This is a genomic window from Variovorax sp. SG517, assembly GCF_013376045.1.
Lineage (GTDB): Bacteria > Pseudomonadota > Gammaproteobacteria > Burkholderiales > Burkholderiaceae_C > Variovorax.
The window spans coordinates 343,713-458,173 of the sequence record NZ_JABMJG010000001.1; the positions used below are offsets into that span (position 1 = coordinate 343,713).

The window sequence follows — 114,461 nt, forward strand, 5'->3', positions numbered from 1 at the left end:
CGCCAGGGCATCGCCAAGCCCGCGCCCGGCGTCACCGACGTGCTGGGCCTCGAAGTCTGCGGCGAGGTCGTCGCCTGCGGCCCGGGCGTCGACACCGCGCTGCGCGGCACGCGGCGCATGGCGCTCGTGCCCGGCGGCGGCTATGCGCCCTGGTGCGTGGCCGCGGTGGACCATTCGTTCGCAGTGCCCGCCCGCCTGTCCGACGCAGCGGCCGCGGCCTTGCCTGAAGGACTGTTCACCGTCTGGCACAACCTCTTCGAGCTGGGCCGGCTGTCCATGGGCGAGACCGCGCTGATCCACGGCGCCACGGGCGGCATCGGCTCGCTCGCGGTGCAGATGGCGCATGCGGCCGGCTGCACCGTCATCGCGACTGCGAGCGACGAAGCACGCTTCGCCGATCTGAAGGCCATGGGCGCGGACCTCGCAGTCTGCTGGCCCACCACCGACTTCGTACAGGCCTGCCTCGACTTCACCGGCGGGCGCGGCGTGGACGTGGTGCTCGACATCGTCGGCGGCGACTACGTGCGCCGCAACCTGCAGGCCATGGCCTTCGGCGGCCGGCACGTCAGCCTTTCCTTCATGCAAGGCTCCGCCGTCACGGTCGAACTGCTCACGCTGATGCAGCGACAGCTGAGCCTGCATTCGTCCACCATGCGCCCGCAGACGCATGCCGAGAAGGCACGCATGGCCCAGGCCATCTCGCGCCACGTGCTGCCGCTGCTCGCCAGCGGACGCATCGCGCCGCGCCTGCACGCGCGGCTGCCGCTGGCCCAGGCCGCACAGGCCCATACCCTGCTGGAGAGCGGCCAGGTGTTCGGCAAACTCGTCCTGGAGCCTTGAGCCTCATGCGACTGCTGTATGCCCCCACCTCGCCCTTCGTGCGCAAGGTCATGGTCTGCGCCCACCTGAGCGGCCAGGCCGAACGCATCGAATGGCTCGACAGCGCCGCGCATCCGGTGCGCCGCGACAGCCGCATCGCCGCGCACAACCCGCTGGCCAAGGTGCCCACGCTGATCCTTGACGACGGCGAGTCGCTCTACGACAGCCGCGTGATCTGCGAGTACATCGACAGCCTGGGCAGTGCCGGCATCTTCCCGCCGGCCGGCCCCGCGCGCTGGAAGGCGCTGACGCGACAGTCGATGGGCGACGGCCTGCTCGACGCCGCGCTGCTTGCGCGCTACGAACTCACGGCGCGGCCCACTGAAATGCAATGGCCCGTGTGGCGCCAGGCGCTGCTGACCAAGGTCACGGCCTGCCTGGGCACCATCGAGGCCATCGCGCCGGAGCTGGCAGTGGACCGCCCCACCATCGGCGAAGTCGCCATCGGCTGCGGCCTGGGCTACCTCGACTTCCGCTTTCCCGAACTGGACTGGCGCGCCAGCCATCCCGCCGCAACGCGCTGGTATGCCGGGTTCGCGCAGCTGCCCGCCATGCAGGCCACCATTCCCCACGAAGCCTGAGAGCACCCACGATGAGCAACACCACCACGCTTCCTCCTAGCCTCACGGTCTGGTTCCTCAACGGGCCCAACGCAAACCTCTATGGCCTGGATGCCAACAAGACCTACGGCAGCGACAGCTTTCCGGTGCTGCAGTCGCGCTGCGAGCAGAAGGCCGCCTCGCTGGGCGTGGACCTGCGCTTTCTGCAAAGCAACCACGAAGGCCAGCTGATCGACTGGATCCAGGAGGCACGCGGCGTGGCCGACGGCATCGTCATCAACGCGGCCGGCCTCACCTACACATCGATTGCCATACTCGACGCACTGCTGGCCTTCCCCGGCAAGATCATCGAGGCCCACATGAGCAACATCTGGAAGCGCGAGCCCTTCCGCCACCACTCCTTCATCTCCAAGGCGGCCCATGGCGTGATCGCAGGCCTGGGCGGCGACGGCTACGAGTTCGCGATCGAAGCAGTGGCACGGCTGGTTCGCAGTGCCAGCACACAGCAGCAAAAGAGCGCCTGAAGATGGCACAACAGCAGCAACGCCTCGGCACCCTGGTCTTCTACAGCGACTTCGACGATTTCGGCGCTTGGCAGAAGGCACTGCAGGCGCAGCTGCCCGACCTGAAGGTGGTCCACTCCAGCGCCCTCGAGCGGCCCGAGGACGTGCACTACGCCATGGTCTGGAAACCGCCAGAGGGCTTCTTCCAGCAGATGCCGAACCTGCGGCTCATCGTCAACCTGGGCGCCGGCGTCGACGCGCTGGTCTCGCGCAGCGACCTGCCAGCCGGCATCCCCATCACGCGCATCACCGATCCGAACATGTCTCGCATGATGGCCGGCTACGTGCTGTTCGCCGTGCTGCGCCATGCGCGCGACATTCCCCACTTCGAGCAGGCCCAACGGCGCGGCGAATGGGCCTACCGCCACCCGCGCTCGCCCGAGGAAATCGCGGTGGCCGTGCTCGGCCTGGGCCATCTCGGCGCCATGGCCGCAAGCGAAGTGCAGCGCCAGGGCTTCAGAACGCTCGGCTGGTCGCGCAGCCAGCGGCTGATCGAAGGCGTGGAATGCTTCTCGGGCATCGAGACGCTGGACACCGTGCTCGGCCAGGCCGACATCGTCGTGCTGATGCTGCCGCTCACGCCGCACACCAAGGGCCTTTTCGACCGCGCACGGCTGGAGCGCCTGCGGCCCGGCGCCGCTTTCGTGAACGTGGCCCGCGGGGCGCTGGTCGATCAGGCTGCGCTGACTGCACTGCTGCAGAGCGGGCATATCGGCAGCGCGACGCTCGATGTGTTCGAGCGCGAGCCGCTGCCGGCCGATGATCCGCTGTGGGGCATACCGCAGGTGCTGATCACGCCGCATCTGGCTTCGGTTGCGATTCCCTCATCTTCTGCGCGGCAGATTGCGGCGAACATCCTGCGTGTGGCGGAGGGGGAAGAGCCGATGGATGTGGTTGATCCGGGGCGGGGGTATTGAGGGTTTGGGTTGAGGGGGCCGGCGGAGTTGGCGTGCATGAGCCCCTGCGTCGTTCCGAGCGAAGTGTGCATCGCTGATACTCACGACGTCCTCCTTCGATCGCGAGTTCTCGCAACTGCGACAGGCCCTGGCCAGGTTCAAAAGGAACCGAATGACCAGACACTCGCCCGATAACCGCCGCTCTGCTCGGTGTTCATTCTTGCCCCGAACTCATCCTTCATTGAGCAGAGACCGTGAACGAATCGCCGGTCAATCAAGCTCAAGTAAAGGTCAGCTTGCAATAGCACGGCAATGACATACGACAGCAGACGTAGTCACGCATGGCTAATTGAAGTCGGTCACCACATACCGTGTGCTGGCGCTCACTCGGGGAAGACCAGAATTTAGCGCGATCAGGGACCGATACCGCTCCGCCGTCACGTCACTGAAAAAGCCCCGCCATACCCCAACGTGGCGCAATGTTCAACGCTGTCCACGGCGGAGTGGATTTGTGCCGGCAGTGCCTCCGGGCTCTTTCTCCGGAGACGGCTCTCCCATAGCACGCGAATTGCTACGATTGGCGGATGTCGAGCTCAACCCTCGGCGACCTCACCTGCAAGCTCCCGTCGCGGTGGCTTGACGCGTCTCCATCGGCCTCAGTTTGAGCCGGAGACGATTCATCGCAAACACATGGCTATTAAAAAATCCGATCTCTATACCAAACTCTGGGCCTCGTGCGACGAGTTGCGCGGCGGCATGGACGCCAGCCAGTACAAGGACTATGTGCTGGTCCTGCTTTTCATCAAGTACATCAGCGACAAATACGCCGACCAGCCCTTTGCGCCCATCCAGATTCCCCCAGGTGCCAGTTTTGCCGACATGGTCGCGCTGAAAGGGCGCAGTGACATCGGGGACCAGATCAACAAGCGGATCATCCGCCCCCTGGAAGAGGCCAACGACCTACGCATCAAGGCCGACTTCAATGACGACGCGTTACTGGGGAAGGGCAAGGAAAAAGTTGAGAAGCTCGACAATCTGATCGGCATCTTTGAATCCAAAGACCTGGATTTCTCCAAGCACCGTGCCGACGGCGACGACATCCTGGGCGATGCCTACGAATACCTAATGCGTCACTTCGCCACCGAGAGTGGCAAGAGCAAGGGGCAGTTCTATACGCCGGCCGAGGTCAGCCGCGTGATGGCCCAAGTGCTGGGAATTGCCAAGGCTAAGACCAGCCGCGCCACCACCGTGTACGACCCAACCTGCGGCTCGGGCTCGCTGCTGCTGAAAGTGGCCGAGGCCGCGCCGACGCCAGTCACGGTGTATGGGCAAGAAAAAGAAGAAGCCACCAGTGGCCTAGCGCGCATGAACATGATCCTGCACCACAACCCTGGTGCCGTTATTGAGCAAGGCAACACTCTGGCCGACCCAAAGTTTCTCGATGGGGATCAGCTCAAAACCTTCGACTACGTGGTGGCAAATCCGCCGTTCTCGGACAAACGCTGGCGCACCGGGCTCCGGACCGACGCGGACGTGTTCGGACGCTTCGAAGGCTTTGGCGTGCCGCCCGACAAGCAAGGGGACTACGCCTACCTGCTGCACATTGTCCGTTCGCTCAAGAGCAAAGGCCGGGCCGCCTGCATCCTTCCGCATGGCGTGCTGTTCCGCGGCAATGCCGAGGCCGAGATCCGCAAGAACCTGGTACGGCGCGGCCTCATCGAGGCCATCATCGGACTACCGGCTAACCTGTTCTACGGCACCGGCATCCCGGCCTGCATCATCGTGATCGACAAGGCCGGCGCCGCTGCCCGAAAAGGCATCTTCATGATCGACGCCGCCTCAGGCTTCATGAAGGATGGCCCCAAGAATCGCCTGCGAGAACGCGACCTGCATCGCATCGTGGACACCTTCACCACCCTGGATGGCAGTGACCCGCGCTACGCCCGTATGGTCGGTCTGGACGAGGTGGAGAAGAACGACTTCAACCTCAATCTTCCGCGCTACATTGACAGCAGGACGCCGGAAGACCAGCAGGACATCGACGCCCACCTAAACGGCGGCATACCAGAGGCTGACGTGGAGGCCCTGGGGCGCTACTGGGTGGTATGTCCGAAGCTGCGTGCTGCCCTTTTCAAGCCCCGGCGACCCGGTTATTTGGACTTGGCCGTGGCGCCGGTCGCTATCAACTCCACTATTCATCAGCACCCGGAGTTTCAGGCCTTCACCGACGCGATGAACACGCATTTCGACAAGTGGCGCGGGGCGGCAGCGAGTAGGCTCAAATCGCTCGACAAAGGCAGCTTCCATCCGAAAGACTTGATTCGTGGCGCTGAGGGTCTGCTGGACCACTACGAGCACCAACCCACCGTGGAGAAGCTGATCGACCCCTACGCCGTCTACCAGCACCTGATGGACTACTGGGCCGAGACCATGCAGGACGACGCCTACCTAATCGTTGAGGACGGCTGGAAGGCGAAGACCCATCGGGTGCTGGAAATCAAGAAGAACAAGGACGGCACACCAGGCAAGCCCATGGACAAGGGCTGGGCCTGCGACCTAGTGCCCAAGGCTTTGCTTGTGCAGCATTACTTCACTGCCGAGCAGGCGAAGCTGGACAAACTGAGCGCAGAACTGGAAAGCACTCAGGCGGCATTGATTGAACTTGAAGAAGAACACAGCGGCGACGATGCCGTGTTCACCGGCTTCGAAAAGATCAACGACAAGGAAGTGAAGTCGCGCATCAAGGAAGTCGTTCGCGACCACGATCCGGAAGACGAGCTGCCTGTGCTACAGCGCTGGCTGGCTCTCTCTGAGCAGGCCAGTGTACTGAAGAAGCGCATCAAGACCCTGAATGCCGAGTTGGACGCCAAGGCCCTGGCGCGCTACCCCACGCTAACCGTCGAGGAAGTGCAGGCGCTGGTGGTAGACCACAAGTGGCTGGTCACGCTGAGCATCGCTGTGCACGGTGAACTGGACCGCGTGAGCCAAGCGCTGACCGGGCGAGTGAAGGAATTGGCTGAGCGCTATGGGCAGACGATGCCGCAGTTAATAAAGCATGTGGAAGACATGGATGCGCGGGTGGCCGGGCATCTGGCGAAAATGGGGTTCGCATGGAACTGAGAGAACCTTCTGTCCAATACCCTACGAGCACCAAGCGCACCGAGTTGGGCATCCTGCCCGCCGATTGGGAGATAGCGGAAATTGGTGCTATTTCAGAAACCGCGTCCGGAACTACTCCACCCCGAAGTCAACACGAGCGCTTCTATCAACGCGGTGTGCACGCCTGGGTCAAGACGCTGGACCTCAACAACGCAGAGATTCGACTCACAGATGAATCGGTAACCGACTGCGCCCTTCAGGAAACCAGCCTCAGGTTGTTCCCAGCTGGAAGCGTTTTAGTGGCGATGTACGGCGGTCTACGGCAGATCGGGAGAACGGGGTTGCTTCGCATTCCCGCAGCCGTCAATCAGGCCATTACGGTAGTTCAACCCTGTCGAGAGGTTCTATGCCCTGAGTTCTTGCTTTTCTACTTGAACTATCGTGTTGGGTACTGGCAGTCCGTAGCAAGCAGCAGCCGCAAAGATCCAAACATCACTGGCGCTGATGTTCGAGCGTTCAAGTTGGCGCTTCCGACAGTTGACGAGCAACAGCGAATCGCTGCTGCTCTTGCAGATGCCGACGCCCTGATCGACTCGCTGGAGCAACTGCTGACCAAAAAGCGCCAGACCAAGCAAGGCGCCATGAAGGAGCTATTTTCCGGCAAGCGACGCCTACCGGGCTTTACAAAGAAATGGGACGAGATCCGAATCGGTGATTTCACTGACTGCACCGCAGGCGGTACACCAAATACGCGCGTGGAAGACTTCTGGAACGGTGATATTCCGTGGATGAACTCTGGCGAACTTCACAAGAAACGCGTCTGGGATGTGGAAGGGCGAATCACCGTTGACGGACTCAAGAACTCCAGCGCCAAATGGATACCGGAACGTTGCGTGCTGATCGGGTTGGCGGGGCAGGGGAAGACGCGTGGCACGGTAGCAATGAACATGATCGGGCTTTGCACGAATCAATCCATTGCCGCGATTTTCCCGAGCGAGGAGTACGACTCGGAATTTCTTTTCCACAACCTCGACTGGCGATACGACGAACTTCGAGAGCTTTCAGCCGGTGATGGCGGGCGCGGAGGCCTCAACCTCACGCTGATTAGATCGATAGTTGTCCCCAAGCCGGTACGTAGCGAACAGCGTGCAATTGCGACATTGCTATCAGACATGGATACCGAAATCGTAACCATTGAAGCCCGCGCCACTAAAGCCCGCGCACTTAAACAAGCAATGGCCCAAGTCCTACTGACGGGCCGCATCCGCATCAAGGAGCGCAACGCATGAGCCGTCCCGCCAGAAGCTTCTATCGCTACCGGGCGAGCTTCAAAATGATCAAACACTAGCGACTAACGCCGTCTGCCCAGAACTTCCCCGAGAGGAAACCGATGAGTGATGTCAGCAAGCCCGAGCGAGCTACCCAAGACCGGGTGGTGGCGCTGTTCACCAACACGTTGGGCTATCACCACCTGGGCGATTGGTCCGACAGGGCAGGCAACCACTGCATTGAAGAAGGTCTCCTTACGGCCTTTCTGACTCGCAGCGGCTATTTCCCCGCACACATCAGTGCCACCCTGCACAAGCTACGCTCAGAGGCGCTGTTGCAAGGGCGTAGCTTGTATGCCGCCAATCAGGCAGTCTACGAGTTGCTGCGCTACGGCGTGTCGGTGAAGGTGGAAGCCGGCCAGATGAACGAGACCGTGCACCTGGTGAATTGGGCGGAACCTGCCAACAACGATTTCGCCATCGCCGAAGAAGTCACGCTAAAGGTCGGACACGAACGCCGGCCCGACATCGTGCTCTACCTCAACGGCATCGCTGTGGGCATGCTAGAACTGAAGAACAGCCGTGTGGGCTTAGGTGAAGGCATACGTCAATGCCTGTCAAATCAGCGACCTGAGTTCAACGCTTGGTTTTTCAGCACAGTGCAACTGTTGATGGCGGGCAATGACTCCGAAGGCCTACGTTACGGCAGCATCGAGACGGAGGAGAAGTATTTCCTGAACTGGAAGGAAGACGAGGCCGACAACGCTGGCTACAAGCTGGACAAGTACCTCACCAAGCTGTGCAGCAAGGCCCGTCTGCTGGAGCTGATGCACGACTTTGTGCTGTTCGATGGCGGCATCAAGAAGCTGCCCCGCGTGCACCAGTACTTCGGTATCAAGGCGGCGCAAAGCCATGTGCAACAACGGCGCGGCGGCATCATCTGGCACACCCAAGGAGCGGGCAAGAGCATTTTGATGGTGTTGCTGGCCCGGTGGATTCTGGAGAATCGATCGGCCGCCCGCGTGGTCATCATCACCGACCGGGACGAACTGGACCGGCAGATAGAGCGCGTTTTCAAGGACGCGGGCGAGACCATCCACCGCAGCCAGAGCGGCCGCGATCTGATGGCGCAACTGGCACAGCCCAACCCAAGGCTGCTGTGCTCGCTGGTGCACAAGTTTGGCCGACGCGATGTAGACGACTTCGAGGCTTTCTTGCGCGACCTGGCCGCCCAGCCCAGCCCCACGCGGGGCGAGCTCTACGTGTTTGTGGATGAATGCCACCGCACGCAAAGCGGCAAGCTGCACCGGGTGATGAAGGCCATGATGCCCAACGCGGTGTTCATCGGTTTCACCGGCACACCGCTGATGAAATCGGACGCGCAGACCAGCCTGGAGGTGTTCGGCGGCTACATCCACACCTACAAATTTGCCGAGGCCGTGGAAGACGGCGTGGTGCTGGACCTGGTGTACGAAGCACGTGACATCGACCAGAAGCTGGGCAACTCTGAGCAGATCGACCAGTGGTTCGAAGCCAAAACCCGTGGCTTGAACGACTGGCAGAAGGACGAGCTGAAGAAGCAGTGGGGCACGATGCAGAACGTGCTCAGCTCGCGCGCCCGCATGGACCGGGTGGTAGCCGACATCGTGTTCGACTTTGCGGTCAAGCCGCGCCTGTCGAATGAGCGGGGCAATGCCATCTTGGTGGCGTCCAGCATCTACGAGGCCTGCAAGTACTTCGTGCTGTTTGGCAAGACAGTCTTTAGAAACCGCTGCGCAGTGGTAACTTCCTACAACCCGCAGGCTTCAGACGTGAGCAAGGAAGAAACGGGAGCCAACACGGAGAGCGACAAGCAGTTCATCTACAGCACCTACACCAAACTGCTGAAGGACGTGCCTACGCGGCCAGGCAAGAGCAAGACTGAGACTTACGAGCAGGACGCCAAGGAGCGTTTCATCAAGGCCCCCGCCCGGATGAAGCTGCTGATTGTGGTAGACAAGCTGCTGACCGGTTTCGATGCCCCGCCCTGCACCTACCTCTATATCGACAAGTCCATGCAGGACCACGGCCTGTTCCAGGCCATCTGCCGCACCAACCGGCTGGACGGAGAAGACAAGGACTTCGGCTACATCGTCGATTACAAAGACTTGTTCAAGAAGGTCGAGAAGGCAATTGCCGTCTACACCGCCGAGCTGGACCACAGCGCCGGTGGCTCCGACCCAGAAATCATGGTCAAAGACCGTTTGGACGCCGGCCGCGAGCGCCTGGACGATGCAGTGGAGGCCTTGGCCCTACTGTGCGAGCCCGTGGAACCGCCCAAAGGTGACCTGGAACACATCCATTACTTCTGCGGCAACACCGAAATCGCGGATGACCTGAAGGCGCGTGAGCCGCATCGCGTGGCGCTCTACAAGGCTGTGGTGGCGCTGGTGCGCGCCTACGCCAACCTGGCCGATGAGCTCGAGGCCGCTGACTACACACCCGCGCAAATCGAACAGATCAAAGGATTGCAGAAGCACTATTTGAACCTGCGCGAAATCATCCGCAAGGCGGCTGGCGAGACCCTGGACCTGAAGCCCTACGAGGCAGACATGCGTCACCTCATCGATACCTACATCGAGGCGCAGGCGCCACGCAAGATTTCGCCTTTTGACGGCATCGGCCTGCTGGACCTGATCGTCAAGACGGGCATTGCCGACGCGATAGCCGAGCGCCTGGGCGAGATGAAGGGTGACCGGGAATCCATTGCTGAAACCATCGAGAACAACGTCCGCAGCAAGATTCTGAAAGAGCAACTGACCGACCCAGCCTACTTCGCCAAGATGTCCGCGCTGCTGGACGAAATCATCCGAATGCGCAAGGACCGCGCGATCGAGTACGAGGGCTACCTTTCCCGCATCGCCGATGTGGCCCACAAAGTGGCGGCAGGCAAGTCGAGCGATACGCCGCAGCAATTGAAGACCGACGGCCAACTCGCTCTGTACAACAATCTGAAGGATCACGTCGTCAGCAACACCGCACAAGAGCCCGTGGCGACCTATGGAGGTGTGAGCCAAGCACTGGATACGGCCCTGTGGCTGGATGCGGCGATCAAAGCGAAACGACCCGACGGTTGGCGTGGAGTGGTCGCCAGAGAGCAGTTGGTAAGGCAAGCCATGTTCGACGTGCTCAAAGACATCAATGAAGTGAACCGCCTATTCCCCATCGTCTTCGCGCAGAAGGAGTACTGATGCGCGACGTGCTGGATTTGGGCGAGCTGCATGCCGAGGTGACGCGCAAGGCAATCAAACACGTCCACCTGAGCGTACTGCCGCCCGCAGGCAAAGTACGCGTGGCTGCACCGCAGAGCATGGAGCTGGACACGCTCCGACTTTTCGTCATCTCCAAGCTGGCTTGGATCCGCTCGCAGCAGCGCAAGCTTCAGAACCAGGAACGCGAGACGCCGCGAGAATTTCTGAACAAGGAAAGTCACTACCTGTGGGGCAAGCGCTACCTCCTCGAAATCAGCTTTGCCGATGCGGCGCCGGCTGTGAGCTTGACGCCGCGCAAGCTGCAGCTGCAAGTGCGCCCCGGTTCCGCCCCGGCGCGCTGTGAAGAGGTGCTGGATGCCTGGTACCGGCAACAGGTGCGGGACGTGGTGCCCGCTCTGCTAGCGAAGTGGGAGCCGCTGCTAGGTGTGAAGGCAGCCCGCGTGTTCGTTCAGCGCATGAAAACCAAGTGGGGCAGTTGTACGCCGGAATCAGGCTACATCCGGCTCAACACCGACTTGGCCAAAAAGCCGCCCGAGTGCCTGGAGTACATCGTGGTGCATGAGTTGGTCCACCTGCTGGAGCCGACGCACAACGAGCGGTTTGCATCCATCATGGCGATGTACTTGCCGCAGTGGCAGCACTTGCGCAGGCAGCTCAATAGTTTGCCGGTGAGGCATGAGGATTGGAGCTACTGATCCTGGGTCGTTGACGGTATCACGAGCGCACTGGCGTTATCACCCCGGGGTTCGGATCAATTTCTAGTTATAGGCACGCTTACGTACGACCGCTAGTTGGAGGTGAACTCCCGGGCTGGGCATCTCGGTCGCCGCCACCCCTTCGAGGCGTACCGTTCATACCATTGATTGCTGCTCTCAAACTGCTCTGTCTGCGAAGGTCAGGTCCTGGGCCGAAGGCGAAAGTTCATGGTGAACCTCAAAAGCCCAAAACGGGAGCCAAGCCGCTTTGAAGGCTTGGCGTCCCAAGCTCCTCACCCAGCCGGGCTCACCTCCTGAAATAACTCCACCGCCTCCCGCGCCAAATCCGAAGCAATCCAAAGCAGATTCTCCCGATGCGCCTCCCCCGCATCCTGGAACCATCCGTCCCCGGCGCCGTAGAAGCACCAGAGCAGCGAGTTCAACTGCTCCAGCTTGTTCTCCAGAAGCCCAGCCGGGTCCCGTGTCGTGGTGGTCGTTGCGTCCGCGGATGCCGGCTTTGCTGCGCCGGCCATAATTCGTGTAGCCACTTGGTGTGCCCTTTCTAAGGTGTTGCACGTCATTTGGTTAGACGGCTGAGGTGCGCGAACACCTTGGCCGTCGCCTTTTGCGCCTCACGTTCGCGTCGATGCAGTCGCATCGACAGCCCGCCGCAAGGCAATGCGGTTTCACTCAAGAGAAGTCTTCGTGTGCTCTGCCCTCCATGCCCACTTGGTGGGTCGTTCAATCACAGGGGCATTCACTGTATAGAAGACCAGGCTGCGCAGAAGTGACTTTCTGCCCAGAACCTGCCGATTCCTTCGCCTGATCGCGAGGCGGCGGCGCCAGTCCACAAAGCGCTGACAGTCGCGGGGTCGATCAGCGAAAAAGAGGCTGCAGAAGCGGCTGCGTCAGCTCAGGAATCGCGCCCGAATTCGCGCGCGTGTTCCACCGCGTACTTGATGAGCTCGGCCTGCCCTTCGATGCCCAGTCGGCGCTTGATGCTCTGCCGGTGCGCCTCCACGGTGCGCACGCTCAGGCCCAGGTCGCGCGCGATCTGCTTGCTCGATTCGCCTCGGCCCAGCGCTGAAAGAATCTCGCTCTCGCGCGGGGTGAGCAAGGGCCTGGGCTCTTGCGTGCGGAAGAGTTTTTTCGACACGGCCGGGCTGAGGAATGTGCCGCCGGCCGACACGGCCTCGATGGCCGCGACGATCTCGGCCGCGGGCGCGTCTTTCAGCACGTAGCCGCGCGCGCCCACCTGCAGGGCCTTCTGCACGTACTCGGGGTTGTCGTACATGCTGAGCATCACGACGTGCGGAGCGCCCTGGCGTTGCAGCAGCAGTGCCGCAAGGTCGATGCCGTTCATGTCCTTCATGCCGACGTCCACCAGCATGAGGTCGGGTCGCACGCTCTCCACCTGCGCGAGCGCTTCGGCGGCGCTGCCGGCCTCGCCGACGATCTCGAGGTTGGGCATGGAGCCGAGCCTTGCGCGCAGGCCGTCGCGCACCAGCGGGTGGTCGTCCACCAGGAAGAGGCGAACCGTCGTCGCGACTGTCGAAGGGGTGGTGGGCGTGGGTTCGTTCGTCATGCTGCTGCCTGTGCCTTCGCACTGTGGGTCGGCACTTCGGCCTCGATGGATGTGCGCCCGGCGTTGCTGCACATGATGAGCCGCCCGCCAATGGCCTCCATGCGCTCGCGCATGTTGCGCAGGCCGATGCCGCGGCGGGCGTCGAGCTGCACGGCCTGGATGTCGAAGCCGGTGCCGTCGTCGCTCACTTCGAGGCGCACGCCTTCTTCTTCGCTGAAGTTCAGCGCAATGTGCACGTGCTGCGCCCTGGCGTGCTTGCGCACGTTGGTCAGCGCCTCCTGCGTGAGGCGGAAGAGCGCGGTCTTCACCTCTGGCTGCAGCTCGAAGGATTCGCCGCCGACCATCATCGATGCATCGACACCGCCGCCCTCTTCCCTGAACTCGTCGACCAGCCGCTCCAGCGCGGCGGGCAGGCCCAGGGTGTCGAGCAACGCGGGGCGCAGGCGGTGCGATATGCGGCGCACTTCTATCAGCGAATCGTTGAGCCGCTGCAGCGCCTTCGCGAGCGCGGGCGGCGCGGGCTGCTGCTGGCGGTCGAGCGACTCGACGGCCGACTCGATCAGCAGCTTGGCCGACACCAGCGTCTGGCTGGTGCCGTCGTGCAGCTCGCGCGCGAGGTGGCCGCGCTCTTCTTCCTGCGACTGCACCACACGGCGTGCGAGCAGCCGCAGCTTGGCTTCGGCCGTGCGGTGCTCGCTCAGGTTCAACAGCAGGCCCGCGGCGCTGACCACGCCGAGGCACAGCGCGGCGATGCCCGCGATCCACAGCAGCGTGGCCGTGACGTTGGCGTTCATCTGCCGGTCGAGGGTGTCCATGGTCGACTGGATGTCGTCGAGGTACAGGCCGGTGCCGACCATCCAGTTCCATCGCGGCAGCGCGGTCACGTAGCCGAGCTTGGGCGCCATCTGCGCGCTTGAAGGCTTGCGCCATTCGTACTCGACGAAGCCGCCGCCTTTTTCCTTCGCGCCCTTGATGAGCTCCTGAATGGTGTAGCGGCCGTGCGAATCGCGCAGCTCCCAGAGGTTCTGGCCCACCAGCTCGGGCTGGCGCGAATGCATGAGGGAGTTGCCCTCCAGGTCGTAGACGAAGAAGTAGCCGTCGTCACCGTAGTTGAGCGCGGCCAGCCGTCGCAGCGCCTCGTTGCGGGTGGCCTCGTCGTCCTGGCCCGATTCGTACAGCGGCAGCAGGTTGCTCACGGCCAGGTCGACGTAGCTGCGCAGCTCGCTGCGGCGCTGCGCCATGTAGCTGTTCTCGATGAGGGCACGTTCGCGCTGGGCGAGGTCATGCTCCTGGTGGCGCACCGCAAGGGCCACCAGCACCAGCGCGATGAGCAGCGGTGCGACGGCAAGCGCAACGATCTTGGTGCGGAGGTTCATCGGGGCGCAAGGCTACCACCGCCGCCTGGCAGGCCCTTTCAGAGCTCGGGGTTCGTCAGGGGCAGCAGGCCGCGGTCGTTCAGGGCGTCGAGCAGCGCCTCCTGGTCGGCGCCGCCTTCGAGGATCAGGTCGAGCCCCTTTCCCGACTCCGGGCGAATGGCGAGAAAGGTGAACTCGTAGCCGATCCCGCTGACACGGCGGCGGCTGATGCGGGCCCGGCGCAGGTCGAACTGCCATTCGCCGTCGGTGCTGTGCAGCCGTGTGCCTTCAAGCTCGAAGGCGCGCACCCGCGAAGGCGAGAAGGTGCTGATCTGCGAGATGGGAATGGCCCAGACCAGCCACGCGACCATCGGCACGAGCACGCAAAGGCCCACAGCGGTCTTCACGAAGCCCGCGTCCCCCGAGTTGAGGAGCAGCGCAATGCCCGCCGCGCCCGCCAGTGCGTACCCCGCCCAGATCCAGGCCCTGAAGCACCGCCAGCAGAAAACCATGGCGCGGCTTTGGAGCTTGCCCCAGCGCGTTGCCTCGATGCTGCTTCTGCGGTCAAGGTAGTGGCTGATGACAGGGGCCAGTTCGTCGACGGACACGGTCAGCAGCAGCTTCCTGAACGGCCGGGTGTGAACGATCAGGTAGTTGTCGCTGTCGGGAATGCCTTCGATGGCCAGCACGTCGATCCAGTCGACATGGCCCAGGCCCTGCACGCAGAAGCCGGCTTCGCCGGCGTCGACCTGCGTGCGTCCGCTGAAGAGCTTTGCGCGGCGCTTGGCCGATGGCAGCCAATGCGCTTCGACCCAGAGCCACCCGCGCACGACGACCACGAGGCCCACGAGCCACAGCGCGAAGAGCACGACCATGGCCGCCATGTCGCGCGCGATGCGCCAGCCCGTGGCGTCGGGGTCGAGAATCCACGCGGCGCCGGCGAACATCAGGACGGAGTAGGCCGTGCAAAGCAGCAGGATGGGCCAGATGCCGCTGGCATCGATCTGCGTGACCTGGATGGACCGCGAAAAAGCCGGAGAACTCATTGAAGGCAATTGAACGCGAAAGCGGGCGAGTCTACGGCCGCTTGCGTCGGCTGCCGGCCATCACCGGCTATCACTGCTACCGGCCAACGGCTGCGGGCGAAGGCTGCCGGCGGAACTCGGTCGCGTAGTACAGCAGCGCCACCAGCACATACCCGCCACCCAGCAGGCACAGCCCGCTCCACCCGTGGAAGGCGTACACCGCAGCCGCGATGCCCGAGGCCACGGCCGCGCAGATGAAGATGAAAGTCATGAACAGGCCGTTGAGCCGGCCGCGCAGCTCAGGGGCGAGCATGAAGAGGCTGCGGAAGTTGAGCACCTGGCACAGCTGCACCGCGCCATCGAGCAGGATGCCCGCCGCGACCAGGCCGGCCAGCGAGTGGTAGTGCATGGCGACCGCGCCCAGCACGAACGAGAACAGCGCCACTGCAATGGCGACGCCGGTGGCCGGGCGGGTCAGCCCGCGGTCGGCCAGCCGGCCGGCGATGGGCGCCATCAGCGCACCGGCAGCGCCGGCCAGCGCAAAGGCCGCGATGCCGCCCTGGCCCATGCCGAATTCATGCGCGAGCGCCAGCGGCACGGCCGTCCAGAAGGCCTGGAAGCCGGAGAACATCATTCCCTGGTACAGCCCGCGCCTGCGCAGCACGGGCGTGTTCAAGACGATGCCCGGCAGCGAGGCCATGGTGCGCGCGTAGCCCATCGATGCATGCGGGTGGCGCTGCGGCAGCGCACGCCACAGCACGGCGATGAGCGTGGCCATGAGCACGGCCGACACCCAGAACACCGCACGCCAGCCCAAAGCCGAAGCCACAACGCTGGCAAAGGGCCGCGCCAGCATGATCCCGCCCAGCAGGCCGGCCATGATGTTGCCGACCACCTTGCCGCGCGTGGCTTCGGGCGCGAGGTGCGAGGCAAAGGGCAGCAGCACCTGGGCCGCGACCGCGCAGGTGCCGACCACGAAGGAAGCGGCCAGGAATGTGACGGCCGAGTTCGACAGCGCGATGCCCACCAGCCCGATCACCGCGCCGAAGAGCGCGCCCACGATGAGCCTGCGGTTCTCGACCACGTCGGCCAGCGGCACCAGCAGCAGCAGGCCCGCGCCGTAGCCGAGCTGGGTGAGCGTCATGATGAGCCCGGCCAGGCCGGCGTGCAGCTGCAGCGTGTCGGAGATGGGGCCGATGAGCGGCTGGGCGTAGTAGATGTTGGCCACGCACAGGCCGCAGGCGACGGCGAAGACCAGCGTGAGGGCCGGGCTGAGGCCCGAGGCTGCGGATTGGGCGGATTGGGCGGAATGGCCGGGGTGGGCGGCGCGTGGCGCGGAGGAAGGAGAGGACACGGAGGGATCCCGGTTGCGAGAGGTCTGCCCTCGGGTTAACCCGAGGGCCGGGCACCATAGCACGCGGGGCATGTTTCTGCAGGCGTGGGCCTTGTGCAGGCCCTCGGAACAGAGTCGCCGCCTTCAGTCGACCGTGGTCGGCCGGCCCGAGGCCACCCAGGCGTCGAGCCCGCCGGTCAGCGGCAGGGCCCGGCGCGCACCGCGCGCCAGCAGCACGCGCGCGGCCTGCGCGGCCGAAACCTCGTTGGGGCAGTTGCAGTACAGCACCACGTCGCGCCCCGCCGCGTGCGACAGGTCGAGGCTGCGCTGCTGCAGCGCCTTGAGCGTGTACGACTGCGCACCCGGAATGCGGCGCGGATCGACCTGCACGCCGGCCTTGCCGCGCACGTCGATCACCAGCGGAGGCTCTTCACCGCTGAGCAGTTCGTGCAGCTCTTCCACCGAGATGCGCGGCATGCCCGTGAGCCGCATGAAGGCGCGGCGGCGCCAGTAGCGCACCGCCAGGATCACCAGCAGCACCACGCCCAGCGCGGCGGTGGCCACGCCGCCGGCCTGCGCCATGATGGCCAGCACTTCCTGGATCTGGTTGCGGAACACCCAGCCCAGGCCGAGGAAGAGCCCGGTCCACACCAGCGCCGCGCCCACGTCGAAGCCGATGAAGCGCCGCACCGACATGCCCAGGGCCCCCGCCATCGGCGGTGCCACCACCGACACGCCCGGCACGAACTTGGCGGCCACCAGCGAGAGGCCGCCCCAGTCGGAGATGAGCGATTCGCCGCGCCGCACGCAGGAGTCGGGCGAAAGGGAGATGCGGCACAGCAGGCGCATGAAGCGGTAGCCGAAGCGCCGCCCGGCATAGAACCACGCCCCGTCGCCCAGCAGGTTGGCGATGACGGCCGCCACCACCACGCCGGCCACCGAGACGTCGCCCGCGGCCAGCAGCGCTCCAGTGAGCACCAGCACCGCCGCCGCCGGCACCGGCAGGCCCAGCCGCGCGGCAAAGCTGGCAGCGAACACCACCAGGATCGCGTTCTGCACGAGCAGGGACATCAGCTGTGCCATGGCTGCCCTTGTCTTGGCCCGGGTGCGGGTGGAAATTGCGGTGGTTGCGTGCTGTTCATGCCGGCAGCGATTCTCCGGCATGGGCCAAGAACGTACCGGGCACAGGCCATTGCCTGGCGCCTTCAGCCATCGTCAGCCGGTGGCTTTCTCGGGGGAGCGCGATACGCTGAAGCCGAAGGTATTCCAACCTTCTTCGCTTGATGCACTCACCTGCCCCCCATGCATGCTCGCCACGGCCTTCACGATGGCCAGGCCCAGGCCATGGCCGTGGTGCTCGCCCCCGTCGTTGCGCGCCTCGTCGACGCGATAGAACCGGTCGAACAGATGCTGCAGGTGCTGGGCATCGATGGGCTCGCCGGGGTTCGACACTGTGATCCAGGTGGCAGCGGGTTCCTCGCGCAGCCTCACGGCGATCTGCGCGCCGGGCTTCGAGTGCTCGATGGCGTTCTGCAGCAGGTTCGACATGGCGCGGCGGAACAGCGCGCTTTCCAGCCGGGCCTCGGCCTGCACGTCGCCCTCGATGACGACCTGCGCACGCGTCTCGTCGAGCACGAACTCGAAGAACTCGATGGTCTTGCGCACTTCCTGCGCCACGGGCGTGAGCACCAGCCCGGTCGCCACTTCGCCACGGTCGGCGCGCGCGAGGAAGAGCATGTCGTTGACGATGGAGCGCACCCGCTCCAGGTCTTCGAGGTTGGCCTGCAGCACCTCCTGGAACTCGCCCGCGCTGCGCTGGCGCGACAGCGCCACCTGCGTGCTGCCGATGAGGTTGGCCAGCGGCGTGCGCAGCTCGTGCGCCACGTCGGCGTTGAAGGCTTCGAGCTGGCCGTAAGCCTCCTCCAGCCGGCTCAGCGCGCCGTTGAAGGCCTCGGCTAGCGCCGAAAGCTCCACGGGCAGCGGCTCCGCGCGCAGCCGCTGCGACAGCGTCTTGGGCCGCAGCGCCTGCGCCTCCTTCGACAGCCGCTCCAGCGGACGCAGCCCCAGGCGGGCGATCCAGTAGCCTGCGACGGCAACCACCAGCACCGCGCACAGCCCGAGCCCGACCAGCGCGGTCAAAAAGTTCTGGCGCGTGCGCGCATAGGGCTCGGTGTTGCGCCCGACGATGAGCCGCACGGCCGGCCGCTGCTCGTAGGGATCGATGTGCACCGACAGGGTACGGAAGGGCCGCTCCTGCCCCGGCAGCTCGATCACGCTGGTGTGGCCGTTGGCCTGGCGCGTGAGCCCGTCGATCTCGGCCAGGCCCTTGCCGTACTGGAAGCGCGGATCGTCGCTGAGCACCCAGAAGCGCACGCTGCCGTCCTCTGGCGTGAGCGCGTCCATGCGCGCCTGCACGCGCGGCCAGCGCTCGGGGCTGCCGATGGCCTTGATCCAGAACTGCAGGCTCTTGAGGGTGGTGTCGAGCTCCTCGTACTGGTGCCGCTCCAGCTCGCGCGCCAGCACGCTGTGCAGCGCGAAGCCGGCCAGCGCGAAGGTCGCGAGCGCCACCGCCGCGAACATCAGCACCAGCCGCGCGGTGATGGAGCGCTTCACGGGGCGGCGCCCTCCCCGCCGGCATCGCGCAGCTCCATCACGTAGCCCATGCCCCGGATGGTGTGCAGCAGCTTGGGGCTGAAGGGGGCATCGATCTTGTCGCGCAGCCGCTTGATGGCGACTTCCACCACGTTGGTGTTGCTGTCGAAGTTCATGTCCCACACCAGTTCGGCGATGGCGGTCTTCGAGAGGATCTCGCCCTGGCGGCGCGCCAGCACGGCCAGCAACGCGAACTCCTTGGCGGTGAGGTCGATGCGGGTGCTGCCCCTGAAGGCTTTTCGCGCCAGCAGGTCGATCTGCAGGTCGGCGATGCGCAGCTGCATCGGCTCCTGCTTGCGGCCGCGGCGGTTGAGCGCCTGCAGCCGCGCCAGCAGCTCGAGAAAGGAGAAGGGCTTGACGAGGTAGTCGTCGGCTCCTTCGTGCAGGCCCTTGATGCGGTCTTCGACGCGGTCGCGCGCGGTGAGCATGATGACCGGCGTCTGCTTCACGGCACGCAGCGCGCGCAGCACCGAGAAGCCGTCCTGCCCCGGCAGCATCACGTCGAGCACGATCACGTCGTACTCGTGCGTGAGCGCGAGGTGCTGGCCGTCGATGCCGTTGTGTGCCATGTCGACGGCGCAGCCCTGCTCGGTCAGCCCCTTGGAGAGGTAGTCCGCGGTTCTCAGTTCGTCTTCGACTATCAGGATCTTCATGGCGTTTTCTGCCCTCTTGTCTTTGTCTCCACCCCCGCGATCTCAGCCGATGTTCATCCGTGCACCTCGGCGGGCACGGGGGCCTTGCCCTCCTTCGCGGCTTTGCGGGCCTTGCGCGCTTCCTTGCGGCGCATGTACCAGTAGTGGGCGCGGTCGAGGTACAGGTAGACCACCGGGGTCGTGAAGAGGGTGAGCGCCTGCGAGAGTATCAGCCCGCCGACCATCGCGTAGCCCAGCGGCCGGCGCAGCTCCGAGCCCGAGCCGTGGCCCAGCATCAGCGGCAGGCCCGAGAGCAGCGCGCACATGGTGGTCATCATGATCGGGCGGAAGCGCAGCAGGCAGGCCTGGTAGATGGCTTCTTGCGGCGTCATGCCCTGCTCGCGCTCGGCCTTGAGCGCGAAGTCGATCATCATGATGCCGTTCTTCTTCACGATGCCGATGAGCAGGATGATGCCGATCAGCGCGATCACGCTCAGGTCGTAGCCGCCCGCCATCAGGATGAGCAGCGCGCCCACACCGGCCGAGGGCAGCGTCGAGAGAATCGTCAGCGGGTGGATGTAGCTCTCATACAGCAGGCCCAGCACGATGTACACCGCCACCAGCGCCGCCGCGATCAGGTAGGGCTGCGTGGCCAGCGAATCTTGAAACGCTTGCGCCGTGCCCTGGAACGAGCCGGTGAGCGACTGCGGCAGCCCCATGTCGGCCTGCGCCTTGTTGATGGCGTTCACCGCGTCGCCCAGCGCATGGCCCGGCGCGAGGTTGAACGAGATGGTCACGGCCGGGAACTGGCCCTGGTGGCTGATCGAGAGGTAGGCGGTCTTGCTGGTGTCCACCTTCACGAAGGTCGACAGCGGCACCTGCTGGCCGGTGATGGGCGAGTTGAGATACAGCTTGCTGAAGAGCGCCGGGTCCTGCTGCAGCGCGGGCGTCACTTCCAGCACCACGTGGTAGCTGTTGAGCTGGGTGAAGTACTGCGCCACCTGGCGCTGCCCGATGGCGTCGTACAGCGTGGCGTCGATGGTGGCCGGCGAGATGCCGAAGCTCGATGCGCGGTCGCGGTCGATGGTGAGCACGGCGGATGCGGCGGCGTTCTGCTGGTCGGTGGCCAGGTCGGTGATCTCGGGCAGCTGCTTGAAGCGCTCCAGCAGCTTCGGCGCCCAGGTGTTGAGCTCGTCGAGGTTGGCGTCGGTCACCGTGTACTGGTACTGCGTGCGCGATGCGCGGCCACCCACGCGGATGTCCTGCCCGGCCTGCAGGAACAGGTTCACGCCCTGCACCTTGGCCAGCTGCGGGCGCAGCCGCGCGATGATCTCGTCGGCGGTGGCGGTGCGGCCCTCGTCCTTGGGCTTCAGGCTGATGTAGAAGTTGCCGGTGTTGTAGGTGGAGGAGCTGCCGTTCATGCCGAAGCCGGTCACGTCCGGGTCCTTGCGCACCACGTCGGCCAGCTCGACCATGCGGGCGTTCATCGACGCGAAGGAAGCATCCTGCGCCGATTCGGCGAAGCCCGAGATGAAGCCCGTGTCCTGCTGCGGGAAGAAGCCCTTGGGAATGAACACGAACAGCACGCCCGTGGCCGCCACCGTGGCGATGAAGGTCATGAGCGTGATGAACTGGTGGTCGAGCACCACGTGCAGCCCGCGCTTGTAGGCGCCGAGCATGGCGTCGAAGCCGCGCTCGAAGAGCTGGTAGAGCCGCCCGTGCTTGCTGCCGTGCTCGTTCTTCAGAAAGCGCGAGCACAGCATGGGCGTGAGCGTGAGCGAGATCACCACGCTGACCACGATGGTGAGCGTGACCGTCACCGCGAACTCGCGGAACAGCCGCCCCACGATGCCGCCCATGAGAAGCAGCGGAATGAACACCGCCACCAGCGACACCGAGATGGAGATGATGGTGAAGCCGATTTCGCCCGCGCCCTTGTACGCGGCCTCGACCGCCGACATGCCCTCTTCCACGTAGCGGTAGATGTTCTCCAGCATCACGATGGCGTCGTCCACCACGAAGCCGACCGCGATGGTCAGCGCCATGAGCGAGAGGTTGTCGAGGCTGTAGCCCAGCAGGTACATCACCGCCACCGTGCCCAGCAGCGCGAGCGGCACCGTCACGCTGGGGATGAGCGTGGCCGGCACGTTGCGCAGGAACACGAAGATCACGGCCACCACCAGCGCGATGGTCAAGAGCAGCGTGAACTCCACGTCCTTCACCGAGGCGCGGATGGTCTGGGTGCGGTCGATGATGGCGTTGACCTCCACCGTCGGCGGGATCGATGCCTTCAGCCTGGGCAGCGCGGCGTTGATGCGGTCCACCGTCTCGATGACGTTGGCGCCCGGCTGCTTGGTGATGGCCAGCACGATGGAGCGGCCGTTCTGCACGCTGCTGCCCTCGGGCGCGGCGGCGCCGGCATAGGCCCAGCCGGCGATCTTCGCGTTCTCGGGCCCGTCCACCGCCACGCCCAGGTCGCTCACGCGGATGGGCGCGCCGTTGCGGTAGGCCAGCACCACGTCGTTCCAGGGCTTGGCCTTCAGCAGCTGGTCGTTCGTGTAGACGGTGAAGCTCTGGTTGGGCCCGTCGATGGTGCCCTTGGGCGCGTTGACGGTGGCCGATGCGAGCACGGTGCGCACGTCTTCCAGGCTCAGGCCCAGCGCCGCGAGCTTGGCCGGATCGAGCTGCACCCGCACCGCCGGCTTCTGCACGCCGCCGATGTTGACCAGGCCCACGCCCGAGATCTGCGAGATCTGCTGCGCGAGGATGTTGTCGGCGTAGTCGTTCACCTCGGTCAGCGGCAGCGTCTTCGACTGCACCGAGAGGATGAGGATGGGCGAGTCGGCCGGGTTCACCTTGCGGAAGGTCGGCGGGCTCGGCAGGTTGGCCGGCAGCTGGCCGGTCGATGCGTTGATGGCGGCCTGCACGTCGAGCGCGGCGGCGTCGATGTTGCGGTCGAGGTCGAACTGCAGCGTGATCTGCGTGGAGCCGAGGCCGCTGGTGGAGGTCATCTGCGAGAGCCCCGCGATCAGCGAGAACTGCCGCTCCAGCGGCTGCGCCACGTTGGACGCCATGGTCTCCGGACTGGCACCCGGCAGGTTGGCCGAGACCTGGATGGTCGGAAAGTCGACCTGCGGCAGCGGCGCCACCGGCAGCAGCGGAAACACCGCCGCGCCGACCAGCAGGATAGCCAGCGCCAGCAGCGTGGTGCCGATGGGGCGCTTGATGAATGCGGCGGAGATGCTCAATTGCTGCTCCCGCTGCTGCTGGCGACCTTGGCTGCGTCCTTCACCGCATCCTTCACCGCGCTCTTGGCGGCGGGCGGCGGCTCGACGATGGTGGCGCCGGGCTTGAGCTTGTACTGGCCGTCGATCACCACGCGCTGGCCGGCCTCCAGGCCCTTGTCGATCACGGCGGTGCCGTCGGCGATCTGCACCACGTGCACCGGTACGTTGGCGACCTTGTTCTCTGCATCGACGGCCCAGACGTAGGTGCTGTCCTGGCCGCGCTGCACCGCGGCGGCGGGCAGCGTGAGCGAGTCGGCCCGGCGGTCGAGCTGCAGCCGCACGTTGACGAACTGGCCCGGCCACAGCGTGTGCTGCGGATTGGCGAAGCTGCCCTTGAGCTGCACCGTGCCGCTGGTGGTGTCGATCTGGTTGTTCAGCAATATCAGCTTGCCGGTGCCCAACATCTGCGTGCCGCTGCGGTCGTAGGCCACCACCGAGAGCGGCTGGCTGCTCTGCTGCTGCACGCGGTTGATGTCCTGCACGGCCTCTTCGGGCAGGGTGAATTGCACGGCGATCGGGTCGATCTGGTTGATGACGACCAGGCCGTTGGCATCGGTGGCGTGCACGATGTTGCCCGGGTCCACCAGCCGCGCCCCCACCCGGCCGTTCATGGGCGAGGTGATGCGCGTGAAGCTCAGCTGCACCTCGGCGTACTGCACCTGGGCCGCGTCGTTCTGCACGGCGGCTTCGAGCTGGTTGACCAGGGCCTTCTGCGTATCGACCTGCTGCTGCGTGGCGGCGTCCTGCGAGAGCAGCGTTGTGTAGCGCTTGAGGTCGGCGCGGGCGTTGGTCAGCGTGGCCTGGTCCTTCGCCCGCGTCGCCTGCGCCTGCGCGAGCTGGGCCTGGAGCGTGCGCGGGTCGAGCTGGGCGAGCAGCTGGCCGGCCTTCACGTCCTGCCCTTCGACGAAGCCGACCTTGTCGAGCTGGCCGTCGATGCGCGCCTTGACGGTCACGGTGGCCATCGAGGCGACGGTGCCGATGCCCGAGCGATAGACCTGCACGGTCTGCGGCGTGACGCGCGCGGTGGACACCTGCACGGGCGGGCTCTTCGGCGCATCGGGCTTGGCTGCGTTGGCGGCGTGGTGGGTCAGCGCCCATGCGCCGCCGCCGAGCACGAGCACCAGGGTGGCGGTCGCGAGCCAGGTGGAGCGTCGCTGGAACAAGGGGGGCGTGGTGGTTTTTGCGGTCGTCGTCATGGCATCAATTCCCGGAAGTCTTCTGTGCGGCATCTGCTGTGGCTGCGGTGTTGGCGGCATTCCAGCCGCCGCCCGTGGCCGCGATCAGCGAGACGCTGGCGGCCAGCTGGCGGCCGAGCACCTGCGCGGCCGTGCGCTGGTTGGTGAGCGAGAGCGTCTGCGCAGTGACCACGCTGAGGTAGGTGGCGGTGCCCGCGCGGTACTGGCTCAGCGCCATGCGCTCGGCGAGCTGGGCGGCGCGCACGGCGTCGGCCTGCAGCGCGGATTCGTTGTCGAGCACGCGCAAGGTGGCCAAGTTGTCTTCCACCTGCTGGAAGCCCGCGAGCACGGTCTGCTTGTATTGGGCGACCGATGCGTCGTAGGCGGCCACGGCCTGGTCGGTGTGGGCCTTGCGCAGGCCGCCGTCGAACACGGTCTGCGCCAGCGCCGCGCCCAGCGACCACACGCGGCTGGGCGTGTTGAACAGCGTGCCCAGCGTGGCGGCGCTGAAGCCGCCGCTCGCGCTGAGCACGATCTGCGGGTAGTAGGCGGCCTTGGCGACGCCGATGTTGGCGTTGGCGGCCTGCACGCGGCGCTCTGCGCCGGCGATGTCGGGGCGGCGCTCCAGCAGCTCCGAAGGCAGGCCCGCGGGCGTCACGGGCAACTGCAGGTGCAGCGCGGTGGCGGACGAGAGCGATTCGGCGGTCGGCGGGTTCGACGGTGTTTCGAGCGGCGGCAGCGTGAACGATGCAGGCGCCTGGCCGGTCAGCACCGCGATGGCGTGTTCGAGCTGGCTGCGCTGGGCTTCGAGGTCAACCGCCTGCGCCTGCGCGGTCTTGAGCTGGCCCTCGGCCAGCGCCACGTCGGAGCGCAGCACGGTGCCGGCCGCGTACTGGTGCTGCGTGAGTTGGAGTGCCTTGGCGTAGGCGGCGGTAGTGCTGGCGTACAGGTCGCGCTGCAGGTCGATCACGCGAATCTGCAGGTAGTCCTGCGCCAGCGTGGTCTGGATGCTGAGCCGCGCGCCGGCCAGGTCGTCGGCGCTGGCCTGCACGCCGGCATTGCCCGCCTCGACCGAGCGGCGCACCGCGCCCCAGATGTCGGGCTCCCAGCTCGCGGCGAGGCCGAGGGTGTCAGTGGTGCCGAGCTTGACGGTGCCGGTGTTGTTGGTCTGGGCGCGCGTGGCGCCGGCATTAAGGCCCACCGTGGGGAAGAAGCCAGCCCGCGCCGCGGCGGACAGGGCCTGCGCCTGGCGGTACTGCGCCTCGGCCACGCGGATGTTCTGGTTGGCCGCGTTGGCCTGCACGATCAACGCGCTGAGCGTGCTGTCGCCGAAGGCGTCCCACCAGGGGTGGTCGGCGTCGATGGTCTGCGGGGCGGCGGTCTTCCAGGGGCCGCCGGTTTCCTTGAAGGCGGCGGGTACGTCCAGCTGCGGGCGAACGTAGTCGGGGCCGACGGCGCAGCCCGCGAGGAGCAAGGCGGCCAGCGCGAGGGCTGCGCGCGGGAGGGATGGGGCGTCGGAGAGGGCCATGATGCGGGGACTCTAGGAGCGCCCGCCAAACCCCTCGCTGTCGACTAACTGACAGTTCTGACAGTTTCGGTCTTCCTCCCTCCCCCGCTGGGGGAGGGTTGGGGTGGGGGCACGATGGCGCTCAAGAAAGCGCAGCGCCTGTTCGGAGGCCTGCCCCCATCCCTACCTTCCCCCAGCGGGGGAAGGAGAAAAAACACTCAGCGCGGTGCGTCGCCCTTGCGGTACTCGGCGGTCAGCTCGTCCAGCTTCTGCTTGAGCGCCGGATCGAGCTTGTATTCCGCCGCTGCGATGGTCGCGTCGAGCTGGTCGGGGCGGCTTGCGCCGAGCAGCGGCGCGGTGATGAGCGGGTTCGCCATTACCCAGGCCACGGCCAGCGTGGCCAGCGGCACGCCGGCTTCGTCGGCGAGCTTGTGCAGCTGCGTGACGGTGTTGAAACTGCGTTCGTTCCAGTAGCGGTCTTGATACATGCCGCCTGCGGTGCCGAGGGTGAAGCGGGTGTTCTCCTCGGGCTTGCCGCCGGGCTTGTACTTGCCGGTGAGCAGTCCGCCCGCGAGCGGGTTGTAGGGAATCACGCCCAGGCCCTCTTCCGCGGCCAGCGGCAGCAGCTCGCGCTCGATCTCGCGGAACAGCAGGCTGTAGCGCGGCTGCACCGACACATAGCGCGTGAGCCTCAGCAGGTCTGACTTGCCCAGCGCACGGGCCAGGCGGTAGGCCAGGAAGTTCGACACGCCGATGTAGCGCGCGCGGCCCGACTTCACGATGGTGTCGAGAGCCTCCAGGCTCTCTTCGAGCGGCGTCTCGCGGTCGTCCATGTGCAGCTGGTAGAGGTCGACGTGGTCGGTCTTCAGCCGCTTGAGCGAGGCGTCGATGGCGTCCAGCAGGTGCTTGCGCGATGCGCCCTGGTCCCAGCTGTTGGGGCCGACCTTGTTGACGGCCTTGGTCGCCAGCACGAAGCGGCGGCGGCCCGAGGGCCCCTGCTTCTCGAGCCAGTTGCCGATGATCTCCTCGGTGCGGCCCGCCGTCTCGATGGTGCCGCCGAGCGGGTAGACATCGGCCGTGTCGAGGAAGTTGATGCCGCCTTCGGCCGCCTTGTCGAGGATCTGGTGCGACACGGCCTCGTCGGTCTGCAGGCCGAAGGTCATGGTGCCGAGGGCGAGGCGGGAGACGGTGAGGCCGGTGCGGCCGAGACGGGTGGAGGGAATGCTCATGGTGTTCGGTTCTCGCTCGGGAGGGAAGGAGATGAGATGGAAGGAAGGGAGCGGCGGCCATCATAGGCACGGCCGCGCAATCCTGCAGGCGGGCGAGGTTTAGCTGCCTTCGGCGTGCACGCCAGGCGCACCGCGCTCGACCGAGAAGCGAGCCATGGTGCCGACCGGCGAATCGGCCGTCTTCTCGTCCTCCACGGCGCGGAAATCGACCGTGGCGCCGCGCGCATCGAGCGTGGCGATCGCATAGCCGCGCCTGTCGGCCCGCCCGTAGCGCAGCTGCGGATTCTTCGAGAGCATGTTCACCACGCCGGCAGCACTCGGTCCTTCGGAGGTGATGGCGCCACCGACGAACTCGGTCGCGACCAGCGGCCCCTGCTGCGCGTCGCCGCGCCGCAGGTCGGCGGCCCAGAAGGCGTGCACGTCGCCGCTGGCGACCAGCGCATTGCCGCCGCGCGACTTGTGTTCGGCCAGCGCGTCGAGCAGGCGCGCGCGGGCTGCGGCATAGCCGTCCCAGCCGTCCATCCAGTAGCCGTGTTCGGAGCCGCGCTTGCGGTCGGCCTCGGCCATCAGCGTGGGCTGGGCGAGCACGGTCCAGCGCGCGGGCGGCGCGGCGAGTTCGCGGGCGAGCCAGGCCTCCTGCTGCGCGCCGAAGAGGCTGCGCCCGGGCGCAAAGCGATCGGCGCAGTCGGCCAGCGGCGAAGCGCTGCGCCCGGAAAGGCAGGCATGGTGCGAGCGGTACTGGCGCCCGTCGGTCAGCAGCAGGTCGAGCATGCGGCCGAAGCGGTAGCGGCCGTAGATGAGCGCATCGGGGCCGCGCGGGCGCATGCTGGCGGGCACGGGCATGTGCTCGTACCACGCCTGGTAGGCGGCTGCGCGGATCGCGAGGAACTGCGCAGGGTCGGCCGTGCGCGGCGATTCGTCGTTCGTGTAGTCGTTGGCCACCTCGTGGTCGTCCCAGGTCACGAGCCATGGGAAGGCGGCGTGCGCGGCCTGCAGCTGCGCATCGGCCTTGTAGAGCGCGTAGCGGTCGCGGAACTCGGCGAGCTGCGTCGGGATGCCGCCCTCGTGCCGGCGCACCTGGTGCGACTTGCGGGAGCTTTCGTAGATGTAGTCGCCCAGGTGCACCACGAAGTCGAGCGGCTGCGCGGCCATGTCGCGGTAGGCGGCGTAGTAGCCCTGCTCGTAGTGCTGGCAGGAGGCGAAGGCGAAGCGCAGCTGTTGCAGAGCCTCGTCGTTGTCGGCTGGCGTGGTGCGTGTGCGGCCGGCGGGGCTGCGCCCACCGCCGGCGGTGAAGCGGTACCAGTACCAGCGCGCCGGCGACAGGCCCTGCACCTCGACGTGCACCGAGTGCGCGAGCTCCGCTGTCGCGACGGCCCTGCCCTTCGCGACGATGCGCCTGAAGCCCTCGTCGTCGGCGACCTCCCAGTTCACGTCGACGGGCGCATCGCCCATGCCGCCGCCGTGCAGCGGCTCAGGTGCGAGACGCGTCCAGAGCACGAAGCCGTCGGCGCGGGGCACGCCCGAGGCCACGCCCAGCATGAATGGATAGCGGTCGCCCGATGTCGTACCCGACGGCTGCGCATTCAACAGCAAGAACGGATGGCCAAGCGATGCGGCCGCGAGGCCGCCACACAACAGGCGGCGGCGCGAGAGTCTTTCTTCCTTCATCCAGCACAATGTCGTGCGCTTCGCTCGCTCCTGTCAATCGGGCAGCGCACAGGCCGACTGCGTGGACCCGGCTACGGCCCCATCACGGTGACCCGCGCCGTCATGTACGGATGGACCGAGCAGACGTAGTCGTACACCCCCGGCTTGTCGAAGACGCGGGCGAAGGCCTTGCCGGGCAGCAGCAGGTCGATGCCCGCCGAGCCGTCCTTGAAGGCCAGGCCGTGCGGCGCGCCGTCGTCGTTCTGCCAGCTCACGCGCTGGCCGGCCTTGACGGTGATCTGCGCGGGCTCGAAAGCGAAGTTGCGGATGGTCACGTGCGCCGAGCCGCCGGCGTGCGCGCCGTCCGCAGACGCTGCAGGCGAAGCAGCGGTGGCCGCCGTGCGCTGCAGCGCGATCTTGCGCGGCGCATTGCCCACCTGCACCGTGCGCATCGGCCCGCCCGCGAGGTCGACCACGCTGACGTCGTTGGAGCCCTCATTGCTCACCCAGAGCTTCCTGCCGTCGGCCGACAGGTCGAGCCAGTGCGGCTGCTTGCCCACGGGAATGCTGCGCACGGCCGTGTGCGCTGCGGGGTCGAACAGCATGACTTCGCCGGGCCCCTGCACCACCACCACGCCGCTGGCCATGCCCGCGAAGTGCTGCGCGATGTGCGGCGACACGCCCGTGGGCACCGGCGAGCCCCACTGGTTGTTGGCCGGATCGAGCACCTGCACGGCCGCAACGCCGGCCAGCGTGAGGTAGAGCGACTTGCCGTCGTGGCTGAACTCGAGGTCGCGCGGCGGCTTGTCGAGCGGGATCTGTGTGACCACGGCGCGCGTCGCCATGTCGATGACCACCAGCGCGAAGTGCCCCGGCTCCTGCGATGCGACGTACGCCTGCCGCCCGTCGGGCCGGATGGCGATGGTGTGCGGCTTGGGCACCGGCACGGTGGCGCTCACGCCATGCGCCGTGGTGTCGACGAAGGCCACGCGGTCGTCGCCGTTGACGGCCACCAGCAGCCACTTGCCGTCGGCCGTCATGGCCAGGCCCTGCGGGCCCTTGCCCACATCGATGGCGCGAGTCACGCGGTCAGCTGCGGTGTCGATCTCGCTCACGGCGGCTGCGCCCGAGCCGCTGACGAACACGCTGCGGCCATCGGGCGTGAGGACGATGCCATCGGGCCCCGCCGCCACCGGCAGCGTGGCCACGACGCGCTCCGAAGCGGTGTCGATCACGCTGACCGTGCTGTCCTTGAAGTTGCCGACATAGGCCTTGGGGCCCGCGGCGAGCGCCGGGCCGGCCGAGGCCGCCAGGGCCGCGAAGATGACGAGGATGCGTGCGAAGCCGGACATGGCGATCATGGTGAAGACCCTCATGGAAAGGGAAAGAGGAAGACGCAACGGAAGAAGCAGAATCCGCAAAGGGCATGACGCATGGCGTGCCCTGCCTATTCCAGCGGCGCAAAAAGAAAAATCAAGAAAAGCTGGAATAAAGCGCCGGACTGCCACGTCATGCAGGAAGAAGGAGCCCTTGAGCCTGTCGACCGACCGCACACGCCAGTTCGAAGCCGCCGCGCTGCCGCATCTCGATGCGGCATGGAACCTCGCGCGCTGGCTGCTGCGCGACGACCAGCTGGCCGACGACGCGGTGCAGGAGGCCTATCTGCGCGCGTTCCGCTTCTTCGAGGGCTTGCGCGGCGAGAGCGCGCGGCCGTGGCTGCTGGGCATCGTGCGCAACGCCTGCTACGACTGGATGCGGCAGAACCGGCAGCTGGCCGACCAGGTGGAGTTCGACGAGCTGCGCGACAGCGAGGCGGTTTCAGCGCCCTCCTCGCCCGAAGCCGGCGATCCGGCGCGGCAGTGGGAGCAGCGCGTGCAGAGCGAGCGTGTCAACGCCGCCATCGATGCGCTGCCGCCGGTGTATCGCGAGGTGATCGTGCTGCGCGAGCTGGAGGAACTGCGCTACGAGGACATCGCGCGCATCGCGGGCATACCGCTGGGCACCGTCATGTCGCGGCTGTCGCGTGCGCGCTCGATGCTGCGCGAGAGCCTGCGCGACGAACGTCCCGGCGATGCGGGAGGAAGGACACGCCATGTCAATGTCTGACGAGGAACTGGGCACGCTGATCCGGCGCCACGCCGCGCGGCACATACCGACCGAGGGGCTGGCCGCGCGTATCGGGAATGCGGTGCGCGCGGAGGAAGCCGCCGCGCCGGCACCGGTGCCGGCATCAGCTCCCGCGCGACAAGGCCGGAGGCTGTGGCAGGGGCTGGCATGGTTCGGCACCGGCGCCGCCACGGCCTGGGGCCTGGCGCTCGTGCTGCTGGCGACGCCGGTACCGCCTGCCGACGCGCTAGCCGAAGGCATCACGGCCAACCACGTGCGCTCGCTGATGGCCTCGCATCTGGCCGACGTGGCCTCGTCCGACCATCACACGGTCAAGCCCTGGTTCGCCGGCAAGCTCGACTTCTCACCGCCGGTGGTCGACCTCGCCGCGGAGGGCTTTGCGCTCGCGGGCGGGCGGCTCGATTACCTGGACGGGCGCACCGTGGCGGCGCTGGTCTACCGCTCGGGGCCGCACGTGATCAACCTGTTCGTGTGGCCGGCGCCGGATGCAAGGGCGCAGGCGCCGGTGGCTTCGGCGAGGCAGGGCTACCAGCTCGTGCACTGGGCCCAGGGCGGCATGCAGGCCTGGGCGGTGTCGGATCTCAATGCGACGGAGCTGCAGAACTTCGCAGTGCTGCTGCGCGAGCGAACCGCGCCGGCGCCTTCGCCGAAGTAGCAGCTCAGCAGGCGACGGCTGCCGGCCGGCGTGCAGCGGCACGCGCACTCGCCACCGCCCAACCGAAGATGCCGAGCCCGGCGAGTGCCAGCAGCGCGCCGACCCAGCCGGTCGAAGTCCAGCCCAGCCCCGCGGCGATCGCCACGCCGCCGAGCCATGCGCCCAGCGCGTTGGCCATGTTGAAGGCCGAGTGGTTGAGCGCAGCAGCGAGCGTCTGCGCGTCGCCCGCCACGTCCATCAGCCGGATCTGCAGTGCCGGGCCGATGGCCACGGTGGTGCCGATGAGGAACACGTTGATTGCAGCCGCGACCACGTTGTGCGCCGCGAAGGTGAACACCGCGAGCACCAGCGCCGCATAGACCATCACGCCGCCGATGGTGCGCATCACCGACTTGTCGGCCAGCCGCGAGCCCACGAGGTTGCCCACCACCATGCCGAGGCCGAAGAGCGCGAGCACGATGGGCACGCCGCCCACCGACATGCCGGCAACCTCGATCAGCGTGGGCTTGATGTAGCTGAACACCGAGAACATGCCGCCGAAGCCGATGGCGGCGATGCCGAGCGTGAACCACACCTGCTTGCGCTTGAGCGCGCCGAGCTCGCGCCAGGGGCTGGCGCCGGCGGCTGGTGCCATGTCGGGGATGTCGCGGCGAAGCAGCGCGATGGCCACCAGCGCGATGAGGCCCACGAACACGAAGGCCGCGCGCCAGCCGAAGTACTGGCCCAGCCACGCCGCGATGGGCACCCCCACCAGCGTGGCGCCGGTGAGCCCCAGCATCACGAGCCCCACGGCCCGCGCGCGGCGACCCGGCGGCGCCAGCGTGGCGGCCACCAGCGCGGCCACGCCGAAGTAGGTGCCGTGCGGCAGGCCGGCGGCAAAGCGCAGCAGGTTCAGCAGCAGGTAGTTGGGCGCGATGGCGCTGGCGAAGTTGCCGGCCGCGAAAACGGCCATGAGCGCGATCAGCAGCGCGCGGCGGCGCCAGCCGGCGGCCAGCACCGCGAGCACCGGGGCGCCGATGACCACGCCGATCGCATAGGCGCTGATGACGTGGCCGGCCTGCGGGATGCTCACGCCGATGTCCTTCGCCACCTCGGGCAGCAGGCCCATGATGACGAACTCGCCGGTGCCGATGGCGAAGCCGCCGACGCCGAGCGCGAGCACCGCGCGAAGGAAGTTGGCGGGCGCGCCCGAAGGCAGGGTGAAGGAAGAAATGTCGGTGGCCGCGCTGTCCTGCGCGGGTGGGGAGGCGTTCAAGGCCAGGCTCCTGGGAGGGGTGCCCGGCGGCAGCGGGCAAGGCACGATTTTAGGGTAAACCCTGAAACCGTACCGATACGCAGATGCCGATGACCTTGTACTGCCAGGGCCGCGAGGCCCTCGCCCGTGGGCTCAGATGGCCACCAGCTGCCGCACGCCCTGCGCTTCCATGTCCTTGCCGAGGCCGCGCGCGATGACCTCGCCGCGCTCCATGACGAGGTAGTCGTCGGCCAGCTCCTGGGCGAAGTCGTAGTACTGCTCGCACAGCACGATGGCCATGTCGCCCCGGTCGGCCAGCATGCGGATGACGCGGCCGATGTCCTTGATGATGCTGGGCTGGATGCCTTCGGTGGGCTCGTCGAGGATCAGCAGGCGCGGCTTGGGCGCCAGCGCCCGGGCGATGGCCAGCTGCTGCTGCTGGCCGCCGGAGAGGTCGCCGCCCCTTCTGTTCATCATCTGCTTGAGCACCGGGAACAGCTCGTACAGCTCCGCCGGGATGGGCGTGCCGCCGCTCTTGTAGGCCAGGCCCATGCGCAGGTTTTCTTCTACGGTGAGCCGCGCGAAGATCTCGCGGCCCTGCGGCACGAAGCCGATGCCGGCCCGGGCCCGCTCATAGGGCGTGGCCTTGTGGATCGGCTTGCCTTCGAGTTCGATGCTGCCGCTCTTGATGGGCACCAGGCCCATGAGCGACTTCAGCAGCGTGGTCTTGCCCACGCCGTTGCGGCCCAGCAGCACTGTGACCTTGCCCAGCTTCGCCTCGAAGCTCACGTCGCGCAGGATGTGGGAGCCGCCGTAGTACTGATGGATGTTCTTGACTGTCAGCATGGTTCGTTCCCTCAGCGGCCCAGGTAGACCTCGATCACTCGCTCGTCGGCCTGCACCTCGTCCAGCGTGCCCTGCGCGAGCACGGAGCCGTCGCACAGCACGGTGACGATCTCGGAGATGGTGCGGATGAAGCTCATGTCGTGCTCCACCACCATCAGCGAGTGCTTGCCCTTGAGCGTGAGGAAGAGTTCGGCGGTGCGCGCGGTTTCTTCGTCGGTCATGCCGGCCACGGGCTCGTCGAGCAGCAGCAGCTTCGGGTCCTGCATCAGCAGCATGCCGATCTCGAGCCACTGCTTCTGGCCGTGGCTCAGGTTGCCGGCCAGGCGCGAGACGCTGTCGGCCAGGTGGATGGTTTCGAGCACTTCGGCCAGGCGGTCGCTCTGCGCGGAGTCGAGCCTGAAGAGCATCGACGAGCGCACGCCCTTGTCGGTCTTCAGCGCGAGCTCCAGGTTCTCGAACACGGTCAGGTGCTCGAACACCGTCGGCTTCTGGAACTTGCGGCCGATGCCCAGCTGAGCGATCTCGGCCTCGCGGTGACGCAGCAGGTCGATGGTGCTGCCGAAGAACACGGTGCCTTCGTCGGGGCGGGTCTTGCCGGTGATGATGTCCATCATCGTCGTCTTGCCCGCGCCGTTCGGCCCGATGATGCAGCGCAGCTCGCCCGGTGCGATGTCCAGCGACAGCTTGTTGATGGCCTTGAAGCCATCGAAGCTCACGCTCACGTCTTCGAGGTAGAGGATGCGGCCGTGCGTGACGTCGACTTCGCCCGGCGTGACGTGGCGGCCGAAGTCGGCGGCGCGGCCACCCGATTCGGTACTGCCGCTCACGTAGTGGATGCCGCTGGCTCGTGCGGCGCGCTCGGCGCCTGCTTCCATGAGGTCGGGTGTCATGCGCGTGCTCCCTTCGCATCCACCGGCAGCGAGGCCAGCGCATCGGGCTCGACGCCCTGCTCCACCGCGACCGCACGGCGTGCCTCCTGCACCGGTTCGGGCTGCGGCTTCTCTTCTTCCTTCTTCTCCCTGGAGAGCCACTTGCGCACCAGGCCCACGATGCCGTTCGGCAGGAACAGCGTGACAGCAATGAACAACGCCCCCAGGAAGTACAGCCAGTACTCCGGATAGGCCACGGTGAGCCAGCTCTTCGCGCCGTTGACGATGAAGGCGCCGATGATCGGCCCGATCAGCGTGGCGCGGCCGCCCACAGCCGCCCAGATGGCGATCTCGATGGAGTTGGCAGCACTCATCTCGCCCGGGTTGATGATGCCGACCTGCGGCACGTACAGCGCGCCGGCCACGCCGCACATGACGGCCGAGATCACCCAGATCGTGAGCTTGTAGGGCAGCGGGTTGTAGCCCGAGAACATCACGCGCGTCTCGGCGTCTCGAATCGCCTGCAGCACTCGGCCGAACTTGCTGCCGATGAGCCACTTCGCGAACAGGAAGAAGCCCAGCAGCGTGGCGCCCGTGAGCGCGAAGAGCGTCATGCGCATCTCCTGCGTGGCGATCGGGATGCCCAGAATGCGCTTGAAGTCGGTGAAGCCGTTGTTGCCGCCGAAGCCCGTCTCGTTGCGGAAGAACAGCAGCATGGCCGCGAAGGTCATCGCCTGCGTGATGATCGAGAAGTACACGCCCTTGATGCGCGAGCGGAAGGCGAAGAAACCGAACACGAAGGCAATGAGGCCCGGCACCGCGACGATCAGCACCAGCGTGGCGATGAAGCTGTCGCTGAAGGTCCAGTGCCAGGGCAGCGTCTTCCAGTCGAGGAACACCATGAAGTCGGGCAGGTCGCTCTTGTAGTTGCCGTCGCGGCCGATCTGGCGCATGAGGTACATGCCCATCATGTAGCCGCCCAGCGCAAAGAAGAGGCCGTGGCCCAGCGAGAGGATGCCGGTGTAGCCCCAGATCAGGTCCATGGCCAGCGCGCAGATCGCGTAGCACATGATCTTGCCGACCAGCGCCACCGCGTAGTCGCTCATGTGCAGCGGGCTGTCCGCAGGCACCCACATGTTGAGAACGGGCGCCACCGCGCACACCACGATGAGCGCGACGAAGAAGGCCGTCCAGCCCTTGCCGCTCAAGAGCGGCCCCTTGGTTGGAAGTACGACCTTGCTCATGCCTCTGCGCTCCGGCCCTTCATTGCGAAGATGCCCTGGGGCCTCTTCTGGATAAAGATGATGATGAAGACAAGCACCGCGATCTTCGCGAGCACCGCGCCCGCCCAGCCTTCGATGAACTTGTTGAGAATGCCCAGTCCCAGCGCCGCGTACACGGTGCCCGCGAGCTGGCCGACGCCGCCCATCACGACCACCATGAAGCTGTCGACGATGTAGCTCTGGCCCAGGTCGGGGCCGACGTTGCCGATCTGGCTCAGCGCGCAGCCCGCCAGGCCCGCGATGCCGGAGCCGAGCGCGAAGGCGTAGGTGTCGATGCGCGCGGTGTTCACGCCCATGCACGAGGCGATCGGGCGGTTCTGCGTGACGCCGCGCACGAACAGGCCCAGCCGCGTGCGGCCGATGAGCCAGCCCATCGCCAGCAGCACCAGAGCCGCGAAGATGATGATGCATATGCGGTTCCACGGCAGCGTGACGTTGCTCAGCATGGTGAAGCCGCCGCTCATCCAGCCGGGGTTTTCCACGCCGACGTTCTGCGCGCCGAACAGCGTGCGCACCAGCTGCTGCAGCATCAGGCTGATGCCCCAGGTGGCCAGCAGCGTCTCGAGCGGGCGACCGTAGAGGAAGCGGATCACGCCGCGCTCCAGCACCGCGCCGACAAGCGCCGATGCCATGAAGGAAACGGGGATGGCGGCCACCAGGTACCAGCCGAAGGCTGCCTCGGGCATGTACTTCTGGAAGATGCCCTGCATCACATAGGTGGCGTAGGCGCCGATCATCATCAGCTCGCCGTGGGCCATGTTGATGACGCCCATCAGCCCGTAGGTGATGGCCAGGCCCAGCGCGGCCAGCAGCAGCACCGAGCCGAGGCTGATGCCGCTGAACACGGCGTTGATGCGGTCGCCCCACACCAGCGCGCCATCGATGCTCGCGATGGAGGCGACGATGGCGGCCTTGACGTCCGCCTCGGTCTCGTCGGCCAGGCGCTGGTTGAGCAGCAGCTTGGTGTCGGGGTTGCGGTTGTTGCCCAGCTCCTTGGCGGCCACCAGACGCTTGGCCTTGTCGGCGCTGGTGAGCATGCTGGCGGCGCGCACCAGTTCGAGCTGCGCCTTGATCTTCGGGTTGGTCTCGGCGGCCAGCGCCTTTTCGACCATGGGCAGGCGCGACTCGTCGGGCTCCTTGAAGAGCGCCTGCGCGGCTTCGGCGCGCACCGCGTCGTCCTTGCTCGTGAGCTTGAGCGCGGCCTGCGCGGCATCGAGCGCGCCGCGCATCAGGTTGTTGTTGACGACGTCCTCGGCGGTGTCGGGCACCTTCAGCTCGGCGCCGGTCACCGGGTCGTAGCCCTTGTCGTCCTTCATCACGAAGACCTTGTCTTCGGTGTACTTGACCGCGTCGTCGGACATGGCCTGGATGAATGCTGCCGTCTTGTCGTCGGCCGTGAGCACGGCCTTGTTGAGCGCGGCGATGCGGGCTTCGGAATCGCCGGAGGCGATGGCCCGGGCTTCGTCGGCGGTCAGCGCATGGGCGGCCGATGCCATCAGCAGCATGGCGGCGATTGCGCAGTGAAGGGATCGTCGAAGCATCATGAAATTCGTGTTGCTCCCTCTCCCCTGGGGGAGAGGGTTGGGGTGAGGGCCTGCGGCCTTCAAACAAACGCGGCGGCCAGATCGACCGCCGTTGCCCTCACCCCCGCCCTCTCCCCGAGGGGAGAGGGAGCAAGGCAAGGGGCTTGTCGATCAATTACATCGACTTGCCAGCCGGATAGTCCGGCTTCTTGTCGTTGCCCTCGATGTACGGGCTCCACGGCTTGGCCTTGACCGGGCCCGGCGTCTTCCACACCACGTTGAACTGGCCGTCGGCCTTGATCTCGCCGATGAACACGCTCTTGTGCAGGTGGTGGTTCTTCTCGTCCATCTTCGAGACGATGCCCGAGGGAGCGGTGAAGGTCTGGCCGGCCATGGCGGCGATCACCTTGTCGGTGTCGGTCGACTTGGCCTTCTCGACCGCCTGCTTCCACATGTGGATGCCGATCCAGGTGGCTTCCATCGGGTCGTTGGTGAGCGGCTTGTCCTTGTGGCCGGCGATGTTCTTGGCCTTGGCGTATTCGCTCCACTGCTTGATGAAGGCGGTGTTGGTCGGGTTCTTGATCGACATGAAGTAGTTCCATGCGGCCAGGTGGCCCACCAGCGGCTTGGTGTCGACGCCGCGCAGTTCTTCCTCGCCCACCGAGAAGGCGACCACCGGCACGTCCTTGGCCTTCAGGCCGGCGTTGCCGAGTTCCTTGTAGAAGGGCACGTTGGAGTCGCCGTTGATGGTCGAGACCACTGCCGTCTTGCCGCCGGCCGAGAACTTCTTGATGTCGGCGACGATGGTCTGGTAGTCGCTGTGGCCGAAGGGGGTGTACTTCTCGTCGATGTCCGATTCCTTCACGCCCTTGCTCTTGAGGTAGGCGCGCAGGATCTTGTTGGTGGTGCGGGGGTAGACGTAGTCGGTGCCCAGCAGCACCCAGCGCTTGGCGCCGCCGCCTTCCTTGCTCATCAGGTAGTCGACGGCCGGAATGGCCTGCTGGTTGGGCGCTGCGCCCGTGTAGAACACGTTCTTCGAGAGCTCTTCACCCTCGTACTGCACGGGGTAGAACAGCAGGCCGTTCATTTCCTCGACCACCGGCAGCACCGACTTGCGCGACACCGAGGTCCAGCAGCCGAAGATGACCGACACCTTGTCCTGGCCGAGCAGCTGCTTGGTCTTCTCGGCGAACAGCGGCCAGTTGGAGGCCGGGTCGACCACCACGGGCTCGAGCTGCTTGCCCAGCACGCCGCCCTTCTTGTTGATGTCGTCGATCGCCATCAGCACCGTGTCCTTCAACACGGTTTCCGAGATGGCCATCGTGCCCGACAGCGAGTGCAGCACGCCGACCTTGATGGTGTCGGCGGCGAATGCGGGCGCAGCAGAAATGCTGGCCAGCGCGACGGCGGCGGTGAGCGCCTTGAGTGTGAAACGACGTTGCATGTTGACTCCTGCTCCGGGGTGGTTGAACCTTTTCGACAGCCTTGGCTGGCGTGGGAGGGAGTCTGCGGAATGCACCACAAAGGGGAAATACGCCGGGTGGCGTACACGGAAGGTATTCAGGCCGGTGGACGGCTGCCGGAAGCCGGCTTCCCCTTCTCCGGTTTGGAGGCGCGAGTGCACATTTCTTCGAGAAAGCCCGGCTCCAGCCTGTCGCGGTTGGATTCGGCCTTTCGGGCCCAAGCGCAGGCATTGGCGAAATCGTTCTTTAGGTAGTACGTGAAGGCCATGTTGGAACTCGCGTTGCGCGCCGCCGGCGAGATCTGGAGCGCTTTTTTCAGCTGGACCTGACTGGCATCGAGCCGCTTGTGCGTCATGAGAAAGTGGCCGTAGTCGACGAAGACGCCGGCATCGACCGTCGGCTTCGAGGTGGCCAACCGGAACATGCCCTCCACATCGGAAGATGGATCGTCGCGAAGCGCAAGCACCAGTGCGAAGCCGTGATAGACATTGCCGTTCTCCGGGTCCAGCAACCACGCCTGGTTGAAGCGCGCCATGGCCGTCGCCATGTCTCTCTTGCCCCAGGCAGCCCAGCCCTGCTTCAGCATCTGTTTCGCGCCCTCCGCCCGCGAGAGGCCCTGCTTCTCGATCGATGCGATGAAGTCGGCGTCGGCGTTCTTCATCTCTTCCGTCTTCGCGCGACCGCCGTACATCGGCAGCTGGTTCATCGGATGCGGATCGGCAGAGGCTGCAACGGCAGCAAGCAGCAGCAAAGTCACCAGAGTGCGGAGTCGTTTCATTCGGAGTTCCCTGAAAGTCCTTGATGGAAGAACGTTGCAGGCTAGGGAACGCCTCCTCGGCACGAACCAATGAATCAGGAAAGCATCGCTATTCGATACCTGAGGAACATCGAGGCGAGACGTTATGCCGGGACAGGATACTTTTTTGCGTTGAGAAGCATCTTGCTCCGCGCCGCTTCGACCACATCGATGCCGAGCTTGTCGGCGAGCTGCAGCAGGTAGAGGAAGACGTCGGCGATCTCGGTGCCGATCTCCGCGCGCTTGTCGGGCGACAGGTCGCGGCTCTGGGCTTCGGTGAGCCACTGGAAGTGTTCGAGCAGCTCGGCCGCCTCCACCGACAGCGCGGAGGCGAGGTTCCTGGGGGAATGGAACTGCTCCCAGTTGCGGGCCTGGGCGAAGTCGCGCAGGGCTTGGGTCAGTTGCTGCAGATCGGTGGCCATGTCTGTCCTGTCTTGCGGACAGGAGAGTTTGGCATGGCCACCCTCAGCGCACGGCGCTTCGGTTTCAGGCCTGCCGGCTGCCGCGCCGGTGCAAGGCCGCCACCAGCAGCGCCGACACCGTCAGGTACAGCAACGCCACCCCGAAAGCACTCGCATATGCCCCCGCATCCGGCGCATGGCCGAGCCGTCCGTAGAAAAGGATGCCGATCAGCGCCACGCCCAGCGCGTTGCTCGCCTGTTGCACCATCGAGATCACGCCCGAGGCCACGCCCGCATGCTGCGGCGGCAGGCCGGCCAGCACGGTGGAGACCAGCGGCGCCATCACCATGCCGAGCCCCGCGCCTTGCACCAGCAGCAACGGCACCATCCACGCCACGACGTGCGAGTGTCCGGGCCAGACGGCCACGTTGACGAACTGCAGCGCATGTCCCGCGGCGAGCACAAGGGCACCGAGCGCGATGGGCGGCTTGCCCCCGAAGCGGCGTGCCAGGCGCGCACCCGCCATCGACGTCGCGAAGAAACCGGCCGCCAGCGACGTGAAGACGATGCCCGAGCTGAGCGGATCGAGTGCGAGGCCCTGCTGGAGGTACAGCGCGAGTACGAAGTACAGCGAGGCGTTGCCCACGTAGAAGGCCAGCGTCGTGAGCAGGCCCATGCCGAAGCGGGCATTGGCGAGCATCACCGGAGCCACGAGCGGCGTACCGCCGCGCACGGCGAGCCGGCGCTGCTGGTATGCAAAGGCTGCGAGCAGCGGCAGCGCGGCCGCAAGGCACAGCCAGCTCCACAGCGGCCAGCCCTGTTCGCGGCCTTCCACCAGCGGCAGCACCACTGCCGCCGAGCCCGCGGCCACCAGCAGCATGCCGACGAGGTCGAGCCTGCTGTTGCCGTTGTTCGCCAGCGGCGGAATGACGCGCGGTGCGAGCATCAGCGCCAGCAGGCCGATCGGCACGTTGATGAGAAAGCAGCTGCGCCAGGCGAGACCCGCCAGGTCGGCATGGATCAGCAGGCCGCCGACCAGCTGCCCGAGCGTCGCGCCCAGCCCCAGCGTGAGTCCATAGGCCGCGAAGGCGCGCGCCCTGTCTTCGCCGGTGTAGGCCAGGCCGATCATCGCCAGCACCTGCGGCTGCAGCAGCGCGCCGGCCAGCCCCTGCAGCACGCGTGCCGCCACCAGCAGTTCGGCGTTCGGCGCCATGCCGCAGGCGGCCGAAGCGAGCGTGAACAGCAGCAGGCCCAGCATGAACATGCGACGGCGCCCGAACAGGTCGCCGAGCCGGCCACCGGTGATCAGGCCCGCGGCGGTGGCCAGGCCGTAGCCGGCCACCACCAGCTGCAGGGTGCCCGCGCTCGCCTGCAGTTCGCGCTGCATCGACGGCAGCGCGACGTTGACGATGAAGAAGTCCAGCACCACCAGGAAGGTGCCGCTGAGCATGACCCACAGGCTCAGCCGGCCGGGCCTTGTGGCGCCCGGGCTCTGGCTGCCGGTGGAAGAAAGCGATGCTGCCGAAGCGATGTTTGACTGCGTCATGATGGATTCGAGTGTTGGAAGGAAGCAGCGCGGGGGCAATGACCTCGGAGGTCATCGGCCAGGTTCAGGCGGCGGGCGTGGGCAGGATGAACTGATAGTCCGTGGCGATGCGGCCGTCTTCGGCCAGCACCAGGAACTCCAGCCCGAGCGCGGCCACCGGACCGCCCGCGGCCGGGACCATGTGCCAATGGAACATCACCGCGTCGTGCAGGAACTGAGCTTCGCCCGCGCGGACGAAGCGAAACCCGGCGTCGCGCACGTTCTTCTCATGCGAGCCGGTGACGCGCTGCTGCAGCGCCTCGTGGCCCTTGGCCTGCAGCGTGCGCACGTAGTGCTCGCCGTCGGGCACCCAGAGGCTGGCGATGGCGGCGCGGCGCGCCTCGGCATCGGGTTCGTTCCAGACGGCGACGTAGCGGTCGGCGAGTTGGGTGAAGTCGGTGAAAACGGTGAGATCGGTCCTGGTGTTCATGGCCTGCTCCTGCTGGTTCTTGAATGAGTGAGGCCGCAGTTTCTGCCGCCGGCACTGGACAGTGAATGCCCAGGAGGCCGAAAATCTTGTCCATTCGTCCACCGCTGAAGGAGCTTTCGATGGACCCGCTCGACGACATCTTTGCCGCCATGAGGGTGCAGAGCGCCCTGTATGCCCGCCTCGAGGCCGGGGCGCCCTGGGGCGTGAGCCTGGCGGGCGGCGAGAGCGTACGCTTCGGCCTCGTGGTGCGCGGCGGCTGCCTGCTCGAGATCGATGGCATGGCGCAGCCGGTGGCGCTGGCGGCGGGCGACTGCTATGTGCTGGCGCATGGCACGCCTTACATCCTGCGCGACCATCCGAACACGCCGACCGTGAGCTGCGCCTCCGTCGTGCGCGACCGCATCGGCGGGCTGGTGGAACTCGGCGGCACGGGCACGGCGGCTTCGGTGATCTGCGGCTGGTTCCACTTCGACCAGCGCGCCGCGCGGCCGCTGCTCGATCTGCTGCCGGTGCTACTGCACGTGAAGATGGAACAGGCCCGCGCCCTTGCGCTGCAAGGCACGCTGCAGCTGCTGGCCATGGAAACCGGCGAGCCGGGCCTGGGTTCCAGCCTGCTCGTGAGCCGGCTGGCCGACATCGTGTTCGTTCAGGCGGTGCGCGCGCACGTCGCGGCCAATGCCGAATCGCAGACGGGCTGGCTGGCCGCGCTGGCCGATGCCCGCATCGGCCCCGCGCTGCGCGCGATGCACAAGGAAATCTCGCACGACTGGACGGTGGAGGCACTCGCCGCCGTCGCGAACCTGTCGCGCTCGGCCTTCGCACAGCGTTTTCGCGAGCGGGTGGGACAGGCGCCGCTGGAGTACCTCACGCAATGGCGCATGTTCAAGGCCGGCAACATGCTGGGGCAAGGCAACGCTGCCATGGGGGCGATCGCCGCGGCGGTGGGCTACGAGTCGGAAGCGGCGTTCAGCAAGGCCTTCAAGCGCAGCAAGGGGATGGCGCCCAGTGCGTGGCGGGCTGCGGCGCGCGAAGGAGCGGTCGCCGCATAGAGCCCTTCCCCCCGCCCTTCTTCAGGCCTTCTTGAGGCTTCCAGCGGCCTTGAACTGCGCGGCGGCAAAAGCCCAGGTCATGCGCGTGGCATCGGGCCCCTCGGGGTCGCTGAACAGCAACTTCGGCGCCCCGCCGCTCCACGAATGGCCAAGCCCCGCGATCTCGCACAGCGTGACGAGCGTGCGTCCCTTGCGCCTGAAGTCGGTCACCCGCATCGCGCGGCGCTTGCCGCGTTGCACCTCGCGCGTCAACCCGGGCCGCGCGCCCACGGCAGTGGCCCACACCGCAGCGCTGCTGACGGCATTGCTCGGCGCGACCACCGCATCGGCATCGCCGTGCAGCACCAGCATCGGCGGCAGGGTGGTGAAGACGGCTGCGGCGCCCATCGCCTTGCCGACGGCCGTGGTGGGCATGGGCGGCACGTGCTCGCCGCGCATCGCGCCCAGCGCCGTGGCGGGCGACTTCGCCGCGCCGGGCGCCACGCCCGAATGCATCACGACGGCGCGGAAGCGGTTCGGATAGCGCGTCGCGAGCAGCGCCGCCATGCTCGCGCCGGCGGAAAGGCCGGCCAGCGCCACGCGATCGCGGTCGACGGGATAGAGCATGCAGGCCTGGTCGACGGCGGCCATCAGCGTGGCGGCCTCGGCGTCGGCCTTGCCGGAGCGGCGCTCGTACCAGTTCCAGCAGCCCTGCGGATGGGCGATGCGGTCCTGTTCGGGATAGAGCACCAGGAAGCGCTGCCGCACGGCCAGCGCGTTCATGCGGGTGCTCGCGGCGAAGTCGCGCCCGGTCTGGCCGCAGCCGTGCAGCATGACCATGAGCGGCAGGCGCTCGCCGGGTGCGAGTTGCAGCCCGGCCGGCCGGAACAGGTGATAGCCCCGGGCTCCGCCCGCCCCTACCGCCACACCGCTGAGCCAGTCGCCGCGGCCCGGCGGCGGCTTGAGCCGCTTCGCGGTCGCGCGCTGCACCTGCCCCGCCACGCGCTTGCTGTTGCTCAGCGTGAGCCGCGTCAGCGCCTTGAGGTTTCGCTCATAGGCACGGGCAAAAACGGAAGCGGTGGAACGACGGGCCATGGCGCAGTGTGAAGGCAAAGCGTCTACGGGCCAAACCGCGGCCAAATGCCAGAAACACCGCGGATCCGGCTGCGCCGGTCCGCAGGTCGCCCCCTGCAAGGGGGAGGAGAAGCGACACGAAGTGCGCGAAGCCTGGGGGTTAGTAAATTTCAGGAACGATCATGCTCGCCGGCACGGGCTGGCGCAGGTAGTCGGCATGGCGCACGCGCTCGGGCAGCTCGACCGGCGGATGCGGCACTTCCTGGTAGGGCAGCTGCCCCAGCAGGTGGCTGATGCAGTTCAGGCGCGCCTTCTTCTTGTCGACCGCCTGCACCACCCACCACGGCGCCTCGGGGATGTGGGTGCGCTCCAGCATGATCTCCTTCGCCTTGGTGTATTCCTCCCAGCGGCGGCGGCTCTCGAGGTCCATGGGGCTCAGCTTCCACTGCTTGAGCGGGTCGTGGATGCGGCCGAGGAAGCGCATGTGCTGCTCGTCGTCGGTGATGGAGAACCAGTACTTGATGAGCTTGATGCCCGAGCGCACGAGCATCTTCTCGAACTCGGGCACGGTGCGGAAGAACTCCTCGTACTCGTCGTCGGTGCAGAAGCCCATCACGCGCTCGACGCCGGCGCGGTTGTACCAGCTGCGATCGAACAGAACCATCTCGCCCGCGGCCGGCAGGTGCGCCACGTAGCGCTGGAAGTACCACTGGGTGCGTTCGCGGTCGTTGGGCGCCGGCAGCGCGGCCACGCGGGCCACGCGCGGGTTCAGCCGCTGGGTGATGCGCTTGATGACGCCGCCCTTGCCCGCCGCGTCGCGGCCTTCGAACAGGATGACGACTTTCTGCTTGCTGTGCTGCACCCAGTCCTGCAGCTTGACCAGTTCGCCCTGCAGGCGGAAGAGCTCCTTGAAGTAGGCCTGGCGCGCGGCCTTGTCGGCGGAGGACGCCGCGGTGACCGAGGCGGGGTCGAGGCCGTCGATGTTGCGGTCTTCGATCTCCAGCTCGAGCTCTTCGTCGTAGCTGTCGATCAGGTCGCGGGCGATGCGTTGCATCAGGTCTTCATGGTCGGGAAGTGCGCTCGTCAGCATGATGGGTAGCAGAAGAAAGAATTGAAAAGGGTGTCGAAAAGCATGCTGCTCGCCCCGTATGACGACTACGTGACGGTTTTTGCGCCGTTGACATGTAGTCGTCATATACGGCGAACACCATCTGGAGCCATTCCAACACCCCAGAATCCTCCATGAACACGCTCGCTGCCCCGCATGCAGAGGTGCCGTCCGCGTCCGCCTCGCAGCGGCCGAAGCTCGACGCCAAGCCCGGTCCGCTCACGCTGATCACCTTCGTGGGCCTGCTGGCCGCCGGCCTGCTCTTCACCGCATGGAGCCTGGTCGGCGACGTCACCGCCTCGGGAGCGCCCGTCACCACCTGGGTGCCCTACATGCTTCTTGGCGTGGCGCTGCTGATTGCGCTGGGCTTCGAGTTCGTCAACGGCTTCCACGACACGGCCAATGCGGTAGCGACAGTCATCTACACCCACTCGCTGCCGCCCAACTTCGCGGTGGTGTGGTCGGGCTTCTTCAACTTCCTGGGCGTGATGGTGTCCAGCGGCGCGGTGGCCTTCGGCATCATTGCGCTGCTGCCGGTGGAGCTCATCCTGCAGGTGGGCTCGGGCGCCGGCTTCGCGATGGTGTTCGCGCTGCTGATCGCCGCCATCATCTGGAACCTGGGCACCTGGTGGCTGGGGCTGCCGGCTTCGTCGTCGCACACGCTGATCGGCTCGATCATCGGCGTGGGCGTGGCCAACGCGCTGATGCACGGGCGCGACGGCACCAGCGGCGTCGACTGGGCGCAGGCCACCAAGGTGGGCTATTCGCTGCTGCTGTCGCCCATGGTCGGCTTCGGCTGCGCCGCCCTGCTGCTGCTGGCGCTGCGCGCCTTCGTGAAGAACCGCGCGCTCTATGAAGAGCCCAAGGGCAGCGAGCCGCCGCCGTGGTGGATCCGCGGCCTGCTGATCCTCACCTGCACGGGCGTATCGTTCGCGCACGGCTCCAACGATGGGCAGAAGGGCATGGGGCTGATCATGCTGATACTGGTGGGCACGGTGCCGATGGCCTATGCGCTGAACCGCGCGATGCCTGCCGACGAGAACGTCAAGTTCGTGGCCGTGGCCGAGATGGCGCAGAACGCGCTGAACCGCAGCGTTCCGACTTCGCTGCCAGCCATGGCACCCGCGGCCGCGCGCGACACGCTCTCCACCTACGTGCGCACCCGCGAGTTCACCCCGGCCGTGGTGCCGGCCCTTGCCGCGACGGCCGGCAGCATCGGCACGCAGGTGCGCCAGCACGGCTCGCTGGCAGGCGTTCCGGCGGAGGCCGTCGCCAACGTGCGCAACGACATGTACCTGGCCTCCGAGGCCATCCGCCACCTCGACAAGAGCGGCGTGGCCAGGTTCGACGACGAGACGAAGCTGCGCGTGAACACCTTCCGCCAGGAGCTCGACAGCGCCACGCGCTTCATCCCGCTGTGGGTCAAGGTGGCGGTGGCCATCGCACTGGGCCTGGGCACGATGATCGGCTGGAAGCGCATCGTGGTCACGGTGGGCGAGAAGATCGGCAAGACGCACCTGAGCTACGCGCAGGGCGCCTCGGCCGAGGTGGTCGCAATGATCACCATCGGCGCCGCCGACATGTACGGGCTGCCGGTGTCGACCACGCACGTGCTTTCTTCGGGCGTGGCCGGCACGATGACGGCCAGCGGCTCGGGCTTGCAGCTGTCCACGCTGCGCAACCTCGCGCTGGCCTGGGTGCTGACGCTGCCGGTGGCGATGCTGCTGTCGGGCTCGCTCTACTGGCTCTTCACCCGCATCTTCTGAACTCGCGCACCTACCATCTTGTCGGCATTCCATGATCTCGCAGCCCAGTCGTACGGGGGCGACGAAGCCGGGCTGATCTGCGGCTACCTCTTCGACTCCCGCGCGGCCGAGCCCGCGCGGGCCATCGACTCGGCCCAGGCCGCGGCATGGCTGGCACAGCAGCGCGAAAGCGAATGCAGCGAAGAAGACCCGCCCTATGTCTGGCTGCACTTCAACCTGAGCAATGCGCACGCCGAACGCTGGCTGCTGCGGCACGCGAACCTCTCGGACACCTTCTACGAGACGCTGCACGAGGGCCTGCCCTCCACGCGCATCGAGCGCGACGACGACTCGCTGATCGCCGTCATCAACGACGTGCACTTCGAATTCAGCTTCGAGCCCTCGGACATCTCCACGCTGTGGATCAGCGTCGGCCCGCGCCTGGTGGTCACGGCCCGCACCAAGCCGCTGCGCTCGGTCGATGCGCTGCGCACCGCGGTGAAGGCGGGCGACGCGCCGCGTTCCAGCACCGAACTGCTCGAGCACCTGCTGCGCGCGCAGGCCGACGTGCTGGTGAAGATCGTGCGCGGCGTCACCTCGCGCATCGACCGCATAGAAGACGAACTGCTCGCCGGCCGCCTCGACCACAAGCGCGCGCGCCTGGGCGTGCTGCGCCGGCTGCTGGTGAGGCTGCAGCGGCTGCTGGCGCCCGAACCCGCTGCGCTGTTCCGGCTGCTGCAGGGGCCGCCGGGGTGGATGTCGGAGCCCGACGCGCAGGCGCTGCGCGGCTCGACCGAGGAGTTCTCGGTGGTGCTGCGCGACATGCAGGCGCTCCAGGAGCGCATCAAGCTGCTGCAGGAAGAGATCGCAGCCAACGTCAACGAGGACAACAACCGCAGCCTGTTCGTGCTGACGGTGGTCACGGTGCTGGCGCTGCCGATCAACATCCTGGCCGGCCTGTTCGGCATGAACGTGGGCGGCATTCCGCTGGCGGAGCACAAGCACGGCTTCTGGATCGTGGTGGGGATCGTGATCAGCTTCACCGCGGTGGCGGCCTGGGCGGCTTTTCGCAAGAAGCGCTGAGGCGCATGCAGCGGTGCAGTAATGCTATTTATTTAATAGCATCTTGCGCAGTATCCACGCGCCCGCAACGATGTTCCAGACCCCATAGAATGCGGGGGTGTCCTCCATTCTCAATGCCGATCTTCACTGCCACTCCGTGGTTTCCGACGGCACGCTGACGCCCGAAGAACTGGCAGCGCGCGCCGCCGCCAACGGGGTGGAGCTCTGGGCGCTCACCGACCACGACGAGATCGGCGGCCAGCACCGTGCAGCGGCCGCGGCACGTGCCAACGGCATGCGCTACCTCACCGGCACCGAGATTTCCGTGACCTTCGCGGGCGAGACGGTGCACATCGTCGGCCTGGGCTTCGATCCCGACGACGCGGCCATCTCGCAGGGCCTCTACGACACGCGCGGCGGCCGCGGCAAGCGGGCGCAGGAAATGTCCGAGGGACTGGCCAAGGTCGGCATTCACGGCGCCTACGAAGGCGCACTCAAGTTCGTCGGCAACCCCGAACTCATCTCGCGCACGCACTTCGCGCGCTTCCTCGTCGAGCAGGGCCACTGCCGCGACACGCCCGAGGTGTTCCGCAAGTTCCTCACCGAGGGCAAGCCCGGCTACGTGCCGCACCGCTGGGCTACGCTGAAAGATGCCGTGCACTGGATCACCGCCGCCAAGGGCATGGCCGTGATCGCGCACCCGGGCCGCTACAAGTTCACAGCCAACGAGGAATACGCGCTGTTCCTCGAATTCAAGGCGCATGGCGGCAAGGCGATCGAAGTGGTCACCGGCAGCCACACGCCGGCCGAGTTCGTCGAGTACGCCGACAAGGCGCTCGAGTTCGATTTCGCCGCCTCGCGCGGCAGCGATTTCCACAGCCCCGACGAGAGCCACTGCGATCTCGGCAAGCTGCCGCCGTTGCCCGGCGCGCTCACTCCCGTGTGGGAGCTGCTCGGCGACCGCATCCAGCAGTGAGCCCAAGCCCCGGGACCAGCACCGACAGCGCGGCGACCGTTGCGCTGACCGCCGCACGCGTGGCGCAGCAGCGAAGCCGCGCAAAGGAATCGGAACGCATCCTCGCCGGCATCGGCCTCGTGATACTGGCCGTGGCCTGCTTCGCGACGCTCGACACGGCCACCAAGTACTCCACGCTGGGCGTGCCCATCCTCATGGGTGTGTGGTTCCGCTATGCGTTCCAGGCGGTGGCGACCACGCTGGTGCTGCTGCCGCTGCGCGGCACGGCGCTGCTGCACACGAAGCATCCCCGCTACCAGGCGCTGCGCGGGGCGCTGCTGCTGGCGTCGAGCATCTTCGCCTTCCTGAGCCTGCGCTACATGCCGCTGGCCGAGTTCACCTCGATCGTGCTGATCGCGCCGCTGGTCATCACGCTGCTGGCGGCGACCACGCTCAAGGAGCACGTGTCGCCGCTGCGCTGGACGCTGGTGGCGGGCGGCTTCATCGGCACGCTGGTCATCCTGCGGCCGGGCGGCGGCGCGTTCAGCTGGGCCGTCTTCCTGCCGCTGGGGCTGGTGCTGACCAACGCCTGGTTCCAGGTGCTCACGAGCAAGCTCGCGCAGACCGAGAACCCGCTGACCATGCACTTCTACACCGGCTGGGTGGGCACGCTGATCGTCTCGCTCGCGGTGCCCTTCGTGTGGACCTCGCTGCCCTCGTGGGAATGGTGGGCGCTGCTGTGCCTCATGGGCTTCATGGGTACGGTGGGGCACTTCATGCTGATCCTGGCCTACCAGCGCGCGCCGGCTTCCACGCTCACCCCTTATCTCTATGCCCAGATCGCGTTCGCCATGCTCGGCGGCTGGATCGTCTTTTCCCACGTGCCCGACAGCTTCTCGCTCATCGGCATGGGGATGATCGCGGTCTGCGGCGCGGCAGGCGCGTGGCTCACGGTGCGCGAGCGCCGGGTGCCCATCGAGCCCGCCGAATCCTGAACAGGAGTCCTTCTTCATCATGGCCCAGTACTTCGAAGTCCATCCAGAGAACCCGCAGCAGCGGCTGCTGAAGCAGGCCGTCACGCTGCTGGAGCGCGGCGAGATCGTGGCCGTGCCCACCGACTCCAGCTACGCGCTGGCCTGCCACCTCGACGACAAGGACGCGGTCGACCAGCTGCGCCGCATCCGACAGGTCGACGAGAAGCACCACCTCACGCTGCTGTGCCGCGACCTGAGCGAGTTGGCCAACTACGCGCGCGTCGACAACAAGCAGTACCGCCTGCTGAAGGCGGCCACGCCCGGGCCCTACACCTTCCTGCTCGAGGCCACCAAGGAAGTGCCGCGCCGCGTGAGCCATCCGCAGCGCAAGACCATCGGCCTGCGCGTACCCGATCACAAAGTGCTGCTGGAACTGCTCTCGCTGCACGGCGCGCCGCTTTTGGCCACCACGCTGATCGCTCCGGGCGAGACTGAGGCGCTGAACGACGCGCAGACCATCCGCGAGCGCTTCGAGAAGCAGATCGCCGCGGTCATCGATGCGGGCGCCTGCCCTTCGCAGCCCACCACCGTGGTCGACCTCACGCCCATGGGCTCCGGCGACGACCCGGTCGTGGTGCGCCAGGGGCGTGGCGCGCTGGCCGCGCTGGGCCTCTGAAATCGGGGCTGAGAACCACTCCTGTCTGACACAATCGCCCAGTGGATATTTCCAACCTCATACAGACCGTCCTGATCTACGCACTGCCCGTGATCTTCGCGATCACAGTGCACGAGGCGGCGCACGGCTACGTGGCGCGCCACTTCGGCGACAACACGGCCGAGATGATGGGCCGCGTCACGCTCAACCCGATGAAGCACATCGACCCCGTCGGGACCATCCTGATGCCGCTGGTGCTGTACTTCGCGACCTCGGGCGCATTCCTCTTCGGCTATGCCAAGCCGGTTCCGGTCAACTTCGGGCGGCTGCGCCATCCGAAGCGAGACATGATCTGGGTGGCTCTGGCAGGGCCGGCCTCCAACTTCATCCAGGCGCTCCTGTGGGCGCTGCTGCTGGTGTCGCTGGTCGCGGCGGGCGTCACTGAAACCTTTTTCATCAAGATGGCGCAAGGCGGCATTCTGGTCAACCTCGTGATGTGGGCCTTCAACCTGTTCCCGCTGCCTCCGCTCGACGGCGGCCGCGTGCTGGCCGGCTTGCTGCCCAGCGGCCAGGCCCAGATGTTCCTCGCGCGCATCGAGCCATACGGCTTTTTCATCGTGATGGGTCTCGTCCTCGCAGGCATCGTCAGCACATACTGGCTGCGGCCGCTGATGGACGTGGGCTACTTCGTCGTCAACCTGGTGATCACCCCGCTCAAGGCACTGTTGCTTTAAGTATTTTTTCGTCGTTCCATGGCTTCGTCTTCCCAAGCTCCCCTGCGCGTCCTGACCGGCATCACGCCGTCGGGCACGCCGCACCTCGGCAACTATGTCGGCTCGATCCGCCACTCGGTGCGGCAAAGCGTCGCGCCCGGTGTGCAGAGCTTCTTCTTCCTCGCCGACTACCACGCGCTCATCAAGGTGCAGGAGCCGGCGCTGATCCAGCGCTCCACCCTCGAGATCGCCGCCAGCTGGCTGGCCTGCGGGCTCGATCCCGAGAAGGTCACCTTCTACCGCCAGTCGGACATCGTCGAGATCCCCGAGCTGACCTGGTTTCTCACCTGCGTCACCGGCAAGGGCGTGCTCAACCGCGCGCATGCCTACAAGGCGCAGCTCGACAAGAACGTGGCCAAGGGCGAGGACCCCGACGCCGACGTGACCGCCGGCCTCTTCATGTACCCGGTGCTCATGGGCGCCGACATCCTGATGTTCAACGCCCACAAGGTTCCAGTGGGCCGCGACCAGGTGCAGCACATCGAGATGGCGCGCGACATGGCGCAGCGCTTCAACCATCTCTACGGCGATCACTTCACGCTGCCCGAGGCCGAGATCGACGACGCCGTGGCCACCCTGCCCGGCCTCGACGGCCGCAAGATGAGCAAGAGCTACGGCAACACGATCCCGCTGTTCGCGCCGCGCGCACAGCTGCAAAAGCAGATCTCCAGCATCGTGACCGACTCGCGCGCGCCCGGCGAGCCCAAGGACACCGAAGGCTCGGCGCTCTTCCAGATCTACCAGGCCTTCGCCAGCGCCGAGGAAACCGAGTCGCTGCGCAAGGCGTACGCCGACGGCATCGGCTGGGGCGATGCCAAGCAGATGCTGTTCGAGCGCATCGACCTCGAAGTGGCGCCGCTGCGCGAGCGCTACGAAGCGCTCATGAACGACCCCGCGCAGATCGAGCGCATCCTGCTCGCCGGTGCCGGGAAGGCGCAGGCCCTGTCGAAGCCTTTCATGGCCAGCCTGCGCCACGCGGTCGGCCTGCGCAACCTCGCGGCCGGCAAGGACAAGGGCCAAGCCAAGGCGGCCAAGGTCGCCAGGCCAAGTTTCAAGCAGTACCGCGAGAAGGCGGACGGGCTTTTCTATTTCAAGCTGTTGGATGCGCGCGGCGAAACCCTGCTGCAAAGCCGTGGATTCGCGTCGCCGCAGGAAGCGGGCCGTACCATCGCAATCCTGCAGGCACAACGCGGCGAAGCAATGGCCGCGCTGGCCGGCCAGCTGGAACCCATCGGTACAGAAAAAATACGCGCCGTCGAAGAGGCGCTGGAGGCACTGACGGAAACGACACCCGGCACAACCAGCGGGAGTTGATCCGGCAACGCCCATCGGCTTATCGGCCGGTGAGCATGACGAGAGAAGACGGTGCGATCACAAAGGAAGAAAACATGAGCATTTATGTCATCGACGACCACCCCCTGATGCGCGACGCGATCGTGATGGTCTTGCGGCGCTTGCGCCCGGCCGAGAACATCGTCGAGCTCGAACGCCTCGACAAGCTCGCAAGCTCCGTGCAGCAGCGTGGCGCGCCCACGCTCTTCTGCCTGGACCTGAAGCTGCCGGACACCAACGGCGTCTCGGGCGTGATCGCGGTCAAGCAGGTCTATCCGAACGTGCCGATCGCCGTGTACTCGGCGGCGCCGTCCGCCGACATGGAAGACGCCTGCATCGAGGCGGGGGCCGACACCTACATCGAGAAGTCGGCCAGCTCCAACGAACTGGCGGCGGCCCTGCGCGGCCTGCTGATGGCCGGCTCGGAAGACGAAGCCGACGAGATGCCCGCCGCCAACAGCGGCAAGCTCTCCAAGCGCCAGACGCAGCTGATCGCCATGCTCGACAAGGGCATGAGCAACCGCGACATCGCCACCGACCTGGAGATCAGCGAGCACACGGTGAAGGTTCACCTGTGGCGGCTGTTCCGCAGGCTGGGCGTGAAGAGCCGCACCCAGGCGCTGCACTACGCGCGCACCAACGGCTTGTTGTCCGGCTGACCCCCAGGCTTCGCGCACTTCGTGTCGCTGCGCCAACCCCCTTGCAGGGGGCAACACCTGAGGACCGGCAAAGCCGGATCCTCGGTGTTCCCGATATAAAAAACCGCGTCTTGGCGCGGTTTTTTCATGGGAATGGGGCTGGTGCGTGCTTAGCCGCCGGAGGCTGTCACACGCGCTTGCGCCACGGCCTCGTCGGCGTCGTGCAGCGCCACGCGGAACACGCTGCCGCTGCCCAGGCGGGAACGCACGCTGACCGGGTGACCCAGCACGTGCGACAGGCGCGCGACGATGGCGAGGCCCAGGCCGAAGCCGTCGGAGGTGCCGGCATGGTCGGCGACCTTGTAGAACTCCAGGAACACGTCGCGCAGGTGCTCGGGCGCGATGCCGATGCCGGTGTCCCACACCTCCACGCGCAGGCCGTCGCGGGTCTGGCGGGCGGCGAGCAGCACGCCGCCTTCGGTCGTGTACTTGATCGCGTTGGCCAGCAGGTTGCCGATCATGCGGCGCACGCGGATCGGGTCGGTCAGGAACGAGCCCTCGCACATGTGCACGCGGAAATCCAGGCCGCGGCTCTCGGCCACGGGGCGGTACTGCAGTTCCAGGTCGTGCAGAAGCTCGGGCACGTCGACCCGCTCGACGTGCAGGCGCACCTGGCCCGAATCGATGCGCGCCAGGTCGAACATGGAGTCGAACAGCGCATTCACCGCGTGGGTGGCGCGCACGATCTTCGGCGCGAGCTCGAGCACCAGTTCGGGCTCGTTGCGCAGCCAGTCGGCGTACAACGAAAGCGCCAGCACCGGCTGGCGCATGTCGTGCGCAGCGCTGGCCAGGAAGCGGTTCTTCATGGCCACGGCCGACACCGCCGCCTGCCGCTGCTGGGTCAGCGACTTGATCAGGATGTGGTTGTGGAACAGCAGCTCCAGGCTGTTGCGCGCCGTCTCGTGGATGTGCCGCCCGGCCCGCAGCAGCAGGAACCAGTGAAGGATCGGCAATATGGGCATCAGGTAGCCGTACTGGAACTGCGGGTGATGCATCGTGATGGACACCAGCCGTATCAGCACCGCCCCCAGCATCGTGATGAACAGCGTGTTGACGTAGCGCTTGAGCAGCGGCGGATGCAGCGCCAGCCCGTTGAGCGGGAAGGTGCCCACGCCGGCCACGATGAGCCAGCTCATGAACTGGTTGACCTGCGGCGTGCGCTCGAAGAACAGCAGCACCGAAAGCCCCCACACCACCGCGCTGGTGCTCCAGACGAAGCCGTAGCGCTCGGTGAACTGCTGCTGCGCCGCGGCGCTGCGTCCCGCGTAGCGCAGGGCGTAGACCCGCGCGCCCCAGGCCCGGCAGGCTGTGGCGATCAGGCCGGCCAGGAGCCAGATGAGCAGTTCCCAGCGGGGCACATAGGCCCAGTTCAGGCCGACCATGGCCGGCATCAGCGCGGCGGAAACGAGATAGGAGCCCTTCGCCGAGCGCATCAGGCTGCGGATGAGCTCGCCGCGTACCCACGATTCGGCTTCATCGGCCGAAGCCGGGGCGGGGGTCATGCTGGCGATCGACGCATTGGCCATAAGCCGGCGATCTTAACGGGCAGTCCGCCATTGTTTCTTGGGGTAACAATCGAGAATCAGGTCAACAATCGAGTCCTTAACCAGGAAGAATTAACGCGCATGTTGTCCCACGTCTACATCGGTGCGAACGACTTCGAGCGCGCGTTCTCCTTCTATTCGGCGCTCATGGGCGAACTGGGCCTGAAGCTGAGGTTCCGGGACGACGGCAAGCCCTGGGCCGGCTGGCAAAGCCCCGACGCGCCTCGCCCGCTCTTCCTGGTGGGTACCCCGTACGACGATCAGGCGGCCTCGCCCGGCAACGGCCAGATGGTGGCGCTGATGGCCGCCGACCGCGCCATGGTGGACCGCGCCCACGCCACCGCGCTGGCGCAAGGCGGCACCTGCGAGGGCCCGCCCGGCCTCAGGCCGCACTACCACGCCGACTACTATGGGGCCTACTTCCGCGATCCCGATGGCAACAAGCTCTGCGTCTGCTGCCACACTCCACCGAATCCATGCTGAACAACCTGACTCCCTTCCTCGTCCACTGGGCCATCACCGGCATCTCGCTGTGGGTCGCAAGCCATCTCTTTCGCGGACTGAAGTTCGACAGCACCGGCGCGCTGATCGTCTCGGCGCTGCTGCTGGGCCTGGCCAACGCCATCGTCAAGCCCCTGCTGATCGTGCTCACGCTGCCGCTGACGCTGGTGACCTTCGGGCTCTTCCTGCTGGTCATCAACGCGCTGATGATCCTGCTGGTGGCCGCGCTGGTGAAGGGCTTCAGGGTGTCGGGCTTCTGGACCGCGCTGTTCGCGAGCATCTTCATCTCGCTGCTGAGCATCGTCATCGGCTCGCTCGTCACCGGCGGCGACCCTGCCGAGAAGGTGCAGATGCCGCAGAGCGGCAACTGGCTCTGAGCGGGAACTCGCGGCCTGCGCGCCGGCTGAACGAAGAGCGCGCCTGAGCGCGCGGCGCCATCCCATATTCTGCGGAGGCACGGCGCGCGGCGGCTGCCTATGATCCGCCTCACCCCGGCACCGAGACCGGCGGAACGAGGAGCCCCCCATGAAGATCGCCTTCACGTCGTGCATGAACTTCAAACCTGGCGCGCAGGGCTACCAGCGCGTCTGGAACCGCATCGCGCAGGAGCAGCCCGACTACCTGTTCCTTCTGGGCGACCAGATCTACATGGACTACTTTCCGAACCTGGGCGAGCCGGCAGGATGGACCGCCGCCAAGTTCGCCGACGTGATGCAGGGCAAGTACGAAGCGCAGTGGGCCGTTGCGAACTTCAAGGCCCTGCGCGACGCGCTGCGCCAGAAGCAGGACAACGGCGGCGGCGTGTACGGCACCTGGGACGACCACGACTTCGCCTGGAACAACGCGCGCGGCTCTGACGTCGGCGCAGCAGTGAAGCAGCAGACACGCCGGCTCTTCACCAAGTACATGCAGATCGGGCAACTGGACAACCCCGCGCACCTCGACCCGGCCGTGGACGGCATCTACTACTCGATCCCGCTGATGCACCAGCAGCAGCGCATCGGCAAGGCCATCTTCCTCGACACCCGCTGGTACAGCGCCGCCCCCGGCGACGCCAGTCCGCTGCTCGGGCAGAAGCAGCTCGACTACCTGAAGCAGGAACTCGCCGGCGAACAGGGCTACGTGCTGATCTGCGCCGGCATGCCCATCCGCGCGACCGGCAACGGCTGGCTGCGCTACCGCGACGACTACGCGAAGTTCCGCGCGATCATCCAGGGGCGCAAGTCGATCTTCCTGACCGGCGACATCCACGAGAACGCCTTCCTGCCGCCGGCCGGCGAAACGAAGATGTTCGAGGTGGTCTCATCGGGCGCCTTCGTCACCAAGTACTACCTCACGGGCGAGCGCGAGAACTTCGGCATCCTCGAATACACGCCCGCGAGCACGGACATCAAGCTGTTCGACAAGAAGGGGCTGGAAAAGCACAACGTCATCGACAACGCCACCTTCATGCACCAGGAGATCCGCTGAAGGCCTCCTGGCCTTCCGGCGCGCTGCCGCCTACTTGCCCCAGATCGCCTTGTACTGGTTGCGGTAGCCGTTGTCGGGGTCGAACACGTTCCTCGGCCCGCCGTCCTTGCCGACGTTGCCCACGGTCACCAGGTGCACCTTGGGCACATAGCCCGACCACTTCTGCTGGGCGAATGCGCGGTTGAGTTCGTCGACGATCTGCCAGCCCTGCATGTTCAGCGGCTCGGGCACGGTGCCGGCCTGGAAGCGCTGCGTGCGGATGCGCTGGTAGGCCGCCTCCGAGCCGTCGCCGGCCGACACCGCCTTGGGCGCGCCGTCGCCTTTCTTGCCGGCGGCCGTGAGCGAGGGGCCCATGAAGTCGAAATACAGGTCGTTGATGGCCAGCGAGTGCGTCCACTTGTCGCCGAAGCGCTGCAGCAGCGCGGTGGTGAGCTGCGGCATGCGGGTGGAGCTCTCGGCGATGGGGCTGTCCTCGAAGCTCAGCACGGTACAGCCGCCGCACTTCTTGATGACGGCCTCCATCGCCCGCGCCTTGTAGAGCGCAATGGCGTACTGCGAGTCGGTGAAGATCACCACGCCGGCCTTGCCGCCTGAATCGGCCACCACCCACGAGGCGGCGACGTCGGCCACGTCGTCGGTCACCGTGGTCACGTTGGCGAAGAGGCCCGCCTTGTCGTTCGGGCCGGGCTGCTCGCCCGAGTGCCAGCCGACCAGCGGAACGCCCGACTTGGCCGCGCCCGCGAACGCGGCCTTCTGCTCGGTGGTGTCGAAGCCGCCGACCACGATGCCCGCGGGCTTCACGGCCAGCGCCTGGTTGAGGGCGGCCGTGCGCCCGCTGACCGTGCCCTGCCCGTCGATCACGCGCACCGTCCAGCCGATGGCTCGGCCGGCTTCTTCCACGCCTTTGCTGACGCCGACGATGCCGCCGTTCTTCATGTCGCCCGCGACGAAGACGATGGTCTTGCCGGCCGCCGCCTTCGGGCCGGCGGTGGGGCCGTCCCACTTCTCCTTGGTCATGGTCGCGACCTCGACCTTCTTCTTCGCGGCATCCAGAAAGTCGTCGGCCATGGCCTTCGGCGCCAGCGCGGCTGTGCACAGCGCCAGCACCGCGGCGGCGACGGTGCGCGCGGGAACACTCTTCTTCATGCTTGTCTCCAGTCGTCGTAGTGAGCCGTCATTCCGACGGCGTTGAGGGAACCGGTTGCGCGTGATCGAGCTGCCGCTCGGCGATGCGCCGCTTGATCGAGCGGTTGCGCCGCTGCTGAGCCCAGCCCGCGATGCCGATGGACACCAGCAGCGTCAGGCCATTGAAGAGCGGCTCCACGTAGAAGGCGCCGCCGAACTGCTGGATGCCCGAGATGCCGATGGCGAGGATCGCCACGCCCACCAGCGTGCCCCACACGTTCACGCGGCCGGGCCGGATGGTGGTGGAGCCGAGGAACGCGCCCACCAGCGCCGGCAGCAGGAATTCGAGCCCCACGCTCGCCTGTCCGATCTGCAGCCGCGAAGCCAGCAGCACGCCCGCGAAGCCCGACAGCAGCCCCGAAGCGACGAAGGCGCCCATCACGTGCCTGCGCACCGAGATGCCGTTGAGCTGCGCCGCCTTCGGGTTCGCGCCGATCACGTACAGCGCGCGGCCCAGCGGGGTGAACTCGGTCACCACCCACAGCGTGAGGCTCACCGCGAGCACGTAGAACGCGCCCACCGGCAGCCCCAGCAGGCTGCCGCCCGCGATGCCCACGAAGCCATCGGGCAGCTCGCCCACCACCTGCCGACCGCCGCTGTGCCACATGGCCACGGCGTAGATCACCGTGCCCGTGCCCAGCGTGGCGATGAAGGAGTCGATCTGCGCCAGCTCGACCAGCAGCCCGTTGAGCACGCCGAACAGCGCCGCGCACAGCAGCACCACCAGCACCGCCGCCGGCCACGGCAGGCCCAGTTGGGTCTGCAGGCTGATCGCGAGGATGTGCCACAGCACTATGCCGTAGCCCACGGTGAGGTCGATCTTGCCGGTGATCATCGGGATGGTCGCGGCCAGCGCCAGCAGCGCGATCACCGACTTGTCGGCCAGGATCGCGCGCAGGTTGAAGAGCGTCGGAAAGGTCTCGGGCAGCAGCACCGAGAACAGCAGCGCGAGCGCCACCGTGAGCACGACGAGGCCGTAGACAGGCATCGCGCGGCCCAGGCTCTGCGCGAGGGAGACGGCCTCGCCGTCCAAGGACTTGTCGGGCTCCAGCGCCGTGGACTTGATCGAGCTGCTCATACGGGATGTTCCTCGCGCGTCGCCGCGCCTGCTGCCAATGCCAGGAGTCTTTCGACGGTGATCGCATCGCCCGTGAGCTCGGCCGCGATCAGCCCGTCGCGAAAGACGAGCACGCGGGTGCACACGGTCGCGATCTCCTCGAAGTCGGTGGAGACGACGACCAGCGCCGTGCCGGCCTCGGCGCGCTCGCGCAGCACGCCGTAGATCTGCCGCTTGGCGCCCACGTCCACGCCCGCGGTCGGCTCCTCGAGCACCACCAGCGGCTTGTCGAGATGGAACCAGCGCGCCAGCACCACCTTCTGCTGGTTGCCGCCCGAGAGCTGCTGCACCTCGGCCGAGGGCGCGGGCGGGTTGATGTCGAAGCGGCGGATGAGCGCGAGCGCACCCTCGTTCTCGCGGCGCGGCCGGTCGAAGGCCAGGCCACGGTCGCCGTGCAGCGTCGAATTGGGAAAGAGGTTCTCCAGCACGCTCATCGAGCCGGCCAGGTTCTCTTCGAGCCGTTCGCCGGCCACGTAGGCCACGCCCGCGCGAATCGCATCGGCCGGGCAGCCGAAGGCGCAGGCCTTGCCCAGCAGCTGCATGCGCCCGGCCGACAGCGGCTCGCGACCGAAGATCGCGCGGCTGATGGCCTCGTGCCCCGCGCCGCGCAGGCCCACGAGCCCCAGCACCTCGCCGCGGTGCACGGCCAGGCTCAGTGGGCCGGCGTTGCCGCTGGCCGCACCTTCGAGTTGCAGCACGGGCTCGCTGCGCACAGGCATCTTGGCCTTCTGCACCGCGGCCGAGAGCGCCTTGCCCACGATCAGCCCCACCAGCTCGCCCTCGCTGGTCTGCGCCGTGGTCTTCACCGCTACCAGCCTGCCGTCGCGCATCACGGCCGCGCGGTCCGAAATGGCCATCACCTCGTCGAGCCGGTGCGACACGTACATCATCGCCATGCCCTGGCGGCGCAGCTCGCGCAGCACGCCGAACATGCGCTCCACGTCGCTCATCGGCAGGCTGGCCGAGGGCTCGTCGAGCACCAGCAGCCGCGCCTTCACTTCGAGCGCGCGGCCGATGGCGAGCAGCGATTTCTCGGCGCGCGTGAGCGAGAACACGCGGCGGCCGGGGTCGATGTCACAGCCCACGCGCGCCATCACGCGGCGCGCCGTGTCGTTCGCCGCCTTCCAGTCGATGAGGCCGAAGCGGCGCGGGTAGCCGGTGCCCAGGCCCACGTTCTCGGCGACGGTCATCCACTCGACGAGGCCCAGGTCCTGGTGGATGAAGGCCACCGGCTGCTCGCGCCGGTCGCCGCGCCGCCACTCGGACTGCGGCCGGCCGTCGAAAAGAATCTCTCCGTCGTCCACCGCGTGGATGCCCGCGAGCAGCTTGATGAGCGTGGACTTGCCCGCGCCGTTCTCGCCCAGCAGCGCGAGGATTTCTCCGGCACGCACGTCCAGCGTGACCTTGTCGACCGCCTGCGTGCCGCCGAAGCGCTTGCTCACGGCCTTGAACTGCAGCAGCGGCGTGCTCATGCGCGCACCGCCCCGCTCGTGTTCAGCCGGATGCGGTAGAGCGAGGTCGACGCGCACACGAAGAGCTCGTTGCCGTCGGCGCCGCCGAAGGTGAGATTGCCCACCTTCTCCGGCACCGCGATGCGCGCCAGGCGCGTGCCGTCGGGGTGGTAGACCTGCACGCTGTCGGCGCTGCTGGTGTAGACGAAGCCGTGCACGTCGACGCGGAATCCGTCGGAAAGCCCCGGGTTCACCACCGCGAACACGCGCGGGTTCGCGAGGTCCTGCCCGCCGATCACGTCGAACGCGACGATGTGGTGGTTCCCCGAGCCGTCGGTGCGCAGCGCGGCCGAGGTGTCGCTCACGTACAGGACGCGCTCGTCGGGCGAGAACGCCAGGCCGTTGGGTTCCTCCACGAAGTCGCTCACCGAGCGCAGCGCGCCGCTTGCCGGGTCGAAGCGGAACACGTGGTTGCGGTCCAGTTCGCTGCACGCCTTGTGCCCCTCGCGGTCGGAGACGATGCCGTAGGGCGGATCGGTGAACCAGATGCTGCCGTCGCGCTTCACGACGATGTCGTTGGGCGAATTGAGCCGGCGACCCTGGTAGCGGTCGACCACCACTTCGTCGGGCAGCGGCCGCAGGCCTTCGCCGGACCCCGCGAAGCGCGTGCGCACGATGGCGCGCAGCCCGTGCGAGCAATGCAGCAGCGCCCCGTCGGCCTCGCGCGCGTGGCCGTTGGTGAACTCCACGCCCTCGCGCCACACGCTCATGCCGTCTTCGGCGTGCCAGCGCAGCATGCGGTTGTTGGGAATGTCGCTCCACAGCACCGAGCCGTCCTCGCGCATCCACACCGGCCCTTCGCTCCAGACGGCGCCGGTGCACAGGCGTTCGAGCGCACCGGCCCCTTGGGCGACGGGAGCGAAACGGGAGTCGAAGACTTCGATGGTCATGGCCACGGCGCTGGTTTCCCTGAACTCGGGCTCGCAGTGTGGCAGCAAAAAGATACCGGTAACTTAGGCTTTTCCCGTATGCGTCCAGGCCACCATTTCATTCTGCTTTCAAGGCCATTAGCGGTATTCTTCGCTCGAAGATTTCGGTACTTATATGGTTATCGGTATCGCACGTCGCCCGCTCCTTGTCGCATATCCTCGAATCCGCCCTTTCCCGCCTTCCCCGCCTTCCGAGAGAGAAAGAAAGAAGCCCCTTGCCCCCGTCCAAAGCCCCTGCCCCCGCTCCAGCCCTCACCCGCCCCGCGACGATGGCCGACGTGGCCGCGCGCGTCGGCGTGTCGAAGATGACGGTGTCGCGCGCGCTCAACCGCAACGCGAGCAGCGACCGCGTGACCTCCGAGGCGCTGCGCCAGCGCATCCTGCAGGCCTGCGAGGAGATGGGCTACGTCATCGACCAGACGGCGCGCACCTTCTCCAGCAAGCGATCGGGCTTCGTCGCGGTGCTGATCCCCTCGCTGAACAACTCCAACTTCTCCGAAACCGCACAGGGCATCACCGCCGCCGTCGAAGCGCGCGGGCTGCAGGTGCTGCTGGGCTACACCGACTACCGCGTGGAGACCGAGGAGCGCCTGCTGCGCGCCATGCTCGCGCGCCGGCCCGAGGGCGTGATCCTCACCGGCGGCTCGCACACGCCGGCCGCGCGCGCCATGCTGCAGGCGGCGGGCGTGCCGGTGGTCGAGACCTGGGACCTGCCGGCCACGCCCATCGAGCACACCGTGGGCTTCTCGAACGCCGAGGCCGCCGCCTCGATGGTGCGCCACCTGCACGCCAAGGGCTACCGGCGCATCGCCTTCATCGGCGGCACCTCCAACCGCGACACGCGCGGCGCCGACCGCCAGCGCGGCTACGCGAACGCGATCCGCGAACTGGGCCTGCCCGACGGCCGCGTCATCAGCTTCGGCCAGCCGCCGATCTCGATGGCGCAGGGCGGCGAGGCCGTGGCCCAGCTGATCCGCCAGTGGCCCGACGTGGACGCCGTGATCTGCGTGTCCGACCTCTCGGCCTTCGGCGCACTGATGGAATGCCAGCGCCGCGGCTGGGAAGTGCCCGGGCGCATCGCCATCGCCGGCTTCGGCGACTTCGAGGTCGCGCGCGCCTGCCATCCGCGCATCACCACCGTGGCGGTGGATTGCGTGGGCATCGGCAAGGCGGCGGGAGAACTGCTGCTGCGCGTGATCGACGGCACGCGCGAGGGGCATCGGCCGCCCGCGGAGACGGTGCTGATTCCGTTCCATATCGAGCAGCGCGAGAGTTCCTAGCTGGGACAAGAGGACCGCTGGCTGCGGTCGCCCGAGACCGTTCCGATCCGGATGATCGAGCGCACGTCCGGCGAAGAGCTGCCTGCAGTCCAACTGCGTGGGCGTAGCGGAGAACTGCTGGCCGCCGACGCGCCGGACGGAGCTCCCAGTCCAAGCGCAGGCATCCCAGACATCGCGCCGCTGATCGCTGCACATACGAGGCGCAACGGTCCGCACGTGCGCGTCCGGTGCCCGCCCCTCGCTACGTCGCAGCGAAGACGAGCGCGGTGCGGCAGCGCCGGATCAAGCCCGCGACTGCAGCTTGAAAGCCGGCTCGCCGCTGCCGCAGGAGCGACGCTCGCAGATCAGCGCTCCTGCCGCAAACGCGCAAGTACGGCCTCAGGCGCCACCACGCCCTCGCGCCCGAGGATCACCCCCTTGGACGTGCCTTCGGCGACGACACGCTCATCCACGAGAAACTGATGCGACATATGGAAGTGGCGCTCGTCCCAGTGGGTCAACTGCATGACAGCCTCGTAACGCTGGAAAAGCTTGAGCGACTTCTTGTAGACCATGGTGTGCTCGGTGATGATCGGCGCCCAGCGCTCCTTGCGCATCACGCCGACCAGTCCCGTCCGGATGAACAGGTCAAGGCGCGAGAGGTCCGCGATCGTCATGTAGCGGCCGTTGTTCATGTGCAGGTTGATGTCCAGGTCGGTCGGCAACGTCATCAGCCGCAGCCGGCTTTCGGCAACACCGACCGGCAGGCGCTCGCGGCGTCGCGAGAGCCACCACACCCACAGCATGCGGAAGATCAGGTTCATGGCGGACGGTCCTTCTCAGCCGATGCGCTGACCGGGACGCTGTATCCCGCCCGAGTCCGCGGTAGCCATCGACATGGCCGTCAACTGCAGGCCCAGCGCCTGCACTCGCCCATACGGCCGCGACCTCACGGTCGCGCCCGAATTTCCTCTCTGCTCCATTACTCACTCCCCTTTTTATTGAGTCAGCGCTTCGACATGAAGCGTGGCGGGCCCTAACTCTTCGATCCGTTGCCGCGAGCGGAATTCTGCACGACCAGTGACTGAACGCTTCAGTTCCACACACTAAAAGTGCCTCCCTAAACCTGATTCGCACCGTCCGGTTCTCGGCTCCGAACCGGGTTCTGGCTCAGGGATGCCAGGTCGACACCACCGCAGGCGTCTGCGCCGTTGGCCTTCCCGCGAGAGCATAGGAGAGTTCGTTCGCCGCCTTCATGATCGTCTTCGCATGTCCGACCAGCTTCGCCTTGGGCAACCGGTCCGAGGGACCCGAGATGCATACCGAACCCAGCAGCGCCCATCGCAGCCCGAAGACCGGCGCGGACACCGTCGCCACGTTCTTCTCGCGCTCGCCGATGGAGTAGTGGTAGCCCTTCTTGCGGATGTCCTCGTAGAGCTTTCCAGGCTCGCCCGAGAACGCGAGGATCACGCGCCCCGGTGAGCCCAGGTCCAACGGGAGCATCGCGCCCATGCGCGCGTGGTGCCGGATGGGCTGCGGCCCTTCCACGCGCGCCAGGCAGGTCCTGGAGTTTCCTTCGCGAACGTAGAAGGCGGCGCTTTCGCCCGTTGCCTTCGAAAGGGCTAGCAGCATCGGCTCCACCACGCCGTTGGCGTCGAAGCTGGCCTGGTAGCGCGCGCCTAGCCAACCCGCCGCGGGGCCGAGCCGCCAGCCGCCGTCGTCGCGCTGCACGACGTAGCCGGCGAGCGCCAGCGTGCGCAGCAGGCGCAGTGCGGTCGTCTTGTGCATCTGGCTGCGCCGCGTCAGTTCTGCGAGCGAGAGGTGCTCGTCCTGCATGCCGAAGGCATCGAGCAACTGCAGCGCACGGGTAACGGCGGTGACCCCGCCCGAGGCCTCCGCGTCGGCCTCGCGGGGCACCTCGATCACTTCCTTCCGCGTGGATCCGGTCTTCGAACTTTGTTTCACGCAGTGGTCCATGGTCCGTTCAGTGGACCACCATTGTATGGAATGGAACGCCTGCCTAAAGTCGCTTCACGCCTCGCAGCACGGGCTGCAGGCACTCAACGAACGATTCGGAGACAGATCCATGCGCACCTCGAGCCTCGGCTCCATTCCCCGCCGCGCGGCCCTCGGCCTCGCCCTTCTTCTTGCCTCGGGCATTGCTGCGGCGCAGGCCTATCCGGCGCGCCCCATCAAGCTCATCGTGCCGTTCCCGCCGGGCGGCGGCACGGACATCATCGCCCGCGAAGTGGCGAACAAGGTCGCGACCTCCGAAGGCTGGACCATCGTCATCGACAACAAGCCCGGCTCGGGCGGCAACATCGGCGTGGACGCGGCGGCCAAGGCCAGCCCCGACGGCTACACGCTGGTGCTAGGCCAGACCAGCAACCTCGCGATCAACCCGTCGCTCTACACCAAGCTGCCCTACGACCCGGTGAAGGACCTGGCGGCAGTCGGCCTGGTCGCATCGGCGCCGCTGGTGGTGGTCGTGTCTTCCGCCTCACCCTACAAGAAGCTCGCCGATGTGGTCGCCGCCGCGAAGGCCAAGCCCACGGCGCTCAACTACGCGAGCTCGGGCAACGGCACCGTGGCCCATCTCGCGACCGAGCAGTTCCAGAAGGTCGCCGGCATCCAGCTCACGCACGTGCCCTACAAGGGCGCATCGCAGGGCCTGACCGACCTGGTCGGCGGGCAGATCCAGCTCTACGTGTCGTCGGTGCCGACGCTGATCGCGCAGATCAAGAGCGGACAGCTGCGCGCGCTGGCCGTGACCTCGCTGCAGCGCAACAGCGACCTGCCCGACGTGCCCACCATGGTCGAGGCCGGCTACAAGGACTTCGAGGCCGTCACCTGGTTCGGCGTGGCGGGCCCCGCGGCCATGCCGAAGGACGCGATCGCGAAGCTCAACGCCGCCTTCAACAAGGCCCTCGCGACGCCCGACGTGCAGAAAAAACTCGCGGCACAGGGCGCGGAAGTGCTGTCCGGGCCGCCGGAGAAGTTCGCCTCGCTGATCCGCACCGACGGCGTGCGCTGGGGCGCGATCGTGAAGGCATCGGGCATCCGGCTCGACTGACTCGGCATGTCCGGCTCCATTGCGCCCTTCTCGGCCGGGCAGGGACGCGCACCGGTCGAGGTGCCGCCCGGCGCCTGCGACTGCCATGTGCACCTGTACGACTCGCGCTACCCGCCAACACCGGGCGCGAAGCTGACGCCGCCGGACGCCACCGCGCACGACTACCGCCAACTGCAGCGGCGCACCGGCACCGAGCGCGTGGTGTTCGTGACGCCCTCCACCTACGGCACCGACAACCGCCCCCTGCGCGATGCGCTCGCCGCCTTCGGCGCACGGGCGCGCGGCGTGGCGGTCATCGACGAGAACACCGGCGACGAGGAACTGCGCTCGCTGCACGACTGCGGCGTGCGCGGCATCCGGCTCAACCTCTCGCTCGGCGTCACGAACACCGCCGAGCAGATCGCACCGCTGGCAAGGCGCATCGCGCCGCTGGGCTGGCACCTGCAGCTGCTCGCGCCGGCGGATCTGCTGGCGCAGCTCGCCGACGTGCTGGAAGACCTGCCCGTGCCCATCGTGTTCGACCACTTCGCACGGCTCGCACCGTCGATGGCCGGCAGGCACGCGGCGCATGCGCTGGTCGTGCGCCTGCTCGCGTCGGGCCGCGCGTGGATCAAGCTCTCGGGCAGCTACATCGTGAGCGAGGAAGGCCCGCCGCATTTCACGGACGTGACACCGCTGGCAAGGAGCTTCCTGCAGGGTGCGCCGCAGCGCGTGCTGTGGGGCAGCGACTGGCCGCACGCCAGCGCAAGCGCCGGCCACCAGGCCATGCCGGACGACGCGCAGCAGATGGCCCTGCTGGCCGGCTGGACCGAAACGGCAGCCGCCTTGCGCCGCGTGCTGGTCGACAACCCGGCCGCGCTCTACGGCTTCGACAGACAGAACAACGCTTCCACGGAGACAACATGATCCGCATGCACAGGCGCCGCTTCGGCGCATTGGGCCTGGCCGCGCTCGCCGCGGCGTCGATGCCCGCACTCGCTCAGGGCCAGTGGCCGACCGGCAGGCCCATCACCTGGGTGGTGCCCTACCCGCCAGGCGGCACCACCGACATCCTCGGCCGCGCCATTGCGCAGCGGCTGGGCGCATCGCTGGGCACGACGGTGATCGTCGACAACAAGGCCGGCGCCACCGGCACCATCGGCTCGGCCTTCGTCGCGCGGTCGGCACCCGACGGCTACACGCTGCTGGGCACCTCGATCGGCCCGCAGGCCATCGTGCCCAGCCTGCTGCAGAAGATGCAGTACGACCCGGTGGCAGCCTTCGCACCGGTGACGCTGATCGGGACCATTCCCCACGTGCTGGTGGTCGGTGCCGCGCAGCCGCTGCGCACCGTCGCAGAACTCGTCGCGCAGGCGAAGGCGAAGCCCGAGCAGCTGTCGTTCGCCTCGGGCGGCAACGGCACCATCCTGCAGATGCAAGGCGAGCTGCTGCGGCTGCAGACGGGCACGCGCATGACGCACGTGCCCTACAAGGGCGACACACCGGCCATCCAGGACGTGCTGGCCGGCCACGCCAACTTCATGTTCGCGCCGGTGGCCGCGGCGCTTCCGCACATCCAGGGCGGCCAGCTGAAGGCGCTGGCCGTCACCTCGGCCGCGCGGCTGAAGGCGCTGCCGGATGTGCCCACCATGGGCGAGGCCGGCTTCAAGGATTTCGTGGTCGAGCAGTGGCAGGCGCTCTACGCGCCGGCAGGCACGCCCGCCGCCGTGGTCCAGAAGCTCAACGCCGAAGTGGTGCGCCACCTGAAGGACCCGGAGATCGCCGCCATGGCCGACAAGCTCGGCGTCACCCTCGTGGGCAGCACGCCGCAGCAGCTCGCCGACACCCAGAAAGCGGACCTGGCCAAGTGGGCCAAGGTCATCAAGGACGCGGGCATCAGGCCCGAATGAGCCTGGGCCCCTTCATTTCCTCCCATCCATCACCATCACTCCAAGAGGTTTCCCATGTCATCTCCCCTCCCCGACGTCATCCGCGACTTCGAACGCGTGCCCGCGAACATCGTGGCGCAGGCGGCCGAGTTCCAGCCCGCCATCCTGGCCGACGTGGCCGGCCGCCGCGGCGCGCTGGACGGCCGCATCAAGGCACTGCGCCCGCGCATGAAGCTCGCGGGCACCGCGATCACCGTGGAAGTGCGCCCCGGCGACAACCTGATGATCCACGCCGCCATCGCCATGGCGAAGCCCGGCGACGTGCTCGTCATCGACGGCAAGGGCGACCTCAGCTCCGCGCTCATGGGCACGATCATGATGACCGCCTGCCGCCAGCTCGGCATCGCCGGCGTGGTGATGGACGGCGCCTGCCGCGACAGCCTGGAGATCGACGAGATGAGCTTCCCCGTCTTCTGTGCAGGCACCAATCCGAACGGCCCCACCAAGAGCATCGGCGGCCGCATCGGGCATCCGGTGTCGATCGGCGGCGTGACGGTGCATGCGGGCGACTTCGTGATCGGCGACGGCGACGGCGTGGTGGTGGTGGAGCGCGAGAAGATCGAATCGCTGCTGCCGCTGGCCGCGAAGAAGGTGAAGGACGAAGCCGCGCGCATCGCCGCCATCAAGCAGGGCGACACCGCCGCCAAGTGGCTCGATTCCGCACTGCGTGCGGCCGGCGTCCTGAAGGAAGGCGAAAAGCTGTGACGGCCGTTCTGGTGACGGGCGCCGACCTGGCGCCGCAGGCGGTGAAGTTGCTCGAAGGCCACGAGCTCGTCTACGCGGGCAGGACGCCGACCGAGGACGACCTCGTCGCGCTGTGCCGCGCGCACGATCCGGTGGCCATCATCGTGCGCTACGGCAAGGTGGGCGCGGCCGTCATGGACGCAGCGCCTTCGCTGAAAGTGATCTCCAAGCACGGCAGCGGCACCGACACCATCGACAAGGTGGCGGCTAAGGCGCGCGGCATCGAGGTGGTCGCGGCCGTGGGCGCGAACGCGGCGGCGGTGGCCGAGCAGGCGCTCGCGCTGCTGCTGGCCTGCGCGAAGTCGGTGGTGGCGCTGGATGCGCGCATGCACGCGGGCCACTGGGACAAGGCGACGCACAAGAGCCTGGAACTCGGCGGGCGCACCATCGGCCTGATCGGGCTCGGCGCCATCGGGCTGCGCTTCGCGCGCATGGTCGACGCACTGGGCATGCGCGTGCTCGGCTTCGATCCGTACGCGAAGAACCTGCCGGCCCACGTGCAGGCCGCGGACCTCGCGACCATCTGGGCCGAGTCCGACGTCATTTCGCTGCACTGCCCGTTGACCGACGAGAACCGGGGGTTGATCAATGCGGACACGCTGGCGCGCTGCAAGCGCGGCGTGATCGTGGTCAACACCGCGCGCGGCGGCCTGATCGACGAAGAGGCGCTGCTGGCAGCCGTGCGCTCGGGCCAGGTCTTCATGGTCGGGCTCGACAGCTTCGCGGTGGAGCCGATGACCGCGGGCCACCCCTTCCAGGGCGAGAAGAACATCGTGCTGAGTCCCCACATCGGCGGCGTGACCAGCGACGCCTACGTCAACATGGGCGTGGGCGCCGCGAAGAACCTGCTGCAGGTGCTGGAGCGACAGACGGCGGCGAGCCGCTGAAGGCATCGCCGCCATCCCGACCAAGAACAAGGAGACAAGAGAATGAAGAGCGGCAAGAAGGCCCGCCGGGCCGCGCTCACGCTCGCGCTCGGCCTGCCGGTCGCACTGGCGGTCCACATGCAGGCGCATGCCCAGGCCTGGCCGGCCAGGCCGGTGCGCGTGCTCGTCGGTTTCTCGGCGGGCGGCCCCACCGACGTGGTGGCGCGCGCCTTCGCAGACCACGCATCGCGTGCGCTGGGCCAGCCATTCGTCGTGGACAACAAGCCCGGCGCCAATACGATCCTCGCGGCCGAGGCGGTCGCCGCGGCGCCGGCGGACGGCTACACGCTGCTGCTGGGCGCGACGAACCACACGATGATCCCGGCGCTCTACAGCCAGCGCGTCAAGTTCGATGCGGTGCGCTCCTTCGCGCCGGTGTGCTCGCTGGCCGTGAGCCCCACCGTGCTGGTGGTGGGCCCGTCGATGCCGGTGAAGACCTTCGGCGCCTTCCTGCAGGCCGTGAAGGCCGAGCCGGGCAAGCGCACCTATGCCACGCCGGGATCGGGCAGCTCGGGCCACTTCGCGAGCGCGCAGTTCACGCAGCTCACGGGCACGGCGATGAACCACATCCCCTACAAGGGCGCGGCGCAGGCCGTCACCGATCTCATCGGCGGGCAGGTCGACAGCTCATTCGCCACGCTGGGCTCGGTGCTCGCGCAGGTACAAAGCGGCAAGCTGACCGCGCTGGCGGTGGCCGCGCCGAAGCGCTCGGCGCTGCTGCCCGGCGTGCCGACCTTCGAGGAGTCCGGCGTCAAGGGCTACACGGCCGACGCCTGGTACGGCCTGCTCGCGCCGGCGAAGACACCGCCCGAAGTGCTGGCCACGCTGCGCCGCGTGGCGACCGAGTTCTCCCAGGCGCCGGCCACGCAAGAGAAGCTGCGCTCGCTCGGCATGGAGGCCCGCAACACCTGCGGCGACGCATTCGGTGCGCAGCTCGCGGGCGAGGTCAAGCTCTACGGCGATCTGGCCCGATCGCTCGACCTCAAGACCGAATGAACGCATACGAGAGGAACACACCATGAAAGCCATCCGACGCATGCTCGCCGCATGCACCCTCATCGCGGCCGCAGCGACTTCTGCCCATGCCGCCTATCCCGAGCGCCCCATCACGCTGGTCGTGCCCTATGCGCCCGGCGGATCGGCGGATGCGCTCGCGCGCGTGCTGGCCGTGCGCGTGGGCATGAAGCTGGGCACCAGCGTGATCGTCGACAACCGGCCCGGCGCCAGCGGCACCATCGGCGCGGGCTTCGCGGCCAAGGCCGCGCCCGACGGCTACACCGTGCTCTACGACGCCACGCCCTACTCGATCAACCCGCATCTCTTCGCGCGCATGCCCTATGCCACCAATGCGCTGCAGCCGCTCGCGCTCGTGGCGCTGGCGCCCAACATCGTGATCGTGCGCGCCGAATCGCCCCTGAAGAGCATCAAGGACCTCACCGACAAGGCGAAGGCCGAGCCGGGAAAGATCAACTTCGCATCGGGCGGCAGCGGCACCGTGCAGCGGCTCGCGGCCGAACTGCTGCGCCAGCGGCTCGGGCTCGACATGGTGCACGTGGGCTACAAGAGCGGCGGCCCCGCCATCACCGACGTGATGGGCGGGCAGGTGGACTTCATGTTCAGCACCATCGCCGCCTCGTATCCACTCGTGTCCTCCGGCAAGCTGCGCGCGCTGGCGGTGTCTTCGCCGCAGCGTTCGCCACGACTGCCCGAGGTGCCGACCCTCGCCGAGACCGTGGTGCCCGGCTACGAGGCCTACGAATGGAACGGCATGTTCGTGCCCACCGGCACGCCGGCGCCCATCTCAGAGAAGCTGCACAAGGCGGTCGTCGAGGCGCTGAAGGAAGAAGAAGTGAAGAAGCGCTTCGTCGACGTCGGCGTGCAGCCGGTCGGTTCCACCCCTGCGGAGTTCGCCGACTTCCTGAAGAAGGAAGATGCGAAGTGGGCGGACGTGATCCGCAAGGGCAACATCAAGCTCGACTGAAGACATCGCACGAATGAACGCCACCTCCATCGCGCAGCCGGTTCCCCACTCGGTGGGCCTGGATCGTCCCGCGCCCGCGCTGCCCGCGGACGCGTGCGACAGCCACATGCACATCTTCGATGCGCGCTTTGCCGCCTCGCCGCACTGGAAGCGCCAGCCGCCGCGCGCCGAAGTGGCGGCCTATCGGCTGCTGCAGCAAAGGCTGGGCACCTCGCGCACGGTGGTCGTCAACCCGTCGACCTACGGCACCGACAACGCCTGCACCCTCGATGCGCTCGCGCAGCTGGGCGAACAGGCGCGCGGCGTCGCGGTCGTCGCCGAGGACGTGGCCGACGATGAACTCGACCGCCTCGCGGCGCAGCGAATCTGCGGCCTGCGCGTGAACTTCGTGACGCCGCAGTCCTGGGGCGTCACCACGCCGCGGATGCTGACGACGCTGGCGCGCAAGGTGGCGCGGCTGGGCTGGCACATCCAGGTGTTCGTGCACCCGGAGCAGCTGGTGGAGCTCGAGCCGGTGCTGGCCGCCCTGCCGGTGCCGCTGGTCATCGACCACATGGCGCGCATCGATCCGGCCGAAGGCGCCGATGCAGCGGCGTTCACCGTGGCGCGGCGGCTGCTCGACGGCGGCAACACATGGATGAAGCTCTCGGGCGTCTACATGCGTTCGCGCGACGGCGCGCCCGCCTACCGCGATGCCTTCGCGCTGGGCAGGGCGCTGGTAGAGGCGGCACCCGAGCGGCTGGTGTGGGGCAGCGACTGGCCGCACACGACCGAGACGCCGGGCACGGTGGACGACGCCGCGCTCGCCAACGTGCTCGCAGCCTGGTGCGGCGACGAGGCGGTGCGCAGGCGCATCCTCGTCGACAACCCGGCCAAACTCTATGGATTCGCGGCCGCCTGATCCGCGCAGACTAGGAGACCCACATGTACTTCCTGCAAGCGCCCCAGGTGCTGGAACTCCAGACCTTCACCAGCATGCCCGACCGCTTCCGGCGCCGCGAGCCGAGCATCTGGGCCGATGCCAACCGCGGCGGACAGCCGACCGACTCATTCCTCGAAGGGCCGGTGTTCGACGACGCCGGCAACCTCTACGTCTCGGACATTCCCTTCGGCCGCATCTTCCGCATCGACGCCTCGGGCGAATGGACGCTGGTTGCCGAATACGACGGCGAGCCGAACGGCATGAAGTTCATCGATGCGAACACGCTGCTCGTCACCGACTACCAGAACGGCCTGATGCGCGTGGACGTGCGCACCGGCAGCGTCGCGCCGCACCTGCGGCGGCGCAACACCGAGAGCTTCAAGGGCGTGAACGACCTGGTGCTGGACGCGCGGGGCAACGTCTACTTCACCGACCAGGGCCAGAGCGGGCTGCATGACCCGTCGGGGCGCCTGTATCGCCTGCGGCCCGACGGACAACTCGACCTGCTGCTGTCGAACGTGCCCAGCCCCAACGGCGTGGCGCTCTCGCCCGACGGCAAGGTGCTCTACCTCGCGGTGACGCGCGGCAACTGCATCTGGCGCGTGCCGCTGCTCGCGGACGGCAGCGTCGCCAAGGTGGGCCAGTTCTTCACCTCCTACGGCCCGAGCGGCCCCGACGGCCTCGCGGTCGACGCGCTGGGGCGTCTGCTGATCGCCAACCCGGGCCTCGGCGTCGTCTGGGTGCTCAATGCGCGCGCGGAACCGGTCGTGGTGCTGCGCGGCCCGGTCGGAGCCTCGACAACCAACATCGCCTTCGGCGGGCCGGACCGCTCCACGCTGTTCGTCACCGATTCGACGCACGGCAACGTGCTGAAGGCCGAGCTCGACGCGCCGGGCACCCCGTTGCACCGGGGCTGAGCCCCATCCTCAGGCGGCGACGGCTTCCGCCTGCGCCGCATCTCCCGCGAAGTCGATCAGCACCTTCATCGCCTTGCGCCTGTCGCTCGCCAGCTCGAAGGCCTGGCGCGCCTGCAGCATCGGGAATGTGTGCGACACCACCGGGGAAAGGTCGACGCGCCCTTCGTTGATGAGCTTCACCGCCAGCGCGAACTCGGCATGGAAGCGGAACGAGCCGCAGATGCTGAGCTCCTTCGCCACCACCATGTTCTGCGGAATGCTCACGTCGCCGCCCAGGCCGAGCTGGACGACCACGCCGCGCGGGCGCATCACCTCCAGGCCGTCGCGCAAAGCGCGCTCGTTGCCGGAGCATTCGAGCATCACGTCGAAGGTGCCCTTGTCGGCCGAGTAGCGCGAGACCCAGTCCTTGTCCTGCGCGACGTTGATGGCGTTGTCGGCGCCCATGGCGCGTGCGATGGCCAATGGCTCGTCGACCACGTCGGTGGCCGTGACCTCGGCCGCGCCGTGCGCGCGCGCCGCCGCGATGGCGAGCACGCCGATGGGCCCGCAGCCCGACACCAGCACGCGCTTGCCCAGCAGCGGCCCGGCGCGCGACACGCCGTGCAGCCCCACGGAGAACGGCTCGGCCAGCGCGGCCAGCCGCAGCGGCACGTGATCGGCCACCTTCACGCATTGCGTGGCCTCGCACAGCAGCATGTTGCGGAACGCGCCCTGCACGTGCGGCGTGCGCATCGCGCTGCCGTAGAAGCGCATGTCGAGGCACTGGTTAGGCAGGCCCTCCAGGCAGAACTTGCAGGCGCCGCAGGGGCGGCTCGGGTTGACGGCCACCTTGTCGCCGATGCGCACGCCCTCGACGCCGGGCGCCACCGCCACCACGGTGCCGGCCACCTCGTGGCCCAGCACCATCGGTTCCTTGATGCGCACGGTGCCGAAGCCGCCGTTGTGGAAGTAATGCAGGTCGGAGCCGCAGATGCCGCCCATGCCGACCTTCACCAGCACCTGGCCGGGGCCGATCTCGCCGGCATCCTGTTCGTCCAGGCGCAGGTCGTCGGGGGCGTGGATCACGAGGCACATGCAACGCAGGCGCATGGTTCTTTTCCTTCTCTCTGTCAGGTGTCAGGCGACGGGGGTGATCAGGGGCAGGCCCGCGAAGTGGGCCTCCAGGTTGCGGCGCACCAGCTCGCCCATGGCGCGGCGCGTCTGTTCGGTGCCGCTGCCATGGTGCGGCGTGAGCACCACGTTGTCGAGCGCGGCGAAGCGCGGGTCGATGCCCGGCTCGTTGAGGAACACGTCGAGCGCCGCACCGGCGATCGCGCGCGTCTCCAGTGCCTGCAGCAGCGCGCCTTCGTCCACCGTGGTGCCGCGCGACACGTTCACGAGCCAGCCCTTGGGTCCCAGCGCGCGCAGCACCTCGGCATTCACGATGCCGCGCGTGGCATCGCCGCCGGGCAGGATGACGATGAGCACGTCGCACCAGTCGGCCATGGCGGCCAGGCTGGCGAAGTGGCGGTGCGGGCTCTCCGCCTTCGGCGTGCGGCTGAAGTAGCCCACTTCGACGTCGAAGCCCGAGAGCCGCCGCGCGATGGTGCTGCCGATGCGGCCGAAGCCCGCGATGCCGACGCGCTGGCCGAAGACGCGCGTGGCCAGCGGCATGGCGGCATTGGCCCACGCGCCGCTTCGCACGAAGGCGTCGCCCGCCGGAATGCGGCGCTGCGCCGCGAGCATGAGGCCCACGGCGAGATCGGCCACGTCTCCGTTGAGCACGTCGGGCGTGTTGGTCACGCGGATGCCCCGCGCGCGGCAGGCGGCGAGATCGATGGCGTCGGTGCCCACGCCGTAGCAGGCGACCAGCTCCAGCCTGGGCAGCGCCGCAATGAGTTCGGCGCTCGCGCCCAGTTCGCCGCGCGTGGCGATCGCGCGGATCTCCTGCGCGTGCGCGGCAATGAAGGCCTGGCGGTCGGGCGCCTCCCACAGGCGGTACAGGGTGTAGGACTCGCGCATCGGCGCCATGTCCCACTCGGGGTAGGCGCCCATCATCAGCACATGCGGGGAAGCGGCGGCGGTAGCGGTCAAGCGGGTGTCTCCTGCTGGGGCAGCGGTCCGAGTCAATTGATACCGGTAACTTTAATCGATGCGCCCCTGCAAAGCCAGCGAAGGTTTTACCCATTGACGAAATCAAAAGATACCGGTAACTTTCTTCGCCAGTCACGCCCCTCACCCAGGACCCAGGAACTCCCCTTGAAACTGTTCGACCTCTCCGGGCGCACCGCCCTCGTCACCGGCTCCAGCAAGGGCATCGGCTTCGCGCTGGCTGGCGCGCTGGGCAACGCGGGCGCCCGCGTCGTGCTCAATGCGCGCGATGCCGCCGCGCTCACCGCAGCCCGCGACGCCCTGCGCGCCCGGGGCATCGCGGCCGAAGCCGCGGCCTTCGACGTCACCGACGCCGCCGCGGTGGAAGCCGGCGTGGCCGCCATCGAGGCCGACGTCGGCCCCATAGACATCCTCGTCAACAACGCCGGCATGCAGCATCGCGGGCCCTTCGCCGAATTTCCGGTCGATGCCTGGCACAAGATCACCACCACCAACATCGACAGCGTGTTCCTGGTGGGCCGCGCCGTCGCGCAGCGCATGATCGAGCGCAAGCGCGGCAAGATCATCAACGTGTGCTCGGTGCAGAGCGAACTGGGCCGCCCGGGCATCGCGCCCTATGCGGCCACCAAGGGCGCGGTGAAGATGCTCACCAAGGGCATGGCGATCGACCTCGGCAAGCACGGCATCCAGGTCAACGGCCTGGGCCCGGGCTACTTCAAGACCGAGCTCACGCAGGCGCTGGTGGCCGACGAGGCCTTCACCGCATGGCTCTCGGGCCGCACGCCCGCGGGCCGATGGGGCGACGTGGAAGAGCTGGGCGGCGCTGCCATCTTCCTGGCCTCGGACGCATCGAGCTTCGTCAACGGCCACATCCTGTATGTGGACGGCGGCATCACCGCGAGCCTGTAGCAGCGTGGCGCGTGCCCGCCTCGGCCATTCATGAAAGCCTTCGCATGACGAAGACGACCGCCCCGACGCCGCGCGTGGCCGTGATCGGCGTCGGCATCATGGGCTCGGCCATTTCGCGCCGGCTGCTCGAATGCGGCCACCGCGTGAGCGTGTTCGACCTCGACGCCGCCAAGGTCGCGGCGCTCGTCGCGCACGGCGCGGCGGCGGCGGCCACGGCACGCGAGGCGGCGGCCGCGAGCGACTTCGTCATCACCAGCCTCAACTCGGCCGCGGTGGTGGAGCGCGCCATCTTCGGCGACGACGGCATCGCCGCCGCCATGCCTGCGGACCCCCAGCGACTGCTGATCGACATGTCGTCCATCGACCCTCCTTCCACGCGCCGGCTCGCGCAGTCGCTGCGCGAGCGCACGGGCATGGGCTTCGTCGATGCGCCGCTTTCCGGCGGTGCGCCCAAGGCGCTGCTGGGCAAGCTCACGGTGATGGCCGGCGGAAGCGCCGAAGACGTGCAGCGCGCACGCGCGGTAATGGACAGCCTGTGCGCCAACTACACCCACATGGGCGCGAGCGGCGCGGGCCAGACGACCAAGCTGGTCAACCAGCTGCTGTGCGCCATCGGCTTCCAGGCCGTGGCGGAAGCGGTGCGGCTGGCCGAGGCCGGCGGCGTCGATGCGTCGAAGCTGCCCGCCGCGCTGTCCGGCGGACGCGCCGACAGCCAGATCCTGCGCGAGTTCGGCCCCAGGATGGCAGCGCGCGACTACACGCCCACCGGCCGCATCGACAACATGCTCAAGGACCTCGAGGCGGTGCAGGCCTTCTCGCAGGGCCAGCGCCTGCCGCTGCCGCTGGTGGGCGCCGTCTCGGAGCTGCATCGCGCCTTCGTCGCGGCCGGACTCGGCGCGCGGGACACGGCCGAGATGATGCGGCAGTTCAGCGGCTACGAGCGCGGCTGAACCGCTCTCGCCTCCTCATCACGCGAACACGACACAGGAAAGAGAGAACCCATGTTCATCCGCTGCGCATTCTTCAGGGGCCGGGTCAAGGCCGGCATGGAAGAAGCCTTCGACCGCCACGTGCACGACAGGCTGGTGCCGCTGTGGACCCGCTTTCCCGGAGCGCTCGAGGTGCGCGTGCTGCGCCAGCTCGAAAGCGACGTGAGCGACCCCGAGCTGGCGATGGTGCTGTCGATCCGCTACGCGAGCCGCGAGGACATCGCCCGCGCGCTCGAATCGCCGGTGCGCCACGAAAGCCGCGAGGTCTCGAAGAAGCTCTTCGAGATGTTCGACGGCACGGTCTTCCACACCGTCTTCAGCGCCGAGGAGTTCGCGCTCGCGAACGCTTCCTGACGGGCGCCTTCGGCGCCTCTTCTTTCTTCCTTTTCTCCTTCTGCTTCCGCACCGACGCCTTGCCGTCGAGGTCCGCCAGCTCCCAGATCCCGCCGGCCGCCGACACCAGCGCGTGCGCGCTGTTGATCAGCCCGATGTGCGAGAAGGCCTGCGGAAAATTGCCCAGCTGCCGGCGCGCCACCGGGTCGTATTCCTCGGCGTAGAGCCCCAGGTCGTTGGCCAGCGCCAGCAGCCGCTTGAACAGCGCCCGCGCCTTGCGCAGCCTGCCCATGGCGACATACACGTTCGCCAGCCAGAAGCTGCACGCGAGGAACGCGCCCTCCCCGCCGCCGAGGCCGTCCACGCCCTTCTCGGTGCGGTAGCGGTACACCAGCCCGTTGAAGATCAGCTCCTTCTCGATGCGCGCGATGGTGCCCTGCACGCGCGGGTCGTGGATCGGCAGGAAGCCGATCAGCGGCATCCACAGCAGCGCGGCGTCCACCGTGTCGGCGCCGTAGTACTGCATGAACGAATTGGACGCGGCGTCGTAGCCGCGGGCGCAGATCTCGGCATGGATCTCGTCGCGCACCTCCCGCCAGCGCTCGACCGGGCCTTCGAGGCCGAACTCGGTGGCGCTCGCGATCACCCGGTCGAAGGCCAGCCAGCACATGACCTTGGAGTGCACGAAGTGGCGCGGCTCGCCGCGCACTTCCCAGAGGCCGCAATCGGGCTCCCGCCACAGCTCCATCAGCTGCTTCGCGATGGCGCGCTCCAGCGGCCAGAGCTTCTCCATGTCCGCCAGCCCGGCCTTGCGCGCCGCATGGAAGGCCGCGATGACGGAGCCGTAGACGTCGAGCTGCCGCTGCCCGTGCGCGCCATTGCCGATGCGCACCGGGCGGCTGCCTTCGTAGCCTGCGAGCCAGCCGAGCTCGAGCTCGGTCAGCGAGCGTTCGCCATGCAGGCCGTACATCACCTGCAGTTCCTCGGGCGAGCCGCCGACCGCGCGCATCAGCCACCAGCGCCATGCGCTGGCCTCCTCCACGTAACCCGAGCCGATCAGCGCATAGAGCGTGAGCGCCGCGTCGCGCAGCCAGCAGAAGCGGTAGTCCCAGTTGCGCTCGCCGCCGGGCAGCTCGGGCAGCGAGGCGCTGGGCGCGGCGACGATGCCGCCGGTGGGTTCGTAGGTGAGCGCCTTGAGCGTGAGCAGCGAGCGCATCACGGGCTCGCGGAACTCGCCGTGGTAGCCGCAGCGTTCGGTCCATGCGCTCCATTCGGCGACGGTGCGCGCCAGCAGCGAATTGGCGTCGCGCGTCACCGGCGGCTTCAGGTGCGAGGGAAACCAGTCGAGGCTGAAGGCGATGGACTGGCCCGCCGACACGGTGAAGTCGGCGAAGCTCGCGAAGTTCTCGTTGGTCAGCGGCACGCCGGAGCTGATGCGCACGGAGTCGGGCCCGGCGGTGGCGAACACCGCGCCGTCGCGCCGGTCCATCCACGGGCACCACTCGCCGTAGTTGAAGCGGATGCGGAACTCGGTGTGCATGGCCACCGTGCCGCGCACGCCCCGCACGATGCGCACCACCTCGTGCGTGCCGTCGAGGGCGGGACGGGGCATGAAATCGGTGACGACGGCGGTTCCGCCGGGCACGCGGATGGTCGTCTCCAGCACCACCGTGCCCGGCAGGTAGCGCCGCGTGACGCGCGCCTTGGGGTCGGTCGCGCGCATCGACCAGTGGCCGTTGCGCTCGTCTCCGAGCAGGCTGGCGAACATCGCCGCGGAATCGAAGCGCGGCAGGCACAGCCACTCGATGTCGCCGCCGCGATGCACCAGCGCCGCGCTGTGGGTCGAGCCGATGAGCGCGTAGTCGCCGATGGGGCGGTCGCCGTGCAGCTTGACGGAAGGTTGCTTGGAGGTCTTTGGCAAGAGCCCGAGCTTTGCCGCCCGCGCGGGCGCGGCGCGCCAGCGCAGGGCGCGCATCGCTGCCGGACAAGGCCCAATCGGGCGCCCCCTGAGGGCCGCTAGGGCCTGTTCACACTATTTCCGGGGTCGCGTTGGTGCTCCAAGGGGCTGGCTGCAAGGCGCCCGTGCGCAGCAAGGCTGAAGCCTTGCAAGCGCGGGCAACGCCGCAGACGGCCCCTTGGAGCGCCAACCCTACGGGAAGGGCAGCAAGGGCGGGCCACTCGGCGTTGCGCTCCTAGCGTGTGCGCATGCACACGCGTCGTCACGCGCCTTGATTGGCCCGCCCTTGCTGCCCTTCGCGACCCCGGAAATAGTGTGAACAGGCCCTAGAGCACGTCCTTGAGCTTGGCGCGCAGCCTGGTGATCGCCTGGCTGTGCAGCTGGCACACGCGCGACTGGCTGACCTCGAGGATGGCGCCGATCTCGCGCAGGTTCAGCTCTTCCTCGTAGTAGAGGTTCAGCAGCAGCTGGTCGCGTTCGGGCAGCGCCGAGATGGCGTCCACCAGCTGGTGGCGGAAGCCGCTTTCCAGCAGCTGCTCCAGCGGGTCGTCGCTGCTGCGGCGGTCCTTGCGCGCGTCCTGCGAATGGCTGTCGAGGAAGGCGTTGTCCGCGTCGTCCTTGGAGAAGTCTTCCACGTACAGCAGCTGGCAGCCCTGGATCTCCTGCAGCAGCGACTGATACGCGTCGATGTCCATCTTCAGCTCCTTGGCGATCTCCCCTTCGGTGGGAGAACGCCCGAGCTTGTGGCCCAGCGCCTGGATCGCCTTCTCGATGCCGCGCGCCGACTGGCGCAGGCCGCGCGAGCCCCAGTCGGCGGCGCGCAGCTCGTCGAGCATGGCGCCGCGGATGCGCTGGCTCACGAAGGTCTCGAACTGCGCGCCCCGGTTGTCCTGGTAGCGGCTGGAGGCGTCCAGCAGGCCGAGCATGCCGGCCTGGATCAGGTCGTCCAGCTCCACGCTGGCGGGCAGCTTGGCCATCATCTGCAGCGCGATGCGGCGCACCAGCGGCTGGTGCTGCGCCAGCAGGTGAGATTTATCGATGGTTCCCTGTGCGGTGTACACGTCGGTCCGTCCTTCCCCGGGCTCAGGCCGCGGCCTGCTGAAGCTCTGCCGCGCGCCATGGCCAGCCGTCCATCTCGCCGGCAATGCGCCGCAGGTCGACGGCCGCATGGCTCGCGGGAAAGGCCTCGGCGATGGTCTTCTTCAGCCGCCAGGCATCGGCGACCAGCGGATCGAAGCGCACCCAGCCGGCGGGCTGCAGCGACAGCGCGAGATAGCGGCTGCCGGCGTGGGCGAGGTTGTTCATGATCTGGCGCGCGGCCTGCGCGTCGACCACGCCGTTGACCAGGAAGCGCATCTGGCTCATGCCGTGCGCGCGCTGCAGGTGCTTGATGCCCGCATAGGCCGAGGTGACCGACGCGGGGTGCGGCTGCAGCACCGCCAGCAGGTCGTCCGCGCCCTGCGCGAGCGCCGACAGCCTGCCCTCGCGGTCGAAGGCCGCATCGACGATGACGAAGCCGTCGTACCAGAACCTGCGCGGATCGCCGCCGGCGCCGCGCATCGCGCCGGGCGGCGCCGGCAGCACGTGCACGCCGCAGGCCGCGCGCGCCTCGGCGCCGTCGAGCGTCAGGCGCCCGCCGGCCACGTCGGCCAGGCTGCCGAGCGGATCGATGTCCCAGACCTCGCATGCCGAGCCTTCGGCCGGACAGTGTTCGTCGAGCAGCAGCACGTTGCGGCCCTGTCCCGCCAGCGCCACCGCGAGGTTCATCGCGATGGTGGTGCCGCCCGCGGCCTGCCCCATGCCGGCCACCGCGACCACGCGCGCCTGCGTCGGCGCGAGCAGGCGTCGCAGGCCGTCCGCCTGATCCGCAACCAGCTTGTTCATTGCGCCACCCTCAATCCTGCTTCTCCAGCTTCTGCGGCTGCGCCGACTCGCGCGGCGCCTGCACGGGCGCCGTCGATTCGGTGCCCAGCGCATCGAGCAGCAGGAAGAGCTTGCCCACGCCCGCATACAGCGCGCTGCCGCTCATGGCGCGGCCATTGCGCGCCGGACGGCCCATCAGCTGGCCCAGCAGCGCGCGCGCACGGTCGGCCCATTCGCCCTCGGCCTGCAGCAGCCGCCACACGGTGGTGCTCATCTGGCCGGCGATCAGAAGCCGCTTCATGATGTCCGGATCGCCCAGCTCGCCGATGCCGCCCACGAGCTGCACGCCGTCGCGCAGCAGGCGGAAGCAGGGCTCGGCGTCCACCGCCCAGCCCAGCCACTGCGCGAGCTGGCGCGCGGAAACCTCGGGGCCGATGTTCGAAAGCGCGTGCACCTGCGCCAGCACGTTGCCGGTGCGCGCATCCACCACGCGCGTGGCAACGCAGCGCAGCGCGGGCATCTCGTCGCGGGCGATGCCCGCGGCCATGGCCGCTGCGTTGAAGCGCAGCACCACGTCGGCCTGCGACTCGGCGAGCAGCGCCGCCTTGCCGCGGAAGCGCACGGGACGCGCTTCGCCGAAATCGAAGTCCATGCGCGCCAGCGTGTCGGGCGCGCCGGTGCGCATGTCAATCACTGCGGTGGAGCCCGGCGCGCGCGCCAGCCAGCGCTGGCCCGCAGCCTGCCAGTGCACCATGGCCTCGATGCCGGGCAGCCGCGTCAGCAGATGGACCATCGGGCGATGGCCGAAGTCCTGCTGGCGCAGCCAGGGCACCTGGCGTGCGCCAGGCTTGCGTGCGGCGTCCTTGGCGCCGCGCGTGGCCGCCGTCGAGAGCCACTGGTTGGGCGCCGCCAGCGGCAGGCCCGTGCGGTCCGACAGCAGCAGGCTGCCGTGGCATTCGTAGGCGTCCCCGCCCTCGTTCGACCGAAGCCCGACCTGCCCGCACAGCGCGAGCACATGGGTTTCGCAGGCGGCGGCCACTTCGCCGCGCGCGTGCACCAGCAGGTCCTGCAGCACGGCCTTCTGGCCCGCCTGCTCGTCGGTGGCCTGGCGCCACAGCGAACGCGCGCGCTCGAAGCCGATCTGCGCGCCGGCCAGCGCGCTCGCGGTGGTGGCGAGCTCCTGCGCGTCGTGCGCCATGGCGCGGATCAGGTTCTGGTACTTCAGGCGCAGCAGGTCGGTCTCGCCCTGCGCCTTCTGCACCGCCTGCTGCGAAGCGGCGCCAGAAGCGGCGTCTTCCTGCAGGTCGCCCTCGGCGGGCACGAACAGCGGGCTGTGCTGGCGCGGCTGGAACACGCTGTCCACCAGCTGCGCGCGGTCGGCCTGCATCAGGTTCTCGGGCACTTTCTGGCCGCTGGAGATGTAGTGCACCGGCAGGCGGTGGCGGATCACGGTGTCGATCAGCGCGCCCGGGTGCGTGGCCTCGTCCACCTTGGTGAAGATGCAGCCGGCCAGTTCGTTGCCGTGGCGGTAGGCGTGCACCACCTCGTTGAGCGTGTCGCCGTGGCTGGTGGCGTTGAGCAGCAGAAGCCGCTTCACCGGCCGCGGGCTCTGGCCCAGCATGGCGATCTGCTCGGGCACGGCACGGTCGCGCTGGCTCATGCCGACGGTGTCGATCAGCACCATGTGCTTCTCGCGCAGGTCCTGCAGCACCAGGTGCAGGTCGGCGGCGTCCTTCACCGCGTACACCGGCACGTTGAGGATCTGGCCGTAGATGCGCAGCTGCTCGTAGGCGCCGATGCGGTAGCTGTCGGTGGTCACCAGCGCGAGCTTGTCGGCACCGAAGCGCATCACGCAGCGCGCGGCCAGCTTGGCGGTGGTGGTGGTCTTGCCCACGCCGGTCGGGCCCATCAGCGCATAGACGCCGCCCGCGGCGAACAGCGCGTCCTCGTCCTCATGCACGGGCACGGCGCGGATCAGCTCCGAGCGCACGTAGGCCATGCCCTCGGCGTAGGTGCGGCCGGTGGGCAGCTTCTCGAGCATGGCCTTGGAAAGCCGTGCGCTGAAGCCAGCGCCCAGCAGCGTGCGCAGCAGGCGGCCGCGCACCGGGTCGCGACGCTGCCTGTCGTTCCACACCACGCTGGCGAGCTGCTCCTCGATCATGCCGCGCATGGAGTGCAGCTCTTCGAGCACGGTGTCGGCCGGCGCGGCGGCGGGAGCATGGACCTGCACGGGTGCCTGTGCAGGCAGCGGCGCCGGCATCGAGGCGACCGGCGCCGGGGCCGCCACAGGAACTGGAACCGTCGGCAAGGGAGCGGGCGCCACGCGGGCAGCCGGCGCCGCAACGGGCATCGAAGGCGCAGCGGCTGCCACGGGCTTCGCAGCCGCGCTGCCCTGCAGCACGCCCTGCACTTCGCCCTCGACCATGGCGACGATCTCCACGCCCTCGGCGGTCGCGCGATGCGTGAGCACGATGGCGTCGGCGCCCAGCGCCTCCCTCACCAGTCGCAGGGCTTCGCGGCTGGTGGCCGCTACGAATTTGCGCGCGGTGGTGCGCACGTCTGTCTGTTGGGGGGAATTCAACCTCGTCCTCCGATGGCGGTGGTGACCTTGATGGTTCGGGAATCAGGAATCTCTGCGTGCGACAGCACCTTGAGCTGCGGCAGGCTGCGCCGCAGGAAGCGCGACAGCAGCACCCGCAGCGAGTGCTGCACGACCAGCACGGGCGCGAGGCCCATCTGCTCCTGGCGGGTGATGGCGGCCTGTGCCTGGCGCAGCAGGTTGTCGGCGATGCCGGGCTCGATGCCGCTGCTGTTGCCCAGGGCCTGCTGCAGCACGCCGTCGAGCGAGCCGTCCAGGCCGATGACCTGCATCTCCGTGTCGCCCGGGAACAGCTGCTGCGTGATCGCGCGGCCCAGCGCCAGGCGCGTGAGCGTGGTGAGCTCGGTCGGGTCCTTGACGGTCGGCGCGTACTCGGCCATCACGTCGAGGATGGTGCGCATGTCGCGGATCGGCACTTCCTCGTCGAGCAGGTTCTGCAGCACCTTGTGCAGCGTGCTGAGCGACAGCACCTTGGGCACCAGGTCTTCCGTTAGCTTGGGCGCGGTCTTGGCGATCTGGTCGAGCAGCTGCTGCACTTCCTGGCGGCCCAGCAGCTCGGCGGCATGCGTCTGTATCAGGTGGTTCAGGTGCGTGGCCATCACCGTGCAGGCATCGACCACCGTGTAGCCGTACACCTGCGCCTGCTGGCGCAGGCTCGCGTCGATCCAGGTCGCTGCGAGGCCGAAGGCCGGGTCGCGCGTGGGCGTGCCGGGCAGCGAGCCCGTCACCTGGCCGGGGTTGATGGCCATCCACTGGTTGGGGAAGGCTTCGCCGCGCCCGATCTCCACGTCCTTCAGGGTGATGACGTAGGTGTTGGGCTTGATCTCCAGGTTGTCGCGGATGTGCACCACCGGCACCAGGAAGCCGACCTCCTGCGCGATCTTCTTGCGGATGCTCTTGATGCGGCCCAGCAGTTCGCCCTGCTGCGACTGGTCCACCAGCGGAATGAGCCGGTAGCCGACCTGCATGCCCAGCGGATCGACCATGGCTACGTCGTCCCACGTGGCCTCGGCCGTCTCGGCGGAAGACGCGGCGATGTTCGCGGCCTGAGCGGCTGCAGCTTCCTGCGCGGCCTGCTGCTTCGGCTTGCGCTGCAGCAGCCCGCGGCCCAGCCACACCAGGCCGCCCGCGATCAGCAGGAAGGCCAGGTTCGGCATGCCGGGGATCATGCCCAGCAGGCCGACGATGCCGGCCGTGAGAAACAGCACCTGCGGGTTGGAGAAGAGCTGGCCCGTGAGCTGGCTGCCGACGTCCTCGTCGGTGGTCACGCGCGAGACGATCACGCCGGCGGCGGTGGAGATCACCAGCGCCGGGATCTGCGCCACCAGGCCGTCGCCGATGGCCAGCAGCGTGTAGGTCTTGCCCGCGGTAGAAAAGTCCAGCCCGTGCTGCACCATGCCCACCACCAGCCCGCCGATGATGTTGATCACCATGATGAGCAGGCCCGCAATGGCGTCGCCGCGCACAAACTTGCTGGCGCCGTCCATCGAGCCGTAGAAGTCGGCTTCCTGCGCCACCTCGGTGCGGCGCTTGCGGGCCACGTCCTCGCCGATCAGGCCGGCGTTGAGGTCGGCGTCGATGGCCATCTGCTTGCCCGGCATCGCGTCGAGCATGAAGCGCGCGCCCACCTCGGCGATGCGGCCCGCGCCCTTGGTGATCACCATGAAGTTGATGAGCACCAGGATGATGAACACCATCACGCCCACGGCGAAGTTGCCGCCCACCAGGAAGTGCCCGAAGGCCTCGATCACCTTGCCCGCCGCGTCGGGACCGGTGTGGCCGTTCATCAGCACCACGCGCGTGGAGGCCACGTTCAGCGACAGGCGCAGCAGCGTGGAGAACAGCAGCACGGCCGGGAAGGCAGCGAAGTCCAGCGCCTTCATCGTGTACATGCTCACCAGCAGCACCATCACCGACATCGCGATGTTGAAGGTGAACAGCAGGTCGAGCAGGAACGGCGGCAGCGGCAGCACCATCATGCTCAGGATGAGGATGATGAGGACCGGCCCGGCCAGCCCCTTGAGCTGCGAGCCCGGGAAGAAGCGCGCGGGCAGGCGCATCAGGTTTGTCATCGCGTTCATGCGGCTTGCTCTGCCGCTTCGGCGGCGTTGTATTGAAGGTCTGCGGGAACCGGAAGATCGGTGGGCGTGCGCGGCGCTTCGCCGCCTTCGGCCTTCCAGCGCCGAAGCTGGTAGACCCAGGCCAGCACCTCGGCCACGGCGGTGTAGAGGCCGGCGGGAATCTCGTCGCCCAGCTTCGTGTGCCTGTAGAGGGAGCGCGCAAGCGGCGGCGCCTCGAGGATCGCCACCTTGTTCTCTTTCGCCAGCTCGCGGATGCGCGCGGCCACGAGCTCGGTGCCCTTGGCCACCACGCGCGGCGCGCGCATGCCGCCTTCCTGGTACTTGAGCGCAACGGCGAAGTGCGTGGGGTTGGTCAGCACGATGTCGGCCTTGGGCACCTCGGACATCATCCGGCGGCGCGCCATCTGCTGCTGCTGGCGGCGGATCGCGGCCTTGATGTGCGGGTCGCCCTCGCTCTCCTTGTGCTCCTGGCGCACGTCCTCGCGCGACATGCGCAGCTTGCGGTAGTAGCTCCAGAGCTGGAAGGGCACGTCGATCAGCGCCACCAGGAAGAGCGTGGCGGCGATCAGCGCGCAATGCTTGGCCACCAGCACCATCGCGTGCGGCAGCGCGTATTGCGCGGGCTGGGCCATCAGCGCCATCAGCGCCTCGATGTCGCGCGACACCACCCACCACGCCACGCCGCCGATGAGCGCCGACTTGGCCAGCGCCTTCACCAGTTCCGCCAGCGCCTGCGCGGAGAACATGCGGCCGATGCCGGCCAGCGGATTGAGCTTGCCGAAATTCGGTGCGGCCGACTTGGTGGAGAACAGCCAGCCGCCGAGCAGCATCGGCGCGAGCACCGCCGCGACGACCATCATCGCGAACAGCGGACCGACGGCCGTCATCGCCTGCAGCGACATCAGCCCGGTCTGGGCCAGCATGTGGGAGGGATCGAAGGCGCTCGCGCGGTCGAACTGGAGGCCGCGGCGCAGCGCGCCGCTCATGCTCGTGCCCAGGGACTGCGCCGTGAACCACAGGCCGGTGCATGCCGTGCCCAGCATGACGAAGGTGGTGAGCTCGCGCGAACGGGCTACGTTGCCTTCCTCGCGCGCCTTTTCCAGGCGCCGCTCGGAGGCGGGTTCCGTTTTCTCGAGATCGCTTTCCTCAGCCATTCATGCTCCGAACCGGCACTGGCGCAATGCGCCTTGCCCATGGCCAAATTATTGGATTCGGCCCCTCGGAACAATCTGCCGATCAGGGGCCTGATACCCCTGCAGTTCGGACAATAGAAGCGACCTCCGGAATCAGAAGCCGAGGCTCTCCAGCAGGTCGTCGACCTGCGCCTGGTCGGTCACGGCATCGGGGTTGCCGGGCTTGATCTGCGGGCCGTTCTGCAGGCTCTGCACGGCCTCGTGGCGCTTCTCGGGCGCCGAGTTGTCGATCAGCACCTGCAGCAGCTGCGTCTCGACGTCGTTGACCACTTCCATCATCTTCTTGATGACCTGGCCCGTCAGGTCCTGGAAGTCCTGTGCCATCAGGATCTCCATGAGCTGCGTGTTGATCGCGCTCGCGCGCTCGGGCACGCCGTCGAGGTAGCCGCGCGTGTCGAGCACCAGCTCGCGCGCATGGTCGAGCTCGATGGGGTTCTTGAACCATTCGTCCCAGCGCTTGCTCAGGCCCTTGGCATCGGTGGCCAGCGCTTCCTGCAGCGGCTGCGCCACGTCGATGGCGTTGAGCGCGCGGTGCGCCGCGCGTTCGGTGGTCTCGGCCACGTAGCTCAGGCGGTCGCGTGCATCCGGAATGGCCTGCGCGGCCCTGGCCACCTGCTTGTCGAGGCCCAGCTCGCGCAGGCCGTCGCGCAGCTGGCGCGTGAGCTGGCCGATGCGGCCCAGCAGTTCCTCGGTGGTGTTGGCGGGTTCCGCGGTTGCAGATGTGTTTTGGCTCATGACAACACTCCACCGCGGGCCGAGGAATAGCAGCAGACAAGAGAAGAACTACGGCTCCTTCGCGAAACACCGCGGAACCGGCTTTGCCGGGCCGCAGGTGTTGCCCCCTGCAAGGGGGTTGGCGAAGCGACACGAAGTGCGCGAAGACTGGGGGTGTTCTTCATTTCACGCAGCCTCCTTGGCCAGCTTCTCGAAGATCTTGGTGATCTTTTCTTCAAGCGTCGCGGCGGTGAAGGGCTTCACCACGTAGCCGTTGGCGCCGGCCTGTGCCGCGGCAACGATGTTCTCCTTCTTCGCCTCGGCCGTGACCATCAGCACCGGCAGCTTCTTGAGCTCGGGGTCGGCGCGGATGGTCTGCAGCATGGTCAGGCCGTCCATGTTGGGCATGTTCCAGTCCGACACCACGAAGCCGAAGTTGCCGCCGCGCAGCTTCTCGATGCCGGCGGCGCCGTCCTCGGCCTCGTCGACGTTGTGGAACTCGAGTTCCTTCAGCAGGTTGCGCACGATGCGGCGCATGGTCGGGAAGTCGTCCACAACCAGGATTTTGATGCTCTTGTCCATCACGATATTTCCAGCTCCAACAAGTCGTTTTCTGTTTCTCTCAAACTCGGTTCGCGCGTTCGCCGAACGTGCGAAGGTGTGCGAGCACGCGGCGGCTCACTTCGCCCAGGGGCGACACGTCGTCCACCGCACCCAGCGCGATGGCCTCGCGCGGCATGCCGAAGACCACGCAGCTCGCCTCGTCCTGCGCCAGCGTGTGCGCGCCGGCGCGCCGCATGCGCAGCAGGCCCTCGGCGCCGTCCTTGCCCATGCCGGTCAGGATGATCCCGATGGCGTTCTTGCCCGCGTGCTTGGCGGCCGAATCGAACAGCACGTCGATGGACGGCCGGTGGCGGTTCACCGGCGGCTCCTGGTCGAGGTTCGCCACGTAGTTCGCGCCGCTGCGCGCGAGCGACAGGTGGAAGCCGCCGGGCGCGATGTAGGCATAGCCCGGCAGCACGCGCTCGCCGTGCTCGGCCTCCTTCACGTTGATGCGGCACAGGCCGTCCAGGCGCTGTGCGAACGAGCGCGTGAAGCCCGCGGGCATGTGCTGCGCGATCATCACCGCGGGCGAATCGGGCGGCAGCGGCTGCAGCACTTCGCGGATGGCCTCGGTGCCGCCGGTGGAGGCGCCGATGATGATGAGCTTCTCGGTACTCAGCAGCGGGCTGCGCAGCAGCGATTCCTGCGGCGCGTCGCCGCCGGGGCGCGCGGCCGCGGCGGGCCGCGCGGGCAGCAGGCGCGCGCTGGCGGCCGTGCGGATCTTGCCGGCGATCAGCTCGGTGTAGTTGAGCAGCCCGTCGCGCACGCCCAGGCGCGGCTTGGTCACGAAGTCGATGGCGCCCAGCTCGAGCGCGCGCAGCGCGATCTCCGAGCCGCGCTCGGTCAGCGACGACACCATGACCACCGGCATGGGCCGCAGCCGCATGAGCTTCTCGAGGAACTCCAGCCCGTCCATGCGCGGCATTTCCACGTCGAGCGTGAGCACGTCGGGGTTGGTCACCTTGATGAGGTCGCGCGCCACCAGCGGGTCGGCCGCCGTGCCCACCACCGTCATGTCGGGCTGGCTGTTGATGATCTCCGTCATCACGCTGCGGATGAGCGCCGAGTCGTCGACGCACAGCACCTTGATTTTCTTGACGCTCACTGGATTCCTTTGTTGTCGGCCGCGGGCGCCGCACGCAGGCCTGACAGCCTGCGCAGCAGCTCGCCCTCCTCGCGCTGCACCTGCCGCACTTCTGTCTGCGCACGCAGCTTGCGCACGATGGCCTTGCCCGTCGCCGGCACGAAGCACACGCGGCGCGCGTGCGGCCCGCGCAAGTCCTGCGCGGCGACCTCGATGCGCTCGTTGTTCAGGTAGCGCAGCACGAAGTCGGCATTGCGGTCGCCGATGTTCAGCGTGGTCATGTTGGCCAGCACCGCGCCGCCGCCGAACACCTTGGCCTTGATCCGGTCACGGCGCGCGCCCGCGCGCACCAGCTCGCGGATGAGCACGTCCATGGCGTAGGCGCCATAGCGCATCGATTCGACGGCGTCGCGCGTGCCGGCTCCGGCGCCCTGTTCGCCCTCGTCGGGCAGCATGAAGTGGTTCATGCCGGCCACGCCGGCCTCGCGGTCGTGCAGGCATGCGGCCACGCAGGAGCCCAGCACCGTGCTGAGTGCGGTGTTGCTCGAAGTCACGTAGTACTCGGATGGCAGCAGCTTCACGGCCATCATGCCGACGTCGCGGTCGAAGTAGTGATGGCTGGCCACCGAGCCCGGTGCGGCCGCGCTGGAGGCCGCGTTCATGAGGAAGCACCCGCGGCGCGTGTCCGCGCCAGCTCGTACACGGTCTGCCCCAGCGGGCGGAAAGCCTGGTTGACGAGCGACGCGTTCTCCGAATGCCCCGCGAACAGCAGGCCGTCGGGCTTGAGAAGCGGCGCGAAGCGGTCGAGCACCTTCTTCTGCGTCGGCTTGTCGAAATAGATCATCACGTTGCGGCAGAAGATCGCGTCCACCGGCTCCTTCACCGGCCAGGTGCTGTCGAGCAGGTTGAGCCGCGAGAACTTCACCAGCGCCGCGACCTCGGGGCGCACGCGCACCTTGCCCGCGTTCGCGCCGGTGCCCTTGTTGAAGAAGCGCCGCAGCCGCTCGGGCGCGAGCCGGCGCACCTGCTCGGCGGTGAACACGCCGGTGGCGGCCTTGGCGAGCACGGCGGTGTCGATGTCGGTGGCGATCACGCGCGAGGCGGCGGCCTTGTCGCCCAGGGCCTCCATCAGCGTGATGGCGATCGAATAGGGCTCCTCGCCCGTCGATGCCGCCGCACACCACACGGTGACCGGCTGCTTCGCCTTGCGCACGTGGTCGGCCAGCGTCGGGAAGTGGTGCGCTTCGCGGAAGAACGACGTGAGGTTGGTGGTCAGCGAGTTGATGAACAGCTGCCACTCGTCGCCATCCTGGCGCTGCTCGAGCCAGTCGAGGTACGAGGCGAAGTCGGGCAGCTGCAGCTCCCGCAGCCGCCGCGAGAGCCGGCTGTACACCATCTGCCGCTTCTGCTCGCCCAGGGCGATGCCCGCGCGGCGGTGGATCAGTGTCCGTATGCGCGAGAAGTCGTTGTCGGTGAAATGGAACTCGGTCGTCACGGCCAGCCTGGAAGCTTGGCTTTCAATGTACATAGCGCCCACCGTTTCCAATGGACCGATCAGACGCGCGAATGCCCCGCACTTCAGGCCTCCTTCGCGTCATGGTCCACCCGCGGCCGGACTCGCGTCCTGCGCCCACACCAGCGCCGCCAGCTGCGCCGCGTTGACCTGCTCCGGGCTCAGGAACAGCGCCTCCGACAGGCGCGCGGCCTGCCCGTCGTCGCACTCGCAGCTCTCGGCCAGCGCCACGAAGGGGCCGTACAGGCCACCGCGCGAAAGAATGGCCTGCTGCACCGCCTCGGTGAGCTGCACCTTGCGCAGCACGCCCTCCATGGAAACGCCGAGCAGCTGGTCGAGCAGCGAGAACATGCCGGCCACGAACAGGTTGTCGGCCTCCCCGGCCGGCAGCATGCCCTGCCCGATCAGCTCGACGAAGCGCCCGCGCAGGATGGCCTTCTTCATCATGTAGGGCGACCCTGCCTTGTTGCTGGTGGCCAGCAGCAGCGAGAGCCAGCGGTACAGCGGCGAATAGCCGAGCATGGCCACGGCATGGCGCAGCGAATGGATCTCCACCGCCATGCCCACCGCGGGCGAGTTGATGTAGCGCAGCAGGCGGTAGGTGAGCGCGGCGTCGTGTTTGAGCGCGGCCTCGATGACGCGCAGGTCTTCGTTGCGCTGGAGCATCTGCATCAGCTGCACGATCAGCAGCGATTCGGGCTGCAGCGCGTCCTCGGTCTCGAGCACCGGCGGATTGCGGAAGGCACCGTCGACGAACACGCTCACGCGGCGGCCGGCGCAGGCGTCGAAGCCGGCCCAGTCATCCACGCGCGAGACGACGGGCTCCACCGGCGGATGGCCGAGCTGGGCGTCCTGCCGCAGCCGCATCACGGTGTTGACGTCGTGCGCGCCCACCTCGAAGTGGGTGACGATGGAGCGCAGCTCCGGGTCTTCGGGCAGGGCGGAGGCACCGCACAGCATGAAGCCGAAGCCCTGCTCGCGCAGGAACAGCACGATGGAGCGCAGGTCGGCGTCGAGCATCTCTTCCGCGCCCATGCACAGCACCACCTGCTGCGGCGGCAGCGACTGCAGCTCGCTCTGGAAAAGCGCATCGACCGTGACGTCGACGAACAGCAGCTGCGAGCCCAGCAGCCAGCCATCGCCGCCCGGGTTGAGATGCATGGCCAGCGTGTCCATGAGCGCCTTCACGCCCGCGGCGCCGGAAGCCTCCGGGCCGCCCGTGGCGCGCCACCCCATGCGATAGCCGATGACGCGCCGCTGCGCGTCGAGCAGCATGGCGTAGGTCACGTGGCCGCCGGAGCCTGCCTCTGCCTGCGCGGGCGAGCCGGCGCCGGAGGCCGCGTCTTCGGAGGTGCGGCGGAAGAAATCGAAGCGCATTCAGCTGTCTCCACCCGGTCGTGTGTCGTCAGATCGCAATGGAGTCGGTCCTCCGGGCGGCGCCCGCGAGCGCGGCCGTGCTCGCGGCCTGCGCGCGCTGGATCCGCGGCATGGCGCCCACGTCGATGATGAATGCGACGCTGCCGTCGCCGAGGATGGTCGCGGCGGAGATGCCGGGCACCTTGCGGTAGTTGGTCTCCAGGTTCTTCACCACCACCTGGTGCTGGCCGAGCAGCTCGTCCACCAGCAGCGCGAAGCGGCTGTCGTCGGCCTGCACGATCACCAGGATGCCCTGCGTGGGATGCGTCTGCGCACCCGCCACGTCGAACACGCGGTGCAGCTCGATGAGCGGCAGGTATTCGCCGCGCACGCGGATCACGTGGCCGTCGGCGGTGATGGAATGCAGGTGCTCGGGCAGCGGCTGCAGCGACTCTATGACGTAGCTCAGCGGCAGGATGTAGGCCTCGCTGCCCACCTTCACCGACATGCCGTTGAGGATGGCCAGCGTCAGCGGCAGCACGATGCGGGTGGTGGTGCCCTGCCCGCCGCGCGAGTGGATCTCCACGTGGCCGCCCATCTCCTGGATGTTGCGCTTGACCACGTCCATGCCCACGCCGCGGCCCGAGATGTCGGTGACCTGCTCGGCCGTGGAGAAGCCCGGCGCGAAGATCAGCTGCCACACCTCCTCGTCGGGCATCGATTCGCTCACCGGCAGGCCCTGCTGCATGGCCTTGGCCAGGATGCGCTCGCGGTTGAGGCCCGCGCCGTCGTCGCTCACCTCGATCACGATGTTGCCGCCGTGGTGCTGCGCCGACAGCAGCAGCTGGCCGGTGGCGTCCTTGCCCTTGGCCAGGCGCACGTCGGGCGTCTCGATGCCGTGGTCGAGGCTGTTGCGCACCAGGTGCGTGAGCGGATCGACGATGCGCTCGATCAGGCCCTTGTCGAGTTCGGTTTCCTTGCCGTAGGTGTCCAGGCGCACCTGCTTGCCCAGCTTGGCGCTCACGTCGCGAATGACGCGCGGGAAGCGGCTGAACACGTAGTCCATCGGCATCATGCGGATGGACATGACCGATTCCTGCAGGTCGCGCGCGTTGCGCTCCAGGTGGCCCAGGCCGCTGAGGAAGCGCTCGTAGGCCACCGGGTCGAGCATGGTCGCGGCCTGCGTGAGCATCGACTGCGTGATGACGAGCTCGCCCACGAGGTTGATGAGCTGGTCGACCTTCTCCACGTCGACGCGGATGGAGCTGGACTCCTTCGCACCTGCCGGCGACGCCGCCGGCGAGGCGGCGGGCACCGCGGCCGGCGCAGCCTGTGCGACCTGTGCGGCCTGCGGTTTTGCGGCTTCCACCGGCGCCGCCACGGGTGCTGGCGCGGGCGCTTCCACTGCCGCGGCGGCTTGCGCGACGGCTTCGCGCGTGATGTCGATCTGCGACTCGTCGATGACGAAGCAGCACACCGCGACGATGTCGTCCGGCGAGCAGGTCGTCTCGAGCAGCACGGTCAGCTGGTCGTTGCTGCGCGTGCGCGACAGCACCTTGCCGAGGTTGGCGAGCTCGCCGGCGAGCAGGTCGCATTCGCTGTCGGACAGGCGCGCGAAGCGGATGCGCAAGGCACCGCCTTCGCCGCCGCCGGCATCAGCGGCAGCGGGCTCGGGAGCGGCCGCCGGCGCGGGTGCAGGAACGGGGGCCGGGGCCGGTGCAGGCGCTGCCGCCTGCACGGCCGCGCTGCCGTCGCCGCTTTCGAGCGCGAGTTGCTGGAGCACGCCACAGATGTGGGCGACCATGTCCGCGTCCGGCTCCTTGCCGGCCTGGTAGGCAGTGAGTTGTTCTTGCAAGGCGTCCTTCGTTTCCAGGAATGCATCGATCATCCGGCCGGTCAGGCGCAGCTGCCCGTGGCGGGCGCGGTCCAACAGCGACTCGAGAACATGCGTGGTGTTGGTCAGGGCGGTGAAGCCGAAAGTCGCGGCGCCGCCCTTGATGGAATGCGCCGCGCGGAATATGGCGTTGAGCTGTTCGCTGTCGGGCGCGTCGACGTCGAGTTCCAGCAGGAGCTGCTCCATCTCCGCGAGCAGTTCGATGGCTTCGACGAAGAAGGCTTGGGTGAATTGGCTGAGGTCCATCTGTCGGGTCGTTGTAGTTATGTCATTCCGTCCTGGCGGCTGCCTTGCCGATCCGCATGCCGACGGGCTCGGTGCTGTTCTCGCGCTCGATGCGCTCCTGCGTGCGGTGGTTGAGCAGGATGATGCTGATGCGGCGGTTGATCGGGTTGCGCGGATCGGCCTTGTCCAGGTGCATGCTGTCGGCCAGGCCGATCACGCGCAGCACCTTGCCCTCGGTCATGCCGCCGGCCACGAGCTCGCGCCGCGAGGCGTTGGCGCGGTCCGACGAGAGTTCCCAGTTGCCGTAGGAGCGGTCGTTGGTGTAGACGATGGCGTCGGTGTGGCCCGACAGCGTGATCTTGTTGGGCAGCCCGTTGAGCGCGGGCGCCAGCTCGCGCAGGATGGCGCGCATGTGCGGCACCACGCGGGCGCTGGCCAGCTCGAACATGGGCCGGTTCTCGGTGTCGACGATCTGCAGGCGCAGGCCCTCGGTGGTGATGTCGATGAGGATCTGAGAGCGGAACTGCTGGAACACGGGGCTCTTCTCGATCAGGTCGTCGAGCTTCTTCTTCATCTCGGCCAGGCGGCTGGCGTCGGCATCCTCCTGGCTGTTCGCCTCGGCGAACCTGACCTCGCCCTCGGCGTGCATCGGATCGGCGCCGCCGCCGGGAATCATGCTGGCGCTGAGGCTGGACTTGTCGCCGCCGTTCAGCGCCACGCGCAGCGGCATGCGGAAGTGCTCGGCAATGCCTTCGCGCTGCTTCGGGCTGGAAATGGAGAGCAGCCACATCACGAGGAAGAAGGCCATCATGGCCGTCATGAAGTCGGCATAGGCGATCTTCCAGCCGCCGCCGTGGGCACCGCCGTGCTTGCCCTTGTGGACGTGCTTGAAGATGACCCGTGGCTTGTCGTCGCTCATGATCGCTCGCTGCTCTTTGCTGGCTCGTGCGACGGGCGCGTCAGCGCGCCTTGACCTCGCGGACGTGGTCGTCCAGCTCGGTGAACGAGGGGCGCTCGGTCGAGAACAGCACCTTGCGGCCGAACTCCACCGCGAGCTGCGGCGCATAGCCGTTGAGGTTGGCCAGCAGCGTGACCTTGGCGCACTGGTAGATCTTCATGCCTTCTTCCACCTTCTGTTCGATCAGCGAGGCCAGCGGCGAGACGAAGCCGTAGGCGAGCAGCACGCCGAGGAAGGTGCCCACCATCGCGTGCGCGATGAGCGCGCCCATTTCCGAAGGCGGAAGGTTGGCCGAGCCCAGTGCGTGCACCACGCCCATCACGGCCGCGACGATGCCCAGCGCGGGAAGCGCGTCGCTCACGCGCGAGAGGCTGTGGCCGGGCACCTCGGCCTCGTGGCGGATGGTCTCGATCTCGTGGTCCATCAGCGCCTCGATCTCGTGCGCGTCGGTGTTGCCGCTGATGACCAGGCGCAGGTAGTCGCACAGGAAGACGGTGATGCCCTCGTGCGCCAGGATGTTCGGGTAGCGCGTGAAGATCTCGCTCTGGGCCGGGTCCTCGACGTCGGTCTCCAGCTTCATCATCCCTTCCTTGCGGGCCTTGGCGAGCAGCTCGTACAGCAGCGCGAGCAGGTCCATGTAGAGCTGGCGGTTGTGCTTGGAGGTGCGCAGCAGCAGCGGCAGCTCCTTGATGGTCGCCTTGATGGTCTTGCCGTTGTTGCCCGCGATGAACGCGCCCAGCGCCGAGCCGCCGATCATGAGCAGCTCGACCGGCTGGAACAGCACGCCAAAGTGCCCGCCCATGAGGCCGTAGCCGCCGAACACGGCGCCTATCACCACGAGATATCCAACCAGAACCAGCACGCGCTTCCCCTATCGCCCCTCGAGGCGTCGAATCAACAAAGCCGGGCTCGCGGTTCGCGCGGGCCCGGCACTCTTCCTAGACGGCGCCGCCGATGTCCATCACGGGCGTGGGTGCGATCGCAGCCAGCCCGTTGCGGCGCACCTCGGCGCCCTTGCCGGGCTTGCGCGCCTTGCCCGCGCGCGAAGGCGGACGGCACAGCACGCATACGTATCCGTTCTTGTTGTCGTGGGCGTGCGCCACGAAGTGGCCGCCGCAACGGCAGCAGGTGCTCAGCTGCAGCATGTCGCTGTCGAAGAAGCGCACCATGGTCTCGGCGCGGGTGAAGTCGAGCACCACCTCGCCGCCGTTGGCCTCGACCTGCTCCGTATAGAGGCGATAGGCCTTGATGAGCGCAGGCAGTTCGTTCTCGTCCGCCTCGTCGAGCATGAAGCGGTAGATGTTGTAGAACATCGACGAGTGGATGTTGGCCAGCCACGTCATGTACCAGTCGGTCGAGAACGGCAGCAGGCCCTTGGGCGGGGAAACGCCCTTGAGTTCCTTGTAGAGGCGGATCAGCCGCTCGCGGCTCAGCGCGACGGCGCCCTCCAGGAACTGCAGGCGCGCGCCGAGCCCGATCAGCTCGATCGCGAGCTGCACCTGGCGGACCTCGCCCAGGACGCTCTTGCTGGTCACGCCGCGCCCGCTGCGCGCATCTGCGCCTGCGAATCGACCTGGGCCTGCGCCAGGCGCGCGGCCATCAGTATCGACATGTGCGCCTGCTGCAGCGCGGGCTCCTTGCCCTCGCCGACCACCGCGAACATCGGGCGGTCGTCCAGCCGGAAGCTGCACAGGAGGAAGTTGGAAGCGGCCAGCTTCACGATCTGGCTGAGCGACATGTTCGCCAGCAGATCGGCCAGTTCGCGGCCTACGCCAAGGCGGAACATCGCCTCGGCCCGGTCCTGCTTGACCAGCTTCTGCGCCAGCAGCATATAGGCCAGATTTATCTCGCCGATTTCTCTCGAAATCACGCCGCTTGCGGTGATGTTGCAGTTTTCCACGTCTGATCCCATTTCCGATTCAAAGCTCACTTCGTGCTCCTAACAATCGTGTATACATTATATACACAAAGTTTTACATGTTGAAGTGTTTTGTATGACAAGGGTCCAAAAAAAGTAGGAGGTGGCTGACAAGCTACAGCTGCATCCCCAGTGAAGCGTGTTGTTTACAGGTGTCAGCCTTTACGGTAACAAAAGTTACCGATGCAACTTTTTTCGGCTGTAATTTATTCGCAAACAACATCGAATTAAGAAATGCTATGGGCCTAATTCCGCTCAATGAAATTCCACAGCCCGAAATATTCCGATCCATGATTTCACATTGGTCCATATGGTCAATTAGTCGCCTTCGCGACCCTCGAGCCCGTAGATCCAGGCCATCACCTCGGCCACCGCGAGGTACAGCTGCGGCGGGATCTGCCGGTCAAGGTCGACCTGCATGAGCAGCTTCACGAGGTCGGCCGACGAGTGCACGTACAGCCCGTGCTCGCGCGCCTCGCGCATGATCGATTCGGCGACCACGCCGTAACCCTTGGCCACGACGACGGGCGCACGCGTCTTGTCGGCATACGACAGAGCGACGGCGCTGCTGCGGTTGTCGAGCACTTCTTCGCTCATGCGGGCTCCTTCTGCGCGACCAGCACCTGCTGCAATTGCAGGCCCGCGGCATCGAAGCGCCCGGCGAGCCGGCCGGTGTCGCCGCGCAGGCGCGCCATGGTCGAAGCCTCGCGCGCGAACAGATGCGCCTGCACGGCAAAGCCGTCCAGGCTCAGCCGCAGGTCGACCTCGCCGAGCTTCGGCAGCGCCAGCGACACCGTGGTCGACCAGCGGCGCGCGCCCTCTTCGCCCGCTGCGGCGCCGTCATGGGAGCCGGGCCGGGCCTGCTCTTGCTCGACGGTCCAGCCCATCGGCACGTCGGGCCAGGCCTGGCCGTTCCAGCGGAAGACCGAGCTGGCCAACAGGTCGAGCTGCTGGTGCACGAGCGTGACAGCCTGCGGATGGATCACTTCGGCAGGACGCGATGCCGGCAAGGCCGCGGCGCTGTCAGCCTGGCGCGCGGAATCGGCCGTGCGATGGGCGGCCATCGAAGACTCGAGCGTGCCGCCGGGCGACGACGCGCTCTGCGGCTGGCGATAGGCCGCCTGCACCCGCGCCGCGTCGTTCGCCGCCGCCTGTTCCAAAGGCTGCGGTTTGCCTTGCATGAAAGATCCGTCGGCGCTGCGCGATTGCGCATCGCTGGCGGAAGCCTGCGGCACGGCCGCCTTCGCTGCGCCGGCCCCCTCGCTCTCGTGCGCCGGAGGTTGAGCCTGCGCCTGCGCCGCGAGCGAAGGCAGTGCATCGGGCGAATCGACGATCGCCGCCAGCGCCGCGGCAGCTGCAGCCGGCGACGCGGCCGGCGCACTCACCTGCGCCTTCGCGGCCACGGCCGGCACGGCCCATTGCGCCTGCGGTTCCTGCCTCATCTGCGCGAGCGAGCGGCCACCCGCCGCGAACGACGCCAGGTGCGACTCGTAGAAGAGACCGCTGTCAGACACGGTCTGCGCCAGCACACCGGCCAACTGGGCCGCATTCACGGGCTGTCCGCTCGACGGCACCAGCGGGGCCGCGCCGCGCACCGGGCCCGGCTGCGCCTGCAGGTCGGCCAGCACGGCGCCGATCACGCGTGCCGCCACCGACAGCCGCGCGGCCATCGAGGGCACCGCGCCCGCGGCGACATGCGCGGTGCCGTCGGTCGCGGCGCCGGGAATCTGCCTGTCGAGCGCGGCATTGGAAGGCAGCCGCACATCGTTCTCGACCTTGCCAATCGCCACCGCCGGGCCGGGCGCGCCGATCGCGGCCTCGGGCTTGATGCCGAGGACGTCGAGGCGCGGCGCCAGCCTTGCGGCAAGCAGCGCGTCGATCAATCCGGCGAGTGCAGTCATGGTTCGGCTTGTTCAGCTAGTTCGGTGCGTCGGGTCCGGGCGGCGGGCGCGCTCAGTGCGGCGGCCCGTAGGCGCGGCCGAGGTTCTTCTGCTGGGTGAGATAGCCCATGCGGCCGATCAGGTCCTCGAGCTGCGGCTTGATGAGCCCCGACACCTCCGCCTGGTCCGAGCGGATGCGCTCCAGCAGATAGAGCACGTGCTCGACCTGCTGCGCATCCAGCGACTCGTGCGGCTCGATGGCGCGCAGGCGATCCACCATGGCCGAGCAGCGCTCCTCGAGCGCGGGGAGCCGGCCCCATTCCTTGGCGTGCGCCAGCACGAGCATCGACGCGATGGTCGCAGCCAGCTCTTCGTAGCAATAAACGACCTCACTGCGGAATGCCATGTTGTCTTGTTTCTCTTTAGGTTGCATTTCAGCTGCGGGCTCGTTCGTCGATCTCCCGCCAGGCGGAAGCGATGTTCTCGAGCAGGCGGTCGGCCTCGTCAAGGGCCTGCGCGTCGTTGTGCAGGTTGGCGCGGAACAGCCGCTGCACGACGTAGTCGTACAGGGCCGACAGGTTGCCCACCAGTTCGGCGCCGGCCTCGCCGGCCGCATCGGCGTCGAGCGCGGCCTTCAGGCCGTTGTCGACGATGCCGATGGCCTTGGAGATCGCGTTGCCCTTGGCCTCGATCTCTCCCGTCGCCATGTGGTGGCGGGCCATGGCGATGGCGGTCTTCGCGCCATCGAACAGCATCACGATGAGCTGGTGCGGCGACGCGCTCATCGCGCTGGTCTCCACGCCGAGGCGCGCATAGGCGCCGGCACCGGTTCGCATGTTGTGGGGGGTGTACATCGGCTGGTGCTCCGGGTTCCGCGTGTCCTGCGTCCTACTTGGACTGCTTCGACATCGCATCGAACTGCTGCGTGAGGTAGTTCTTGGTGTTGTTCAGGTTGTTGATCAGCACGTCCAGGGCGTTGAACTGCTTGCGGTAGCGGTCGACCGTGGCGTCCACGCGCATCTGCATCGCGTCGTACTGGGTGTCGAGCTCCTTGATGGTCGCGGTCACGCCGTCGCTCGCCACCTTCAGGGAGCCCTTGGTCACGTCGTCCACCAGCGCGTCGATCTGCTTGCCGTAGCCGGCCGTGCTGCCGGTGGCGCTGGAGAACAGGTTCGCCACGCCCTTGAGGTTGTTGGCGAGGGCCTTGTCGAGCTTGTCCGAATCCACGGCCAGGGTGCCGTCCTTCTGGAAGGACACGCCGATCTCGGTCAGCACCTTCATGTCGTTCGTGCCGCCGGCCTGCGGCGCCACGAGCGCCTGGCGGATGCGCGTCTGCAGGTTGCGCAGCGTGCTGTCGCCCACCAGCGCCGCGGCCGTCTTGGTGTCGGCGTCGTAGGCGGTCAGCGTCTTGGCGGTGCTCTGCAGGCTGTTGTAGGCCTTCACGAAGTCGTTGATCGCCGTCTTCGCGCTGGCCGTGTTCTCCTTCATCGAGAGGCCCGTCTTCCCGGTGCCCACCAGCGTCAGCGTGGCGCCCTGGATGGCTTCCTTCACGGTGTTGGTCGAGCTCGTGATGTCGATGCCGTTGACGTTGAGCTTCGCGTTCTGCGCCGCCGAAGTCTGCTTCAGGTTCTGCGCGCCGGCGGGGTCGTTGTTCAGCAGGCCCTGCAGCGCCGCGTCGCCATCGACCGCGATGCGCATGCTCGACTTCTCGCCGGTCTGCGTGGAAGTCAGCACCAGCCGGTTGGGCGTGCCGCTGCCGTCGTTCACGATGCTGGCGGTCACGCCCGCGTTCGCGCCGTTGATGGCACTGCGAATGCCTTCCAGCGTATTGTTGGTCGAATCGATGGTGATCGACTTGGCGGGCCGGCTCGCATCGGCGGTGAAGGTGGCGCCGCTGTACTGGCCGGTTGCCGGGTCGAGCGTGCCGCCGGCGATGGCGCCGAAATCGATGGTGATCTTGCCGGTGCCGATGGCGGCCTTGGCGTCGGCCTGCCCCGCGCTCACCAGCGTCTGCGACTGCGCGATCTGCGTCACGTCGATGGTGTAGTTGCCCGCCGCGCTCGTGTCGGTGGCGGTTGCCGACAGGATGCCGCTGACCGTGGGCGTGCCCGTCACGCTCTGGAAGAACGTCGGGTCGCCGAGCTTCTTGGCCGCCGCCTGCAGCGTGGCGAGCGCGCTCTGGACCGTGCCGTAGGCCGACAGCTTGCTCGTGTAGCTCTTGGCCTTGGCCTGCAGCGCCACCATGGGCTGCTTCTCGGCCGTCTCGAGCTGCGTGAGCAGGGAGGCGAGGTCGAGATTGGCGCCGACGCCGAGGCTGCTGATGGTTGCCATGTGGATGCTTTCCTGTCTGTCCTTGATTGAGATTGCCGATGCCCGGGCGCAGGCCTCAGGCCGCGTGGTCCACCAGCAGTCCGTTGCCGTCGTTCATCAGCTTCGCGATGCGCACGACTTCCTCGTTGGGAATCTGGCGGATGACCTCGCCGCTGGCGCGGTCCACCACCTTGACGATGACCATGTCGGTCTCCTTGTCGACCTCGAACCGCAGGCCGACCTCGCGCAGCGCGAGCGACTCGTTCACCTGCCGCACCGCCTGCTCGACCTGCACCGGCGTCGCAGCCTCCTTCGCGTCGTCCTTCTCGGCCGTGGCGGCGCCTGCCGCCGCGGCACCCGCGGCACCGCCGACGAGCAGCTGCGTCCACTGGTTGTCCTTCACGGAATTCGCCGACACGGGGTTCAACATCTTTTCCACCTTGATGTGCTGGGTTCGCTGTCCTCTGCGGCCTCGCCCGGGAGGGCATGGCCGCAGAGGACAACGCAGGCGCTCCCGGCTCGCGCCGAAGGCCTGCGTCGGCCGGCCCCCATCCCAAGGGAGGGGCCCGGCTTTTCTCTGGTTTCTCAGGTCCTTTCGATCAACGCAGGAGCGACAGCACGCCTTGCGTGGTCTGGTTGGCCTGCGACAGCACCGAGGTACCGGCTTGCTGCAGGATCTGGGCGCGCGTCATGTTCGACACTTCGACCGCGTAGTCGGCGTCCTGGATGCGCGAGCGCGACGAGGACAGGTTGACGACCGTGGTGCCGAGGTTGGCGATCACCGAGTCGAAACGGTTCTGCACCGCACCCAGGCTGCCGCGCAGCGTGTCGACCTTGGCCAGGGCTGCGTCGAGAGCGGCCAGCGGGTTGCTCGTCTTGGTGCCCTTGCTGGTCGTGTCCGTGGTCAGCTTGCCGGCGGAGTTGACGTATGCCACCGCGCCCACGTCGGCTGCGTACTTGCCCGTGCCGGTCGTCGAGGCCACGGTCACTTCGCCGTTGACTGCGTTGACGTTGTAGCTCGTGGTGTACGACGCGGTCTTGGTCATCTCCTTGTCGTTGTCCATGTACGTGTCGCTGGACTGGCCACCGGCAGCGGCGAACGTCACGGTCGAGGCGAAGATGCCCGAGCCCAGGTTCACCGTCGAGGCGGCGCCGGCAACGGCGGTCTTCACGTCGTCCTTCGACACGGTCTTCGTGTAGGTGAAGCCCGAGTTTGCGGCGGCGCCGAAGTCATAGCTCGTGCCGTTGAGCTTGATGCTGGATGCGCTGGCGGTCGTGTCGCCGCTGGCGAACAGGCCCGACAGCGTGGCGGCCGGGGGAGCACCGACGTTGTTGGTCGTCAGGTTGCCGCCCGAGAGGTAGGCTGCCTGGCCGCCGATGGTGATCGCGCCGGCGCTGTCGACTTCGAAGTTGGTGGTACCGCTGACGCCCGTGAAGGTGCCCGAGAACTTGTTGCCGGCGGTCGGCAGCAGCGTGCCGGCGAAAGCCGTGGTGGGAGCACCGGTGGCAACCGCGACGGTGGTCGTGAAGTTGCCGGCGGCTGCGTCGTACTTGTAGGTGGTCGCGCCCACGACAGCCGTGTTGCCGTCCTGCATTGCGTCGACGGCCTGCTCGGCGGTCACCTTGGCGAAGCTGGTGGTCACGACGTAGGGGCCCGTGCCGGTGGCGCCGGCCTTGGTCAGGTCGTTGACGTTGGCCTTGGCGTTGGCGGACACGCCCTTGCCGTTGACGTTGAAGCCGTCCAGGCCCAGGGTCTTGGCGCTGATTTCCTGCAGGTCGATGTCGATGGTTTCGCCATCGTTCGCGCCGACTTGCACGGTCAGCTTGCCGGCGTCTGCCGACAGGACCTTCACGCCGTTGAACTGGGTCTGCTGCGAAACGCGGTTGATTTCGTCCATGCGCTGGCCGATTTCAGCCTGGATCGAGTCCAGGTCGCTGGCCGAGTTCGTGCCCGTGCCGGCTTGCACGGCCAGTTCGCGGATGCGCTGCAGGTTGTTGTTGACTTCGGTCAGGGCGCCTTCCGTCGTCTGGGCGATCGAGATGCCGTCGTTGGCATTGCGGGTGGCTTGCGTCAGGCCCTTGATGTTGGCCGTGAAGCGGTTGGCGATGGCCTGGCCGGCTGCATCGTCCTTGGCGCTGTTGATGCGCATGCCCGAAGACAGGCGCTCGATGGCGCTGTTCAGCGCCGACTGCGACTTGTTCAGGTTGTTCTGCGTGAGCAGGGAGAGGCTGTTCGTATTGATGACTTGCGCCATGTTCGACTCCTGATTGATGAAAAAAGGTTGTGGACTCCGGCTTTCGGCCGTAACGCTGGACCCGCTTCCACTTAGAGACTCAAGCCATCGTTGACTTGGTTATCGGCGGACCCCCGAGAACCTTTAGGGGCATGCGGGAAAAAGTTGCACGGCCCCTGCCACATCACCTTTGCATCGCTCAGGCCTGCAGGTTCATCACTTCCTGGTAGGCGGTCACCAGCCGGTTGCGCACCTGCAGCCCGGTCTGGAACGCGACGTTCGCCTTCTGCAGGTCGACCATCACGTCGTTGAGCGCGACGCCGGGCTTGCCCAGCTCGAAGGACTCGGCCTGCGCATAGGCCTGCTGCTGGGCGCCGCTGATGTTGGCGAGCGAGCGCTTGAGCTCGGCCGCGAAGCCGCCGGCCTCGGCAGGCGCTGCGGCCGCGGGCCCGATGCCGGTCTGGACCGCGGTGGTCCGCATCTGCTGCAGGACCGATTCGATGGCGCTGATGGACATGGTGATCCTCTTCCTCTTGTTTGTCTGAACACTTCCGCGTGACTTGACACGGAGGAGCGAAGTCCTCCGGCTGGCCTGCAGCGTATCAAGGGAAGACCCCGATTCAAGCGCGCAACTGAGGGCGAAAACCCCGGCTGTTCGGCCATTCGAATTCCGGGTGACTGCTGACAATCGTCCGCGAAACGAACAGGCCGTGGACGACATCACCGGCCATCCGGAATGAAATCTCTACATCGAAATTCCTCTCCCAGCATGGCAACGGCCGCGAAGAAGAAGGTGCATCCATGAGCACGGCTGCGCCCGCGGGCGCGCTGCCCGCGGCAGACAACGGCGCCGCCCCGGCTTCGCTCCTCGAACGCATGCGCGCGCAGCCCCGGCTGCCGCTGATCATCGGCGGCGCGGCCCTGGTGGCCGCCGCGGCCGCGTTCACGCTCTGGAGCCGCGGGCCCGACTACAAGGTGCTCTATACCAATGTGTCGGACCGCGACGGCGGCGCGATCATCGCGTCGCTGCAGCAGATGAACGTGCCCTACAAGTTCGCCGAGGGCGGCGGCGCGATCCTGATCGCGGGCGACAAGGTGGCCGAAACGCGCCTGAAGCTCGCGGCCCAGGGCCTGCCCAAGGCCGGCGGCGTGGGCTTCGAACTGATGGACAACCAGAAGTTCGGCACCAGCCAGTTCGCCGAGCAGATCAACTACCAGCGCGGGCTCGAGGGCGAGCTGGCGCGCTCCATCGAATCCATCGGCGCCATCGAGTCGGCCCGCGTGCACCTGGCGCTGCCCAAGCCGTCGCTGTTCGTGCGCGAGCAGAAGAAGCCCTCGGCCTCGGTGGTGCTCGCGCTGGCGCGCGGGCGCGGCATCGACGAAGGCCAGGTCAGCGCCATCGTGCACATGGTTTCCAGCAGCGTGCCCGACCTCGACGCCAAGAGCGTCACCGTGGTCGACCAGCGCGGCAACCTGCTGTCTTCCGCGCGCGGCACCGACCGCGGGCTGGACGTGAGCCAGCTCAAGTACACGCAGGAGATCGAGCAGGGCTACATCCGCCGCATCGAGGCGATCCTGCAGCCGATCGTGGGCGCGAACAACGTGCGCGCGCAGGTGGCGGCCGACATCGACTTCTCGGTGGTCGAGCACACCGACGAGAAATACAAGCCCAACCAGGACCCGTCGCAGGCCGCCGTGCGCAGCCAGCAGAGCAGCGAGTCGGCGCAGCACGGCGGCGGCCAGCCCGGCGGCGTGCCGGGCGCACTGTCGAACCAGCCGCCGGTGAACCCGACCGCGCCGATCACCGGCCCGCGGGCGCCCAACGCACCCGGCACGCCGCCGGCTCCGGGAACGCCCGGCGCACCGGGAGCACCGGGAGCCTCCACCGCCTCGACGGCCAGCACCGCCGCAACCGGTCCGAGCAGCACGCGCAAGGACACCACCACCAACTACGAACTCGACCGCACCATCCGCCACGTGCAGCAAGCCGCCGGCGGCGTGAGACGCCTGTCGGTCGCCGTGGTGGTGAACAACCGCGACGCCCTCGACGCGGGCGGCAAGGCGACGAGCCGCGCCCTCACCCCGGCCGAGCTGGAGCAGATCCGCAACCTCGCGAAGGAAGCCATGGGCTTCAGCCAGGACCGCGGCGACTCGCTCAACGTGGTGAACAGCGCCTTCGCACGCGATGCCGACAGCGGCCCCGCGCCCGAGGTTGCGTTCTGGCGCGACCGCGAGAACATCGAGCTCGCCAAGACGGCCGGCCAGTACTTGCTGTACGCGCTGCTCGCGCTCTTCGCCTGGTTCGCCGTGCTGCGGCCGCTGATGCGCAAGCACCTGGCGCCGCCGCCCGCGCCCGTGGTGGCCGCCCCGGCCGCCGACGCCGAGGCTCCCGCCGAGCCCGACCCGAATGCACCGTCGCCCGACGAGAGCCTGCGCGAACGCGAGGCCAACCGCCGCAGGGCCGACATGGAATACGCCCACCAGGCCGCCGACAAGGATCCGAAGATGGTCGCGGCCCTGATCCAGCACTGGATGAACAACGATGAGTAGCGAACAGGGAACCCGCAAGAGCGCCATCCTTCTGATGGCCCTGGGCGAAGACCGCGCCGCCGCCGCGCTGCACCAGCTGCCCACCTCCGAGGTGCAGGCGCTGGGCCTCGCGATGTCGAAGCTCAGCTCCGTCTCCAAGGACGAGCTGGCCGCGGTGCTCGCCGAATTCCGCCAGGAGACCGAGCAGCTCTCGGCCCTGCACCTGGGCTCGACCAGCTACATCCGCGCCGTGCTCAAGAAGGCGCTGGGCGACGACCGCGCGAGCAACCTGCTGGAAGACATCCTGCAGCCCGACGAGCCGCGCGGCGGGATCGAGCGCCTCAATGAGCTGGAGGCCGGCGAAGTGGCCGAGCTGATCCGCGACGAGCATCCGCAGATCCTCGCGACGCTGGTCGTGCACCTGGACCGCATGAAGGCCTCGGAAGTGCTCGAGAAGCTGCCGCCGCGCCTGCGCCACGACGTGATCATGCGCGTGGCCACCTTCGGCGGGGTGCAGCCCTCGGCGCTCAACGAGCTGACCGACGTGCTCACCGAGATGCTCGCCGGCCAGGGCGTGCGCCGCAGCCGCCTGGGCGGCGTGCGCACCGCGGCCGAGATCGTCAACCTCATGAGCACGAGCGTGGAGGAAGAAGCCATCGCCCACGTGCGCGAGCAGGACGAAGCGCTGGCCCAGCGCATCGTCGACGAGATGTTCGTGTTCGAGAACCTGCTGGGCCTGGAAGACCGCAGCATCCAGCGCCTGCTCAAGGACATCGAGAGCGACTCGCTCATCATCGCGCTCAAGGGCGCGCCGATGGAGCTGCGCGACAAGTTCCTCAACAACATGTCGCAACGCGCCGCCGAGACGCTGCGCGAGGACATGGAGCTGCGCGGCCCCGTGCGCGTGTCGCAGGTCGAGACCGAGCAGAAGGCCATCCTGCAGGTCGCCCGCCGCCTTGCGGAGGCCGGCGAAATCGTGATCGCAACGCCTGGCACCGATGAGTTCGTCTGACACCACCGCCAGCGCCTTCGGCGATTCGCGCGAGCGCCTCGCCGCCATCCACGCCGCCGCGCGCCATGCGGCCGGCGGCCCGAGGGTCGCGCGCCCACTGCCCGCCGCGGTGAACCCGCCAGCGCTCTCCGCATGGGAGCGCTGGGAGATGGGCACCATCGACGGCAGCCCGAAGCCATCCGTTGGCCGCAAGGCCGCCGAGCGCAGGAACGCGCCGCTCCAGCCAACCCAGCCGCCCCAGCCGAAGATCGACCTGGCCGACCTCGCGCGCATCCGCATGGAGGCCCGCATCGACGGCGAGGCGGAGGGCCGCGCCGCGGGCCTCGCCACGGGCCTCGCGGAAGGCCGCGGGACGGGCCACACCGAGGGCCTGGCCACCGGCCTCGCCGCCGCAAGCGCGCATGCGGAACGCCTGCGCGCGCTGGCCCGGTCGCTGCCTGACGCGCTGCGCCGCGCGGAGGAAGAGCTTTCCAGCGCCGTGCTCGCGCTCGCGCTCGACGTGGCGCGCCAGGTGGTGCACCGCACGCTGAAGGCCGAGCCCGAATGGGTGCTGCCCGTGGTGCGCGACCTGCTCAACACCGAGCCCGCGCTGCGCGGCGAGCCGCGCCTGCTGCTGCATCCCGACGACGTGGCGCTGGTGAGAAGCAGCCTCGGCGAGGAGATCGAGGCCGCCGGCTGGCAAGTGCGCGCCGACGACGCCATCACGCGCGGCGGCTGCCGCGTGCAGTCGGCCACCGGCGAGCTCGACGGCACGCTGGAGACGCGATGGAAACGCGTCGCCTCCGCGCTCGACGGCGACGCCGACGGACAACCGGCCGAGGCACCATGACGAGCATGCAGGCCCCCACCGCAGCCGCCGCGACCGCCGCCCCCAACCCGCACCTTCAGGCGGTGCTCGGCACGCTGGAGAAGGCGCGCGCCAGCATCGCGCGCTGCGAGACCACCATCGCCTCGGGCCGCCTCACGCGCGCCGTGGGGCTGGTGCTGGAGGCCGTGGGCCTGCAGCTGCCCGTGGGCAGCGACTGCCTGATCGAGCTGCCGCCCGGCCATCCGCAGCGGCATGCCGAAGCCGAGGTGGTGGGCTTCGCCGGCGACCGGCTCTTTTTGATGTCGCAGACCGAAGTCGCCGGCCTGCTGCCGGGCGCGCGCGTGTACGCACGGCCCGGCGCACCCGAGCCCGACGAGAAGGGATCGACCGGCAACGCCCACACCAAGCGCCTGCCGGTGGGCGAAGGCATGCTCGGCCGCGTGGTCGATGCGGCCGGCCGGCCGCTGGACGGCCTTGGCCCGCTCGACGTGGCGCGCAAGGTGCCACTGAGCTCGCCGCCGGTCAACCCGCTGTCGCGCGCGCCCATCGACTCGGTGCTCGACGTGGGCGTGCGCGCCATCAACGCGATGCTCACCGTGGGGCGCGGCCAGCGCATGGGCCTGTTCGCCGGCTCCGGCGTGGGCAAGAGCGTGCTGCTGGGCATGATGGCGCGCTACACCAGCGCAGAGGTCATCGTGGTCGGCCTGATCGGCGAACGCGGCCGCGAGGTGAAGGACTTCATCGAGAACACGCTGGGCGAGGAAGGCCTGGCCCGCGCGGTGGTGGTGGCGGCGCCGGCCGACAACTCGCCGCTGCTGCGCCTGCAGGGCGCGGCCTACGCGACCTGCCTGGCCGAATACTTCCGCGACCGCGGCAAGGACGTGCTGCTCATCATGGACTCGCTCACCCGCTACGCGATGGCGCAGCGCGAGATCGCGCTGGCTGTGGGCGAGCCGCCCGCCACCAAGGGCTATCCGCCATCGGTGTTCGCCAAGCTGCCCGCGCTGGTGGAACGCGCCGGCAACGGCGCGCGCGACGCGAACGGACGCGGGGGCTCCATCACCGCCTTCTACACGGTGCTGTCGGAAGGCGACGACCAGCAGGACCCCATCGCCGACTCGGCGCGCGCCATTCTGGACGGCCACGTGGTGCTCTCGCGCACGCTGGCCGAGTCCGGGCACTACCCCGCCATCGACATCGAGGCCTCCATCAGCCGCGCCATGACCGCGCTGATCCCGTCCTCACAGTTCGACACCGTGCGCCGCTTCAAGCAGATGCTCTCGCGCTACCAGCGCAACCGCGACCTCATCAGCGTGGGCGCCTACGCGCCCGGCCACGACCTGCAGCTCGACCAGGCGATCGCGATGTACCCGCGCATCGAGGGGCTGCTGCAGCAGTCGATGGACGAGCGCGCGGGCTACGAGGAGTCGATCGCGCACCTCGAGAGCCTGTTCGCGCCCGACGCACGCGCCCCCTCAACGCAAAAACTCCAGAAGACATGACACGCAAGCTCCCCCTCGGCATGCTGATCGACCTGGCGCACACGCAGACCGACGACGCCGCCCGGCGCCTGGGCGCGCTGCAGAACGCGCACCTCGATGCCCGCCAGAAGCTCGAACTGCTGCTGCAGTACCGGCAGGACTACCACGACCAGCTCGACGCCCTGATGCGCGACGGCCTCGCTTCCTCGCAGTGGCGCAACTACCGCAACTTCCTCGGCACGCTGGACGGCGCCATCGAGCAGCAGCGCGCCATCGCCGCCCAGACCGAGAGCCGGCTGGACCACGGCCGCACCGACTGGCAGCAGCAGAAGCGCCGCCTGAGCTCCTTCGACACGCTGGCCGAGCGCGTGCGCATGCAGGAAATGATGGCCGAGGCCAAGCGCGAGCAGCGCGACAGCGACGAGCGCGCCGCGCGCAAGTTCTTCGACCGCGCCTCGCACCCGACGCTTTGAGCCACGCCGACCGAATCTCCACGCAGGAACCGACATGACTTCCATGATCACGCCCCCCGTCATGACGAACGCCGCCGCCCAGCCGGCTGCGCAGGCCGGCACGCGCAGCCGCGCCGCCGACGAGGACCAGGGCCGCAGCTTCGGCGCGGCGCTGGAGCGCTCGCGCTCGAACAACACCGGTGAAACCGCGCAGGGCGGCACCCAGGATGCCGCCGCGCTGGACCCCAAGCCGGCGCGCAAGCCCGGCGCGGACGAAGACGCGAAGGACGACGGCACCTTGCCCGCCGACCCGAACCTCGCCTTTCTCGCGCCGCCGAACTCGCCGCTGCATGCGCTGACGCTCGCGGGACGCGCCGCCCGGAAACAGGGCGGCGACGGCGCGACGGATGCAACTGCCGCCGCTGCGGCGACCGCAACCACGGCGAAGGACATTGCACTGGACCCCGCCCTGCTGGATCCCGCCGCGAAGACGCTCGCTGGCGATGCGGTCGCCACGGCCATCGATGCCAAGGCCGTCCCAGAAGCCGCAGCCGCCGCGAAGGACTCCGCCGCGAAGCCCGAGACATCGCAGACATCGGCGTTGCCCAGCACCCAGGCCGCCGCCGCGCAGCCCGACGCCGCCCAGGCCACTTCGCTGCACGAACTCGCCCGCGCCGCCATCGCCGCGCAGACCATGAGCACGGGTTTCGCGAAGCCCGCATCCACGCCCGTCGGCGCCCCCGTGGGCACCGCCGCGATCGGCCGCGCCGCCGGCTCGCGCGCTCCCGTGAGCACGACCACTGCCGAACAGCTCGCGAGCGCCGCGCAACCCGCAGCCGCTGGCGACGCGCAGGCCGACAAGGCTGCCCCTGTCGTGGTGACTGCCGCGGCCTCCGGCAGCGCGGACAGCGCGGACAGCCAGCCCGCCGTGCCGCCCGCCGCGCTCCAGCAGCCGGCGCCGGCGACGACGGCCGCGTCGGAGCACGCGAGCGAGGCAAGCGCCACGGCACGCACTTCCGTGCACACCATCGCCCCCGAAGTCGGCAGCGACAAGTGGGCACCGGCCCTGGGCCAGCACCTGGCGCGCATGAGCACCAGCGGCAGCCACACGGCGGAGCTCAACCTGAACCCCGCGGGCCTCGGCCCGCTCAAGGTCACGCTGTCGATGGGCGACAACCAGGCGCAGGCCATGTTCGTCTCGGCGCACGAGAGCGTGCGCAAGGCAGTCGAGGCCGCGCTGCCGCAGCTGCGCAACTCGCTGTCGGAGCAAGGCATCACGCTGGGCCAGGCATCGGTGGGCGCGGAGACGCGCCAGCCCTTCGGCAACGGCGCCGCGTTCGCGCAGCAGCAGGGCCAGCAGCAGCACGGCGCAGCCCGGCAGCAGGCCGCATCGTCCTACCCCGGGGCGGACCGCACGGTCGCAGGTGCGTCGGCGGCTGCGGCAGCCGTGCGCCCAGCCGCACCCGGCCACGCACGCTCCGGCGTCGACACCTTCGCCTGAGGCCCGCCAACTCACGCCACCCCTTCGCCCCGCGCGCAACGAGGTCGCCGCCCGCCCGGCGCCTCGCAATGAACGGATATGAAACGCCTTTGTGCGCTTGTTCGGCCGTTCGTCCGCGCGGGACTTCGCAAAGAATAGATCGGACAAGAAAACCGCTTCACCATGGCTCCCCCAACAACTGTCGCAACCGCCTCCCTGCCGGCCCCGGCCCGCTCATCGAAGCTGCTGATCTGGATCGTGGTCGCCGTCGGCCTCGCCGCGGCAGCCGGTGCCGCCGCCTACTTCCTTCTTCCCCGCTTCACGGGCGGCGGGGCTTCCGCCGCCGAGGCGCCCAAGCCGTCCGCGCCCGAGAAGCCCATCTTCGTGATGCTGGACCCGCTCACCGTCAACCTGCAGGCCGAGGGCCGCAGCCGCTTCCTGCAGATCGGCATGGCGCTGCGCGTGCGCGACGAGCGCGCCAAGGCGCAGATCGTCGAGTTCATGCCCGAGCTGCGCAGCCGCCTGCTGGTGCTGCTGTCGAACCGCCCGCCCGAGTCGCTGGTCACGCCCGAGGACAAGGCCAAGCTGGCCGGCGAGATCCGCACCGCGCTGAACGCGCCGCTCACGCCCGAGACGCCCGAGCTGGGCATCTCCAGCGTCTCGTTCAACATCTTCGTCGTGCAGTGAGCACCACGTCATCTTTCTCCGGACGACAAGCGATCCATGGCGTATGAACAGGTGCTCTCGCAGGACGAGGTCGACGCGCTTCTGCAGGGCGTCACCGGCGACGTCGACCAGGCGGCTCCCCCGCCACCGCCCAAGGACGGCCTGCCCGCCTACGACCTCGGCGCGCCCGACCGCGTGGTGCGCAACCGCATGCACACGCTGGAGGTCATCAACGACCGCTTCGCGCGCGGCCTGCGCGGCGCGCTGCTGAACTTCATGCGGCGCAGCCCCGACATCTCGGTGGGGCCGGTGCAGATCCAGCAGTTCGGCGAGTTCGTGCGGCACCTGCCGGTGCCCGCGAACATCAACATGATCCACATGAAGCCGCTGCGCGGCACGGCCCTCTTCGTGTTCGACCCGAAGCTGGTGTTCCTCGTGGTGGACAACCTCTTCGGCAGCGACGGGCGCTACCACGTGCGCGTGGAAGGCCGCGACTTCACGCGCACCGAGCAGCGCATCATCAAGCGCCTGCTCGACCTGTCGCTGCAGTGCTATGGCGACGCATGGCAGCCGGTGTTCCCACTGGACTTCGACTACGTGCGCGCCGAGATGCACGGCAAGCTCGCCAACATCGTCGCGCCCAACGAGGTGGTGATCAACACCACGCTGCAGATCGAGTTCGGCCCCGTGGGCGGCTTCCTGCACGTGTGCCTGCCCTACTCGATGATCGAGCCGATCCGCGACCTGCTCTCGAACCCCATCCAGGACGAGGTCGAGGTCGACAAGCGCTGGGTGACGCAGATGTCGCGCCAGATGCAGTCGGCCGACGTCGAGCTGGTGGCCGACTTCGTCTCCATGCCCTCGACCATCGGCGAGGTGATGAAGCTGCGCGTCGGCGACGTGATCCCCATCGAGCTGCCCGAGACCGTCGTCGCCAAGGTCGGCGGCGTGCCGGTCATGGAGTGCGGCTACGGCACCTCCAACGAGCGCTACGCGCTGCGCGTGCAAAACATGATCTCCCATCAAGACAGCGACCTGAAGAACGAACATGACTGACAACACCTCTTCCGCAGGCAGCGACGCGGACGACTGGGCCGCGGCCCTGGCCGAACAGACCGCCGCGTCGGCAGCGCCGGCCCCGGCACCCGCCGTGGCACCGGCCACCGCGCAGGTCTTCCAGCAGATCCAGGACGCGCCGGCCGCCGCTGCGGCAGCCGCTGCAGCCGCCGCCGCACCGGTGGACATCGCGCGCGTGCTCGACGTGCCCGTGCAGCTCACCGCCGAGATCGGCCGCACGCGTATCACCATCAAGAACCTGCTTCAGCTGTCGCAGGGCTCGGTGGTGGAGCTCGACGGCCTGGCCGGCCAACCGCTGGACGTGCTGATCAACGGCTACCTCATCGCGCAGGGCGAGGTGGTGGTGGTGAACGAGAAGTACGGCATCCGCCTGACCGACATCGTCACCCCCTCCGAGCGCATGCAGAAGCTTGCACGGGCATGAGTCTTCCCACCGTGCCCACGCCCGTCCATGAAGTGGCGCCGGCCGCCGTCGGCGCCTCGGGCCTGCTGCAGGCCGGCTTCGGCATGGCGGTGGTGGTCGGCCTGATCTTCCTGTGCGCCTGGGCGGCGCGGCGCTTCGGCCTGCAGCGCCTGGGCGGCGGGCAGTTCGTGAAAGTGGTGTCGAGCGCCGCCGTCGGCCAGCGCGAACGCGTGGTCGTGGTGGAAGTGGCCGACACCTGGCTGGTGCTGGGCGTCACGCCCAGCCAGGTCAACACGCTGCATACGCTGCCGGCGCAGGTACAGCCTCACGCCGCGCCGACGGCATTCGCCTCGACTGCAACTTCCGCCGCGCCCCGCGCGGTGGAGCTCTTCGCGCGCAAGCTGCGCGAATCCATCTCCGGCAAGGCCAGTCCCGCTCCATGAAGCATCCCGCATTGCGCCGCGGCGTGCGCGCCGCGCTGCTCCTGCTCGCCGCCACGCTGCCGGCCGCCGCCTGGACGCAGGGCCTGCCCGGCATCACCAGCACGCCCGGCCCCGGCGGCAGCCAGACCTGGTCGCTGAGCGTGCA

Annotated in this window: 106 protein-coding genes (2 of these 106 cut by a window edge); 46 read left to right on the forward strand and 60 right to left on the reverse strand. The window is 67.9% G+C overall.

The window, feature by feature from the left end; genetic code table 11:
- The 8 genes from FHT32_RS01485 to FHT32_RS01520 form a co-directional block, all read left to right on the forward strand.
- Positions 1-840, forward strand: the 3' portion of a protein-coding gene (locus tag FHT32_RS01485; protein ID WP_256098837.1) for an NAD(P)H-quinone oxidoreductase. It extends 162 nt beyond the left edge of the window; only the last 840 of its 1,002 coding nucleotides appear in the window; its start codon lies off the left edge, out of view; the stop codon is at positions 838-840.
- Between the two features lie 5 nt (positions 841-845).
- Positions 846-1,460 (forward strand): glutathione S-transferase, encoded by a 615-nt coding sequence (locus FHT32_RS01490; RefSeq protein ID WP_176662892.1) that lies wholly within the window; start codon positions 846-848, stop codon positions 1,458-1,460.
- An 11-nt stretch (positions 1,461-1,471) separates the two neighbouring features.
- Positions 1,472-1,963, forward strand: a complete 492-nt coding sequence (locus FHT32_RS01495) for a type II 3-dehydroquinate dehydratase (protein WP_176662893.1) — start codon at positions 1,472-1,474, stop codon at positions 1,961-1,963.
- 2 nt (positions 1,964-1,965) lie between these two features.
- Entirely contained in the window at positions 1,966-2,919 is a 954-nt protein-coding gene (locus tag FHT32_RS01500) for a glyoxylate/hydroxypyruvate reductase A (RefSeq protein WP_176662894.1), read from the forward strand.
- Positions 2,920-3,588: 669 nt separating this feature from the next.
- Entirely contained in the window at positions 3,589-6,018 is a 2,430-nt protein-coding gene (locus FHT32_RS01505) for a class I SAM-dependent DNA methyltransferase (RefSeq protein ID WP_176662895.1), read from the forward strand.
- Positions 6,009-7,286 (forward strand): restriction endonuclease subunit S, encoded by a 1,278-nt coding sequence (locus FHT32_RS01510; protein ID WP_176662896.1) that lies wholly within the window; start codon positions 6,009-6,011, stop codon positions 7,284-7,286. The genes FHT32_RS01505 and FHT32_RS01510 overlap by 10 nt, the downstream gene beginning before the upstream one ends.
- Positions 7,287-7,387: 101 nt before the next feature.
- On the forward strand, positions 7,388-10,495 hold the full coding sequence (locus FHT32_RS01515; RefSeq protein WP_176662897.1) for a type I restriction endonuclease subunit R: 3,108 nt from the start codon (positions 7,388-7,390) through the stop codon (positions 10,493-10,495).
- Complete coding sequence (locus FHT32_RS01520) at positions 10,495-11,211, forward strand: M48 family metallopeptidase (protein WP_176662898.1); 717 nt, start codon at positions 10,495-10,497, stop codon at positions 11,209-11,211. The genes FHT32_RS01515 and FHT32_RS01520 overlap by 1 nt, the downstream gene beginning before the upstream one ends.
- A 293-nt stretch (positions 11,212-11,504) precedes the next feature.
- On the opposite strand, the gene FHT32_RS01525 is transcribed toward FHT32_RS01520, so the two are convergent.
- The 14 genes from FHT32_RS01525 to FHT32_RS01590 form a co-directional block, all read right to left on the reverse strand.
- A complete protein-coding gene (locus FHT32_RS01525; protein WP_256098838.1) occupies positions 11,505-11,792 on the reverse strand; it encodes a hypothetical protein in 288 nt (95 codons plus the stop codon).
- Between the two features lie 332 nt (positions 11,793-12,124).
- A complete protein-coding gene (locus tag FHT32_RS01530) occupies positions 12,125-12,796 on the reverse strand; it encodes a response regulator transcription factor (protein ID WP_176662899.1) in 672 nt (223 codons plus the stop codon).
- Positions 12,793-14,172 (reverse strand): cache domain-containing protein, encoded by a 1,380-nt coding sequence (locus tag FHT32_RS01535; protein ID WP_176662900.1) that lies wholly within the window; start codon positions 14,170-14,172, stop codon positions 12,793-12,795. The genes FHT32_RS01530 and FHT32_RS01535 overlap by 4 nt, the downstream gene beginning before the upstream one ends.
- Positions 14,173-14,210: 38 nt before the next feature.
- On the reverse strand, positions 14,211-15,197 hold the full coding sequence (locus FHT32_RS01540) for a hypothetical protein (RefSeq protein WP_176662901.1): 987 nt from the start codon (positions 15,195-15,197) through the stop codon (positions 14,211-14,213).
- A gap of 76 nt (positions 15,198-15,273) precedes the next feature.
- Positions 15,274-16,530 carry an MFS transporter gene (locus FHT32_RS01545; RefSeq protein ID WP_176662902.1) on the reverse strand — a complete coding sequence of 419 codons (1,257 nt, stop codon included), beginning with the start codon at positions 16,528-16,530 and terminating at the stop codon, positions 15,274-15,276.
- Between the two features lie 123 nt (positions 16,531-16,653).
- The gene (locus FHT32_RS01550) at positions 16,654-17,592 is read right to left on the reverse strand and encodes a DedA family protein/thiosulfate sulfurtransferase GlpE (protein ID WP_176662903.1); all 939 of its coding nucleotides are present in this window, start codon (positions 17,590-17,592) and stop codon (positions 16,654-16,656) included.
- 132 nt (positions 17,593-17,724) lie between these two features.
- A complete protein-coding gene (locus FHT32_RS01555) occupies positions 17,725-19,122 on the reverse strand; it encodes a heavy metal sensor histidine kinase (protein WP_176662904.1) in 1,398 nt (465 codons plus the stop codon).
- Complete coding sequence (locus FHT32_RS01560) at positions 19,119-19,814, reverse strand: heavy metal response regulator transcription factor (RefSeq protein WP_176662905.1); 696 nt, start codon at positions 19,812-19,814, stop codon at positions 19,119-19,121. Before FHT32_RS01560 ends, FHT32_RS01555 begins: the two co-directional genes overlap by 4 nt.
- 53 nt (positions 19,815-19,867) lie before the next feature.
- A complete protein-coding gene (locus FHT32_RS01565; protein WP_176662906.1) occupies positions 19,868-23,041 on the reverse strand; it encodes an efflux RND transporter permease subunit in 3,174 nt (1,057 codons plus the stop codon).
- Positions 23,038-24,276: an efflux RND transporter periplasmic adaptor subunit gene (locus tag FHT32_RS01570; protein WP_176662907.1), complete on the reverse strand. Its 1,239-nt coding sequence runs from the start codon at positions 24,274-24,276 to the stop codon at positions 23,038-23,040. Before FHT32_RS01570 ends, FHT32_RS01565 begins: the two co-directional genes overlap by 4 nt.
- A gap of 4 nt (positions 24,277-24,280) precedes the next feature.
- Entirely contained in the window at positions 24,281-25,783 is a 1,503-nt protein-coding gene (locus FHT32_RS01575; protein ID WP_176662908.1) for an efflux transporter outer membrane subunit, read from the reverse strand.
- A gap of 197 nt (positions 25,784-25,980) precedes the next feature.
- Positions 25,981-26,991 carry an aldo/keto reductase gene (locus FHT32_RS01580; protein WP_176662909.1) on the reverse strand — a complete coding sequence of 337 codons (1,011 nt, stop codon included), beginning with the start codon at positions 26,989-26,991 and terminating at the stop codon, positions 25,981-25,983.
- A gap of 99 nt (positions 26,992-27,090) precedes the next feature.
- Entirely contained in the window at positions 27,091-28,659 is a 1,569-nt protein-coding gene (locus FHT32_RS01585) for an alkaline phosphatase (protein ID WP_176662910.1), read from the reverse strand.
- Positions 28,660-28,730: 71 nt separating this feature from the next.
- Positions 28,731-29,999, reverse strand: coding sequence for a cupredoxin domain-containing protein (locus FHT32_RS01590; RefSeq protein ID WP_176662911.1), 1,269 nt, complete (start codon positions 29,997-29,999; stop codon positions 28,731-28,733).
- A 169-nt stretch (positions 30,000-30,168) separates the two neighbouring features.
- Here FHT32_RS01590 and FHT32_RS01595 point away from each other — a divergent pair, with 169 nt between their 5' ends.
- Positions 30,169-30,744: a sigma-70 family RNA polymerase sigma factor gene (locus FHT32_RS01595; protein ID WP_176662912.1), complete on the forward strand. Its 576-nt coding sequence runs from the start codon at positions 30,169-30,171 to the stop codon at positions 30,742-30,744.
- A complete protein-coding gene (locus FHT32_RS01600; RefSeq protein ID WP_176662913.1) occupies positions 30,731-31,420 on the forward strand; it encodes an anti-sigma factor in 690 nt (229 codons plus the stop codon). The genes FHT32_RS01595 and FHT32_RS01600 overlap by 14 nt, the downstream gene beginning before the upstream one ends.
- 4 nt (positions 31,421-31,424) lie before the next feature.
- Here the strand turns inward: FHT32_RS01600 and FHT32_RS01605 are convergent, their stop codons facing one another.
- The 10 genes from FHT32_RS01605 to FHT32_RS01650 all read right to left on the reverse strand — a co-directional run bounded on the left by FHT32_RS01605 (position 31,425) and on the right by FHT32_RS01650 (position 41,850).
- Positions 31,425-32,675, reverse strand: a complete 1,251-nt coding sequence (locus FHT32_RS01605) for an MFS transporter (protein WP_176662914.1) — start codon at positions 32,673-32,675, stop codon at positions 31,425-31,427.
- A gap of 132 nt (positions 32,676-32,807) precedes the next feature.
- Positions 32,808-33,500 carry an urea ABC transporter ATP-binding subunit UrtE gene (gene urtE, locus FHT32_RS01610; protein ID WP_019657834.1) on the reverse strand — a complete coding sequence of 231 codons (693 nt, stop codon included), beginning with the start codon at positions 33,498-33,500 and terminating at the stop codon, positions 32,808-32,810.
- A gap of 11 nt (positions 33,501-33,511) precedes the next feature.
- Positions 33,512-34,390: an urea ABC transporter ATP-binding protein UrtD gene (urtD, locus tag FHT32_RS01615; protein ID WP_019657835.1), complete on the reverse strand. Its 879-nt coding sequence runs from the start codon at positions 34,388-34,390 to the stop codon at positions 33,512-33,514.
- The gene (gene urtC, locus FHT32_RS01620) at positions 34,387-35,613 is read right to left on the reverse strand and encodes an urea ABC transporter permease subunit UrtC (protein ID WP_176662915.1); all 1,227 of its coding nucleotides are present in this window, start codon (positions 35,611-35,613) and stop codon (positions 34,387-34,389) included. The genes urtD and urtC overlap by 4 nt, the downstream gene beginning before the upstream one ends.
- Positions 35,610-37,157, reverse strand: coding sequence for an urea ABC transporter permease subunit UrtB (gene urtB, locus FHT32_RS01625; protein WP_176662916.1), 1,548 nt, complete (start codon positions 37,155-37,157; stop codon positions 35,610-35,612). The genes urtC and urtB overlap by 4 nt, the downstream gene beginning before the upstream one ends.
- A gap of 193 nt (positions 37,158-37,350) precedes the next feature.
- The gene (urtA, locus tag FHT32_RS01630; RefSeq protein ID WP_019657838.1) at positions 37,351-38,619 is read right to left on the reverse strand and encodes an urea ABC transporter substrate-binding protein; all 1,269 of its coding nucleotides are present in this window, start codon (positions 38,617-38,619) and stop codon (positions 37,351-37,353) included.
- A 116-nt stretch (positions 38,620-38,735) separates the two neighbouring features.
- Positions 38,736-39,416, reverse strand: coding sequence for a hypothetical protein (locus FHT32_RS01635; protein WP_176662917.1), 681 nt, complete (start codon positions 39,414-39,416; stop codon positions 38,736-38,738).
- Between the two features lie 122 nt (positions 39,417-39,538).
- Entirely contained in the window at positions 39,539-39,856 is a 318-nt protein-coding gene (locus FHT32_RS01640; RefSeq protein WP_176662918.1) for a nucleotide pyrophosphohydrolase, read from the reverse strand.
- Between the two features lie 64 nt (positions 39,857-39,920).
- Positions 39,921-41,381 (reverse strand): MFS transporter, encoded by a 1,461-nt coding sequence (locus FHT32_RS01645; RefSeq protein ID WP_176662919.1) that lies wholly within the window; start codon positions 41,379-41,381, stop codon positions 39,921-39,923.
- 64 nt (positions 41,382-41,445) lie between these two features.
- Positions 41,446-41,850 (reverse strand): nuclear transport factor 2 family protein, encoded by a 405-nt coding sequence (locus FHT32_RS01650; protein ID WP_176662920.1) that lies wholly within the window; start codon positions 41,848-41,850, stop codon positions 41,446-41,448.
- A gap of 86 nt (positions 41,851-41,936) precedes the next feature.
- Here FHT32_RS01650 and FHT32_RS01655 point away from each other — a divergent pair, with 86 nt between their 5' ends.
- A complete protein-coding gene (locus FHT32_RS01655; protein ID WP_256098839.1) occupies positions 41,937-42,899 on the forward strand; it encodes an AraC family transcriptional regulator in 963 nt (320 codons plus the stop codon).
- A 21-nt stretch (positions 42,900-42,920) separates the two neighbouring features.
- Here FHT32_RS01655 and FHT32_RS01660 read toward each other — a convergent pair whose 3' ends face one another.
- Entirely contained in the window at positions 42,921-43,973 is a 1,053-nt protein-coding gene (locus tag FHT32_RS01660) for a PHB depolymerase family esterase (protein WP_176662921.1), read from the reverse strand.
- Positions 43,974-44,112: 139 nt separating this feature from the next.
- The gene (gene ppk2, locus FHT32_RS01665) at positions 44,113-45,042 is read right to left on the reverse strand and encodes a polyphosphate kinase 2 (protein ID WP_176662922.1); all 930 of its coding nucleotides are present in this window, start codon (positions 45,040-45,042) and stop codon (positions 44,113-44,115) included.
- A gap of 152 nt (positions 45,043-45,194) precedes the next feature.
- Here ppk2 and FHT32_RS01670 point away from each other — a divergent pair, with 152 nt between their 5' ends.
- The 8 genes from FHT32_RS01670 to FHT32_RS01705 all read left to right on the forward strand — a co-directional run bounded on the left by FHT32_RS01670 (position 45,195) and on the right by FHT32_RS01705 (position 53,215).
- Positions 45,195-46,826, forward strand: a complete 1,632-nt coding sequence (locus FHT32_RS01670; protein WP_176662923.1) for an inorganic phosphate transporter — start codon at positions 45,195-45,197, stop codon at positions 46,824-46,826.
- Positions 46,827-46,844: 18 nt separating this feature from the next.
- Positions 46,845-47,888, forward strand: a complete 1,044-nt coding sequence (locus tag FHT32_RS01675) for a transporter (RefSeq protein ID WP_176662924.1) — start codon at positions 46,845-46,847, stop codon at positions 47,886-47,888.
- Positions 47,889-47,985: 97 nt separating this feature from the next.
- The gene (locus FHT32_RS01680; RefSeq protein ID WP_176662925.1) at positions 47,986-48,843 is read left to right on the forward strand and encodes a 3',5'-nucleoside bisphosphate phosphatase; all 858 of its coding nucleotides are present in this window, start codon (positions 47,986-47,988) and stop codon (positions 48,841-48,843) included.
- Complete coding sequence (locus tag FHT32_RS01685) at positions 48,840-49,817, forward strand: DMT family transporter (RefSeq protein ID WP_176662926.1); 978 nt, start codon at positions 48,840-48,842, stop codon at positions 49,815-49,817. Before FHT32_RS01680 ends, FHT32_RS01685 begins: the two co-directional genes overlap by 4 nt.
- Positions 49,818-49,836: 19 nt before the next feature.
- Positions 49,837-50,472: an L-threonylcarbamoyladenylate synthase gene (locus tag FHT32_RS01690; RefSeq protein WP_176662927.1), complete on the forward strand. Its 636-nt coding sequence runs from the start codon at positions 49,837-49,839 to the stop codon at positions 50,470-50,472.
- A 41-nt stretch (positions 50,473-50,513) separates the two neighbouring features.
- Positions 50,514-51,185: a site-2 protease family protein gene (locus FHT32_RS01695; RefSeq protein ID WP_176662928.1), complete on the forward strand. Its 672-nt coding sequence runs from the start codon at positions 50,514-50,516 to the stop codon at positions 51,183-51,185.
- Positions 51,186-51,203: 18 nt separating this feature from the next.
- Positions 51,204-52,538 (forward strand): tryptophan--tRNA ligase, encoded by a 1,335-nt coding sequence (locus tag FHT32_RS01700; RefSeq protein ID WP_176662929.1) that lies wholly within the window; start codon positions 51,204-51,206, stop codon positions 52,536-52,538.
- A gap of 74 nt (positions 52,539-52,612) precedes the next feature.
- Positions 52,613-53,215: a response regulator transcription factor gene (locus tag FHT32_RS01705; protein ID WP_093058637.1), complete on the forward strand. Its 603-nt coding sequence runs from the start codon at positions 52,613-52,615 to the stop codon at positions 53,213-53,215.
- 149 nt (positions 53,216-53,364) lie between these two features.
- On the opposite strand, the gene FHT32_RS01710 is transcribed toward FHT32_RS01705, so the two are convergent.
- Positions 53,365-54,756 (reverse strand): HAMP domain-containing sensor histidine kinase, encoded by a 1,392-nt coding sequence (locus tag FHT32_RS01710; RefSeq protein ID WP_256098840.1) that lies wholly within the window; start codon positions 54,754-54,756, stop codon positions 53,365-53,367.
- A gap of 123 nt (positions 54,757-54,879) precedes the next feature.
- Between FHT32_RS01710 and FHT32_RS01715 the strand changes: the two genes are divergently transcribed.
- The 3 genes from FHT32_RS01715 to FHT32_RS01725 all read left to right on the forward strand — a co-directional run bounded on the left by FHT32_RS01715 (position 54,880) and on the right by FHT32_RS01725 (position 56,769).
- Positions 54,880-55,281, forward strand: a complete 402-nt coding sequence (locus tag FHT32_RS01715; protein ID WP_176662931.1) for a VOC family protein — start codon at positions 54,880-54,882, stop codon at positions 55,279-55,281.
- Positions 55,275-55,676: a phage holin family protein gene (locus tag FHT32_RS01720; protein ID WP_176662932.1), complete on the forward strand. Its 402-nt coding sequence runs from the start codon at positions 55,275-55,277 to the stop codon at positions 55,674-55,676. Before FHT32_RS01715 ends, FHT32_RS01720 begins: the two co-directional genes overlap by 7 nt.
- 148 nt (positions 55,677-55,824) lie before the next feature.
- Entirely contained in the window at positions 55,825-56,769 is a 945-nt protein-coding gene (locus FHT32_RS01725; RefSeq protein ID WP_176662933.1) for an alkaline phosphatase D family protein, read from the forward strand.
- A 30-nt stretch (positions 56,770-56,799) separates the two neighbouring features.
- On the opposite strand, the gene FHT32_RS01730 is transcribed toward FHT32_RS01725, so the two are convergent.
- Genes FHT32_RS01730 through FHT32_RS01745 form a run of 4 tightly spaced genes read right to left on the reverse strand, consistent with a single transcriptional unit; the run spans position 56,800 to position 61,472 of the window.
- Positions 56,800-57,915: a substrate-binding domain-containing protein gene (locus FHT32_RS01730; RefSeq protein WP_176662934.1), complete on the reverse strand. Its 1,116-nt coding sequence runs from the start codon at positions 57,913-57,915 to the stop codon at positions 56,800-56,802.
- A 28-nt stretch (positions 57,916-57,943) separates the two neighbouring features.
- Positions 57,944-59,032 (reverse strand): ABC transporter permease, encoded by a 1,089-nt coding sequence (locus tag FHT32_RS01735; protein WP_126023351.1) that lies wholly within the window; start codon positions 59,030-59,032, stop codon positions 57,944-57,946.
- Complete coding sequence (locus FHT32_RS01740) at positions 59,029-60,543, reverse strand: sugar ABC transporter ATP-binding protein (protein ID WP_176662935.1); 1,515 nt, start codon at positions 60,541-60,543, stop codon at positions 59,029-59,031. Before FHT32_RS01740 ends, FHT32_RS01735 begins: the two co-directional genes overlap by 4 nt.
- Positions 60,540-61,472, reverse strand: a complete 933-nt coding sequence (locus FHT32_RS01745) for an SMP-30/gluconolactonase/LRE family protein (RefSeq protein ID WP_176662936.1) — start codon at positions 61,470-61,472, stop codon at positions 60,540-60,542. Before FHT32_RS01745 ends, FHT32_RS01740 begins: the two co-directional genes overlap by 4 nt.
- 308 nt (positions 61,473-61,780) lie before the next feature.
- Between FHT32_RS01745 and FHT32_RS01750 the strand changes: the two genes are divergently transcribed.
- Positions 61,781-62,791, forward strand: a complete 1,011-nt coding sequence (locus FHT32_RS01750) for a LacI family DNA-binding transcriptional regulator (protein WP_176663579.1) — start codon at positions 61,781-61,783, stop codon at positions 62,789-62,791.
- Positions 62,792-63,135: 344 nt separating this feature from the next.
- Here the strand turns inward: FHT32_RS01750 and FHT32_RS01755 are convergent, their stop codons facing one another.
- Together FHT32_RS01755 and FHT32_RS01760 are read right to left on the reverse strand one after the other, a co-directional pair.
- On the reverse strand, positions 63,136-63,594 hold the full coding sequence (locus FHT32_RS01755) for a thioesterase family protein (protein WP_176662937.1): 459 nt from the start codon (positions 63,592-63,594) through the stop codon (positions 63,136-63,138).
- Positions 63,595-63,940: 346 nt separating this feature from the next.
- On the reverse strand, positions 63,941-64,693 hold the full coding sequence (locus FHT32_RS01760) for an IclR family transcriptional regulator (protein ID WP_176663580.1): 753 nt from the start codon (positions 64,691-64,693) through the stop codon (positions 63,941-63,943).
- Between the two features lie 163 nt (positions 64,694-64,856).
- On the opposite strand from FHT32_RS01760, the gene FHT32_RS01765 reads away from it, so the two are divergent.
- Genes FHT32_RS01765 through FHT32_RS01805 form a run of 9 tightly spaced genes read left to right on the forward strand, consistent with a single transcriptional unit; the run spans position 64,857 to position 73,261 of the window.
- The gene (locus tag FHT32_RS01765) at positions 64,857-65,843 is read left to right on the forward strand and encodes a tripartite tricarboxylate transporter substrate binding protein (protein WP_176662938.1); all 987 of its coding nucleotides are present in this window, start codon (positions 64,857-64,859) and stop codon (positions 65,841-65,843) included.
- 6 nt (positions 65,844-65,849) lie between these two features.
- On the forward strand, positions 65,850-66,749 hold the full coding sequence (locus FHT32_RS01770; protein WP_176662939.1) for an amidohydrolase: 900 nt from the start codon (positions 65,850-65,852) through the stop codon (positions 66,747-66,749).
- Positions 66,746-67,732, forward strand: a complete 987-nt coding sequence (locus FHT32_RS01775) for a tripartite tricarboxylate transporter substrate binding protein (protein WP_176662940.1) — start codon at positions 66,746-66,748, stop codon at positions 67,730-67,732. Before FHT32_RS01770 ends, FHT32_RS01775 begins: the two co-directional genes overlap by 4 nt.
- Positions 67,733-67,786: 54 nt before the next feature.
- Entirely contained in the window at positions 67,787-68,476 is a 690-nt protein-coding gene (locus FHT32_RS01780) for an RraA family protein (protein WP_176662941.1), read from the forward strand.
- Positions 68,473-69,402, forward strand: coding sequence for an NAD(P)-dependent oxidoreductase (locus FHT32_RS01785; RefSeq protein ID WP_176662942.1), 930 nt, complete (start codon positions 68,473-68,475; stop codon positions 69,400-69,402). The genes FHT32_RS01780 and FHT32_RS01785 overlap by 4 nt, the downstream gene beginning before the upstream one ends.
- A gap of 42 nt (positions 69,403-69,444) precedes the next feature.
- Complete coding sequence (locus FHT32_RS01790) at positions 69,445-70,437, forward strand: tripartite tricarboxylate transporter substrate binding protein (protein ID WP_176662943.1); 993 nt, start codon at positions 69,445-69,447, stop codon at positions 70,435-70,437.
- A gap of 22 nt (positions 70,438-70,459) precedes the next feature.
- Positions 70,460-71,422, forward strand: a complete 963-nt coding sequence (locus FHT32_RS01795) for a tripartite tricarboxylate transporter substrate binding protein (protein WP_176662944.1) — start codon at positions 70,460-70,462, stop codon at positions 71,420-71,422.
- 13 nt (positions 71,423-71,435) lie between these two features.
- Entirely contained in the window at positions 71,436-72,323 is an 888-nt protein-coding gene (locus FHT32_RS01800; RefSeq protein WP_176662945.1) for an amidohydrolase, read from the forward strand.
- 23 nt (positions 72,324-72,346) lie between these two features.
- Complete coding sequence (locus FHT32_RS01805) at positions 72,347-73,261, forward strand: SMP-30/gluconolactonase/LRE family protein (protein ID WP_176662946.1); 915 nt, start codon at positions 72,347-72,349, stop codon at positions 73,259-73,261.
- A 9-nt stretch (positions 73,262-73,270) separates the two neighbouring features.
- Here the strand turns inward: FHT32_RS01805 and FHT32_RS01810 are convergent, their stop codons facing one another.
- A complete protein-coding gene (locus tag FHT32_RS01810; protein WP_176662947.1) occupies positions 73,271-74,350 on the reverse strand; it encodes an L-idonate 5-dehydrogenase in 1,080 nt (359 codons plus the stop codon).
- A 27-nt stretch (positions 74,351-74,377) separates the two neighbouring features.
- On the reverse strand, positions 74,378-75,334 hold the full coding sequence (locus FHT32_RS01815; protein WP_218088048.1) for a 2-hydroxyacid dehydrogenase: 957 nt from the start codon (positions 75,332-75,334) through the stop codon (positions 74,378-74,380).
- Between the two features lie 165 nt (positions 75,335-75,499).
- Here FHT32_RS01815 and FHT32_RS01820 point away from each other — a divergent pair, with 165 nt between their 5' ends.
- From FHT32_RS01820 to FHT32_RS01830, 3 genes are read left to right on the forward strand one after another with little or no spacing between them, the layout of a single operon-like run.
- On the forward strand, positions 75,500-76,261 hold the full coding sequence (locus FHT32_RS01820; protein WP_176662948.1) for an SDR family oxidoreductase: 762 nt from the start codon (positions 75,500-75,502) through the stop codon (positions 76,259-76,261).
- A 44-nt stretch (positions 76,262-76,305) separates the two neighbouring features.
- On the forward strand, positions 76,306-77,211 hold the full coding sequence (locus FHT32_RS01825) for an NAD(P)-dependent oxidoreductase (RefSeq protein WP_176662949.1): 906 nt from the start codon (positions 76,306-76,308) through the stop codon (positions 77,209-77,211).
- 51 nt (positions 77,212-77,262) lie between these two features.
- On the forward strand, positions 77,263-77,604 hold the full coding sequence (locus FHT32_RS01830) for a hypothetical protein (protein ID WP_176662950.1): 342 nt from the start codon (positions 77,263-77,265) through the stop codon (positions 77,602-77,604).
- Here FHT32_RS01830 and FHT32_RS01835 read toward each other — a convergent pair.
- The 25 genes from FHT32_RS01835 to fliE all read right to left on the reverse strand — a co-directional run bounded on the left by FHT32_RS01835 (position 77,567) and on the right by fliE (position 104,482).
- Positions 77,567-79,504: a glycoside hydrolase family 15 protein gene (locus FHT32_RS01835; protein ID WP_176662951.1), complete on the reverse strand. Its 1,938-nt coding sequence runs from the start codon at positions 79,502-79,504 to the stop codon at positions 77,567-77,569. The genes FHT32_RS01830 and FHT32_RS01835 overlap by 38 nt on opposite strands.
- A 362-nt stretch (positions 79,505-79,866) precedes the next feature.
- Complete coding sequence (locus FHT32_RS01840) at positions 79,867-80,601, reverse strand: RNA polymerase sigma factor FliA (protein ID WP_176662952.1); 735 nt, start codon at positions 80,599-80,601, stop codon at positions 79,867-79,869.
- 22 nt (positions 80,602-80,623) lie between these two features.
- Positions 80,624-81,424, reverse strand: coding sequence for a flagellar biosynthesis protein FlhG (locus tag FHT32_RS01845; RefSeq protein WP_176662953.1), 801 nt, complete (start codon positions 81,422-81,424; stop codon positions 80,624-80,626).
- Between the two features lie 10 nt (positions 81,425-81,434).
- Positions 81,435-83,984: a flagellar biosynthesis protein FlhF gene (gene flhF / locus FHT32_RS01850; protein WP_176662954.1), complete on the reverse strand. Its 2,550-nt coding sequence runs from the start codon at positions 83,982-83,984 to the stop codon at positions 81,435-81,437.
- On the reverse strand, positions 83,981-86,083 hold the full coding sequence (gene flhA, locus FHT32_RS01855; protein ID WP_176662955.1) for a flagellar biosynthesis protein FlhA: 2,103 nt from the start codon (positions 86,081-86,083) through the stop codon (positions 83,981-83,983). Before flhA ends, flhF begins: the two co-directional genes overlap by 4 nt.
- A complete protein-coding gene (gene flhB, locus FHT32_RS01860; protein ID WP_176662956.1) occupies positions 86,080-87,237 on the reverse strand; it encodes a flagellar biosynthesis protein FlhB in 1,158 nt (385 codons plus the stop codon). Before flhB ends, flhA begins: the two co-directional genes overlap by 4 nt.
- Positions 87,238-87,369: 132 nt before the next feature.
- Positions 87,370-88,011 carry a protein phosphatase CheZ gene (gene cheZ, locus FHT32_RS01865; protein ID WP_176662957.1) on the reverse strand — a complete coding sequence of 214 codons (642 nt, stop codon included), beginning with the start codon at positions 88,009-88,011 and terminating at the stop codon, positions 87,370-87,372.
- A gap of 165 nt (positions 88,012-88,176) precedes the next feature.
- Positions 88,177-88,572 carry a chemotaxis response regulator CheY gene (cheY, locus tag FHT32_RS01870; RefSeq protein WP_164546721.1) on the reverse strand — a complete coding sequence of 132 codons (396 nt, stop codon included), beginning with the start codon at positions 88,570-88,572 and terminating at the stop codon, positions 88,177-88,179.
- Positions 88,573-88,612: 40 nt separating this feature from the next.
- Positions 88,613-89,698 (reverse strand): chemotaxis response regulator protein-glutamate methylesterase, encoded by a 1,086-nt coding sequence (locus FHT32_RS01875; RefSeq protein ID WP_176662958.1) that lies wholly within the window; start codon positions 89,696-89,698, stop codon positions 88,613-88,615.
- Positions 89,695-90,339, reverse strand: coding sequence for a chemoreceptor glutamine deamidase CheD (gene cheD / locus FHT32_RS01880; protein WP_176662959.1), 645 nt, complete (start codon positions 90,337-90,339; stop codon positions 89,695-89,697). Before cheD ends, FHT32_RS01875 begins: the two co-directional genes overlap by 4 nt.
- Positions 90,336-91,205 carry a CheR family methyltransferase gene (locus FHT32_RS01885; protein WP_218088049.1) on the reverse strand — a complete coding sequence of 290 codons (870 nt, stop codon included), beginning with the start codon at positions 91,203-91,205 and terminating at the stop codon, positions 90,336-90,338. The genes cheD and FHT32_RS01885 overlap by 4 nt, the downstream gene beginning before the upstream one ends.
- A gap of 66 nt (positions 91,206-91,271) precedes the next feature.
- Entirely contained in the window at positions 91,272-92,567 is a 1,296-nt protein-coding gene (locus FHT32_RS01890) for an EAL and HDOD domain-containing protein (RefSeq protein ID WP_176662960.1), read from the reverse strand.
- A gap of 28 nt (positions 92,568-92,595) precedes the next feature.
- The gene (gene cheA, locus FHT32_RS01895; RefSeq protein WP_176662961.1) at positions 92,596-94,686 is read right to left on the reverse strand and encodes a chemotaxis protein CheA; all 2,091 of its coding nucleotides are present in this window, start codon (positions 94,684-94,686) and stop codon (positions 92,596-92,598) included.
- A 22-nt stretch (positions 94,687-94,708) separates the two neighbouring features.
- Positions 94,709-95,584, reverse strand: a complete 876-nt coding sequence (gene motB, locus FHT32_RS01900; RefSeq protein WP_176662962.1) for a flagellar motor protein MotB — start codon at positions 95,582-95,584, stop codon at positions 94,709-94,711.
- A gap of 40 nt (positions 95,585-95,624) precedes the next feature.
- Positions 95,625-96,485, reverse strand: coding sequence for a flagellar motor stator protein MotA (motA, locus tag FHT32_RS01905; RefSeq protein WP_176662963.1), 861 nt, complete (start codon positions 96,483-96,485; stop codon positions 95,625-95,627).
- Positions 96,486-96,561: 76 nt separating this feature from the next.
- Entirely contained in the window at positions 96,562-97,158 is a 597-nt protein-coding gene (gene flhC / locus FHT32_RS01910; RefSeq protein WP_176662964.1) for a flagellar transcriptional regulator FlhC, read from the reverse strand.
- The gene (gene flhD / locus FHT32_RS01915) at positions 97,155-97,523 is read right to left on the reverse strand and encodes a flagellar transcriptional regulator FlhD (RefSeq protein ID WP_371132118.1); all 369 of its coding nucleotides are present in this window, start codon (positions 97,521-97,523) and stop codon (positions 97,155-97,157) included. Before flhD ends, flhC begins: the two co-directional genes overlap by 4 nt.
- 336 nt (positions 97,524-97,859) lie before the next feature.
- Complete coding sequence (locus FHT32_RS01920) at positions 97,860-98,138, reverse strand: EscU/YscU/HrcU family type III secretion system export apparatus switch protein (protein ID WP_176662966.1); 279 nt, start codon at positions 98,136-98,138, stop codon at positions 97,860-97,862.
- Positions 98,135-99,442, reverse strand: a complete 1,308-nt coding sequence (locus FHT32_RS01925) for a flagellar hook-length control protein FliK (protein WP_176662967.1) — start codon at positions 99,440-99,442, stop codon at positions 98,135-98,137. Before FHT32_RS01925 ends, FHT32_RS01920 begins: the two co-directional genes overlap by 4 nt.
- Before the next feature lie 52 nt (positions 99,443-99,494).
- Positions 99,495-99,827: a flagellar protein FliT gene (locus FHT32_RS01930; protein ID WP_218088050.1), complete on the reverse strand. Its 333-nt coding sequence runs from the start codon at positions 99,825-99,827 to the stop codon at positions 99,495-99,497.
- Between the two features lie 28 nt (positions 99,828-99,855).
- Positions 99,856-100,275 (reverse strand): flagellar export chaperone FliS, encoded by a 420-nt coding sequence (gene fliS / locus FHT32_RS01935; protein ID WP_176662968.1) that lies wholly within the window; start codon positions 100,273-100,275, stop codon positions 99,856-99,858.
- Positions 100,276-100,309: 34 nt separating this feature from the next.
- Positions 100,310-101,752 carry a flagellar filament capping protein FliD gene (gene fliD / locus FHT32_RS01940; protein WP_176662969.1) on the reverse strand — a complete coding sequence of 481 codons (1,443 nt, stop codon included), beginning with the start codon at positions 101,750-101,752 and terminating at the stop codon, positions 100,310-100,312.
- 55 nt (positions 101,753-101,807) lie between these two features.
- Positions 101,808-102,161, reverse strand: coding sequence for a flagellar protein FlaG (locus FHT32_RS01945; RefSeq protein ID WP_176662970.1), 354 nt, complete (start codon positions 102,159-102,161; stop codon positions 101,808-101,810).
- A gap of 169 nt (positions 102,162-102,330) precedes the next feature.
- Positions 102,331-103,986, reverse strand: a complete 1,656-nt coding sequence (locus FHT32_RS01950) for a FliC/FljB family flagellin (RefSeq protein WP_176662971.1) — start codon at positions 103,984-103,986, stop codon at positions 102,331-102,333.
- 178 nt (positions 103,987-104,164) lie between these two features.
- Positions 104,165-104,482 (reverse strand): flagellar hook-basal body complex protein FliE, encoded by a 318-nt coding sequence (gene fliE, locus FHT32_RS01955; RefSeq protein WP_176662972.1) that lies wholly within the window; start codon positions 104,480-104,482, stop codon positions 104,165-104,167.
- A gap of 284 nt (positions 104,483-104,766) precedes the next feature.
- Between fliE and fliF the strand changes: the two genes are divergently transcribed.
- The 11 genes from fliF to fliP form a co-directional block, all read left to right on the forward strand.
- A complete protein-coding gene (gene fliF / locus FHT32_RS01960) occupies positions 104,767-106,515 on the forward strand; it encodes a flagellar basal-body MS-ring/collar protein FliF (protein ID WP_176662973.1) in 1,749 nt (582 codons plus the stop codon).
- Complete coding sequence (gene fliG / locus FHT32_RS01965; RefSeq protein ID WP_176662974.1) at positions 106,508-107,506, forward strand: flagellar motor switch protein FliG; 999 nt, start codon at positions 106,508-106,510, stop codon at positions 107,504-107,506. The genes fliF and fliG overlap by 8 nt, the downstream gene beginning before the upstream one ends.
- Positions 107,493-108,335 (forward strand): flagellar assembly protein FliH, encoded by an 843-nt coding sequence (fliH, locus tag FHT32_RS01970; protein ID WP_176662975.1) that lies wholly within the window; start codon positions 107,493-107,495, stop codon positions 108,333-108,335. Before fliG ends, fliH begins: the two co-directional genes overlap by 14 nt.
- A gap of 5 nt (positions 108,336-108,340) precedes the next feature.
- On the forward strand, positions 108,341-109,816 hold the full coding sequence (gene fliI / locus FHT32_RS01975; RefSeq protein WP_176663584.1) for a flagellar protein export ATPase FliI: 1,476 nt from the start codon (positions 108,341-108,343) through the stop codon (positions 109,814-109,816).
- Positions 109,813-110,268 (forward strand): flagellar export protein FliJ, encoded by a 456-nt coding sequence (gene fliJ, locus FHT32_RS01980; protein WP_176662976.1) that lies wholly within the window; start codon positions 109,813-109,815, stop codon positions 110,266-110,268. The genes fliI and fliJ overlap by 4 nt, the downstream gene beginning before the upstream one ends.
- Before the next feature lie 34 nt (positions 110,269-110,302).
- The gene (locus FHT32_RS01985; RefSeq protein WP_176662977.1) at positions 110,303-111,748 is read left to right on the forward strand and encodes a flagellar hook-length control protein FliK; all 1,446 of its coding nucleotides are present in this window, start codon (positions 110,303-110,305) and stop codon (positions 111,746-111,748) included.
- 162 nt (positions 111,749-111,910) lie between these two features.
- Positions 111,911-112,414 carry a flagellar basal body-associated protein FliL gene (fliL, locus tag FHT32_RS01990; RefSeq protein WP_176662978.1) on the forward strand — a complete coding sequence of 168 codons (504 nt, stop codon included), beginning with the start codon at positions 111,911-111,913 and terminating at the stop codon, positions 112,412-112,414.
- A 36-nt stretch (positions 112,415-112,450) separates the two neighbouring features.
- The gene (fliM, locus tag FHT32_RS01995; RefSeq protein WP_176662979.1) at positions 112,451-113,449 is read left to right on the forward strand and encodes a flagellar motor switch protein FliM; all 999 of its coding nucleotides are present in this window, start codon (positions 112,451-112,453) and stop codon (positions 113,447-113,449) included.
- Positions 113,442-113,894 carry a flagellar motor switch protein FliN gene (fliN, locus tag FHT32_RS02000; RefSeq protein WP_176662980.1) on the forward strand — a complete coding sequence of 151 codons (453 nt, stop codon included), beginning with the start codon at positions 113,442-113,444 and terminating at the stop codon, positions 113,892-113,894. Before fliM ends, fliN begins: the two co-directional genes overlap by 8 nt.
- Positions 113,891-114,316 carry a flagellar biosynthetic protein FliO gene (fliO, locus tag FHT32_RS02005; protein ID WP_176662981.1) on the forward strand — a complete coding sequence of 142 codons (426 nt, stop codon included), beginning with the start codon at positions 113,891-113,893 and terminating at the stop codon, positions 114,314-114,316. Before fliN ends, fliO begins: the two co-directional genes overlap by 4 nt.
- Positions 114,313-114,461, forward strand: partial view of a flagellar type III secretion system pore protein FliP gene (fliP, locus tag FHT32_RS02010; RefSeq protein WP_256098841.1) — the 5' portion only. The gene runs 610 nt beyond the window's last position; 149 of the gene's 759 nt are visible here — the first part of the coding sequence; the start codon lies at positions 114,313-114,315; its stop codon lies beyond the right edge, outside the window. Before fliO ends, fliP begins: the two co-directional genes overlap by 4 nt.

Coding starts and splice junctions, on each gene's coding strand:
- FHT32_RS01740 (WP_176662935.1), bottom strand. CDS start 60,543: ATGAGCACGCCGCTGCTGCAGTTCAAGGCCGTGAGCAAGCGCTTCGGC.
- FHT32_RS01755 (WP_176662937.1), bottom strand. CDS start 63,594: ATGAACCTGATCTTCCGCATGCTGTGGGTGTGGTGGCTCTCGCGACGC.
- FHT32_RS01750 (WP_176663579.1), top strand. CDS start 61,781: ATGGCCGACGTGGCCGCGCGCGTCGGCGTGTCGAAGATGACGGTGTCG.
- FHT32_RS01500 (WP_176662894.1), top strand. CDS start 1,966: ATGGCACAACAGCAGCAACGCCTCGGCACCCTGGTCTTCTACAGCGAC.
- FHT32_RS01930 (WP_218088050.1), bottom strand. CDS start 99,827: ATGGCATTCCGCAGTGAGGTCGTTTATTGCTACGAAGAGCTGGCTGCG.
- FHT32_RS01535 (WP_176662900.1), bottom strand. CDS start 14,172: ATGAACCTCCGCACCAAGATCGTTGCGCTTGCCGTCGCACCGCTGCTC.
- motB (WP_176662962.1), bottom strand. CDS start 95,584: ATGAGCGACGACAAGCCACGGGTCATCTTCAAGCACGTCCACAAGGGC.
- FHT32_RS01670 (WP_176662923.1), top strand. CDS start 45,195: ATGAACACGCTCGCTGCCCCGCATGCAGAGGTGCCGTCCGCGTCCGCC.
- FHT32_RS01580 (WP_176662909.1), bottom strand. CDS start 26,991: ATGAGCATTCCCTCCACCCGTCTCGGCCGCACCGGCCTCACCGTCTCC.
- FHT32_RS01890 (WP_176662960.1), bottom strand. CDS start 92,567: ATGCGCTTCGATTTCTTCCGCCGCACCTCCGAAGACGCGGCCTCCGGC.
- FHT32_RS01650 (WP_176662920.1), bottom strand. CDS start 41,850: ATGAACACCAGGACCGATCTCACCGTTTTCACCGACTTCACCCAACTC.
- FHT32_RS01775 (WP_176662940.1), top strand. CDS start 66,746: ATGATCCGCATGCACAGGCGCCGCTTCGGCGCATTGGGCCTGGCCGCG.
- FHT32_RS01515 (WP_176662897.1), top strand. CDS start 7,388: ATGAGTGATGTCAGCAAGCCCGAGCGAGCTACCCAAGACCGGGTGGTG.
- FHT32_RS01950 (WP_176662971.1), bottom strand. CDS start 103,986: ATGGCGCAAGTCATCAATACGAACAGCCTCTCCCTGCTCACGCAGAAC.
- fliN (WP_176662980.1), top strand. CDS start 113,442: ATGACTGACAACACCTCTTCCGCAGGCAGCGACGCGGACGACTGGGCC.
- FHT32_RS01725 (WP_176662933.1), top strand. CDS start 55,825: ATGAAGATCGCCTTCACGTCGTGCATGAACTTCAAACCTGGCGCGCAG.
- FHT32_RS01575 (WP_176662908.1), bottom strand. CDS start 25,783: ATGGCCCTCTCCGACGCCCCATCCCTCCCGCGCGCAGCCCTCGCGCTG.
- FHT32_RS01525 (WP_256098838.1), bottom strand. CDS start 11,792: ATGACGTGCAACACCTTAGAAAGGGCACACCAAGTGGCTACACGAATT.
- urtC (WP_176662915.1), bottom strand. CDS start 35,613: ATGAGCAAGGTCGTACTTCCAACCAAGGGGCCGCTCTTGAGCGGCAAG.
- fliL (WP_176662978.1), top strand. CDS start 111,911: ATGGCTCCCCCAACAACTGTCGCAACCGCCTCCCTGCCGGCCCCGGCC.
- flhA (WP_176662955.1), bottom strand. CDS start 86,083: ATGAACGCGATGACAAACCTGATGCGCCTGCCCGCGCGCTTCTTCCCG.
- FHT32_RS01985 (WP_176662977.1), top strand. CDS start 110,303: ATGACTTCCATGATCACGCCCCCCGTCATGACGAACGCCGCCGCCCAG.
- cheZ (WP_176662957.1), bottom strand. CDS start 88,011: ATGAGCCAAAACACATCTGCAACCGCGGAACCCGCCAACACCACCGAG.
- cheD (WP_176662959.1), bottom strand. CDS start 90,339: ATGAACGCGGCCTCCAGCGCGGCCGCACCGGGCTCGGTGGCCAGCCAT.
- FHT32_RS01805 (WP_176662946.1), top strand. CDS start 72,347: ATGTACTTCCTGCAAGCGCCCCAGGTGCTGGAACTCCAGACCTTCACC.
- FHT32_RS01510 (WP_176662896.1), top strand. CDS start 6,009: ATGGAACTGAGAGAACCTTCTGTCCAATACCCTACGAGCACCAAGCGC.
- FHT32_RS01490 (WP_176662892.1), top strand. CDS start 846: ATGCGACTGCTGTATGCCCCCACCTCGCCCTTCGTGCGCAAGGTCATG.
- FHT32_RS01715 (WP_176662931.1), top strand. CDS start 54,880: ATGTTGTCCCACGTCTACATCGGTGCGAACGACTTCGAGCGCGCGTTC.
- FHT32_RS01645 (WP_176662919.1), bottom strand. CDS start 41,381: ATGACGCAGTCAAACATCGCTTCGGCAGCATCGCTTTCTTCCACCGGC.
- flhB (WP_176662956.1), bottom strand. CDS start 87,237: ATGGCTGAGGAAAGCGATCTCGAGAAAACGGAACCCGCCTCCGAGCGG.
- FHT32_RS01660 (WP_176662921.1), bottom strand. CDS start 43,973: ATGGCCCGTCGTTCCACCGCTTCCGTTTTTGCCCGTGCCTATGAGCGA.
- FHT32_RS01765 (WP_176662938.1), top strand. CDS start 64,857: ATGCGCACCTCGAGCCTCGGCTCCATTCCCCGCCGCGCGGCCCTCGGC.
- FHT32_RS01705 (WP_093058637.1), top strand. CDS start 52,613: ATGAGCATTTATGTCATCGACGACCACCCCCTGATGCGCGACGCGATC.
- fliM (WP_176662979.1), top strand. CDS start 112,451: ATGGCGTATGAACAGGTGCTCTCGCAGGACGAGGTCGACGCGCTTCTG.
- FHT32_RS01540 (WP_176662901.1), bottom strand. CDS start 15,197: ATGAGTTCTCCGGCTTTTTCGCGGTCCATCCAGGTCACGCAGATCGAT.
- FHT32_RS01600 (WP_176662913.1), top strand. CDS start 30,731: ATGTCAATGTCTGACGAGGAACTGGGCACGCTGATCCGGCGCCACGCC.
- cheY (WP_164546721.1), bottom strand. CDS start 88,572: ATGGACAAGAGCATCAAAATCCTGGTTGTGGACGACTTCCCGACCATG.
- FHT32_RS01590 (WP_176662911.1), bottom strand. CDS start 29,999: ATGATCGCCATGTCCGGCTTCGCACGCATCCTCGTCATCTTCGCGGCC.
- FHT32_RS01635 (WP_176662917.1), bottom strand. CDS start 39,416: ATGAAACGACTCCGCACTCTGGTGACTTTGCTGCTGCTTGCTGCCGTT.
- FHT32_RS01920 (WP_176662966.1), bottom strand. CDS start 98,138: ATGAGCGAAGAAGTGCTCGACAACCGCAGCAGCGCCGTCGCTCTGTCG.
- FHT32_RS01790 (WP_176662943.1), top strand. CDS start 69,445: ATGAAGAGCGGCAAGAAGGCCCGCCGGGCCGCGCTCACGCTCGCGCTC.
- FHT32_RS01830 (WP_176662950.1), top strand. CDS start 77,263: ATGTTCATCCGCTGCGCATTCTTCAGGGGCCGGGTCAAGGCCGGCATG.
- FHT32_RS01550 (WP_176662903.1), bottom strand. CDS start 17,592: ATGGCACAGCTGATGTCCCTGCTCGTGCAGAACGCGATCCTGGTGGTG.
- FHT32_RS01825 (WP_176662949.1), top strand. CDS start 76,306: ATGACGAAGACGACCGCCCCGACGCCGCGCGTGGCCGTGATCGGCGTC.
- fliO (WP_176662981.1), top strand. CDS start 113,891: ATGAGTCTTCCCACCGTGCCCACGCCCGTCCATGAAGTGGCGCCGGCC.
- FHT32_RS01800 (WP_176662945.1), top strand. CDS start 71,436: ATGAACGCCACCTCCATCGCGCAGCCGGTTCCCCACTCGGTGGGCCTG.
- urtD (WP_019657835.1), bottom strand. CDS start 34,390: ATGACACCCGACCTCATGGAAGCAGGCGCCGAGCGCGCCGCACGAGCC.
- FHT32_RS01530 (WP_176662899.1), bottom strand. CDS start 12,796: ATGACGAACGAACCCACGCCCACCACCCCTTCGACAGTCGCGACGACG.
- FHT32_RS01770 (WP_176662939.1), top strand. CDS start 65,850: ATGTCCGGCTCCATTGCGCCCTTCTCGGCCGGGCAGGGACGCGCACCG.
- urtE (WP_019657834.1), bottom strand. CDS start 33,500: ATGCTGACAGTCAAGAACATCCATCAGTACTACGGCGGCTCCCACATC.
- FHT32_RS01520 (WP_176662898.1), top strand. CDS start 10,495: ATGCGCGACGTGCTGGATTTGGGCGAGCTGCATGCCGAGGTGACGCGC.
- FHT32_RS01845 (WP_176662953.1), bottom strand. CDS start 81,424: ATGAACAAGCTGGTTGCGGATCAGGCGGACGGCCTGCGACGCCTGCTC.
- cheA (WP_176662961.1), bottom strand. CDS start 94,686: ATGGACCTCAGCCAATTCACCCAAGCCTTCTTCGTCGAAGCCATCGAA.
- FHT32_RS01780 (WP_176662941.1), top strand. CDS start 67,787: ATGTCATCTCCCCTCCCCGACGTCATCCGCGACTTCGAACGCGTGCCC.
- FHT32_RS01640 (WP_176662918.1), bottom strand. CDS start 39,856: ATGGCCACCGATCTGCAGCAACTGACCCAAGCCCTGCGCGACTTCGCC.
- fliI (WP_176663584.1), top strand. CDS start 108,341: ATGCAGGCCCCCACCGCAGCCGCCGCGACCGCCGCCCCCAACCCGCAC.
- FHT32_RS01885 (WP_218088049.1), bottom strand. CDS start 91,205: ATGTACATTGAAAGCCAAGCTTCCAGGCTGGCCGTGACGACCGAGTTC.
- fliD (WP_176662969.1), bottom strand. CDS start 101,752: ATGGCAACCATCAGCAGCCTCGGCGTCGGCGCCAATCTCGACCTCGCC.
- fliH (WP_176662975.1), top strand. CDS start 107,493: ATGAGTTCGTCTGACACCACCGCCAGCGCCTTCGGCGATTCGCGCGAG.
- FHT32_RS01730 (WP_176662934.1), bottom strand. CDS start 57,915: ATGAAGAAGAGTGTTCCCGCGCGCACCGTCGCCGCCGCGGTGCTGGCG.
- fliG (WP_176662974.1), top strand. CDS start 106,508: ATGAGTAGCGAACAGGGAACCCGCAAGAGCGCCATCCTTCTGATGGCC.
- FHT32_RS01700 (WP_176662929.1), top strand. CDS start 51,204: ATGGCTTCGTCTTCCCAAGCTCCCCTGCGCGTCCTGACCGGCATCACG.
- FHT32_RS01690 (WP_176662927.1), top strand. CDS start 49,837: ATGGCCCAGTACTTCGAAGTCCATCCAGAGAACCCGCAGCAGCGGCTG.
- FHT32_RS01925 (WP_176662967.1), bottom strand. CDS start 99,442: ATGACTGCACTCGCCGGATTGATCGACGCGCTGCTTGCCGCAAGGCTG.
- fliF (WP_176662973.1), top strand. CDS start 104,767: ATGAGCACGGCTGCGCCCGCGGGCGCGCTGCCCGCGGCAGACAACGGC.
- FHT32_RS01810 (WP_176662947.1), bottom strand. CDS start 74,350: ATGCGCCTGCGTTGCATGTGCCTCGTGATCCACGCCCCCGACGACCTG.
- FHT32_RS01745 (WP_176662936.1), bottom strand. CDS start 61,472: ATGACCATCGAAGTCTTCGACTCCCGTTTCGCTCCCGTCGCCCAAGGG.
- FHT32_RS01735 (WP_126023351.1), bottom strand. CDS start 59,032: ATGAGCAGCTCGATCAAGTCCACGGCGCTGGAGCCCGACAAGTCCTTG.
- FHT32_RS01560 (WP_176662905.1), bottom strand. CDS start 19,814: ATGAAGATCCTGATAGTCGAAGACGAACTGAGAACCGCGGACTACCTC.
- FHT32_RS01585 (WP_176662910.1), bottom strand. CDS start 28,659: ATGAAGGAAGAAAGACTCTCGCGCCGCCGCCTGTTGTGTGGCGGCCTC.
- FHT32_RS01495 (WP_176662893.1), top strand. CDS start 1,472: ATGAGCAACACCACCACGCTTCCTCCTAGCCTCACGGTCTGGTTCCTC.
- fliS (WP_176662968.1), bottom strand. CDS start 100,275: ATGTACACCCCCCACAACATGCGAACCGGTGCCGGCGCCTATGCGCGC.
- FHT32_RS01710 (WP_256098840.1), bottom strand. CDS start 54,756: ATGACCCCCGCCCCGGCTTCGGCCGATGAAGCCGAATCGTGGGTACGC.
- FHT32_RS01795 (WP_176662944.1), top strand. CDS start 70,460: ATGAAAGCCATCCGACGCATGCTCGCCGCATGCACCCTCATCGCGGCC.
- urtA (WP_019657838.1), bottom strand. CDS start 38,619: ATGCAACGTCGTTTCACACTCAAGGCGCTCACCGCCGCCGTCGCGCTG.
- FHT32_RS01945 (WP_176662970.1), bottom strand. CDS start 102,161: ATGTTGAACCCCGTGTCGGCGAATTCCGTGAAGGACAACCAGTGGACG.
- FHT32_RS01505 (WP_176662895.1), top strand. CDS start 3,589: ATGGCTATTAAAAAATCCGATCTCTATACCAAACTCTGGGCCTCGTGC.
- urtB (WP_176662916.1), bottom strand. CDS start 37,157: ATGCTGCTGATGGCATCGGCCGCCCATGCGCTGACCGCCGACGAAGCC.
- FHT32_RS01570 (WP_176662907.1), bottom strand. CDS start 24,276: ATGACGACGACCGCAAAAACCACCACGCCCCCCTTGTTCCAGCGACGC.
- fliJ (WP_176662976.1), top strand. CDS start 109,813: ATGACACGCAAGCTCCCCCTCGGCATGCTGATCGACCTGGCGCACACG.
- fliE (WP_176662972.1), bottom strand. CDS start 104,482: ATGTCCATCAGCGCCATCGAATCGGTCCTGCAGCAGATGCGGACCACC.
- FHT32_RS01720 (WP_176662932.1), top strand. CDS start 55,275: ATGCTGAACAACCTGACTCCCTTCCTCGTCCACTGGGCCATCACCGGC.
- ppk2 (WP_176662922.1), bottom strand. CDS start 45,042: ATGCTGACGAGCGCACTTCCCGACCATGAAGACCTGATGCAACGCATC.